Here is a 115,343-nt window from a genome sequence, read left to right on the forward strand (position 1 = left end):
GCCGATGCAGTGGACCCCCGACCGGAACTCCGGCTTCTCCGAGATCACGGACCCCGGCAAGCTGTACCTGCCGGTGATCCAGTCGCTCGTCTACCACTACTCGACGACCAACGTCGAGGCGCAGATGGCGACCTCGAGCTCGCTGCTGAACTATGTGCGCTGGATGCTCGCGATCCGCAAGCAGCACGCGGCGTTCGGGATGGGCGACTACGTCAACGTGCCGGCCGACTCCGAGCGCGTGCTCGCCTTCACCCGCACCTACGACGGCTCCGAGCACGGCGAGGAGGCGGCCTCGCACGCCGAGACGCTGCTGTGCGTCTTCAACCTGTCGGGGCAGCCCGTGACCACCGTGCTCGACCTCAACGCCTATCCGAAGCGGACCGTGCGCGATCTGTTCGGCGGCGGGGAGTTCCCGCGCATCGGCGAGGACGGCCGGGTCACGCTGACGCTCGGCGGCCACGGGTACTTCTGGCTCAAGATCCGTCCGCTGCGCGCCGACGGCGAGCCGGCGACCGAGACCACGGCGATGCCCGCCATCTTCGTGACGGACGAGGAGAGCCAGCCGGCATGAGCCCCACCCGCCGCGACGGGGCCGCTCCCGCCCCTCGCGGCGGAGCCCGGCCTGCGCTGAGGCCCTACGACGACTCCCTGCGCGACGAGCTCGTCGCGGCCGCGACGGCCGCCCTCACCGACGGCGGCCCCGCGGCCCTGAGCGTGCGGGCCCTCGCCCGGGACGCCGGGACCTCGACGCAGGCCGTGTACTCCCTCTTCGGCGGCAAGGAGGGGCTGCTCGACGCGGTGCTCGCGGAGGGGTTCGCCCAGCTCGGCATCGCGCTGGCCTCGGTCGCGCCCGACCCGGATCCGCTGCGGGCCCTCGCCGATCTGGGGCGCGCCTACCGCGCCTGGGCGCACGAGAGCCCGTCGCTCTACGTGGCGATGTTCGCCCCGCGCGGGCGCGGCATCGACGTGGGCGGCCTGCGGGGCGGACGCGACGGCTCGCGCGTGCGGGCCCAGGAGCCCTCGGCGGTGCTCGCCGCGGCGATCGACGGCATGCTCGGGCCCATCCGCGAGCAGGCGGTCCGCGTGGTCGAGCAGGACCGGGTGCACGATCCCTCGTCGGCACGGGCGCGCACCCGCGCCGAGGCGATCGCGCACGCCGGATGGGCCGGCGTGCACGGCTGGGTGCAGCTCGAGCAGCTCCGTCTGCGCCCGCTCGAGCAGCTCCGTCTGCGCCCGGGCTCGGGCGACGGCACCGCGCCGGCCGAGGCGGGCGGCGCATCTCCCGGGGCGGGCGAACGCGCCTTCGAGGCCTACCTCCGCGCGCTCGTGACGGCCGTCGGCACCGGGATCGGCTGAGTCCGCGGGCAGCCGCCCGCGGTCGGTCAGCCGCCCGAGGCGCCGCCCGTGTCCGAGGCGCCGCCGGCATCGGAGGCCCCCGGGAGCGGAGAGCCCTTCTCCCCGAACAGCCGCTGGCCGAACATGGTGTCGGAGGGCCCCACGCCCGGCAGGATCGCGAACAGGCCGCTCGCGACGTGCTGGAGGTACTCGGTCATCGCGTCGGACCGCGTCATGCGGGTGAGGATCGGGTAGAAGCCCGCCCGCGGGTCCCGCACGAAGGCCTGGAAGAACAGGCCCGCCCGGATCTGGCCCAGGGAGTCGCTGCCCTCGGTGTAGTTGTAGCCGCGCCGCAGCATGCGGTGGCCGTCGTTGTTCTCGGGCGAGACGATGCGGATGTGCGCGTCCACGGGGATCGCCTCCGCCCCGCCGTCGCGGGCGGTGTAGTCGGGGGCCGTGAACTCGTCGTCGGAGCTCGTCGGGTCGGCGACCGAGAGCGGCGCCCCGTAGCGCTTGTCGCGTCCGGTGATCTGCTCCTGCTCGATCAGGCGCAGCCGGTCCCACGACTCCAGGCGCATCCGGATCTTGCGGATCGCGAGGTAGGTGCCGCCCGCGAGCCAGTCGCCGCCCTCGTCGCCCTCCTGGACCCACAGGTGGGAGTCGAGCTCGGCGGCGCCGTCCTCGGCCTTGACATTGATGGTGCCGTCCTTGAAGCCGAACAGGTTGCGCGGGGTCTCCTGCCCCGTCGACGTCGAGGAGGTGCGCCCCTGTCCCACCTGGGTCCAGCGCAGGGCGACGGTGCCCATGCCGATGCGGGTGAGGTTGCGGATGGCGTGCACGGCCACCTGGGCGTCGTCGGCGCACGCCTGGATCACGAGGTCGCCGTCGGACTGCTCGGCCTGCAGCGCCTCGTTGGCGAACCGCGGCATGCCCTCGTCCAGGACGCCCGTCGAGCGGGCGGCGAGGCCGAAGCGGTCGACGCCGTCCGCGGTCGTGAACAGCGTCGGCCCCACGCCGACGGTGATCGTGAGGGAGCTGGGCGGGTAGCCCCAGGTCTCGCCCGTGTCGGTGGGCGCCGCCTGCGGGTTGGCCAACGGCTCGCCGCCGACGAGCTCACCGGCGCACATCTGCTGGGCCGCGACGCACCAGTCGCCCATGAGCGAGCGCAGGCGCTCGAGATCGTCGGTCGTGACGTCGAAGGCGGCCGTGAAGAGGTAGTCCTGGGCGGGCGTCGTGATGCCCTGCTGATGGTCGCCGCGGAAAGGATAGGTGCCCTCGAGCAGCTCGTCCTTCGCGCTCGCGCCGCCTCCGGTCAGACGCGAGGCCCCGTAGCCGAGGGCCCCGCCGGCCAGGAGCGAGGCGCCGGCGGCTCCGAACAGGCCCCGGCGACCGATGCCGCGCGAGCGTGCCGCCCCGTGCTCGTCCTCGCCGCGGCTCTTCGCGCCGCCGGCTCCCGCGCGGGCTCCGCTGGGCCGAGCGCCGCCGCCCGTGGGGTCCCCGCCGGATGCCCCTGCGGGGGCCGCCTCGCCGGAGGTGCGGTGCTCGTCGTGCGTGTCAGCCATCATGCTCCCTGCTCAGGAGGCGGTGCGGCCGGTGCCGGGAGCCCGGCCGCACCGTCTCGTCCACCTCAGTGGAGGATCGTCCCGGCGATCTTCGACAGCGACTCGGACAGGGCGTTGACCTTCGTGGAGATCTCCCGCTGCTGCTCGGTGTAGTCGGCGTCGGTCGGCGCCTCGCCGGCGTCCTTCTGGACCGCGGCGATCGTCGAGTAGTCCACGAACTTCGGGCCGCCGTCCGGGGTGGTCCCGTCCTTGTACTTGTCGAGCTCGGTCTGGACGTCCGAGAACTGCTGGTCGATCGTCGAGGCGAGGTCGGCGTCGGCGTTCTCGACCAGCTTCTGCACGTTGCCGTAGGCCACCTGGGCGCCTTCGACGTTGGCCTGGAAGTCGTCGAGGTCGGTGTGGGAGAAGGTGTCCTCCTCGCCCACGATCTTGCCCGTCGCGACCTCGTTCATGAGGGCGCTCGCCCCGTTGACGACATCGGTGAGCTGGACCGCGAACTTCCCGCTCGCGCCCTCGATGTTGCCGTAGACGAGGTCGTAGAGCTTCTGGGTGTTCTCGTTGAGGTTGTCGGCCGCGGCGTGGCGCGCGGCGTCGTCGGCGAAGCGGAACGCGGGGTCGGCGCTGAACAGGTCGGCCTCGATGCGGTGCCAGCCGGTCCACTGGGCGAGCACCGTCGGGTCGGTCACGGCCGTGCCGGCATCGGCGGCGAGGTCCTGGATGCGCAGGTCGAGGGCCACGTCGAGATCGCCGGCCTCCTTGATGCCGAAGGCCTCCGCGGTGGGCTCGATGCGCTCGTAGAACCGGCGACCCTGCGAGAACAGGGACTTGGCGGTGTCCGTGTCGCCCGAGACGTAGGCCTCGGTGAACTGCTGGGTCGCGGTCACCTGCTGGCCCACCTGGTCCTTGATGTAGGCCGTGTAGTTGGTGACCGCGTCGTCCTCGAGCTTCTTGGTGTCCTCGTCGATCGCGACGGCCTCGCCCGGGGTGACGGTGATCTTCGTGAGGCCCACGAGATCGCCGACCATGTTGGGCTTGCACGCGGCGTAGTACTCGCCCTCCTCGAGGGCGGTCGTCAGCTCGACCGAGGTGCCGGGGCCGATGTTCTCCTGCTCGGAGATGATGCGCAGCTTGTCCGAGGCGAGGATCTCGAACTCGTTGGGCGAGGTGCCCTTGTTGGTGACCTTGAAGGTGACCTGCCCGGCGGGGAACGACGTGCTCGAGAGGTCACACGCGTCGTCGCTGATGCTGACCGTGACGGGCCCGCCGGCGGCCTGGGTCCCGCCGCCGTCCGAGGAGCCGGACGAGGAGGGGTTGTCGGTGCAGCCGGCGAGGCCGACGGCCGCCAGGACGGTCGCGGACAGGGCGCCGGTGCGCAGCACGGCGCGGCGGTCGGGAAGGGCGGTCATGAGGTGCTCCTGAGGTGTCGTGCGGAAAGGGACGGGGCGACGAGGGGCGCGCCGGCGCCGGACGGCCGGCGCGGCGGCGGGGTCAGGCGCCGAGGGAGGCGCGCGGGGCGCTCTCGACCGGCGAGCTCGCGGTCCGGGGCCGCGCGGTGCGCGTGCGCAGGACGAAGAGGATCGCGACGGGGATGAAGTAGACGAGCCAGCCGACGGTCTGCAGCACGGTCGGCTGCGCGTTGACCTGGAACATCGCGTTGCCGATCGTGTAGAGCCAGTAGACGGGCGACTGGGAGGTGCCGATCAGCGCGGAGTAGTCCCACGCGTGGTGGCCCCAGCCCGGCAGGACCGAGGCCTCCTGGAGGTCGCCGATCCCGTAGGCCGTGATGCCGGCGGCCACGAGGATCAGGAACGCGCCCGTCCAGGTGAAGAACACGCCCAGGTTCAGCCGCAGCGCGCCGCGGTAGATGAGCAGGCCGAGCACGATCGCGACGGCGAAGCCGACGACGATGCCGGCGGTGGTGGCCCAGATGCTGTTCTCGATCGAGGACTTGACGGTGGCCCAGATGATGAGCGCCGTCTCGATGCCCTCGCGGCCGACGGCGACCATCGCGATGACCACGACGCCCCAGCCGCTGCCGCTGCGCCGCAGCGACTTGTCGAGCTCGGACTCGAGCTGGCCCTTCATCGAGCGGGCGTGCTTGGACATCCAGAAGATCATCCCGGTGGTCAGAGCGACCGCGACGAGCGAGAGGCAACCGCCGAGGATCTCCTGGGCCTGGAAGGTGAGGGTCTTGGGCCCCCACGTGAGGATCACGCCGAGCGCGAGCGGGATGCAGACGGCGATCCCGACGCCCGCCCACAGCTTGGGCAGCACGTCGCGGCGTCCGACCTTGACGAGGTAGGCGACGAGGATGCCGACGACGAGCGAGGCCTCGAGACCTTCGCGCATGGCGATCAGCAGGTTGGGAAAGAACATCGCGTCTCCGGCGCAGCGGGTGCCGGGTCGCCCGGGGGCGTTCGGCGCGGGACCGGCCTGCCCGTGGACGGAGACCGGCCCGCCCGATCCCGGGCGGGGCTCAGCAGGAGGCCCGGTTGGGCCGCTCCCTCACTAAGGTAAGGCGCGCCTCAACGGCTTGTCCATCGTGTCCTTGGCCATGACGGTGCAGGTGAGAGCGTCGACGGGGATGAACGTCCCGACGGCGGCTCGGGATCGGACAGAGCTGGAGACGGGAATCGAACCCGCAACCTACGGTTTACAAGACCGTTGCGCTACCGTTGCGCCACTCCAGCGGGCGGGGAGGATCCCCGCGCGGACCCGTGGCGCGAGCCTGCGGCCCGGCCGTCGATCCTCGGCGATTGTACGGGGCTCAGCTGCCGCCGTCGGAGGCGCCGCCCGCGTCCGAGGCGCTCGAGCCGCCGGCCGCGGCCACCGCGGAGGCGAGCGAGCCGGGCGTGGACCAGTCCGTGAACGGCGTGCCGTCGATGAGCACGTACGGGGTGCCGTTCGTGTCCGTCTTCTTCGCCTCGCCCTCGACGACCTCGTGCAGCCATGAGGCGTGCGTCTTGTCGGTGATGCACTGGCCGACCGTGTCGGAGGCGCCGGCCTGGGTCGCGTAGTCGGTGAGCTGGGCGTTGGTCAGCCCTGCCGAGCCCTCGGCGGGCTGGTTGTCGAACAGCAGGTCCGAGAAGGCCCAGAAGTTCTCGGGGTCGTCGTCCCAGACGCACGCGGCCGCGTTCGCCGCCCGCGTCGAGTAGTCGCCCGTGCTCGAGTTCCCGTCGAGGAACGTGCGGGTGTGCACGTGCAGGGTGATCTCGTCGTTCTGGATCATCGAGTCGAGGTCGTCGCCGTTGATCTGGTGGAACTGGCCGCACACGGGGCACATGTAGTCGAGGTACAGGTCCACGACGGGCTTGTCCTTCCGGGCGCCGATCTCGTAGGACGAGGCGTCGGCGGCCATGCCCGTGGGGGCCGTCACCGGGCCGGCGGGCCGGGTGCTCTGGTAGATCCAGTAGCCGATCCCGAACACGACCACGAGCGCGACGACGGTGATCACGGAGATCACCCCGGTGCGGATGCGCTTCTGGCGCCGCAGCTCGGCCTGCCGTTGGCGGCGCAGCTCCTCACGCTGCGCCTCGCGGCGCTCCTGTGCTGAGCTGGACGATCCGGACGGCGCCATGAAGTCTCCCGGGGTGCTGCGCGTGCGATGGACAGGGTGCCGCAAGGCGGCGCGCACAGTCTACGGGGACGTCCCTGAGCGTCCCCGTGGCGCGGGCGCCATCGCGCCTCGCCGCCAGGGTGGACGTCGGGCGAGAGAGCCGGGCAGGTCGCCACGGTGGGGCGTCGCGGCGTGGCCCCACGCCGTCGCGTCACGCCCTGGCGTCACGCCCTGGCGTCACGCCCTGGCGTCGCGCCGTCACCGTCATCGGGATCGCCTTTTCGGGCGGAATTCCTCGAGAATTCCGCCCGAAAAGGCGATCTCGATGCGCAGGCGGGGAGGACCGACGGCGCCCGAACGTGCGTTCTCGATGGGCAGGCGGGGCAGCGCGTGATGTGCAGGTGCGAACAGCGTGCAGACGGCGGGGAGCGCCCGACGCGCTCGGGTCCTCACGCCCTCCAGGGCAGCAGCTCGTCCAGCCGCGGCCACGAGAAGAAGGGGATGTAGTCGACCTCTCCGCCGCGCGCGAGCGCGGTCGCGATCACGGCGCCCAGCAGCAGCACGAGCAGACCGCCGACCACGAGCGCCCACACGCGGTCCGGCGCGGCGGCGTCGAGCATCCGGTGGGCGCCGTCGCGCGTGGTGCGCCCGCCGATGCCGAACCAGGTCAGCAGCAGCGTCACGGCGACGGCGCCGGCGTAGAGCGCCGAGGCGGGCAGGTCCGTCGCGAGCACGTAGTGGCAGACGGCGTCGACGCTCACGGCGAGCAGCGCGCCCAGGATGAGCGGGAACAGCGCCGTCAGGGCGATCTCGACGAGTCCGAGCGCGAAGCGCGGGAGCGAGGCGAAGCCGGCCCCCCAGGCCGCCCCGGTCCCCTTGCCCCGCGCCCGGCCCGCGGCGACCGTGCGGTGTGAGCGCTCCCAGGTGCGGCTGAGGGCGCCGAGGACCAGGAGCAGGACGAGAGAGACGTAGGGCGCGACGGCGGCGAGCGCCACGAGCACCGCGTGGCCGAGCCAGACGAGCAGGGGGCGTCGCGGCGGCGGCACGGGCAGCGCGTAGCCGCCCGGCGCGAGCGGCTGGCCGCCCGGCCCGTAGCCGTAGGGCGCGGGCTGCGGCGTCAGGGTGGGGTTCGGGGCCACCGCGGGCGCCGGGGAGCGGACGTCCTGGGGCGGATAGCCCTGGGGCGACGGCTGGTAGCCGGGCGCGGCGGGCGCGAAGGCCTCGGGAGCCCGGCGGACGGGGCCGGGATCGGCGCCATACGGCGGAGGCATGTCGTCACGGATCGCGGGCATCACGCGGGTGTCGGCCCGGACGGGCGGGATGACCTCGGTCGCGGGCCCGTCGGCCCCCACCACGGGGAACGCCTCGGTACGGTCTGCCCGGCCCGCCCGCTCCGTGCGCTCGTCCCGCGCGTCGCCCCCGCGCGCATCGCCGCCGACGGCCGGCAGCACCTGGGTGCGATCGGGATCCGCGGCGGGAAGGGCCTGGGTCGCCTCGGCATCGGAGGCGGACGGGGCGACGTGCGGGAGCGCCCGGGTGGCGTCGGCGTCGACGACCGGGAGGGCCTGGGTCGCCGCGGCATCGGAGGCGGGCAGGGCCTGGGTGGCGTCCGCATCGGAGACCGGGAGGGCCTGCGTGGCGTCCGCCTCGCGACGCGGGAGCGCCTCGGTGGCCTCGCCGCCGCGCAGCGCCTGGGTCGCGTCCGCGTCCCCTGCGGCGCCCGCCGCGAAGGCCGCGGTGGGGGCGCCGGCGACGGGGAGCGCCTGGGTGCGGTCCGGGTCGCCCGCCGCGAGCGCCTCGGTCGGACCGGGATCGTCGAAGCGCTCGAGGTCGATGCCCTCGAGCCGCGCGAGCAGGTCGGCGGGGTCCTCGCGCCGCTGGGGATCGGCGCGCAGGGCGTCGCGCAGCCACCCGGCGAGCTCGGTCGGGAGGCCGTCGACGTCGAGCTCGCCGCGGTCGGCCCGGAAGAAGACGATCTCCGCGCGCCCGGATCCGAAGGGCTCGCGGCCGGTCGCGGCGAAGGCGAGCACGGCGGCCCACGACCACCAGTCCGAGGCGGTCGAGGTGATGTTGGTGCGCGCCACCTCGGGGTCGAGGTAGGCGGCGGTCCCCATCACGAGCCCCGTGGAGGTCAGGCGGGACTGCTCGGCGGCCTGGGCGATGCCGAAGTCGATGATGACGGGGTCGAGCCCGGGCCCGTCGGGGTCGTACTGCGTGAGGTCCTCCACTTGGGCGCGGCGCAGCAGGATGTTGGAGGGCTTGAGGTCGCGGTGCACGATGCCGGCGGCATGGATGTCGCGCAGGGTCTCCCCCAGCACGATCCCGATCTCGCGGACCGCCTCGGGATGCAGGGCGCCGTGCTCGCGCACCGCGTCCTCGAGGGTCGGGCCGGGCACGAAGTCCGTGACCACGAAGGCCTCGGGCGACTCGAGCTCGGCGTCCAGGACGCGCACGATGTTCTCGTGGCGCACGCGCTGCTGGGCCGCGACCTCGCGCTCGAGGCGCTCGCGGGCACGGGGGTCGTCCGCGATCTCGGGGCGCAGGAGCTTGATGGCGACGTCACGGCCGTCGGCGTCGCGCGCACGGTAGACGATGCCCATGCCGCCCGCGCCGATCCGGGAGATCACCTCGTACCCGGACTCCTCGGCGAGCATGCGCAGGCGGGGATCGCGCTGGACGGCGCGCGCGGGCGAAGACGAGGAGGACGGTTCCGTCATGCTCGTCATGCTAGACGGGGCATCGTCACGGGGAGTCCGTCCACGGTCGGACCCCGCTTGCCCCCTATACCCCCTAGGGGTATTGTCGTCGTCGATGGCGACCGGAGCCCCGGCCACCCACGGACGATCCAGGAGGACCTCATGACCACGAGCACCTACGGCATCACCGGCCTCACCTGCGGGCACTGCGCGAGCGCCGTCACCGAGGAGGTCTCGGAGATCGACGGGGTCACCGAGGCGAACGTCGAGCTGGTCGCGGGCGGCACCTCGTCGCTCACCGTCACCTCCGCCGCACCTCTCGCGCGCGAGGATCTGGTCGCGGCGATCGCCGAGGCCGGAGAGGCCTACGAGCTCGCCGATGACTGACACCCTGCACCGCCCCGCCGGGGCCCCGGGCGAGCAGCCCGCGACCGGAACCCGCCGCGTCGATCTCGACGTGTCGGGCATGACGTGCGCGAGCTGCGTCGCGCGCGTCGAGAAGAAGCTGCGCCGCGAGGGCGCGACCGAGGCGGCGGTGAACCTCGCGCTCGAGCGGGCCACCGTCGTGGTCGACGCCGACGGACCGACCGACGAGCAGCTCGTCGCGGCCGTCGAGAAGGGCGGCTACGGCGCCCGGGTGCGCGACGACGCGGCGCAGCTCGCCCCGGGCGTCGATCCGGGCGCCGACAGCGCCGCGCGCGCCGACGCCGAGCAGCACGACGCCCTGCGCCGCACCCTCGTCTCGGCCGCCTTCAGCGTGCCGATCGTCGTGCTGTCGATGATCCCGCCGCTGCAGTTCCCCGGCTGGCAGTGGGTCGTGCTCGTCCTGGCCACGCCGGTCGTCGTGTACTGCGCGTGGCCCTTCCACCGGGCCGCCGCGATCAACCTCCGCCACGGCGGCACCACCATGGACACCCTCGTCTCGCTCGGGGTGTCGGCCGCCTATCTGTGGTCCCTCTGGGCGCTGCTGTTCGGGGGCGCCGGCATGATCGGCATGCGGATGGACTTCTCGCTCACGCCCGCGCTCGCGGGCGGGCACCACGAGGTCTACTTCGAGTCCGCCGCGGTGGTCACGACCCTGATCCTGCTGGGGCGGTGGGCGCAGGCCCGCGCCGTGCACCGTTCGGCCGAGGCGCTGCGCGCGCTCATCGACCTCGGAGCCAAGGACGCCACGATCCTCGATCTGGACCCCGACGGCCGCACGGTCGAGCGCACCGTGCCGATCGGGCAGGTGCGCGTCGGCGATGTCTTCGTCGTCCGGCCGGGCGAGAAGATCGCGACCGACGGCGTCGTCGTCGCCGGCTCGAGCGCCGTGGACCGCTCGATGCTCACGGGCGAGAGCATGCCCGAGGAGGTCACGGTCGGGGACGACGTCGCCGGAGCGACGGTCAACGCCGACGGGCGCCTCGAGGTGCGGGCGACGCACGTCGGCGCCGACACCCAGTTGGCGCACATCGCGCGGCTCGTCGAGCACGCCCAGACCTCCAAGGCGCCCGTGCAGCGCCTCGTCGACCGCATCAGCTCGGTATTCGTGCCGATCGTGATCGTGCTCGCGATCCTCACCCTCGTCGGCTGGCTCGTCACCGGGCACGGGGCCGAGCAGGCGTTCACGGCCGCCGTCGCGGTGCTGATCATCGCGTGCCCGTGCGCCCTGGGCCTGGCCACCCCCACCGCGATCATGGTGGGGACGGGCCGCGGGGCGGAGCTGGGCGTGCTGATCCGCTCGGCCGAGGCCCTCGAGGCCACCCGGGAGGTGCGCACGATCGTGCTCGACAAGACGGGCACCCTGACCACCGGGACCATGGCGGTCGAGTCCGTGACCGTGCTCGACGACGCCCGGCGCGCCGAGGTCCTGGCCCTCGCCGCCGCCGTCGAGCGCGGCAGCGAGCACCCGATCGCGCGGGCCGTCCTCGACGCCGCCGAGGCGGACGACGCCGCGGCCGGGCGTCTGCGCGCGCTCACGGCCACCGAGACCACCGCCCAGGCCGGGGCCGGCGTGCGGGCCCAGGTGGACGACGGCGCCGCGGTGCGCGCCGTCGAGGTGCGCCGGGCCGACGAGACCGACGCCCTCCCCCGACGCCTCGCGGACGCGGTCGCCGCGGCCGGGCGCACGGGGTCGACGGTGTGCACGGTGCTCGTGGACGGGGTCGTGAGCGGCGTGATCGCCCTCGGCGACACGGTCCGGCCCGAGACCCCGGCCGCCCTCGACGCGCTGCGCGCCTTGGGCATCCGCCCGGTGCTCGCGACCGGGGACTCCCCCGCCGCCGCGCGGGCCGTCGCCGCCGAGCTCGGCATCGAGGAGGTCCACGCGCGCGTCACGCCCGAGGACAAGCTGCACCTGGTCGAGACGTTGCAGCGTGAGGGCACGGGGCAGGTCGCGATGGCCGGGGACGGCATCAACGACACCGCGGCCCTCGCCCGCGCCGACCTCGGCATCGCCATGGGCTCGGGCACGGACGCGGCCATGGCCAGCGGCGACATCGTGGCCTCCGACGGCTCGATCGCGAGCGTGCCGACCGCGATCCGTCTGGCCCGCGCGACCCTGCGCACGATCCGCTGGAACCTGTTCTGGGCGTTCGTCTACAACGTGATCGCGATCCCGCTCGCGATGCTGGGGCTGCTGGGCCCCCTCGTGGCGGGCGCCGCCATGGCGTTCTCGAGCGTGTTCGTCGTGAGCAACTCGCTGCGCCTGCGCCGCTTCCGCTGAGCCGCGCCGCGCACCGGGCGCCGCACGCCCGGTGCGCGGCAGGACTCCCGGTGCACGGCGGGCACGCCGATGCACGGTGGGCACAGGCGAGATCCCCGCCACCACTGTGCGAGGATCGGGACTGCCGCTCCCGGGCGCACGCCCCGGAGATGTACGTTCCGCACCTTCGAGGGGATCGCCATGCGCAGCAACCTGTTCGACGCCAGCAACCGGGAGAAGCAGACCACGGACCGGTGGACCCTGCAGTCCCCCAAGCTCCTGCGCTGCGCGCTGACTCCGCAGTCCCCCGAGATCATCGCCTCGGCGGGCGCCATGGTCGCCTACCAGGGCCAGATGGACTTCTCCTACCAGGGCTCGGGCGGCGGGATGAAGCTGCTCAAGAAGATGGCGACGGGCGAGGGCGCGAACATGATGCGCACGCGCGGCAACGGCGAGGTGTTCTACGCCCGCCGCGCCCACGACATCTTCCTGCTGCAGCTCGAGGGCGACGCGCTCACCCTCAACACCTCGAACATGCTCGCCTTCGACGCCTCGATCCAGTGGGACATCCGTTCCCTGGGCGGCGCGGGCATCATGGCCGGCGGCCTGTTCAACCTGCTGCTGCAGGGCCACGGCATGGTCGCCGTGACCTCCGATGGGCCGCCCATGCTGCTGGACTGCTCGCAGCAGCCCACCTACGTCGACCCGCAGGCCGCGGTGTGCTGGTCCGCGAACCTGCAGCCGCAGCTCAAGAACGACTTCAAGTTCGGTTCCCTCATCGGTCGCGGCTCCGGCGAGTCGTTCCAGCTGGCCTTCCACGGCCCCGGCTTCGTCGTGGTCCAGCCGTCCGAGGGCCTGCCCACGGGACAGGCCGGCTGAGGCGCGGGCGAGGCGCTCAGCCGCCGCCCCGACGGCCCGGCGCCCGGTCCCCGACCGAGCTCGAGCCGGGCACCCGGGACCTCGATCCCCCACGCGCTCGCGGGCCACGACCTAGACTTCTGGGGTCATGAAGCCCGGCGCGCCGACGCGCCCTGGAGGCTCCGACCCTTGTGATCGTGCCCGCGCGGCGGCTTCGTGCGTCCCTCGCCCCTGCCCTTACGGGCCCGTCGAAAGCCGCTTCCTCCCATGACTGACCTCTCCTCCAAACTCGTCATCCCCACCCCGGCCGCCATGGCCGCGGCGACGGAGGACGCGATGCTCGCCAAGGCCACCAAGCCCTGGTTCGAGATGTTCCTGCTGTCCCTGACCGGCGGCGCGTTCATCGCGCTGGGCTTCATCTTCTTCGTGACCTCGCAGCAGGGCCTCGGCGCCCCCTTCCCGGTCGGCCCGGCCAAGGTGCTCGGCGGCGTCGTCTTCAGCGTCGGCCTGATGCTCGTGGTCGTGTCAGGCTCGGACCTGTTCACCGGCACCACGATGACCGTGATGCCGCTGCTGTCCAAGCGCCTCGGCGCCGGTCGCTGGCTCGGCCACTGGGTCGTGTCGCTCGTCGGCAACTTCATCGGCTCCGTCGTGGTCGCCCTGCTCGTGCTGTGGGCCGGCACCCCGTCGTCCAACAAGAGCGCCTGGGGCCTGGTGGTCCTCAACGCCACGCTCGGCAAGGTCACGCTGACCTGGGGCCACGCGTTCTTCCTCGCCATCCTCGCCAACTTCGCCGTGTGCCTCGCGGTGTGGATGGCGAACTCCGGCCGCTCCACCGCCGACAAGATCCTCGCGATCGTCGGCCCCATCGCCCTGTTCGTGGCGAGCGGCTTCGAGCACTCCGTGGCCAACATGTTCATGCTGCCGATGGGCTGGCTCGTCAAGAACTTCGCGCCCGACTCCTTCTGGCAGGGCGAGGCGATCACGAAGGCCGGCGTGACGCTGGAGACCTTCGCCGCCATCACGCCCGGCGCGATCGTGTTCGACAACCTGATCCCGGTCATCCTGGGCAACATCGTCGGCGGCGCGGTCTTCGTGGGCGTCTACTTCTGGGCCTGCTACATCCGCCCGGCCCGCAAGGCGGCCGCCGAGGCCCCGGCCGCGGTGGCCGACACCGAGGCGACGCCCGGCCGCTGAGCGGCGAGCGCACCCGACCCCTCGCGATGAGCCCGCTCGCGGACCGCAGATCGCCGATCACGGTCCACGGGCGGGCTCGTCCGTGCCATCCTCACCACCGTCGATCCCGCGGGCCGCGCCCCTCTGCGCGCTCGTCCCTGCGTACCACGCCCCGTCCGCATCGTCGCCCCTCGTCGTGCTCCTGGCGGGTCCTGCCGCGGGCGGGAAGCACCGCCCCCGCCCCTCCACCCCGCTCTCCTCGCGCTCCCCATCCTTCACGTGACCCTCACCGCGTCCGTCGCCCGCGACCGGCTCCTGCGGCAATTTCGCGTATAGGCTGGGACGTAATTCCGCGTCCGGACCCAGGCCCCGGCACCGAGCAGCGCGCCGCGTGCGCCGCAGCCGGCCGTCGCCTCGGACCGGGCGCGTGACCATGCCGCCATCGGCGCCGGGACCCTCGGCGCCCAGAACAACCCGAGGTGAGATGTTCTCCCCCCAGCCGTTCCGACTTGCCGTCATCGGAGCCGGGCCCGCCGGCGTCTACGCCGCCGAGACCCTCGCACGCACGCCGGAGGTGAAGTCCGGCGAGCTCGAGGTCGAGTGCGACATCTTCGACGCGCTCCCCACACCCTTCGGCCTCATCCGCTACGGCGTCGCGCCCGACCACCCGCGCATCAAGGGCATCATCACGGCCCTGCACCGGATCCTCGGCCGCGGCGACATCCGCTTCATCGGCGACGTCGAGTTCGGGACCGACCTGACCTTCGAGGAGCTGCACGAGCGCTACGACGCGGTCATCTTCGCGACCGGCGCGCTCAAGGACGCCGATCTCGACGTCCCCGGCATCGACCTCGAGGGCTCCTTCGGCGCCGCGGACTTCGTGGCGTGGTACGACGGGAACCCCGACTACCCGCGCACGTGGCCGCTCACGGCCGAGCACGTCGCGATGATCGGCAACGGCAACGTCGCCCTCGACGCCGCCCGCATGCTCTCGAAGTCGGCCGACGAGCTGCTGCGCACCGAGATCCCCGCCAACGTGTACGAGGGGCTCCAGGACGCGGCTACGACCGATGTGCACGTGTTCGGGCGTCGCGGTCCGGCGCAGACCAAGTTCTCCCCGCTCGAGACCCGCGAGCTGGCCCATCCGCGCGGCGTCCAGATCGTGCTGGACCCGCGCGACTTCGAGCAGATCACCGACGCCGAGCGCGAGGTCATCCGCGCCGACAAGCGCACCGACCAGATCTTCGCGACCTTCGAGGGCTGGCTCGCCGAGCAGCAGCGCCGCGAGGCCGCCGGCGATGAGCCCACCGACGCGCACGGCGGGCCCGTGCAGCGCCGCCTCCACCTGCACTTCTGGCACCGGCCCGTCGAGGTCCTCGGCGAGGACGGCACGGTCGTCGGCATGCGTTTCGAGCGCACCCGGCTCGACGACGGCGGGGCCCTGGTGGGCACCGGCGAGATGGTCGACTACGACCTCGGCGCCGTGTACCGCGCCGTCGGCTACCACGGCTCCGAGCTGCCCGGCGTGCCCTACGATCCGCGCCGCGGCGTCATCACGAACGAGGCCGGCCGCGTGACCCGCGGCGTCGGCGAGCCCATCCCCGGCGTGTACGCCAACGGCTGGATCAAGCGCGGCCCGGTGGGTCTGATCGGCGCGACCAAGTCCGACGCCGTCGAGACGATCAGCTCGCTCATGACCGACATCAAGGACGGCGTGCTCACGCCGGCCGTCGACCGCGACGCGGACTCGGTGCTGCGCCTGCTGGACGACAAGGGCGTCGCCTACACGACGTGGGACGGGTGGATGGCGCTCGACGCGCACGAAGTGGCCCGCGGGGCCGCCGCGACCGATGCCGACGGCGAGCCCCGCCCCCGCATCAAGGTCGTCGAGCGCGAGGACATGGTGCAGGTGGCCCGCGACGGCATGAAGGAGACCGCCGACAGCAGGAGCTGACACCGCAGTCGCGACCCCCGGGCCGGGGCGTCCGGGCATCGGGGCCGGATCGGATCGCCGCTCAGCGCTGCTCGCGAGCGGCGATCACGAGCGCCACGACCATCGCGACCACGACGGCGGGGATCGGCATCGCCCAGAACCATCGGGGGTCGTACGCGCCCGGCGTCAGCAGCTGCGGGAACGACCATGCGGACGCCACGGTGCCGACGGAACACGAGACCGCCACCGTCAGGATCCACGCCGTCGCGTGCGGGAGGACCACGCGCACACGCTGCCAGCGCGAGGGGGCGAAGAGCTCGACGGCCTCGCGCAGGGGACGCTGGTGCGCGGCGAGCATGAGCGACGACAGGATGGCCACGGCCAGGGTTGCGAGGGCTGCGAACGCGCTGTACGTGAAGGCCGTCGTGGTCTGCTGGAGCCGATCGGTGGAGTTGCTCTCCGAGACGAACGCGTAGCCGCTCCGGGTCAGCACATCGGAGCGGAAATCGTTGCGTTCATCGTCCGGAAACACGGTGAAGTCGGGAATGTAGACCTCGACGCCCTGATCGGAGGGCACGATGCCGATCGCAGCGGCGTCGGCCGAGTCCGCCGGGAGGATGACAGCAGGGAGCACGTTCCCGCCGATGGCGGAGGAGCGGTGCGCGACGGTGAGTTCACCCGTCGACTGCACACGACCGTTCGCCGGTTCGAAGAAGACGATGGGCACGGAGGTCACGCCGGGCGGAACCAGGACCGTGCTGACCGTCCCCGCGAGGTCGGAGCCGGGACCGGATGACGGCGCAAAGGCGATGAGCTGTAGATAGCCTTCAGATTCAGCGTCCTGGCCCGAGCCCACCGCACTCGCGAAGCACGCGATGTCCTCCGGGGTGGTCGCTCGTGCTTGCGCCGCCGAGTCGTCGGGCCAGCGGAGGACGATGCCTTCCCTCATGATGTCGGGATATGTGGCCCGGAGGTAGGCGACGTCCTGCGAGGTCAGGTACTCCACATCGAGGAACCCGGCGTGCGGGTCGAGGGTCTTCTGGGAGGTGACGTCCGCGACGAGCCCTGCGGAGCCAAAGCTCGTGATCAGGCACAGCAGCGCGGCCGAGGCGAGGGGGACGAGGTGGGCCGGGCTCGCCGGGAAAGCAGCACGCTGATGGATCGGCGTGGAGCGCAGCCACGGGAGCCGCAGGACGAACAGGGGAAGCGTGAGGGCGAGGAGCGCGAAGCCGAAGAAGTGTCCGTCGAGCAGCACCTGCGCGAGACGGACGGCGATGAGGGCAAGGGCGAGCACCACCCCCGCCCCGGCTGCGACGCACGTCCATCGGCGAGCACGCCTGGACAGCACGACCTCCTGGGCGACCGGAGACTGGAGCCGTCGCCGGGTCGCGAGGACCAGAGTGCAGGCGAGCGCGAGAACGTATATCCGAGCACGAATGCGGCGGCGATCGCGGGCCCGCCCCAGTGCAGGGTGCCGATGCCCAGGGCGATGCCGACGGCGGCGCCGAGCACCGGCAGCGCGAGGAGCGCGCCGGCGGCGGTGACGAGCGCTCCCCCGGCCGACTGACCGGCGCCTTCGAGCGCCTCGCGCACCGGGCCGAGTCTCGTGACGACCACGCTGAGCACGCCCGCCGGGGCGGCTGCGGCGAGCACGAAGGCGAAGAGCTCGATCGGGCGCAGGGCACCCAACACCCTGCTCTGGGCTTCGCGTCGCGCTCTGTCCTCGGCCTGGTCGCGGGTGACGATGTGCAGGTTCGCGGACTGCACGTCGGCCTGCAGGGTGCCATCGGTGGCAGCCGGGTTGGTGTCACCCACCCAGGCCTGGGCGCGCTCTCCCACGTCGTCGGCGCGCGAGACCGCGACGGCCAGGACCTCGTCCCGCGCCGCAGGGTTCACGGTGATGCCGGTGACGGTGTACGGGGCGTGGCCGAGCTCGGCGTCCATCGCATCGAGCACGACCTCGCCTCCGACGCTCGCGCCGAGCTGCTACGCCGTGGCTGTCGAGAGGGAGACCTCGCCCGGCGCGGCAGGGCGACGCCCCTGGATCACCTGTCCGAACCGGGAGGCACCCGAGAGCTCACGCACGGTCCCGGTCGTGGCGCGACCCCCGTCCACGGAGCCGATCGCCCCATGCGCCGTGACCACGGCCGTGAACTCACCCGTGTCCGTCCCGCCCTCGAAGACGGCCCGGCTGGCGTCGTCCCCGCCGCCGAACTGATAGCCATAGTCGCCGAAGGTCGAGGCAGCCCCGTCCTCGACGGCGTCCAGATACCGCTGCGAGCCGCCCAGCAGGAGGAAGGAGCCCAAGGAGAGGACAGCTGTCATGAGCAGCAGGAGCACCGCGGTGCCCGGGGCGTTGCGGGCAGCACCGAGCGCGACGCGGGTGCGGATGCTCATGCGGCGGACACCAGGGAGCGCTCCTCCAGGCGGAGCAGCACGTCGGCATGCGCGGCGACGAGCGGGTCGTGGGTCGCGATCACCACGAGGATGCCGAGGTCGTGGGCGAGGTCGCCGACTAAGGTGGCGATCGCGTCCATCGCCCCGGGGTCGAGCGCACCGGTGGGCTCGTCCGCGAGCAGGACCTCCGGGGAGCCGACGAGGGCGCGGGCGATCGCCACGCGCTGCTGCTCGCCGCCCGAGAGCGAGTCCGTGCGCGCCCCGGCACGATCGGACAGTCCGAGACGCTCCAGGAGCTGGGCCGCACGGTCCGGCTCGTCGTGCAGGGTGTGGGCGATCTCCTGCGGGAGCTGCACGTTCTCGAGCGCCGTCAGGAACGGGACGAGCCGGTACTCCTGGAAGATCCGCGCGATCACGGGCGGCGGGGCCGTCGTCTCCGAGCTCTTCGACGTCTTCGCGCCCTTCGACCGGGCCCGTGCAACGGAAGCCCGTGGCGCCGAGCCGTTCACGAGCACCGTGCCCGCGCTCGGGGTGAGCTCGCCCGAGGCGAGCCGGAAGAGCGTGGTCTTCCCGGAGCCGCTCGGACCCATCACGGCATAGACGCGACCGGCCTCCAGGTCGATCGTGACGTCGTCGAAGATGATGCGGGGCGTGTCCCCGTCGTCGAAGGCGAACGAGACGTCGCGCAGATGAAGACCCACGGCCCAGCTCCCTCGATGCGGCCACGGAGCCGAACGCTCCCGGTGAGGGGATGCGACTCACTCCCGACGGGGCAGTGATCGGCGAGCGCATCGTTCGATGCACCCGCCGATCACCGGTCCATGCCCCGCGGCGCGGTCACAAGGTGCGGAGCTGGTCCTCGAGGGAGGCGGTGGGGTGGCCGATGAGCGCCTCGAGCTGCTCGCCCGAGGCGTCGAGCAGCCCGTGGCGGCTGTCGGCGGCGAGGGCGACGACGAACGACGCGGTGCCCTCGTCGAGGCCGGCCTCGAGCAGGGCCTGCTTCTCCTGGTCGTCGGTGAGCGCGCGGTACTCGACGTCGCTGCCGAGCACGCGGGAGGCGGCGGTCGCGAACTCCTCGAAGGTCCAGGCGTAGGAGCCGGCCAGCTCATAGATCCTGCCGGCGTGGCCGTCCGTGGTGAGCACGACCGCGGCGGCCTCGGCGTAGTCGGCGCGCGGGGCGCTCGCGATCCTCGCCCCGCCCGCCGCGTTGGCGATCACGCCGCGCTCGCGTGCGCTCGCGAAGTCCCCCACGTAGTTCTCGGTGTACCAGCCGTTGCGCAGGATCGTGGTCGTCAGCCCCGACTCGGCGAGGAGCGCCTCGGTCGCCTTGTGCTCGGGAGCGAGCACATGGGCCGTGTCCTGCGCGTCGAGCAGCGAGGTGTAGACGATCCGCTCGACGCCGGCCTCGCGGGCGGCGTCGATCACGGCGCGATGCTGGGGCAGGCGCCGGCCCGGCTCGCTCGCCGAGATGAGCAGCACGGTGTCGGCCCCCTCGACCGCGGTCCGTACGGTGGGCGGGTCGTCGAGATCGGCGCGAGCGGTCGCGAAGCCCTCGGCGGCGAGCTCGGACAGGCGCTCGGTGTTGCGGCCGACGGCGCGCACCTCGGTCGGCGCGACCCCGTGCGCCCGCAGGGAGGTCAGGACATGGCGGCCGAGCTGGCCGGTGGCTCCGAAGACGACGATGGTCATGGCAGGACTCCTCAGAGGTCGTGGTGTGCGGCGGCGCCCCTCGGAGCACCGCCCCAACTGTGTGAATATTGAACTACCGCGACCCCGGCAGATCTTCCGCTTCCCACGAACTGTGACGCAGCCCTCGCCGCCCGGCGGCGGCAGCGGGCCGTGCCCGCGGCGACGCCGCCCCCGTCAGCGGCGGATGCCGGCCAGGAAGTCCGCGATGCGGTCGACGGCGTCCTCGAGCATCTCGACGGGCGGGAGCGTCACCAGGCGGAAATGGTCCGGCGTCGGGAAGTTGAACCCGGTCCCGTGCGTGATCAGCAGGCGCTTGGTGCGCAGCAGGTCGTAGGCGAACTGCTCGTCGTTGTCGATCCTGTACATCTCGCGGTCCAGCCGCGGGAACATGTAGAGCGCCCCCTCGGCCTTCTCGACGGTGACGCCCGGGATCGCCATGAGGCCCTCGTAGGCCACGTCGCGCTGCTCGCGGAGGCGCCCGCCCGGCAGCACGAGGTCGTCGATGGTCTGGTAGCCGCCGAGGGCGGTCGCGACCACGTGCTGGGCGGGCACGTTCGGGCACAGGCGCATGTTCGAGAGCACGTCGAGGCCCTCGATGAAGCTCGCGGCGTCCTCCTTGGGCCCGTAGAGCGCCATCCACCCCGCACGGAAGCCCGCCACCCGGTACGCCTTGGACAGACCGTTGTAGGTGATGGTCAGCAGGTCGGGCGCGAGCGAGGCGATCGGCGTGTGCACGGCGTCGTCGTAGAGGATCTTGTCGTAGATCTCGTCGGCCAGGATCAGCAGGCCGTGCTTGCGCGCGACCTCGACGATCTCCCGCAGCACGTGCTCGGGATAGACCGCCCCGGTGGGGTTGTTGGGGTTGATGACGACGATCGCCTTGGTGCGCTCGGTGACCTTGTCGGCGATGTCCGACACGTCGGGCCACCAGTGCTGCTCCTCGTCGCAGCGGTAATGCACGGCCCGGCCGCCCGCGAGCGAGACGGACGCCGTCCACAGGGGGTAGTCGGGCGAGGGCACGAGCACCTCGTCGCCGTCGTCGACGAGCGCCTGGCACGTCATCTGGATCAGCTCGCTCACCCCGTTGCCGAGGTAGATGTCGTCGAGCTGCATGTCGGGCATGTTGCGGGTCTGGTAGTACTGCGCGACCGCGCGCCGCGCCGCCGGGATGCCCTTGGACTCGGAGTAGCCCTGGGCGGTGGGCAGCTGCTTGATCATGTCGACGAGGATCTCGTCGGGGGCCTCGAAGCCGAACGGCGCCGGGTTGCCGATGTTCAGCTTGATGATCTTGTGCCCCTCGGCCTCCATGCGGGCGGCCTCGGCGGGGACCGGTCCTCGGATCTCGTAGCAGACGTCGCGCAGCTTCGAGGACTGGGTGAGGATCATGAGGGGTCTCCTGCCGTGAGGTAAGCGGTCAGGGTATCGCTGCGGTCCTCCGCGGCGGATGCCCGTCCACGCCCTCGCGCTCCGCGGCAGGGCCCGGGCGAGACTGCGACAACTCCGGACATGGTCTTGACGCGGCGAGGGTCACCTATTATTTTCTGCTCAGAAGTAAACCTGATCGCCCGCCTGCCCCGCCTCGCGGCGCGGAGGCAACGATGCCCCGCACGCGGGCTCCATGCGTGCGAACCTCCTCCGCGAAACCCCACGTCGGATGTCCCGGGCCACGCCCCTCGACGCACGACCGACGGAAAGGACAACGATGTCTGCAGCGACAAGCGCCAGAGCCCGGGGCGACGTCCCGGGACCACGGCGCCACCGGGACGACACCAAGCTCGCCCTGCTCTTCATCCTCCCGGCGGGCATCGGCCTGCTGGTCTTCCTCATCTGGCCGCTCATCACCGGCATCTACTACTCGTTCACCGAGTACACGACGCTCACCCCGCCGAAGTGGATCGGCCTGGCCAACTACCGCGAGCTGATCGCCGACCCGGTCTTCTGGAAGAGCCTCCTGGTCACGCTCGAGTACGTGGTCATCAACATCGCGGTGCAGACCATCGTGGCCCTCGTGATCGCGGTGCTCATGCAGCGCCTGACCAAGTCCACCTGGCTGCGCTCCCTGGTGCTCACCCCGTACCTCGTCTCCAACGTGGTCGCGGCGATCGTGTTCCTGTGGATCCTCGACACCCAGGTCGGCATCGGCAACATCTTCCTGCAGTGGCTGGGCTTCGACCCGGTCTCCTTCTGGTCCTCCGAGACCTGGGTGATCCCGACGGTCGCCCTCGTCAACGTGTGGCGCCACGTCGGCTACACGGCGCTCCTGCTGTTCGCGGGCCTGCAGTCGATCCCCGAGTCGATGTACGAGGCGGGCCGCACCTCGGGTGCGGGCGAGATCCAGATGTTCCGCCACATCACCCTGCCCCTGCTGCGCCCGATCCTGGCGCTCGTGCTGATCATGACGATCATCGGCAGCTTCCAGGTGTTCGACACGATCTCCGTGACGACGCAGGGCGGCCCCGCGGACGCCTCCAAGGTGCTGCAGATGTACATCTACCAGAACGCCTTCGGCGAGTACGACTTCGGCTACGCCTCAGCCCTCTCGGTGGCGCTGCTGATCATCCTCATGACCGTCTCCTTCGTGCAGTACCGGCTGAGCAACGCCGGCGAGTCGGACCTGGACTGAGAGGAGGAGCCCGACATGACCACAGCATCAGCTCCCGTGAGCACCGCCCCGTCCTCGAGCACGACCGAGGACGCTCCGCGTCGTCACCGCAAGCCCTTCTCGTGGGGCCGCCTGGTGGCATGGATCGTGATGATCGTCTTCCTGTTCATCACCGTCTTCCCCTTCTACTGGATGCTGCGCACCGCGCTGTCCAGCAACAACGCCCTGGCCACCGACCCGTCGAGCCTCCTGCCCGTGGGCTGGAACCTGGGCGGCTTCGAGCGCGTCTTCGGCCTCCAGGACGTCGAGGAGGCGGTGTCCCAAGGTGGCTCCGGCGCCTCGATCAACTTCTGGCGCTACCTGCTCAACTCGGTGGTCGTGGCCACCACCATCACGATCGTGCAGACGTTCTCGTGCGCGATGGCCGCCTACGCCTTCTCCCGTCTGCGCTGGCGCGGACGCGAGGCCGTGTTCCTCGTGTTCCTGGGCGCGATGATGATCCCGACGATCTTCACGCTGCTCCCGAACTTCATCCTGATCAAGAACCTGCACCTGGTGGACACGCTGCTCGGGATCATGCTCCCGACGCTGCTCATCTCCCCGTTCGCGATCTTCTTCCTGCGGCAGTTCTTCAACAACATCTCCCGCGAGGTGGAGGAGGCCGCGATGATCGACGGCGCCGGGAAGGTGCGTGTGTTCTTCACGCTCATCATCCCGATGTCGACGGCCCCGATGTTCACCCTCGCGCTGCTGACGTACATGACGTCGTGGAACGAGTACTTCTGGTCGCTCATGGTCTCCTACACGGATTCCTCGCGCGTGCTCACCGTGGCCCTGGGGGTGTTCCGCGCGCAGTCGCCGGGCACGGGCCCCGACTGGTCGGGCCTGATGGCGGCGACCCTGGTCGCGGCCGCCCCCATGCTGATCCTCTTCGCCTTCTTCGCGAAGAAGATCGTCAACTCCATCGGCTTCTCCGGGATCAAGTGAGGTACCGACGATGAGAAACTCGACATCCCCCACCCCGTCCGCCGGGGCTCCCCGGCGGCTGTCCCGGCGCACCCTGCTGGGATCGTCCGCCGCGGCGGTCGGCGCGGCCGCGGCGGCCACCACGCTCAGCGCGTGCGGCGGCGGCTCGGCCAGCGGCAAGGTCCAGCTCGACTACTGGCTGTGGGACGCCAACCAGCTCCCGGCCTACGCGCAGGCGATCGACCTGTTCATGGAGCGCAACCCCGACATCGACGTGCGCATCACCCAGATGGGCTGGGACGACTACTGGACCAAGCTCACCGCGGGCTTCGTCGCGGAGGCCGGCCCGGACGTGTTCACCGACCATCTCGGCCGCTACCCCGAGTTCGTCAAGCTCCAGGTGATCTCGCCGCTCGACGACTTCGAGCCGATCGCCGAGATCCCGGACGACCAGTTCAAGGAGGGCCTGCAGGATCTCTGGACGGGCTCCGACGGCAAGAAGTACGGGGTCCCCAAGGACTACGACACGATAGCGATCTTCTACGACAAGGCGCTCCTGTCGGAGGCCGGCGTCGCCCCCGAGGATCTCGACGCCCTCGACTGGAACCCGCAGGACGGGGGCTCGTACGAGAAGATGCTCGCCCACCTCACGGTCGACAAGAACGGCAAGCGCGGCGACGAGGCGGGCTTCGACCCGAAGGCGATCAAGACCTACGGCATGGCCGCCGATCCGTCGATCGACTACGTCGGCCAGTCCTCGTGGTCCGGCTTCGCGTTCTCGACGGGGTGGACGTTCACCAACGAGCGCACGTGGGGCACCGCCTTCAACTACGACGACCCGAAGTTCCAGGAGACCGTCGACTGGTACTTCGGCCTCGTCGACAAGGGGTTCCTCGCGCCGTTCGGCACCTTCGGCGACTCGAGCCCCAAGCAGTCCCAGCTGCAGGCCCACTCGGCGGCGCTCGCCCTGGACGGCTCGTGGATGATCAGCACGTACCGCAACCTCGCGGACGTGGATCTGGGCATCACGTCGCTGCCGTCGGGCCCGATCGGCACGCCGATGTCGATGTTCAACGGCCTCGGCGACTCGATGTCCATCCAGTCCGAGCACAAGGAGGAGGCGGCGCGGCTGATCGCGTTCCTCGGCTCGAACGACTCCCAGGAGATCATCGGCGGCCGCACGGTCGTGTTCCCCGCCTCGGACGCGGGCACCGACGCCGCGGTCGCGGCGTACAAGAAGAAGGGCCTGGACGTCACGCCCTTCACCGACCGGGTGGACAAGGGCGAGACGGGACTGTATCCGCTCGTCGAGCACGCGGCCGAGATCTCCTCGATCATGCAGAGCGCCTTCGACCGCCTCTGGATGCGACAGATCCAGGCCTCGGACTTCACGTCCTTCAACGACAGGGTCAACGCCCTGTTCACGTGACGCCGAGCCCGCGCGGCTGGCCGGCGACGCCTCGAGGCGTCGCCGGCCCGCCGTCGTCCGACCACCCCTCGCCGCGCCGGGTAGATCCGGTGCGGCCTCCCTCGTCCGCACGGGCGCATCACCCCGCGCCCGCGCACCACCCCCGACCCTGAGATCCGGAGTCCCGATGTCCTCGACCCCCACCGCCCTCCCCCTCGTCCACCTGAGCACCGCCGGTGTCTCGATCGTGCTCGACGCGACCGACGGCCGCATCCCCGCCGTGCTCCACTGGGGGCGCGCCCTCGGGCCGCTCTCGGCCGGTGACGCCGCCGCGCTGTCGCTCCTGACCGTCCCGAGCGTGCCCACCAACGCGATGGACGACCCGCTGCGGGTGGGCCTCCTGCCCCAGCTCGGCGACGGCTGGCTCGGCACGCCCGGCCTGGTCGGCTCGCGCGAGGACGGCTCGGGCTTCGCACCGCGCCTGGCCGTGCGCTCCGTGACGGTCGAGGGCGAGTCCGTCACCGGGGACCCCGCCGCCGATGAGCTCGTCGAGGCGGGCGCGGCCAGGGTCGTCTTCGAGCTCGCCGACGAGGAGCTGGGCCTCGGCGCCCGCCTCGTGGTCGAGCTCCTGGCCTCGGGCATCGTGCGCGCCCGCGCCCACGTCACCAACACCGGTGCCGACGCGTACACGGTCGAGTCCCTGACCGTGGCGCTCCCGGTCCCCCTCGAGGCGGACGAGGTGCTCGACTTCGCGGGGCGCTGGGGCAAGGAGCGGACGCCGCAGCGCACTCGCCTGACGGTCGGCACGCATCTGCGCGAGAACCGCCGCGGGCGCACCGGCGCCGACTCCGCCTACCTCCTGCACGTCGGGCGCCCGGGCTTCGACTTCCGCGCGGGCGAGGTGTGGGCCGTGCACACGGCGTTCTCGGGCAACCACCGCCACCTCGCCGAGCGCTCCTCCCTCGGCGCCCAGATCCTCGGCGGCGGCGAGCTCCTGCTGCCGCACGAGGGGCGCCTCGCCGCGGGCGAGACCTACCAGGGCCCGTGGGTCTACGGCGCCTACTCCCCCGCCGGCCTCGACCCGATCGCCCAGGCCTTCCACCGCACCCTGCGCGCCCGACCCGGCCACGTCGACACCGCCCGCCCGGTCACGCTCAACGTGTGGGAGGCGGTCTACTTCGACCACGACCTCGCGCGTCTCACCGACCTCGCCGACATCGCGGCGCACCTCGGCGTCGAGCGCTACGTGCTCGACGACGGCTGGTTCGGCTCGCGCCGCGACGACTTCTCCGGCCTCGGCGACTGGGAGGTCTCCCCCGACGTCTGGCCGCACGGCCTGACCCCGCTCGTCGACCACGTGACGGGCCTGGGCATGCAGTTCGGGCTGTGGTTCGAGCCCGAGATGGTCAGCGCCGACTCCGACGTGGCCCGCGCGCACCCCGAGTGGATCATGGCCCCGTCCGCCGATCGTCTCCCCCGCGAGTCCCGCCACCAGCAGGTGCTCAACCTGTCGATCCCCGAGGCGTGGCAGCACGTGCACGACCAGATGCACGCGATCCTGTCCGCGTACGACATCGCGTACATCAAGTGGGACCACAACCGCGACCTGATCGAGTCCGCGACGCGGGCCACGGGCGCCGCCGCGACCCACGCCCAGACCCTCGCCACCTACCGGCTCATGGACACGCTCAAGGCGGAGCACCCGGGTCTCGAGATCGAGTCGTGCGCCTCGGGCGGCGCCCGGGTGGACCTCGAGGTGCTCGACCACAGCGACCGTGTGTGGGTCTCGGACTGCATCGACCCCCTCGAGCGCCAGCAGATGAACCGGTGGACCGCGCAGCTCATCCCGCTCGAGCTGATGGGCAGCCACATCGCCTCGGGGCGCTCGCACACGACGACGCGGCTGCACTCCCTCGCCTTCCGTGCGGCGACCGCGCTGTTCGGCCACCTCGGCATCGAGTGGGACCTGACCCAGGCGAGCGAGACGGAGCTGACGGAGCTGTCCCGGTGGATCGCGCTCTATAAGGAGCAGCGGGAGCTGCTGTTCACGGGCGACCTCGTGCGCGACGGGGAAGTCGACGACGCGCTGTGGCTGACCGGGGTGGTCGCGGGCGATCGCTCGCGGGCGCTGTACGAGGTCGCGTGCGTGACGTCGTCGGATCTCGCCGTCGTCGGGCGGATCCGCTTCCCCGGTCTCGATCCCGAGCGGCGCTACCGGATCGAGCCCGTCGTCATCGGGGACCCGGCCCGCGTCCACGAGTCCCCCGCGTGGTCGGCCGGCGAGGCGATCACCCGCGGGATCGAGGCCTCCGGGGCGATCCTGACGCAGGTGGGGTTCGCCGCACCCCAGATGTCGCCCGAGTCCTCCCGGGTCTACGCGCTCACCGCCATCGACCGCTGACGGCCGGAGGCGAGGGCTCGGGGTTCGGGGAGAGTGCTCGGGCTCGGGGCTAGGGGTCAGGGTTCGAGGTTCGAGGTTCGGGCTCGGGGCTCAGGGCTCAGGGCTCAGGGCTCAGGCTCTGGGTTCGAGGTTCGAGGTTCGAGTTCGAGGTTCGAGGTTCGAGGTTCGAGGTTCGAGGTTCGAGGAGAGTGTTCAGAGCGGGGCTCGAGGGCTCCAAGGAGAGGACGCAGGAGGGTGCCGTGGGCAGGGAGCTGGGCCCCGAGGCCCGGCAGGACGCCGACGGCGAGCGCCGGGGCCGGGGCCGGGGCAGGGCGCCCGGCAGGATGTTGACGGTGAGCGGCGGGGTCCGGCCCCGGCAGGACACCGGCCACCGCGCACTCCGATGCGGCCCACAGCTCGTCTCCCCGTTCCAGCCCTCGGTCACCCCGCCACTTCTGCGTTCTGGCTGCCTGGCGCCTGCGATGGCGGCCAGAACGCAGACCTCGATGCGGGAGGGCGGCCCTTACGCAGAACTCGATGCAGGAGGGCGCCAGGCACACGGGATCCAGGGCGGATGGCGGCTTCGCGCGAAGTTCCCGTGCCGGATGGGAGCGCGACCCGGGCGCGAGCGTCCTACGGGAGAGGGCAAGCCAGGCGCGAGGTGCGAGGCGGCCCCCTCCGCGCGGCCCCCGCCGCGGCCCCTCGACGGTCAGGCTTCGTCGAGGCGCGCGCTTACGTCGGTAACCTGCCCCATTCCGACGTGAACGTGCCCCTCGATGCGCGACAGCGACGTCACCGTGACAGTGGCCGCGAGAGCAACCTCCCCGCACGCAGCCAGCAGCTCCACCCCGATCATCGACACGCGGCTGCACTCCCGACCCCTGACGTTGCCGCGACCCCCTGCTCATGCTCAGAGACTCGCTGCCGACACGACATCGAGGCGCACGTTCGCGTCGGTAACCTGCCTCGTTCCGACGTGAACGTGCCTGTCGATGCGCGATAGCGACGTCACCGTGACAGTCGCCGCGAGAGCACGGCGGGCGCGCGCATGAGTGGACGGCCGATCCTGATCGTCGGCGACGCGAACGGAGGGTTCGCCGTGCCACGGCGACCGCCACGCAGAGCTCGTCGCGACAGCTGCCCCGGGGGCGTCATGTGGCTGTGCCCCGCACCGCCGACACTGCTGCGACCCCACGGCTCATGTTCTGAGGCCCGGGGCAGGCACGACATCGACCAGCACGTTCGCGTCGCCATCGCGTCGCTGGACGCCTTCGTCAGCCGTCGCCGCGGATGAAGGAGCGGATCGCGATGGCGGCCGCTCCGCGCGCCCACTCGTCGAAGTCGACGGACAGCTTGCGCAGCGGCAGATCACGCTGCTCGTCGGGGAGCAGCGCGCGCAGCGTCTCCTCGAAACCGGACCCGGGCACGGCGAGCAGCGGCGCATCCTCGCCACCGACGATGACGGCCCCTGGATCGGCCACCGCCACGAGCGTGGCGATGGCGACCGCGACGGCGCTCGCGGTGTCCCGCACGACCTCGAGCGCCCTCTGATCACCCGTCCGGGCGATCGCGAGGAGCTCCGGGATCCCGTCGCGCGGCCCGAGCACTCCGCACCGGCGTGCACGAGCGAGCACCTGCTCCGTCTGCGCGGCCTCGCCGAGCGTCGTGGGGGCCCCGTCGGCGAAGCGCGTGGGCAGCACCTCGGTCACCCCGGCGCGATGCCCGATGCCGGTCATGACCTGCCCCTCGTGGATGGTGCCGACCGCCACACCGGCGCCGATGGTCACGGCCCCGAGCGTGCGCACGCTGCGCCCCAGGCCGAACCAGGCGATGCCCAGCAGGAGCGCCGCGATGTCGTTGGCCACGGTCACGGGCACCTCGAGCGCATCCTCGAGCACGCTGCCGAGGTCCACGGGCTCCGACCAGCCCAGAAGACGGGAGCGCAGCGCCCGGCGGCCGTCCGGGACCACCGCACCCAGGCTCACCCCCACGCCGGCGACCCGCGGATGCGCACGCAGCAGGGCGCCGGCGAGGTCCAGGATGGCCGCGATCACGACGTCCGGGTCGGAGGTCGCGAGCGTCTCCGACAGGTCCTCGTGGACCACCCCGCGCACGGTCGTGACGGCCGCGTAGACGCTGTCGGCCGTGACCTTCACCCCGATGAACCGGGCATGGTCCTCGTCGACGTCGAGCGGCTCCTGCGGGCGCCCCTTGGGCTGCGGCACCGGCGCCAGCTCGCGCAGGAGGGAGTCGTCGAGCAGGGCCCGCGTCACGCGCGTGAGGGTGGGCCCCGACAGCTCCAGACGCGCCGCGAGCTCGGTCCGCGGGCGCGGCCCGAAACGCACGATGTCCTCGTACACCGCGCGCGCGGTGTCCGTGGCCGGGCCGACGACCGCCGTCCCCCGTGTGTCTGGGCGCATCGGCTCAGAGTAGCGGCACGATCGGGCAGGGCCCGGGGCCCTTCGGCGCGGCAGGCATCGGTCGTCCACATCTCCGTGGCGCGCCCGGCGGCAGCGGGGCGCCCGCCGCTAGGGTGAATCCCATGGACACCGCCGCCCCTGCCAGCGCCGATCGCACCCTCTACACGGCCTACGAGCTGGACTTCATGCTGTCCCTGCGCCCGTCGGCCGCGGGCGACATGACGCGGGAGCAGCTGGGGCTGCAGGGAGCGCCCGACGAGGCGGCCGAGTACGTGACCGCGGCCGTGACGTCCGGGCTGCAGGCCCGCGGCAAGGTGGACCACGCCCCCGACGGCCACTGGGCGCTCGGCGAGGAGGCGCAGGTGATCGGCACCGCCCTGACCGCGGCCGACCGCTGGCTCGGATTCGCCCTCGCCGAGGGCCGGGCGATGCGCATGGCGTTCGTCGTCAAGGCCGGAGCCGCGGTGCTGATGCTGGTCCAGGACGAGCTGGACACGTTCGCGGTCTCGGCCATCGACGACCCTCAGGACGTGCCGCGCTCGGTCGCGACCATCGCCCGCTCGTTCCTGTCCGACGGCCCGGGGCGCACCGTCTCGCTGCGGCGCACCGACGCGCTCGATCCCGCGCGGACCGCCGCGGCGATGCTGCACGTCGAGGACGACGGCGCCTGGCAGGTGGGCCACGAGCCCGTCACCGACGAGGGCGTGCTCACCGTGTCCCCGCTCAGGCCCGACCGGATCGAGACCGTGATCGACCGGCTGTGGAGCGAGGGCGTGAGCACGGGCGAGCCCGCCGCGCTCACCGAGGGCTGAGCCCCGCGTCCCGTCGGGCCGCTGTCGGTCGAGCCGGCTGTCAGCCGGGCCGCTGTCCATGGGGCGGCTGTCAGCCGGGCCGCTGTCAGTGCAGCCGGGCCGCTGTCAGCCGGCCCGCTGCACGCGCGGCTCGGCCGCGTACCACTCGTCGAAGCGCGCGATCGCCGCGGAGGTCTGCTCGTCCACGGGCGTGATGGGCGTGAAGCGCACGCCGGGCGCGCCGTCGAGCCACATCGCCCCGAAGCGCAGCCGCAGCAGGCCGGCCTGCGGGTGCCGGAACTCCCGGGTCCAGCGATCGGTGCGCTGCACGTCGCCGGCCGCCCAGATCCGCCGGAAGTCCGGCGACTCGCGCTCGAGCCGCGCGATGAGGTCGTGCCAGGTCGGGTCGTCGAGGTGGGAGGGCAGGTGGGAGCGGAAGCGCCGCACCACGCTCAGCCGCAGCGCCTCGAGCTCGGAGCCGTACGCCTCCTCCCACGCCGGGTCGAGGAAGACGTTGATCAGGCAGTTGACGCGCGAGCCCTGCGTCGCGTCGGCGATGAGGAAGCGATAGGAGCGGTTGTAGGCGAGCACGTCGAAGCGCGCCGTCTGGAAGCAGGCCGGCAGCGGCAGCAGGCGGTCGAGCAGCTCGAGGTGGTCCTCCGTGATCATCGTGCAGCGGCTCACCGTCGCCGGCGGCGTGACGCCCGCCAGGGTGAACAGGTGCATCGACTCGTCGGGCGTCATGCGCAGCGTCTCCGCGATCGAGCTCAGCACGGACTGCGAGGGGTTGATGTCGCGGCCCTGCTCGAGCCACGTGTACCAGGTGACCCCGACGCCTGCCGCCTGGGCCACCTCCTCGCGGCGCAGACCGGGGGTGCGCCGCCGGCCGCCCGCGGGCAGCTGGAGGTCCTCCGGCCGCAGCCGGTCCCGACGCGTGCGCAGGAAGGTGCCGAGCTCGCGGCGGCGGGTCACGGACGACATCCTCGTATCCTCCACCCCCGTGCAGGACGGCGCACGCTCTGCCCCTGGTGGCACGGATACCAGGATCATCACGGTCTGGTCCCTGGATGACATCACGTCTTGGCTGGGTCCATGACCCCGCATGCCCCCGGCGACCTCGCCTGCCCTCCTCCCACCCCGGCGCCCCACGCGACCACCGTGCCGAGCGCCGCCCCGTCCCAGCCGGCGAGTGCCGCGCCCGGCGGCCGCACCGACGGCGTCCGTCTGCGCCCCTGGGGCGTCGTCGCCCTGCTCATCGGCATGTTCTCCTCGACGTACGTCTTCTCCTCGATGAACGTGGCCCTGCCGGACATCGGCGCCGATCTGGGCGCCGACGCCGGCCAGCTCAAGCTCGTGATGGGCGCCTATGCGACCGCGCTCGCAGTGTGCGTGGTCCCCGCCGGCCGCCTCGGCGACCGCCATGGCCGGCGTCGGCTGATCATCGCGGGCCTCACGGCCACCCTCGTGCTCGCGGTCGTGGCGGGCCTGGCCACCGACGCGTGGACGCTCGTCGTCCTGCGCACCCTGCTCGGCGTGAGCGTCGCCCTGTATCTCCCGCAACTGCTGAGCGTGATCCAGGTGTGCACGACGGGCCCGGCCCGGGCCCGTCTCGTCTCCGCCTACGCCGCCGCGGGCGGCCTGGGCACCGCCGCCGGCCAGGTGATCGGCGGCGCCCTCCTCCGGGCCGACCTGTTCGGGGCCGGCTGGCGCTCCCTGCTCTGGCTGCTGGCCCTGCTCGCCGCCGTCGCGCTCACCGGCGCGATCACGCTCCCGGGATCGCGCGGCGCCGACTCCGGGCGCGGCGACGGGGCCGGGGTGTCGGTCCTCGCCCTCGCGATCGCGAGCCTGCTCGTGCCCGCGAGCCTCGGCCCGACGTCCGGATGGCCGCTGTGGACGATCCTCGCGCTGGTCGCCGCGCCCCTCCTGCTCGTGGGGTTCTGGCAGGTCGAGCGACGCATCGAGCGAGCACGAGGGCTTCCGCTGGTGCCGCCGGCGGTGCTGCGCGAGCCCGCCGTCTGCAAGGGGCTGGCCGTGGCAGGGCTCTTCTTCGCGGGCTTCTCGGCGTTCATGTACGAGTACGCCCTCGTCAGCCAGGGGGCGTGGCACGAGACCGCATGGGCGTCGGGACTGTCCCTGCTGCCGTTCTCGCTCGCCTTCGTCGTGGGGTCCCTCGCGGTGGGCCGTGGCCGCGACGCCCTGGGCTCGAACGCCCGCGTGATGATGGCGGGCACCCTCGCGCAGATCGCCGCCCTCGGCGCGGTCGCGGCGATCCTCACGCTCTCGCCGCACGAGCCCTCCGGGTGGCTGCTCCAGCCCGTCCTGCTCGTGCTCGGCTGGGCCCAGGCATGGGTGTACGGGCCGCTGCTCGGCACCGTGATGGACGGCGTGCCCGCACGGGTCGCCGGCCTGACCGGAGGCCTGTTCTCGATGGCCCAGCAGACCGCGCTCGGCCTCGGGGTCGCCCTCTACGGCGCCGTCCTGACCGGCCTGCAGAGCGCCGGCGCGACGCAGCAGACCGCCATGGCCGGGAGCATCGCCCTGAACGTCGTGAGCGCGCTCGGCGTGCTGGCGCTCGTGCGCTCCCTCGACGGCGGCCTGCGGGCGCCTCGGCGGCCCCGCGTACAGTGATGAAGATGTCCACCCCGCGTTTCCGCCGCCCTGCCTCCCTGTCCCTCGCCGACCAGGATCTGCTGCCCGGAGAGCCCGATCCCGCGACCTCGACCGACCTCGCGCACCGCAGCGCCGAGGCGCTCGTGGCCCAGGTCCGGCAGAGCGCCGACGACGAGGTCGTGCGCCGGGTCGTGGCCCTCGCACAGACCGAGGGGCTCGACGATCTCGCGGCGCTGTGGTCGACCTCCCCCGCGGGCACCCTGCCCGGCGCGCTCTGGCGCCTCTACGTGCTGCACGCATGGGTCCAGCGGGACCCGGAGGACGTCGTGCGCCGCTACCGCGAGGGCTCCCGCACCGTGCCGGGGCTGCGCTACCTGGCCGGGCTCTCGGAGCCCCCGGACGTGCCCTCGGTGCGTCGCACCCTCGACCAGATCCTGCGCGGCGCCTTCACGGGAGACCTCGCGATGGCGCTCGGACGGGCCGCCGCCGTGCTCATGCTCGTCTCCTACGGCACCGCCCACCTGGCCGACGCCGAGCCCGATCCGCGGCGGCAGGGCGAGCTGACCGGCGAGGCCGGCCGTCTGCTGTCCACGGGTGAGGAGCTCGCCGTGGCCGCACGCCTCGAAGAGGCCGGAGACCTCTCCTGACCTGGCACGACGCCCGTCTGCGCGACGGATCACAGCGCTCGGGACGACAGCGCCCGTCGTCGTGTCCTACAGTGGACGGAGCGTCGGGCCGCGGTTGCCCCGGGCTCCACTCATCGCCGCTTCGAGCGGCCTTCGCGCCGACAGGCGCATCCCGGTCCGGCGCGCCTCCCTCCTCCGCCCGGTCGAACCCCTGGAGTGTCGGCGTGCGACTGTTCCCGCGACGGTATGAGAAGCCGCTGTTCGACCTCTTCGGCGACATCGCCCAGCTCCTCGAGAGCGGCGCCGAGTCCCTGGCCCGCACGCTGGGCGAGGACCCCGAGGAGCGGGCCCGCACGGCCACCCAGCTGCACGAGCAGTCCGCCGACGCCGTCGCGCTGTCCCGTCGTATCGCCAACCGTCTCGCGGCGGCCCTCATCACACCCTTCGAGGCCGAGGTCCTGCACGCCCTCGCGCTCGGCATGAGTGACGCGCTCGACGCGATGGAGCGGGCCGCCGACCTGACCGTGCGCTTCGAGCTCGGCTCGGTCCCCCATCCGCTGCTCGAGACCGCCGAGCTGATCGCGCGGGCCGCCGAGATCACGGTCGAGGCCACGTGGCATCTGAGCGACACCGACGAACTCCGCGAGTTCTCCGCCGCGATGCGGCGCCTGGACACGCATGCCGAGCGTCTGCTGCGCGGCGTGCTCACCGACCTGTACGCGAGCACCGAGTCGGCCGGGACGATGCTGCGCACGCGCGAGGTCGCCTTCGAGCTGCGCCGGGTGCTCGAGAAGTTCGAGCAGGTCGCGCGCACCGCGGACCTGCTGCGCATCAAGGACTCGTGAGCGTGCCCGACACCGGCCTCGTGGCCCTCGCGGGCCTGGCGATCGTGCTGGCCTACGTCAACGGCCTCCACGATGCGTCGAACGCGGTGTCGACGTCGATCGCGACCCGGACGCTCTCGGAGCGGGCGGCGCTCGCGATGGCGGCGGTGCTCAACCTGCTGGGCGCGCTCCTCGGGATCGGCCTGCTGGCCTGGACGGTGCCCGTCGCGCTCGGCCTGCTCGGGGTGAGCACGGAGGGTGCGGGCCCCGCCTCGCCCGTGCGGGTCGTGCTCGGCGCCGCCGTCGTCGCGACGATCGTGTGGGACCTCGTCACGTGGTGGCGGGGCATGCCGTCCTCGACCTGGCACGCCATGTACGGCGCGACCGCCGGTGCGGCGCTCGTGCTCGGGCTCCCGGTGCCGTGGGCCGGCGAGGTGGTGCTCGTGGTCGCCTCGATCATCGTCTCGCCGCTGCTGGGCGGCGTGATCGCCTTCGCCCTGGTGGTCGTGCTGGGGCGCCTCACCTCCCGCTGGGGTCTGCGCACCCGCCATCTGCGGGTCGCGCAGACGGTCTCGGCGGGCGCGGTCGCGGCGGGTCACGGCCTGCACGACTCGCGCCTGCCGATGGCCGTGCTCGCGGTCGCGGTCGCGACCGGTTCGCCGCATCCGAGCACGGCGTGGTGGTACGTGCTCGCGGTCGCGGTCGCCGTCGCCCTCGCCGCCGGCACCTTCGCTGGCGGGCACCGGATCATCCGCACGCTCGCGACGCGCCTGACCGACCTGTCGACCGCCCAGGGTCTGGCCGCCGAGACCGCGGCCGCCGCCGTCCTGTACGCGACGACGATCGGCGTGGGCGCCCCGATCTCGACCTCCCACACGGTCACGGCCGGGATCGTGTCCTCGGGCATGGCGGTCAACCATCGGGCGGTGCGCTGGCCCGTCGCCGGCCGCATCGTGGTGACGTGGGTGCTGACGCCGTGCGTCGCCGGGCTCCTCGGGGCCCTCGGCGCGCTCGTGCTCGGCGCCCTCTGACCGGCGCAGGGACGGGGTCTCGGCCGCCGTCCAGCGGCCCTCGCTATCCTGGCCGCGCTCCGACCGGCGGGGGATCCGGCTGCCCTGCCCGCCCGATCCGCCGTCCGGCGCCCGCCCCCACGTCCTGCTCCCCAGGAGGCTTCGTGTCCGACGACCGCTCCGGCTCCTCGCGCCCCCGGCCCAGCTACGGGCTGCCCGGGCCCAGCTCCACGCCGTCGGCACCGGGCTCCTCGCGTCCCGTCTACGGGCTGCCCGGCCAGACGCCGTCGGCCCCTGCGCCGGACGGCTGGGAGCACGGGGCGCAGGCCCCTCCCGTCCACCCCGCCGGACCGTCCACGACGGGCTCCGACCCCTGGTCGGGTCCCGCCCCCGCGGGCGTGGCGGGCCTCGGGGAGCCCGGGTCGCCGTCGAGTCCTCCCCCGTGGGGTGCTGCGCCGACCGGGCCCACCCCCATGCCCTCCCGTGGGCGCCGGGGACTCGTCCAGCTGCTGGTGGGCATCGCGTGCTTCCTGCTGGGCGGGATCGCCCTCGTCGTCGGCGTCGTCATGGCCTTCGGCTCGGTCGTGGGCGCCGTGACCGACGGCCCGCAGGCCTTCGGCGGGCCGAGCGGGAGCATCGACGCCGCGGGCGGCCACATGTACCTGGTCCTCGTCCCGGAGGCGCAGGCCGACGCCGCGACGTGCACCGCGGACGCGACCGACGACTCCGTCGTCGACGTCACGCCCGCCTCCGGCACCGTCGACTTCGCCGACGGCTCGGGCACCTACCGGCAGATGCTCGGCGTCTGGGCCCATGAGGACACGACCATCACGATCACGTGCGAGGGCGCCGACGCGTCGTACGTCGGCCCGGTCTCGCCGACCCGGCTGCTCCTGCCCCTCGCGATCGGCGTGATCGGCGGCCTCCTGCTGGGTGTGCTCGGCCTGATCCTCGTGATCGTCGGGATCGTGCGGCTGCGCCGGAGCTCGCGCATGCGCTGACCGTCCGGCGCCCATCTCACGGCGACGACCGTGCTCGCTCGGCGGCGCGCGCCCGCCGTAGAGTGGGGCCACGTTCACCGTCGATCCGAGGAGAAGCTCGCATGCACCCCCGCGCCGGTCAGAAGGCCCTCCCGGAGGACCTCATCGATGTCGAGGCCGTCCTCGACGCCTACTACGACAAGCACCCCGACGCCTCGAACCCCGACCAGGCCGTCTCCTTCGGCACGTCGGGCCATCGAGGATCGTCCCTCGACACCGCGTTCAACGAAGACCACATCGCCGCGACGACGCAGGCGATCGTCGAGTACCGCACCGCCCAGGGCATCAGCGGGCCGCTGTTCATCGGCCGCGACACCCACGCCCTGTCCCGTCCCGCCTTCGACACCGCGCTCGAGGTGCTGATCGGCAACGGCGCCGAGGTGCTCGTCGACTCCCGCGACTCGTACACGCCCACCCCGGCGGTCTCGCACGCGATCCTCAAGTACAACCGCGGCAAGGCCCTCGACGACCCGTCGCGCTCCGACGGCATCGTCGTGACGCCCAGCCACAACCCGCCGCGCGACGGCGGCTTCAAGTACAACCCGCCCAACGGCGGGCCGGCCGACACCGATGCGACATCGTGGATCGCCGATCGCGCCAACGAGCTGCTGCTCGCGGGGCTCGAGGGCGTCCAGCGCACGGAGCGGTCCGCGGCGCTCGCGGCGGCGGGCCGCTACGACTTCTGCCACGAGTACGTGAGCGACCTGCCCAACGTCGTCGACGTCGACGCGATCCGGCGCGCGGGCGTGAAGATCGGGGCCGACCCGCTGGGCGGCGCCGCCGTGGACTACTGGGCCGAGATCGCCGAGATGCACGATCTCGACCTCACCGTCGTGAACCCCGAGGTGGACCCGCGCTGGTCGTTCATGACCCTGGACCGCGACGGCAAGATCCGCATGGACTGCTCGAGCCCGTGGGCGATGGCCTCGCTGCTCGAGGTCAAGGACCAGTACGACATCGCGACGGGCAACGACGCGGACTCCGACCGCCACGGCATCGTGACGCCCGACGCGGGGCTCATGAACCCCAACCACTACCTCGCCGTGGCCATCGAGTACCTGTTCACGCACCGCCCGACCTGGCCCGGCGACGCCAAGGTCGGCAAGACCTGCGTCTCCTCGAGCCTGATCGACCGCGTGGTCGCCTCCATCGGCCGCGAGCTGTGGGAGGTGCCGGTCGGCTTCAAGTGGTTCGTGCCGGGGCTCGTGGACTCCTCCGTCGGCTTCGGCGGCGAGGAGAGCGCGGGAGCGTCGTTCCTGCGCATGGACGGCACCGTGTGGACCACCGACAAGGACGGCATCATCATGGCGCTCCTGGCCTCGGAAATCCTCGCGGTCACGGGGAAGACCCCCTCGCAGCTGCACGAGGAGCAGGTGGAGCGGTTCGGGGCGAGCAGCTACGACCGCATCGACGCGCCCGCGAACCGCGAGCAGAAGGCGCGGCTCAAGAACCTGTCCGCCGAGGAGGTCAGCGCGACCGAGCTGGCCGGCGAGACCATCACGGCGAAGATGACGAACGCGCCCAGCGGGGCTCCGATCGGCGGCCTCAAGGTGACCACGGAGTCGGCCTGGTTCGCGGCGCGACCCTCGGGCACCGAGGACGTCTACAAGATCTACGCCGAGTCGTTCCGCGGCGAGGAGCATCTGCGCGAGGTCCAGGAGGCCGCCAAGCAGGTCGTGGACGGCGCCCTCGGCAGCTGATCCGCCCGCTCGTGGCGGTCGGAGCCGCATCGTCGACGTCCCGCTCGTCCTCGCGAGCGGGACGTCACGTCCCGGGCGGCCCACCCGCGCCCCGCCCGAGCGCGGGGGGGGGGGGGGGGGGTGCTTCGGGCGCCCTCAGGGCACCGCAGCACGGGCGTGTGCCCGCGCGCGGACCGACCTGTGCCTGCGCGCGGACCGACGTGTGAACGTGTGCGGACCGGCGTGTGCCTGCGTGCGGACCGTGTCCGCGCCGCCACGGTCCGCACGTGGGCACGGGCGCACGGGCGCTACCCGGCGTGCCGCCTACCCCCTGCCGACCTCCCCCGGCCCGGAACGTGAGGCACATCACAGTGTCGCGCGTGGCGTCGTCCACATCCCCTTGCGCTCCAGGGCGATCGCCGGGACGCTGGTCTGGAAAGGTCAAGAGATGGCAAGGTAGGCTTCAAGCCGCGTAATTCGAGACCGCCGTCGTCCAGACTGGATGGCGATCCCGCCTTCACTTGGCCCTGCGCAGTTGGGGGACTGCGCCCACCTACGAGGAAGGAGAATGCATGCGACGCCCGTTGACCGCTGTCACCGCTGCCGCGACCGCATCACTCGCCGGCCTCGTCCTCGCCGCCTCTCCCGTCGCCTTCGCCGACGGCGAGGAGGGCCACGACGCCACGTCCACCAGCGACGCCCAGACGTCGTCGAGCGAGACCACCGCCGACGGTTCGTCCTCCGGGGCGACGGACACCTCCTCGAGCACCACCACCGGGACGACGGAGTCCTCGACGTCCACGCGCACGCCTGTCGAACGACGGCACTGCTCGCACCACCCACGGCACCGCCACTGCCCCTCGCCGAGCACGACGACGCCGGTCGAGGAGAGCTCCTCCCCCGCCGCCACCGAGACGACGACGAGCGAGGCGCCCACCACGGAGGCGCCGACGGAGACGTCGGCCCCGGCGACGCCCACCGAGCCCTCCACGGCGACCGACCCGCCCGTCGAGACGACGAGCTCCGCACCGCCGGTCGAGCCGTCCTCATCTGCGCCCTCGCAGGGCTCGACCTCGACCGCCGGCACCCCGAGCACCACCGACTCCGGGTCGGAGACGCCGACCGAGTCGACGAGCTCGGCCCCGCCGACCGAGTCCACGGGCTCGACCCCGCCCACGGAGTCCAGCAGCTCCGCGCCGCCCACGGAGTCCAGCAGCTCCGCGCCGCCCACCGAGCCGAGCGAGACGACGTCGCCGAGCAGCACGGGCACGCCGTCGGACTCCCCCACGGAGACCTCGTCCGCGACGCCCACGGAGCGTCCGACGACCTCGAGCCCCAGCACCACCTCGAGCCCCAGCACCACCTCGAGTCCCAGCACCACCTCGAGCGCGCCGAGGACCTCGTCGCCCTCGACGACGAGCGCCGCCCCGCCCGCGACGCAGAGCGCCGCGCCTACGGCGGCGAATCCGCCCCAGACGCCTCAGGACTCCCCGTCAGCCGTGACCGACCGGTCCACCGCGTCGATCGACAGCTCGAGCTCGGCGGGCGCGATGTCGGTGACCACCACCCCGCCCTCCGAGGGCGGCGGCGTGTTCCACGATCTCCTGTCAGCCTTCACCCGCAACGACGGCACGACCTTCGGCGTGCTGCGCCAGATCCTCATGATCACCTTCGGCATCGGGTTCCTCACCGCGGCCGGGTTCGTGACCGCCACCTGGCGCAGCAGGGTCCGCACGGGTCGCGCCGAGGCGCGGTCGCGGCACGGTCGCCGTCGTCGCAGCGGCATCAGCCACCTGTTCCGCTCCTGAGCCGGGGCCACGCCCCTGAGCCGGCCGGGCACCTGCCCTGAGGCGAGGGGATGTCGTGCCGCGAGGCCGATCGGACACACCCCCACCGCATGCATCGGGCCCTGCGCGCCGACCTCGCGCAGCCCCGCGCGGCGATCTCGCTCAGCACCGCGCGCTGACCCCGCGCATCATCCCGAGTCCGCCTCAGCCGCGCCGGTCGCTCCGCCTCCGCTCCGCGCGGCGGCCTCGCGCAGACGCCCGCGGATGTACAGCACGAGGCTCGGCACCGAGCGCTCCATGTGCAGCACCATGCGGTCGAACGCCTTCTGGCCGGAGTACCACGGGTCCTTGACCGCGAGCTCCTCCTCGCGCGCCGTCGTGGGCGCGACCGGGTCGAACTCGCGCCACAGGAAGACCTCGGGGCGTCGCGTGCCCTCGGGGATCTGGTCGACCTTGCGGCGCATGGTCTCCGCGTGCTCCGCCGTCATCGCGAGCACGAGGTCCCACTGGGACATCTCGGACTGATGGATGATGCGGGCGCAGTGCTCGAAGGGCTTCTCGTAGCCGGCGCGCTCGAGGGCCAGGATCGTGCGGTCGTCCATCGGGCTGCCCTCGGACTCCCAGCTGGTCCCGCCCGACTGCACCTCGACGCGGTCCGCGAGCCCGGCGATCCTCAGACCGCGCCGCAGCATGACGGCGGCCGCGGGCGATCGGCACACGTTGCCGGTGCACACGGTGAGGACGCGGAAGTCTGACACGTCACCATTGTCCCAGGCTCAGGGCGGTGCTGTGACACCCCCTGTCCGGAGGTTGCGCCGCAGGTCCCCCACCTCTCGACGATGGTTGCGTTGTGCAGCGGGGGCTCTGCTATGGCAAGGTGGGGTCTGGAGGCGATGGGGTCTTCCCGCACCGATCGTGGCGGCCCGGTCCTCCAGGACCGCGACTCGCACCACACACAGAAAGGGCACGCCATGACCGATATCTTCCAGGCACAGGACGAGCACTGGTCTCTCGTGCGCGAGATCCGTCTGCGGTCGCTGAGCACCGATCCCCGGGCCTTCGGGCAGACGTGGGAGAAGGAGTCGACCTACGACGAGTCCCAGTGGCGTGCCCGCGTGCAGGAAGCGGCATGGTTCCTCGCGACCGACGACGGCACGCCGGTGGCCGTCGTGGCGAGCCGCCACGAGGAGGACTCCCCTGCCAACGAGCGCGAGCTCCAGGCCATGTGGGTCAGCCCCGCCCATCGCAAGTCCGGCATCGCCCAGCAGCTCGCGGAGGCCGTGTTCGCATGGGCGCAGCAGGACGGCGCCGACACCGTGACGCTGTACGTCGGCCCCACCAACCAGCCGGCCCGCAAGCTCTACGACGCCCTCGGCTTCACCGACACGGGCGATCGCTGGCAGGTCGACGACGACGATCCGGACGCCGCCTGGACCAAGATGGCCCGGTCCGTCTGAGCGGCTCCGCCGCCCGCGTCCGCCGGCCCCGCTCCGCCATGCCTCCCGTGCCCTCGCCGGACGGACCGACGACGCCATGAGGTGCGCGATCGCCTCGGCGGGCGCCGGCTACGGCGACCGCCCGCACTGGGCGGCCCGCACCGAGGACGTCAAGAATCGCGTCGTGGGCCGCGCCCTGCGCATCCTCGGGTGGGACGCGCGCCTGCAGCCCTACACGGGCTACGGGACCCCGCGGCGCATCCGGGTCCTCGCCAAGGTGCTCTATGCCGCGCCGCGCACGCCCGCGGACTTCCACGACCAGCCTGTGCACGACATGCGCACGATGGCCGTGCGCGGCTTCCGCTCCTTCGCCTCCCAGTGCGCGCCGTTCCAGCGTGTGCGCGTGGTGGCCGGGGACCAGGGCTTCACCGTGCGTGCCGACCGCTCCGGGATCGTCGACGCCATGCTCGAGGTGTCCCTGCCGCCCGGGACCCACGAGGTGGTGCTGTCGACCCACCCGGGCAACGAGGTGACCGCCGAGGTCATCGTCTTCGACCCCGACCAGCCCCTCGGCGTCGTCAGCGACATCGACGACACCGTGATGGTGACCTGGCTGCCGCGCCCCCTGCTCGCCTTCTGGAACGCCTTCGTGATCCAGCAGTCCTCCCGCAAGGTCGTGCCCGGCATGCCGCTGCTCTACCAGGAGTTCGCTCGCGCCCATCCGCACGTGCCGTTCGTGTACCTGTCCACGGGCGCGTGGAACGTCTTCCCGGTGCTGCGGCGCTTCCTGTTCAAGAACGGCTACCCCGACGGCCCGATGCTGCTGACGGACTGGGGGCCCACCAACACGGGCCTGTTCCGCTCGGGCATGCAGCACAAGCTGCGTTCGCTCGAGCTGCTGCGCCGCACCTTCCCCGAGATGAGGTGGCTGCTCGTGGGCGATGACGGCCAGCACGATCCGGAGATCTACGGACGCTTCTGCGCCGCCCATCCGGATCGCGTCGCCGCCGTCGCGATCCGCCAGCTCACGGGCGCCGAGCAGGTGCTCTCCCACGGCACCCGGCGCGCCGCCGGGCACGAGGTCGCGCCCGCCTCGGCCGCGGACGCCTCGGACGCACCCGACATCCCGTGGGTCGAGGGGCCCGACGGGCATCGCCTGCTGCTCGCGCTGCGCGGGATCGGGATGCTGTGAACGAGGGTGCCCGGATCCGGGAGGCGACGCCTGCCGACGCGGCTTCGATGGTCGAGGTCATCGAGGCCGCCTACCGCGGCGACGGGGGCTGGACCACCGAGTCGCACCTGGTCGCCGGTGCCCGCACCTCCGTCGCCGACGTCGAGCAGTACATCGCCGACACCGAGCATGTCGTGCTCGTGGCGGAGGCCCCGGCGTCCTCCGACGACCACGCGGCGGCGAGCGCCGGGACGCCTGCACGCGCCGCCCGGATCATCGGCTGCTGCTACGTGCGTCTGCCCCAGGGCGACGACCTCGCGGAGTTCGGCCTGTTCGCGGTCGACCCCCGCATCCAGGGCGGCGGCATCGGCTCGCGCCTGCTCGAGGCCGCCGAGACCCGCGTGCGTGCGGCCGGGGCCGAGCAGCTCATGATCCAGGTGCTGCAGACGCGGCCGGAGCTGCGCGCGTGGTACGAGCGCCGCCGCTTCGTGCCCACGGGCACCGTGCTGCCGTTCCCCGGCGTCGGCCTGCGCGTCGAGGGGCTCGGCATGGACGAGCTCGTCAAACGCCTGGCCTGAGCGCGCCGGGCCCGGGCGGCCCTGTCGACGGCGCCCGGCCCCGACGTGACGGCGACTACCCTGGGGCCATGAGCATCGAGCCCTACACGCCCGCCGAGGACCGCTACGACAAGGCCGAGTTCCGGCGCGTGGGACGGTCGGGGCTGGTGCTGCCGCCGATCTCGCTCGGCTTCTGGCAGAACTTCGGCGACGAGCGCGACCTGGCCGACCTGCGCGCGATCGTGCGGCGGGCGTTCGACCTGGGAGTGACCCACTTCGACCTCGCCAACAACTACGGGCCGCCTCCCGGGAGCGCGGAGGCGAACCTCGGCACGATTCTGCGGGCGGACCTCTCCGCCCACCGCGACGAGCTGATCATCTCCTCCAAGGCCGGCTACACCATGTGGCCGGGCCCGTACGGCGACCACGGCTCGCGCAAGTATCTGCTGGCCTCCCTGGACCAGTCGCTCGAGCGGCTCGGACTCGACTACGTCGACATCTTCTACCACCACCGCGAGGACCCGGAGACGCCGCTCGAGGAGACCATGGGCGCGCTCGCCCAGGCGGTCCGCTCGGGCCGCGCCCTGTACGCGGGCATCTCGAACTACTCCCCCGAGCGGACACGCGAGGCCGCCCGGATCCTCGCCGACCTCGGCACCCCGCTGCTGATCCATCAGCCCTCGTACTCCCTGTTCAACCGGCACGTCGAGGCCGGCCTGCTCGAGGTGCTCGAGGACATCGGCGCCGGCGCGGCGGTGTTCTCGCCGCTCCAGCAGGGACTGCTGACCGACCGCTACCTCGACGGCGTCCCGACGGGCTCGCGCGCCACGCAGGGGCGGTTCCTCACGGTCGACCAGGCCACCGACGAGACCTACCTCGAGCGGGCGCGCGGCCTGAACGCGATCGCCCAGGAGCGCGGACAGACGCTCGCCCAGATGGCGCTCGCGTGGGTGCTCCGGCACGACACCGTGACCACGGCGCTCGTGGGGGCCTCGAGCGTCGCCCAGCTCGAGGCGAACATCGCGGGCCGGGAGAACCTCGAGTTCGGCGACGACGAGCTCACCGCGATCGACGAGCTCGCGATCGACGGCACCGGCCGGTAGCCGCGGGCCCCGCCGGGTCCTGGCCCGGGCTCGGCGGGCTCGGTGGGTGCGTCGCGGTGGCCGCGGTGGAGCTGCGAGAAAAGGTAGTCCTGTGGCCGGACGAGGTCCTGACGGGGGTCGTCCGACCACAGGGCTACCTTTTTCTGCCGCCGCGTCTCACAGCACGGAGTCGAGGAAGCCCTTGAGCCGCTCGGAGCGGGGGTGGTCGATCACCTGCTCGGGGGTGCCGTGCTCGAGGATCCGGCCGTCGGCCATGAAGACGACCTGGTCGGCGACCTCGCGCGCGAAGCCCATCTCGTGCGTCACGACGACCATCGTCATCCCGCCCTCGGCCAGGTCCTTGAGCACGGCCAGCACCTCGGCGACGAGCTCGGGGTCGAGCGCGCTCGTGGGCTCGTCGAACAGCATGAGCTCGGGCTCCATCGCGAGGGCGCGGGCGATCGCGACGCGCTGCTGCTGACCGCCCGAGAGCTCGGAGGGGTAGTGGTCGGCGCGGTCGGCCAGGCCCACCCGCTCGAGCAGCTCGCGCGCCGTGGCCTCCGCACGCGCGCGCGGTCGGCCGAGCACCTGGACGGGCGCCTCGGTCACATTGCCGAGCGCCGTGAGATGCGGGAACAGGTTGAAGCGCTGGAAGACCATGCCGATCCGCGCCCGCTGGGCCGCGATCTGCCGGGGCGACAGCCGCTGCCAGCGGCCGTCGGCCAGGGGCTGCTCCGCGTACCCCTGGGTGACGCCGTCGATGCGCACGCGACCGGCGGTCGGCTCCTCGAGCTGGTTGATGCAGCGCAGCAGGGTGGACTTGCCCGAGCCGGACGGCCCGATCAGCACGGTCACCTCGCCCTCGCGGACCACGAGGTCGTCGCCCCGCAGCACGTGCAGGTCGCCGAAGGCCTTGTGGAGGCCCTCGATCTCGATGAGCGGTCGCGGGTCGGTCATCACAGCTCCACCTCCGGGAGAGCGTCCTGGGGAGTGGTCCCGGCGCGGTTGACGGCCGCCTGGCGGGAGGCGCGGCGGCCGCGGGCGGCGGCGCGGTCGTCGAAGCCGCGGCCGAAGTAGCGCTCGAGATAATGCTGGCCGACCATGAGCAGGCTCGTGATCGCGAGGTACCAGAGGGCGGCGACGATCAGGAGCGGCACCGGGGTGAACAGCTTGTTGGCGATCGCGTTGGTCGCGAACGTGAGGTCGAGGGTGAAGGGCACGGCCAGCACGAGCGAGGTGGTCTTGAGCATGCCGATGGTCTCGTTGCCGAGCGGGGGGATGATCACGCGCATCGCCTGGGGCACGATGATGCGCCGCAGGATGCGGCCGTCGCCCATGCCGAGCGCGCGGGCCGCCTCGGTCTGGCCGCGGTCCGCCGAGTTCAGGCCCGAGCGGATGATCTCGGCGAGGTAGGCGCCCTCGTTGAGGCCGAGCCCGACGATCGCGGCGGCGAGCGCGGGGAACAGGTCGCGCGTCGAGAACGAGAACAGCTCGGGCCCCCTGGGCACGCCGACGACGACGCGCGGCAGGATCACCGTGAACAGGCCCCAGAAGACGAGCTGGGTGTACACGGGAGTGCCGCGGAAGACGAAGATGTACGCCCACGAGACGCCGCGCAGCACCGGGTTGTCGCTGCGGCGCATGATCGCGGCGGTCAGGGCGACCGCGGTGCCCAGCAGCATCGAGGCGACCGTGATGAGCAGCGTCCAGCCGACGCCCTGGACGACCTTGACGTCGAACAGGTAGGTCGCCACGGTGTCCCACTGGAGCACCGGGTTCACGATCAGGAACCGTAGCAGCGCGAGCACGAGCAGGGCCACGATGACGGCGCTGATCCAGGTGCCCGGACGCGGGCTGGCCTTGGCGTGGATGCGGCCGGGGATCATGTCGTGCTCGGCCGTGTCGGACGACGCTGACGTCGGGCGGGCGGAGGAGGGTGAGGTCACGAGGAGGGGTCCACTTCCGAGGTGTCGATCATGCCGGACTCGTTGCCCCACGCGGCGAGGATCTCGCGCAGGGCACCCGAGTCGATGAGGTGCTGGACGGCGGCCTGGAGGGCGCGCGCCAGGTCGGGCTGGTCCTTGGCCACGACGATGCCGTTGAGGGCCGAGTCCTCGATGCCGCCGACCTGCTCGAGCTCGCCGCGCGAGCGGTCCACGGCGTACGCGATGACCGGGGAGTCGGCGAGCAGCAGGTCCGCCTTGCCGCCCGCGACCGCGGTCGCGGCGTCGGCGTTGCCGGTGTAGGGGAGGTCGGTGACGCCGCGGCGTCCCGCCGCACGGCAGGCCTGGTCGCGTTCGGCGACGACGTCGTCCATGTAGGTGCCGACCTGATGGGCGGCGCGCGTGCCGCACAGGTCCTGGGGGTCGATCCCGTAGGGGTTGCCGGTCTTGACGGCGTAGGACATGCCGGCGCGGAAGTAGGTGACCATCGAGACGGTCTCGAGGCGCTCGGGGTCGACGGTGAAGCTCGAGATCCCGACGTCGTACTTGGTGCCGATCGACGGGATGATCTGGGCGAAGACCGCGGACTCCGTGCGGGTGGACAGGCCCAGCACCGCGCCGATCGCCGCCAGGATGTCCATGTCGTAGCCGACGGGCGTGCCGTCCCCCGCCAGGAACTCCCCCGGGGCGTAGTTGAGGGCCGCGCCGTTGACGAGCTCTCCCCTGTCGCGGATGGCGGCGGGGACGAGGGCGGCGATCTCCTCGACGGCGCTCACGCCCGAGAGGTCGACCTCGGGGATCGCGTCGGTCTCGGCGTCCAGGCGCTCAGAGGCATGGGTGCACGAGGTCAGGGCGGGCCCGAGCGCGAGGGCGCCGACGGCGAGAGGGACCGATCGCAGGAGAGCGCGACGGCGGGGATGACGAACAAGCACCGTGCAATCTTATTCACTGCACTGCAATTTCACAATTCGGGGACGCGCGCCCTCGTGCCGGTCGGGCCCGCCTGCCACGGGCAGGCGAGGCCGCGCACCGGGGACGGGGCCCCGGTGCGGCGGCGGGTCAGGCGCCCGGCATCATCGCGGCCGCGGCGGGGACCGGCGCGGCCGGCTCCTCCTCGGCGTCGGGATCCGCCATCGCGCCCTCGAACTGCGAGCGATACAGCCGCGCATAGGCGCCGCCCTGGGCGAGGAGCTGCTCGTGGTCGCCCTGCTCGACGATGTCGCCGTGCTCCATCACGAGGATCAGATCCGCGTCGCGGATCGTCGAGAGGCGGTGGGCGATGACGAACGAGGTGCGGCCCTCACGCAGCCGGTTCATGGCCGTCTGCACGAGCAGCTCGGTGCGCGTGTCCACGCTCGAGGTGGCCTCGTCGAGGATCAGCAGGCTCGGCCGGGCCAGGAAGGCCCGCGCGATCGTGAGCAGCTGCTTCTCCCCCGCGGAGATGTTGGAGCCCTCGTCGTCGATCACGGTGTCGTAGCCGTCGGGCAGATGGCGCACGAAGTCGTCGACGTGGGACGCGCGGGCGGCCTCGAGCACCTCCTCGTCGGTCGCGTCGAGCCGCCCGTAGCGCAGGTTCTCCCGGATCGTGCCCTGGAACAGCCATGTGTCCTGGAGGACCATGCCGGTGCGCTCGCGCAGCTGGGTGCGGGTGAGCTCGCGGATGTCGACGCCGTCGAGGGTGATCGCCCCGCCGTCGATCTCGTAGAAGCGCATCACGAGGTTGACGAGCGTGGTCTTGCCCGCGCCGGTCGGCCCGACGATCGCGACGGTCTCCCCCGGCTCGGCGACGAGCGAGAGGTCGGTGATGAGCGGGCGCTCGGGCGTGTACGAGAAGCGGACGTGGTCGAACTCGACCCGGCCCTCACGGATCTTCGAGGCCGCGGCCGCCGAGACCTCGGCGCTCCGCTCGGGCTCCTGCTCCTCGGCGTCGAGCAGCTCGAACACGCGCTCGGCGCTCGCCACGCCGGACTGCAGCATGGTGGCCATCGACGCGACCGTCGACAGCGGCTGCGTGAACTGGCGCGAGTACTGGATGAAGGCCTGCACGTCGCCGAGCGTCATGGTGCCGGAGACCACCTTGAGGCCGCCGACGATGGCGACGGCCACGTACGACAGGTTCCCCACGAACATCATGAGCGGCATCATCAGCGAGGACACGAACTGGGCGCCGAACGAGGCCCGGAACATCTCCCGGTTGCGCTTCTCGAACGCGGCCGACACCTCGCGGCGGCGGCCGAACACGTTGACCAGCTCGTGACCCGAGAAGGCCTCCTCGACCTCGGCGTTGACGTGGCCGGTCGCGTCCCACTGCTGGACGAACAGGGCCTGGGAGCGCTTGCCGACGATGCCCGTGATGACGAGCGCGAGGGGGATGATGGCGAGCGCGATCAGCGTCAGCTGCCACGACAGGGTGAACATCATGACGACCACGCCGATCAGGGTGAGGATCGCGTTGATGAGGCCCGTCAGGGTGTTGATGAGCGTGTTCTGGATGTTGTCGATGTCGTTCGTGACGCGCGAGAGGATCTCGCCGCGCCGCATGCGGTCGAAGTAGGACAGCGGGAGGCGGTGGAGCTTCTCCTCGATGTCGCGGCGCAGGCGGTAGACCATCCGGAAGATGATCCGGTTGAGCAGCCAGCCCTGCATCCACGTGAACACGGCCGCCGCGACGTACAGGCCCACCGCGAGCAACAGCACCTGGTGCAGCGCCGTGAAGTCGATGCCCTGGCCGGGCGTCACGTCCATGCCCGAGAGCATGTCCGCCATCTGGGTCTGCCCCTGCGCGCGCAGGGACACGATGAGGTCGGACTTGCTCGTGCCGGCCGGGAGGTGCTTGCCGATCAGGCCCGAGAAGATGAGGTCCGTGGCACGGCCCAGGATCTTCGGGCCGACGACGGCGAGGGCCACGCCGACGATGCCCACGACCACGCCGCCGATCGCGTATCCGCGCTCAGGACCCATCTCGCGCAGCAGGCGCTTGGCCGAGGGGACGAAGTTGCGGGCGCTCTGGCCGGGCCGCAACCCGCGCTCGGCGGACTTCTCGGCCTCGATCTCAGCGGCCTCGGAGGCCTCATCGCCCGCGAGGGCGCCGCTCGCCGCGGACGCCGCGTTGGCCTCGCCCCCGCTCTGCTCGGGGGTCGACGGGCGCGCGGGCACGTCGACCGGATCCGTGGGCGCGCCGCGATGCGTCGGCGCGCCGCTGCGGTGCTGCCCGACGTCCTCGTGCCGCGGCTCGACCGGCTCCTGCGGGTCCGTGTCCGCCCGGTGGGTGTTGCGATGCTCGTTCACGCGGCCTCCTCCTCGACGCCCTGGGACTCCACGATCTCGCGGTAGGTGTCGCTGCTCTCGAGCAGCTCGGTGTGGGTGCCCTGGGCGATGATCCGGCCGTGCTCGAGCACGAGGATCAGATCGGCCTGGGTGATGGTCGAGACGCGCTGGGCGACGATCAGCACGAGCGAGTCCCGGGTCACGGGGCGCAGGGCCGCGCGCAGCTTGGCGTCGGTCGTGAGGTCGAGGGCGCTGAACGAGTCGTCGAACAGGTACACCTCGGGCCGGGCGACGATCGCACGGGCGATGCACAGGCGCTGGCGCTGGCCGCCCGAGACGTTGGAGCCGCCCTGGGCGATCGCGGAGTCGAGGCCCTCGGGCATCGCAGCGACGAAGTCGCGCGCCTGCGCGACGGTCAGGGCGTGCCAGAGCTCCTCGTCGGTCGCCTCCGGGCGGCCGAACCGCAGGTTCGAGGCGACGGTCCCGGAGAACAGGTAGGGCTTCTGCGGGACCAGCCCGATCCGGTCCCACAGCACCTGGGCGGCGAGGTCGCGCACCCCCACGCCGTCGAGCACGACGCGGCCGGAGGTGACGTCCATGAGCCGCGGCACGAGGTTGAGCAGCGTCGTCTTGCCGGCGCCGGTGCCGCCGATGATCGCGACGGTCTGCCCGGCGTGGGCGGAGAAGTCGATGTCCTGGAGCACCGGCGTCTCGGCGCCCGGGTAGGTGAAGGTGACGTGCTCGAAGGCGAGGTCGCCGTGCCCCTGGACCTCGGTGACACCCTGGTCCGAGACCACCACGGTGGTCTCGGTGTCGAGCACCGCCTGGATGCGCTCGGAGGAGACCATCGCGCGCGGGATCATCATCGTCATGAAGGTCGCCATCATGACGGCGATGAGGATCTGGACCAGGTAGGCGATGAAGGCGGTGATGGAGCCGACCTGCATCTGCCCCGAGTCCACGCGCGGCGCGGCGAACCACAGGACGAGCACGCTCGACGCGTTCAGCATGAGCATGACGATCGGCTGGATCAGGATCATGAGCAGCCCGACGCGGCGGTTGGTGTCGGTCAGCAGCTCGTTGGCGCCCTCGTACCGCTCGCGCTCGAAGTCCTCGCGCGTGAAGGCGCGCAGCACGCGGATGCCCGTGATCTGCTCGCGCAGGATCAGGTTGATGCGGTCGATCCGCTCCTGCATGACGCGGAACAGCGGGGCAGCGCGCAGGATCACGAGGCCGACGGCGACGAGCATGACCGGGACCATGACGGCGATGATCCACGCGAGGCCGGCCTCCTGCCGGAGCGCGAGGACGACGCCGCCGATGCCCGTGATCGGCGCCTGCACGAGCATGTTGAGGCTGAAGAAGACGAGCATCTGGACCTGCTGCACGTCGTTCGTGGATCGCGTGATGAGCGAGGCGCTGCCGAAGGTGTGCAGCTCCTGCGAGGAGAAGGTCGCCACCTGGTCGAAGACGCGCGAGCGCACGTCGCGGCCCACCGCCATCGACGAGCGCGCGGCGCAGTAGTTCGCGATCACGACCGCGACGATGTTGGCCAGGCTCACCGCGAGCATCCAGGCGCCCAGGCGCCAGATGGTGGGCACATCGCCCTGGGCCACGCCGTCGTCGATGATGTCGGCGTTGAGCGTGGGCAGGTACAGCGACGCGATCACGCCGATGAGCTGGAAGACGACGACCAGCACGACCCAGGCCCAGTAGGGCTTGAGGGATCGCAGGGCCAGGCGCAGCAGTGTCACGGGAAGGTCCTCTCGCACGGCGTCCGCACGGGGCGGTCCGGACGCTGGGGGCGAGCCTAACGCCGGGCCCCGACGTTCGACATCCGCATCGCGGGGCAATCGGTCGCATCCCACATCGGGCGCGCACGCGCCCGCACGAGCGCCCACGCGCGAGGGGCGTCGCGCTCGTCGGCGACGGGCTGCCAGACCGCGCCGAGGCGTCCCGGGTACCGTGACCGGGTGAGCCGCCGCACCCAGCAGATCATCATCGCCGTCATCGCCCTCGCCCTGATCGTGTCGGTCGGCGCCGTGGGCCTGTCGGGCGTCTTCAGCTCGGGCCGCGACGAGGCGTCCGACCCGACGGACACGCGCGCCGCCGTCGACCCCTCGGACCAGCCCGACCCGAGCCCCACGACGGCGCCGCCCGCACCTGCGGAGATGTCCCAGCAGACGGCCGAGGGGGCGCAGGCCACCCTGCGCTATCTGCTGGACACGTACGCGTACATGATGGCCACGGGCGACACGGCCGCGTGGACGCAGGGCGTGGACCCCAACTGCCAGGTGTGCGTCCAGTTCATCGCCAACGCGAGCCAGCTCCACGACCAGGGCGGCTACGGCGTGGGCGGCGAGTTCACGGTCACGGGCACGACGTTCGACGGCGTCGGGGAGCCGCCCGCCTCCGGGACCGCGACCGCCGACTTCACGGAGGCGCAGCAGCTGATCATCGACGACCCCTCCAAGGAGCCGCTCGCCCAGGACGAGATCGCCGGGCGGATCCAGGCCAAGATGGTGTGGGACGGGAGCCACTGGCGCGTGGGCGACATGTCGATCGTGGACGCGGGGTCCGGCGCCTCGGACGGCGGCGGCTCGGATGCGGGCGGCGCCGCGGGCTGAGAGGCCCCGGAGCCGGCTCGACCTCGATACCGGCGACCGCCACGGCTCGCGCTCAGAAGGTGGGAGTCGGGACCCCCGCGGCGAGCAGGAGGCTCCCTGTCGCCACGACCCCTGAGGCGAACGGCGCCGCGAGCGCCGGCCAGACGGGCCGACGCACCGCGAGCGCCCACACCACGCCGGCGAGCGCGATCAGGAGGGCCAGTCCCGCGCCGGGGAGCAGGAGCAGCGTGCTCGTGTTCCAGGTCTGCCGCTCGATCGCCACAGTCGTCCCCGGCGGTGGCGGCAGCCAGTACGTCAGATGTGCGACCTCGAGGATCGCCGCGCCCATCGCGCAGGCCCACACCATCGCGAGCACGCCCAGGACGACGGCCGTGATGCGCGGCGCCCGGCTCGGCCGAGGAGCCGGCACCGTGGGGTCGGGCCGCTCCGCGCCGGCCTGCGGCGCCGTGCCGGTCACGGCTCCTCCCCTGTGTCGGTGCTCCCTGTGCCGGTTCTCCCCGTGGGGGCCGCCCCCGTCTCGGGTGCGAGGACGAGCACGTCGGTCCGGTAGGGGACGCCGACCGTGCTGCCGGGCGCGTGCCCGAGGTGCTCGTGCACGTACCAGTCGAGGTTCGCGAGCACGCGCTCGCGACGCTCGGCGGGCGCCGTGATCACGTAGCTGCGGGTGCGGGCCAGGTCGATGAGCTCGTGCGTCGTGCGCGGGTCCTCCCACCGGTGCATCGAGCGTCCGAGCACCCGGAAACCCGGCGCGGGCGGGGCGTCGAAGTCCTCCTTGAGCACGTCGCCCGCGTGCATGATGCGCGAGTAGCGGTGCACCCACGGCACCTGCACGTCCAGCGTGTTCCACACGAGGGCGAGGATGCCGCCGGGGCGGAGGACCCTCCCGATCTCGCGGCACGCGGCGTCCGCGTCGAACCAGTGCCAGGCCTGGGCGACGGTGACCAGGTTGGCGGACCGGGCGGGCAGCCCGGTCGCCTCGGCGGTGCCGACCATCGTGGCCAGGCCGTCGGCGTCGGGACGGGCCGCGCGCGCGGCGGCGAGCATGGCGGTGCTCGGGTCGACGGCGGTCACCGCGAGATGCCGGTCGACGAGGGCCCACGAGAGCTTGCCCGTGCCGGCCCCGAGGTCCACGGCGTCGCGGGCTCCCGCGGGCGCGGCGGCGAGGATCGCGTCGAGCGCCGCGGCGGGATACCCGGGCCGGAGGCGGTCGTAGTCGGCGCCCTGCCCGGCGAAGGCGGCGCCCAGCTCGCGATGGCGCTCGCGCGTGCCGAACCGCGGGCGGTCGCGTCGGGAGACCGGCGGGACGTCGGCCCGCGGACCGTGGGCGGTCGCCGGCACGGGATCGGACGTGCGCACAGGCCGCGACGCCGGCTCGGGCACCGACCCCGGCGCGGTCTCGGGTGCGGGCTGGGCGTTCACAGGTTCACGAAATGCACGGTCGCGGCGATCCCCAGGGTGATCGCGGAGCAGAAGCCCAGGCCGAGCTCCACGACGATGCCGAGGCCGAGGGTCTTCAGGGCCAGCCACGACGACTCCCACGCGAGCCGCGGGTCCTTGCGGCGGTACCACTCGGCACCGTAGAGGCCCACCACGAAGCCGATGAACAGGCCCAGGAACGGGATCACGAAGATGCCGATGACCCCGACGATCACGCCGACGACGATCGGCCAGTTGGGCACGTCGGCCTTCTTGAGCTTGCGACCGGTCATCACGTAGCTCGCGGTCATGCCCGCGATCGAGAACACCGCGACGATCGCGAACGCGATCCACGAGCTCGTGCCGCCCACGACGATCGCCCAGATCAGCATGGTGACGAGGATCGTGATCGAGCCGGGCAGGATCGGGACGACGATGCCGGTCAGTCCGACGAGGAACAGGATGCCGGCGACGACGGTCGCGATGACGTCCACGGTGACGGGGTCCACAGGGGCCTCCGGGGGGTCGGGAGCGAGGTCGGCCTCGCGCAGGTCAGGCCCGTGTGCGGTCACGCGGACCGTGCGCTGCGCCGGCCGTCGCCATCGTATCGGGGGCCGCGGTGCGTCCGAGCGAGCGCACGTCGACCATACGGGCGCCGCTCGCGGCACCCGACAGACCCCGATGGTCGCCGACGAACGCCCAGGCCACCGCGAGCAGCACGACCACCCCGGCGGCGAACGACACCAGGCCGGGCAGGAGCGGGACGCCCGCGGCGCGCAGCAGGGGCGGCAGCACCTGACCCGCGGCGTACACCCCGGCCACGGCGGTGGTCCGCCCGAGCCGACGGCCGAGCGTGGTGCCCCGGGCGTCGTCCCAGACCGGGGCGATGCCGACGAGGCGCTGTCCGAGCGAGGCGCCCGTGCCGCGCAGCGACGGCAGGTAGAAGACGATCACCGCGGCGAGGGCGGTGAGGGCGGCGAGCTCGAGAGGGCCGACGGCGTCGGCGGGCGGCGGGTCGGGGTAGGCGCGCAGCACGTGCACGAGCACGAGGGCGACCTCGAGGCAGAGCCGTGCCGCGGCGAACAGCAGCCAGTCCAGCAGCATGCCCTGCAGGCGACGTGCCGCGGAGACCGGCGGCGGTGCGAGCGCGGTCAGCTCCCGCACCTGCGGCATCCAGCCGAGCAGGCGCGGCGCCACGAGGGCGCCGAGGAGGGCGCCGGCCGTGTTGGCGAGCAGGTCGTCGACGTCGGCGACCCGGAACCCGCACGGGTAGATCCCCCACATCCCCGTGTACTGGGTCGCCTCGATCGCAAAGGAGACGAGGAAGCCGATCAGCACGGAGACGGCGAGGGAGCGGCCCGCGAAGCGCCGCAGCAGCAGCCCGAGCGGCACGAACAGCACGACGTTCAGGACGACCTGCAGCACCGCGAAGCTGGTCGCGGCCGCCGGGAGCGAGAGGCCGCGCGTCTCCTCGGCGATGTCGGCCACGAACTGGAAGGGGACCACCTGGAGCTTGGCACCGGTGCGTCCGCCGCACGCCTCGGCGATCGTGGGCAGCGGGAAGAGCGTGAAGACGATGAGGGCCACGCCGTAGACGCAGGCCGCGGCCGTGCCGAGCAGACGCCGCCCGCTCAGCCGCCCGTACCGCCGGTACTGGACGGTCAGGGCGGGGATCAGCAGCACGAGGAACCCGGCGCCCCCGATGAGCACGGAGTAGAGGGTCTGCGACGTCCAGTGGGTCATGGCTCCCACGGCACGTACAGGCAGTTCGGAGGTCGTCCCCCGGAGGTTCCGGTGCGACGGGCGGCGCCTCCTCCCGTGGTGGGAGGCGCCGAGCCGGTCACGCCGTCACGGTCACCTCCGAGGTGCGGTCGTCGCGGCGGCGCACATGGATCTGCTCGGGGATGCGGGTCTTGAGCTCGGCGACGTGCGAGACGATGCCGACCGTCCGGCCGGTGTCGGCGAGGTGCCCGATCTCCTCGATCACGGCGTCGAGCCGCTCGGGATCGAGGCTCCCGAAGCCCTCGTCGATGAAGAGGGTCTGCATCTGCACGCCTCCGGCCTCGGCGGTCACGATGTCGGCGAGGCCGAGCGCGAGCGCGAGGGACACGAAGAAGGTCTCACCGCCCGAGAGGGTCTCGGGCACCCGGGCCTGGTCGGTGCGGCGGTCGATGACGAGCAGGTCCAGGCCCGTCCTCTGGGCTCCGCGCGCACCGGTGTCGCGCACGAGCTCCAGGTCGGCGCCCGAGAGCAGGGCGAGGCGTGCGTTCGCGGCGGCGACCACGTCCTCGAAGCGACGCATGAGCACGAAGGTCGACAGGCGGATCCGTTCGCCGTCGGAGGAGGCGCCGGTCGCGAGGTCGGCGACCCGCACGACGGTTCCGGCCGTCGCCCGCACCGTGGTGACCGAGGTGATCGAGGCGTCGAGGGCGGTGCGTGCCGTGGCGGTGCGTCGGGCGGCGCCCGTGAGCCGGCCGGCCTCCGCGTGGGCGGCCTTCGCGGCGGTCTCGGCCTCGTGCAGGTGGGTTTCGGCCCCGTGCACCGCCTCCTCGGCCTCGTGGTGGGCCGCGGGCTCGGCGACGAGCTCGGCGAGGCCGGGCTCGGCGAGACCCTCGGTCAGCCGCGACTCGTCGATGTCGCGCTCGCGCAGGGCAGTGGTGCAGCGCTCGCGCTCGGCCGCGTCGAGCACCGCGGCACGGACCTCGGGCTCGGTCTCGAAGGCGGTCTCGTCGTGGCCGGTCAGGGCGGCGTTCGCCGCCGCGAGGGCCTCGGCGGCCTCGGCGGCGAGCTCGTCGGCGCGCGCGGCGGACTGGCCGGCGGCGAGCACGGCCTCCCGCAGCCGTCCCGCCGCCCGGGCGCGGAGGCGGTGGGCCTCGCGGCGCTCGGCGACGCTCGTCTGCTGGGCCCGGGCCTGCTCGATCCGGGCCGCGTCGGCGGCGAGCGCGCTCGCCTCGGCGTCGACGGCGGTCGCGAGGGCCTCGGCGCGGGCCGTGAGGGTCTGGACGCGTTCGCGCTGCGCGGAGGTCTCCCGGTCGTGGGTCTCGAGGCCCGCCTGCAGCTGGGCGGCTCTCTGTCCCTGGGCCGTCGCCGCGGCGACCCGCTCCTGGGCGGTGCCGCGGACGGCGCTCGCGTCCTCGACGCTCAGACCCCCGGCCTGGGCGAGCGCCGTCTCGTGGCGGCTGCGGGCGACGTCGAGCGCCGCGGCGCCCCGGGCGGCGGCAGCGTCGGCGTCACGGCGTGTCGCCTCGGCGGCGGCGACGTCGTCGGCGCTCACGGCGTCGGCCGCGGTCTCGGCCGGGTGCGGGTGGTCGGTCGCGCCGCACACGGGGCACGCCTGGTCGGACTCGAGCTGCAGGGCGAGCTCGGCGGCGAGCCCGGCCGTGCGCCGCACGCGCAGGTCGTGCTCGATGCCGCTCGCGGCCCGGGCCTGCTCGAACGCGGCGGTCGCCTGAGCGGCGGCCTGCTCGACCTCGGCGGCGCGCTCGGCGGCGGTGCGCGAGGCCGCCAGGCGGTCGTCCGCGGCGGCGAGCGCGACCCTCGCGTCGGCCAGGTCCTCGAACGCTTCCTGGGCGGCCCGCAGCCGTGCGAGGAGGTCGTCGCGCTCGGCGGGCCGGGCGGCGAGGGTCTCGCGCACGGCGGCGGTCTCCGTGAGCAGCTCCTCGTGCTCGACGCGGCGGGCGGCGAGCGCCTCGGCGCGGGCCGGGAGCTTCTCCTCGAGCTCGACGAGGGCCGTGAGCTCGCCCGCGCGGGAGGTCTCCTGGGCACCGGCCTCGCCGAGCGCCGCGAGGGCGTCCTCCGTCTCGGCGAGCGCGGCGAGGTCCTCGGCCTCGTCGCGTGCCGTCTCGATCGCGACGGCGCGCCGGGACCCGGCCTCGGCGCTGCGGCCCCGGGCGGCGTCGCGCCGGGTCAGGGCGGAGGCCACCGGGGTCGCGGCCTCGTGGCGGCGCAGCCGCCGCTGCATGCTCGCGTGCTCCGGGGCGGTCTGCTCGAGGCGCGCGGCGAGGGCGTCGAGCTCGGCGCGGCGCAGCAGGAGGCGTCGGTGCTCGCGGGCGGCGTCGCGTGCCTCGCGGGCCGCGGTCTCGAGCGCGGTCGCCCGGCGACCGGCCTCGTCCGCCGCCGCGCTGTGCTGCTCGACGTCGCGCACGAGCACGTCGGCGCTCGCGGCGATCTCGGCACAGCGCAGCTGTTCGGCGTCGGCGTCCATCGCCTCGGCCTGCTCCGCGGTCGCGCCCGAGGCCTCGACGAACCGGGCGACGGCCGCCCGGAGGGTCGTGGTGGCCTCGGCGACCTGCGCCTTCGCGGCGCGGCGCATCGCCTCGAGCTGCTTCTCGACGTCCTCGAACAGCTCGGAGCCGAACACGCGGGTGAGCACGGCCTGCCGGTCCTGGGTGCGGGCGCGGAGGAACCGCGCGAACTCGCCCTGGGGCAGCAGCACGGTCTGGGTGAACTGCTCGCGGCTGAGCCCGATGGCGCGCGTGACCTCGCGGCCCACCTCGTCGAGGCGCGTGGCGATCGGCTCGATGCCCGACCCGGCGCCGGCGGCGTCGGCGAGCAGCGGCGCGATGGCCTCCGGCGACGTCACCCGCCACAGCAGCGCCTTCGGCTGCTGCCAGGTGGTGCCCGTGCCCTTGAGCTTCGCCCGTTCGTATCCGGGTTCGCGGCGCACGCGGTAGATCCCGGAGCCGGTCTCGAACACAAGGTCCACGACGCTCGCCTCGGTGGGAGGCGCGAACTGCGAGCGGATCCGATCGGCGCTCGTGGCGGACCCGGCGACGCTCCCGTAGAGGGCGTAGACGATCGCGTCGAGGATCGTGGACTTGCCCGAGCCGGTGGGACCCTCGAGCAGGAACAGCCCGCTCGCGCCGAGCGTCCTGAGATCGAGCGCGACCTCGTCGCGGAACGGTCCGATGCCGCGCAGGCGCAGGTGATGGAGCCTCACGACGCCGCCTTGCGGCGCGGGGCGCGGGTGGTGCCGGCGCCCGCCGACCCGACGGTGCCCGCGGCGTCCTGACGGCGGGCGCGCACGTCGCGGTAGGCCTCGTCGAACACGGCGTGCTCGGCCGGCTCGACGTCGCAGCCCGTGACGTAGGCGAGGAAGTCGTCCATCACCTCGAGCGGGTCGGCGCCCTGGCGCACGACGGGGGTCAGCGGCGCCGCCTCGCGCCCTTCGGGCTGGTATTCGGTCAGCAGCAGGTGCCCGTAGGCGGCGCGCAGCGTCTCCTGCAGGTGGGCGGGCCGGGCACGGTCGGTGACGATCGCGCGCACGTAGTCGTCGCCGTGCACGGCGGCCTGCGCGAGGATCTGCTCGAGCGTGCCGCGCAGCTCGGTGAGGGGCCGGGGGACGGGCGTCGCGATCCTCTCGACGTGGACCGTGCCCCGCTCCCCCAGCTCGACGAGCAGGACCGCCTTGCGCTGGTCCTTCTCGGAGAAGGAGAAGGCGAGCGGGGAGCCCGAGTACCAGGCGGGGGCGCCGACGATGCTCGAGAGGTCCTGGCAGCCGTGCAGGTGGCCGAGGGCGAGGTAGTCGACGCCGCCGAGCACGCGGCCCGGCACGGAGTCGACCCCGCCGATGCGCAGGTCGCGTTCGGAGTCGCTGCCCTGCCCGCCCGTGATGAAGGTGTGCGCGAGCACGACCGAGCGGGCGCCGGGGTGATCGGCCAGCCGTGCGCGCACCCGGTCGAGCGCCGCGCGCGTGACCGCTTCGTGGGAGCGTTCGAGGGGCTCGGCGCCGTCGGCGGCGAGCGTGTGCCGCACGATGTCGGGCTCGAGATAGGGCAGCCCGAAGAACAGCACCTCGCCGTGCTCGTCGGCGAGGGTGACGGGGTGGTCGAGGCCGGGCGTGTCGGCCAGGATGTGCACGCCCGCGCGCATGAGCTCGGCGCCGAAGCCGAGACGGACGGCGGAGTCGTGGTTGCCCGGCGTGAGGATCACGGTGGAGACCTCGGCGAGGCGTGCGAGCGTGCGCCCGAGCAGCCGCACGGACTCGGTGGGCGGCACCGCCCGGTCGTAGACGTCGCCGGGGACGACGACCGCGTCGACCCCGCGCTCGGCCACCAGCGCGACCAGCCAGTCATGGAAGCGCTCCTGGTCAGCGTGCAGATCGACACCATGCAACGTGCGCCCCAGGTGCCAGTCCGAGGTGTGGAGGATCTTCATGGCTCACACCCTAGGGGCGACGCCCGACAGTCGGCGCGGGGACCAGGCGCCCCGGGACCGACCGCGAGGGTCGCCCTTGGGGGCATGTCGGAATACGGTGTGCGTATGTCCGCCTTCCCGAGTCTCGCGAGGCGCCCCTCGGCCGCCCCGAGCCGTCGGAGCGTCCTCCTCGGCGCCCTCGCCCTGCCTGCGCTCGCCGCGTGCGGTCTGCGCTTCCCGGCGGACGCCGCGGGCACCCTGGACCGTGCCGAGGGCGGCCGGCTCCGCGTCGGCGTCTCCCCGCATCCGCCGTACACGGACGTGGCGGAAGACGGCTCGGTCTCCGGCAGCGAGGTCGATCTGATCAGGAGCTTCTGCAGCTCCATCGGTGCCGTGCCGAGCTGGCGGACGGGCCCCGAAGGGGTCCTCGCGCCCTCGCTGCACGACGGAGACCTCGACGTGCTCATCGGAGGCCTCGAGGACTCGAGCCCCTGGAAGGACGAGATCGCGCTGACCCGGCCATATCACACCATGCGCGCCGACGACGGCGAGGAGCACAAGCTCGTGATGGCGGTCCGGCCCGGCGAGAACGCCCTGCAGGTCGCTCTCGAGCGCCATCTCGCCGAGCAGGAGGGCGAGCTGTGAACGCGACCGTGCGCGTCGAGGACGCGGAGATGAGCTGGGATGACGCCATGCGGAAGGCGCGCCGCCTCGAGTGGTGGACCGTCGCGACGCAGGTGGTCACGGTCGTCCTCGTGGCCGCCGTCTCCGGCCAGTCGCAGGCGATGAAGGCCGCGTGGCTCGAGGACACCCTCTCGCTGCTGCCTCCGCTCGCGTTCATCGTCGCGGCGCGGCGCATCCGCAAGCACCCCGACCTCGACCATCCCTACGGCTTCCATCGCTCGGTGGGCGTCGGGCACCTGGTCGCGGCCGTGTCGCTGTTCGCGATGGGGGCCTATCTGGCGATCGACTCGGTCATGAAGCTCGTGACCGCCGAGCGCGCGCCGATCGGCCTGACGGTCCTGGGCGGTCACGCGATCTGGGCGGGCTGGCTCATGGTGGTCATCATGGTCGTCACGTCGGTCCCGCCGATCGTGCTGGGCCGGATCAAGATGCGCTACGCCGAGCCGCTGCACGACAAGGTCCTCTACGCCGATGCGTACATGAACAAGGCGAACTGGCAGTCGGGCCTGGCGACCGTGCTGGGCGTGCTGGGCATCGGTGTCGGCTGGTGGTGGGCGGATGCGGTCGCGGCGATCCTCGTCTCGGTCGGGATCATCCACGACGGTGCGCGCAACGTGCGCGACGCCATCGCGGGCCTGACCGACGTCCGGGCCCGCACCTACGACGACCGGCGCGTGCACCCCCTCGTGAGCCGGGTCGAGGAGCTCGCCCTGGCCGAGGGCTGGGTGGCCCAGGCCCGGGCGCGGGTGCGCGATCAGGGGCACGTCTTCCACACCGAGCTGTTCGTGATCCCCCACGAGGGCCGGGCGCCAAGCCTCGACCAGCTCTCCGCGCTGCACCGCGCCCTCACCGAGCTCGACTGGAAGCTCACCGATGTGGCCGTCGTGCCCGTCGTCGAGTTCCCCACGGTCATCCGCGAGTCGCTGCCCGGCTGATCACGCCCAGGCGCGGCAGGGGCGCGGGAACACTGCTCTACCGACCGCTCTGTCACCGCCGTTCAGTTCTCCGAGGAAGCGGTGTACACAGAGAAGTGCTTCACGCCCTTCCCCCACTCCTCGGAGAAACCTCTCGTGACCTCGACAGATGCCCTCACCGCCGCCGGCATGCGGCCCTCGCGCCGGCGCGCGCGTCGGCGCGAGGCCCTCGCCGGCTACCTCTTCATCAGTCCGTGGATCATCGGCTTCCTGATCTTCACCGTGGTCTCGATGTCCTACAGCCTGGGGCTGTCGTTCACGGACTACGACCTCGCGACGGACACCGCACAGTTCGTCGGCGGCTCGAACTACAGCGCCCTGGTCGACGATCCCCGCGTGCTGCGCTCGCTCGGCAACACGTTCACGTACGCGCTCATGGCCGTGCCCCTCGAGACGTGCGTGGCGCTGCTCATCGCGCTGCTCCTGAACTCCGTGCGGCGCGGGGCGGGAGTGTTCCGCACCCTCTACTACCTGCCGAAGATGACGCCGGTCGTGGCCACCGCCGCCGTCTTCCTCCTGCTGCTCAACGGCAACCAGGGCGCCATCAACCAGTTCCTCGGGATCTTCGGGATCGACGGGCCGCAGTGGCTGATCGATCCCGCCTGGGTCAAGCCCGCGATCGTCGTGATGAGCGCCTGGGGCGTGGCCGGCTCGGCCGTCATCATCCTGGCGGCGCTCAAGGCGGTTCCCGTCGAGCTGTACGAGGCGGCGGCGCTCGACGGTGCCGGCTCCCTGCGTCGCCTGTGGTCGATCACGCTGCCGATGATCTCGCCGACCCTGTTCTTCATCGTCATCACCCTGACCATCGCCTCGCTGCAGGTCTTCGACCAGGCTTACCTGCTGTTCTACCGCGACGGGTCGAGCGCCTCCACGGACGCGAGCCTGTTCTACGGCGTGTACCTGTACCAGCAGGCCTTCCAGCAGTTCAACTTCGGCCTCGCGGCGGCGATGGCGTGGGTGCTGTTCGTGATCATCATGCTGATCACGCTCGTGCAACTCACCGTCGGCCGCCGCCTGGTCCACGACGAGAGCGGGAACCTGTGATGTCGGCCCCCGGATCCAACGCCCTGCCCACCACCTCCACCACCCAGGCGCCGCCGGCGACGACGCCACCCGATGCCGACGCCGCCGCGGCGAGTCCGCGCGAGCGCAGGCCACGGCACCACCGGTCCTCGGCGCTCCGCGGACGTGGCGGCGCCGAGGTCGTTCGCTGGCTGCTCCTGCTGGCGGGGGCCGTGGTCTTCGCCTACCCGCTGCTGTGGCTGCTGTCGGCCTCGATGAAACCGCGCGGCGAGGTCTTCGACAACCGGCTCATCCCCCGCACCTTCCACCCTCAGAACTACCTCGAGGTGTGGGATCAGCTGCCGCTGCTGAGCTGGATCCTCAACTCGGTGTTCATCGCCGTCGCGGGCGCCACGCTGATCACGCTGTCGTCCTCGCTCGTGGCCTTCGGCTTCGCGTACTTCCGTTTCCCCGGGCGGCGCGTGCTGTTCGGGCTCGTGCTCGCGACGATGATGCTGCCCGGTGCGGTCACGCTCGTGCCCAACTACCTGATCTGGAAGTATCTCGGGTTCCTGGGCACCAATGTGCCGCTGTGGGGCGGGGCTCTGTTCGGCTCGGCCTTCTACATCTTCCTCATGCGCCAGTTCTACGCGGGCGTGCCGCGGTCGCTGTTCGACGCCGCCCGCGTCGACGGCTGCGGGTACTTCGGCCTGTTCCGGCGCATCGCGTTCCCGCTCACCCTGCCCAGCGCGATCATCGTGTGGCTGTTCGAGTTCCAGGCCTCGTGGAACAACTTCACGGGGGCTCTGATCTATCTGAACTTCGGCTCGGCCGAGGACTACACCGTGCCGCTCGGCATCAACTACGCGATGCAGCGCTTCTCCCCCACCGCGGGCGGGCACGGCGACTACCAATACGTGATGGTGGCGGCGCTCGTCGTCACGCTGCCGATGCTGATCCTGTTCGCCTTCGGGCAGCGCCACTTCGTGGACGGGATCACGACGGGAAGCGTGCGGGGCTGAGGCCGCGCGCCGTCCCGGTCACGACCGGTCGGGGCTCACGGCGCGTCAGGGCTCACCGCATGTCGGGACTCATGACACGTCGGGGCCCACCGCATGTCGGGGCCCACGGCATGTCGGGGCTCATCGGACTCCGCGACGCGCCAGGTCCCACGACCGGCCGAGACCCGCGACCCGCCTGGGCGCGGCGCCGTCGCCGGAGCGGGCCAAGCGCCGTCGCCGGAGCGGCCGGGCTCCGGCGACGGCGCCGGGCCGTCACTTCGCGATCTTGTCGTACTCCGCCTGGGCCGTGGCCTGGGCGTCGGTGAGCGCCTGCTGCGGGGTCTTGTCACCGTTCATCGCGGCGCCCGCAGCGTTGGCGACCGCCTCGTCGATCGTCGCCCCCACCGGGGACGCACCGCGCGAGACCGGATGGTCGAGCACGTCGTACATCGCCGTGATGCTCTGGTCGAAGTCCGCGTCACCGGTCTCGGTGACGTGCGCCTCGCGGACCGCCTGGTCGGCGGCGGGGACACCGGTGAACAGGCCCGTGTTGAAGCCGCCGTCGGTCTCGACCGTCTTCGCACGGGCGTCGCCCGCCGCGGCCCACGCCTCGTCGGAGGTCGCGTCGACGATCCACGCGCACGCCGCGGTCGGGTTCTTGGCGTTGGTCGGGATCGCGAGTGCCGAGCCTCCCGACATCGCGAACGGCTGCCCCTGGGAGTCACGCATCGGGATCGTCACGATGTCGACGTCGTCCTTCGTGCCGGCGAGCACGTTGAGGTACCACTGGCCCCAGATGCCGCCGCCGGTCGCATCGGTGACGTACTGGTTCTCGTCGCCGAACACGTCCCAGGTCTGCTTGAACGACGTCACCTCGGCATAGCCGCCCTGGGCGTCCATGAGCCGCTTGAGCCACTCCATGGCCTTCACGTTCTCGGGCGAGTCGAGGGTCGGGGCGCCGCTCTCGTCGGACTCGGCGCCACCGAAGACGTGGAACCACTGGACCATCGATCCGGGGACGTCGGGATCGAAGCCGAGCTGGATCGGCTTGCCGCCGTCGAGCTTGGCCATCTTCTCGACCGTGGAGACGAACGCCTCCGGATCCGAGGTGTCGAGCATGTCCTCGGTGACCCCGGCCTGCTCCATCAGGCGCTTGTTCATGATGATCATGCTGGGCTGGAAGAACTGCGGTGCCGCGTAGACGTCGTCGTCGACGGTCACCTCCTGGACGATGGCCGGGTACCAGTGCTTGGCGGGATCGACGCTCTGCGCGTCGAAGCACGCGTCGAGCGGCATGATGAGGTCCTTCTGGGCGTACGTCGCGATGGCCGAGCGGTCCATCTGCACGACATCGGGCACGTTGCCGGAGGCAGAGAGCGCGACGAACTTCTGCGGATCGAAGCTCGAGGTGTCCATCTGGACGTCGACATCCGAGAGCTGCTGGGCGGCATAGTCCGAGCGGGACTTGCCCACCTCGTCGTCGGGGTTGTAGCCGAGGGTCTTGAGCGTCCCGCTCGGCTCGGCGGAGAAATCGGCCTTGTCCGTGTCGCCACCGCTCTTGCCGCATCCGGCGAGGGCGATCGTGACGCAGGCGCCGGCGGCGAGCGCGCGGGCGAGAGGACGGGAGAAGAAAGAGGTGGGCGACATCGCAGCACCTTTCGGGTGAGGCCGCGGACGGCGGCGACGGGGCGAAGGGGAAGTGCTTCGGATGCTAGCCGGTCTCGACCGAGCGCGGCTCCTCCCGACCGGTAGGTCCCGGTGCGCAACCCACTGTCACCGTCCGAGGCGGGGCTGCTGAGATCTGGCGCTCCACGGCGGAGCGGCGCCTCCAGAGGGCTCGCCCGGCCGCAGACCGCCCGTTCTTCGCACCGTCCCCGTCCGTCCGCGTGGCGCCCCCGTCCGCGTGGTTCGCGTGGCTCTCCCGTCCGCGTGGCTCGCGTGCCGCCCTCGTCCGCGTGCCGCCCTCGTCCGCGCGGCGCCCCTCGCCCGTCTGCGTGGCGGCTCGCGGGACGGCCGCGCGCCGAAATCAGGCGCTCTTCTTCCCTCTCGTCGTCTTCGTGGACGTGGTCGACGACGTGCCCGCAGTCTTCTTCGACGACGCGGAACTCTTCGACGATGCGGTCTTCTTCGACGATGCAGTCTTCTTCGACGGCGCAGTCTTCTTCGTCGATGCCGTCTTCTTCGTCGTTCCCGAGCGCCTCCCTGCCCCGCCCGATGCCCCCGCCGATGACTCGCTCTTCTTCGCGCCCGCTCCCCCGCGCTTGGCGAGGCTTCCCTCGAGCGCGTCCATGAGGCTCAGCACGGTGCCGCCCGAGCCGGAGCCGCCCTTCTCGTCGCCCGGGTCGGGCTTCCGGCCGAAGGTCGCGGCGGTGTCGAGGGCATCGCCCTGTTCGAGCTTGTCGTCGATGAGCTCGCGCAGCTCCTCCTGGTACTCGTCGGTGAACTCCTCGGGATGGAAGTCGCCCGCGAACTGGTCCACGAGCGCCGCTGCCATCGTCTTCTCCTTGTCCGTGACCTTGGCCCGCGAGTTCACGGCCGGGAAGTCGACCTCACGCACGTCCTCGGGCCACCGCAGGGTCTGCAGCAGGAGGAGCTTGCCGTGCGCGCGCAGCACGCCCAGGTGGGTCTTGGAGCGCAACGTGAAGCGGACCACGGCGGTCAGCTCGCTGTCGGCGAGCGTGGACCGCAGCAGCAGGTAGGACTTGGGGGACTTGGCCACGGGCTCGAGGAAATAGGCGGTGCCCAGCAGGATCGGGTCGATCTGCTCGCCGGGCACGAACTGGACCACCTCGACCTCGTCGTTGTCCTCGGCGGGCAGGGCGTCGAGCTCCTCGTCGGTGAGGATCACCGTCTTGTCGCCGTCGTCGTAGGCCTTATCGATGTGCTCGTAGTCGATGATGCGGTTGCAGACATCGCAGCGGCGCTCGTAGCGGATCCGCCCGCCGTCGTCGTCGTGGACCTGGTGGAAGGAGACGTCGTGGGATCGGGTCGCGCTGTACAGCTTGACCGGGACCCCCACGAGGCCGAACGAGATCTCACCGCTCCAGATGGCACGCATGGCCCCATTGAACCCGCCGGCCCCGGGGCTGGCCAGGGCCGCAGGGGCGCAGCGACCGGTCGGCCGCACGGGGCGGCCCCCGGTGGGGGCGCTCGGCGGCGGCCGCACGGAGGCTGTGGCTCGGCGATGCCACCGCACCGCCTGCTCGAACCCCGAGTCACCGAGGCGTGGGCGCGCCTGCCCGGCCCGCGCGGCCCCCGCGTCAGGGAAAGGTGCGGCCTCACTGTCCCCTCGACCTGAGTCACCGAGGCGCTACCGCCCCCGCCTACTCGGCGCGTTTGTCGCGGAAGGGACGCTGGTGATGTGCACTGGCTATATAGCCACAGCACATCACCAGCGTCCCCTGCTCGACCACCGACCCCGGTACACGCACCCTCGGTGGCCCGGGCACTCCCCCACGGCTCGCCCCCCCAGCCCTCTGTCTACCTCTACCGGTCAGGCCCCTGCCCACGCCCCGTGCACCGACGCACCACCCGGCCTTGTCAGCACCCCGTGCACCACCGTGCCGCGCCCCACGCCCCACGCCCCACGCCCCAATGCACCTTCCCGCTCACCACCCACTCCTGCCACCACCCACCCCTGTCCGCGCCCCCCGTGGACCACCCGGTCGGGCAGGTGACGTGCCGTGTGTCCTGGGGCACAGTGGTGGCATGGCAGCCTCACAGCAGCAGATCGAGGTGGACGGGCACCAGCTGAAGCTCTCTCACCTCGACAAGGTGTTCTACCCGTCGACGGGCACCACGAAGGCCGAGGTCATCGACTACTATCGGCGAGTCGCCGGCGTCATGGTGCCCGAGGCCACGCGGCGCCCCGCGACGCGCAAGCGGTGGGTGGACGGGGTCGGCACCGCCGATCATCCCGGCAAGGTCTTCTTCCGCAAGGACCTCGAGGACTTCGCACCGGACTGGGTGCCGCGCGAGGACATCGAGCACAAGGAGGGCACGTCCACCTACCCGCTCATCGACGAGCCGGCCGTGCTCGTGTGGCTCGCCCAGCTCGCCGCGCTCGAGATCCACACCCCGCAGTGGCGCTTCGGCCCCCGCGGCACGGCGCACAACCCGGATCGCCTGGTGCTCGACCTCGACCCGGGCGAGGGCGCCTCCCTGGCCGACTGCGCGGAGGTCGCGTTCTGGTGCCGCGAGATCCTCGAGGGCATGGGCATGGACGCCTTCCCCGTCACGAGCGGCTCCAAGGGCATCCACCTGTACTCGCCGCTCGACGGCTCGGCCACGGCGGACGAGGTCGACGAGGTCGCCCATCGCCTCGCGGCCGCTCTCGCCGACGACCATCCCGATCGGGTGGTCAGCGAGCAGCGCAAGACCCTGCGGCGCGGCAAGGTGCTCGTCGACTGGTCGCAGAACAACGGCCACAAGACGACCGTGTGTCCCTACTCGCTGCGCGGGCGGCTGCGGCCGACGGTCGCCGCGCCGCGCACGTGGGACGAGCTCGAGGATCCCCGGCTCGCGCAGCTCGAGCTCCCGGAGGTGCTCGAGAGGGTCGAGGGCGGCGACGACCCGATCGCGGCGCTCGGCCTGCACGACAGCGGGGCGGAGGGGTCGGGTAGTTCGCACGGAGCAGACGGATCGAGCGGGTCGCGCAGGTCAGGCACGTCGCGCGGAGCAGACGGATCGAAGAAGTCGCGCAGGTCGGGCACGTCGCGCGGGTCGGGCACGTCACGCGGGTCGGGCACGTCGGGCGGAGCCCACGGCAGGCACCGGGAGGCGGCCGCGACGGCGTCGGCGTCCGAGGCCCGTGACCGGCTCGAGGTCTACCGCTCCAAGCGCGACGCGTCGAAGACCCCGGAGCCGGTCCCCGAGCAGGGCGAGCGTCCCGTCCCGAGCGACGTGCCGATGTTCGTCGTCCAGGAGCACGACGCCTCCCACCTGCACTGGGACGTCCGGCTCGAGCACGACGGCGTGCTCGTCTCGTGGGCCGTGCCCAAGGGGCCACCGCTCGAGATCGACGAGAACCGGCTGGCGGTGCAGACGGAGGACCACCCCCTGGCCTACGGCACCTTCGAGGGCACGATCCCCGAGGACGAGTACGGCGGCGGCACGGTGCGCATCTGGGACACCGGTGCGATCGAGGTCGAGAAATGGCGCGACGGCCAGGAGATCATCGTCGTCTGCCACGGCCGCGACGACGGCGGGCTGGGCGGCGTGCCGCGGCGCTTCGCGTTCATCCACACCGGTCACATGGGCGGGAAGAAGACGGCGAAGGACCAGAAGAACTGGCTCCTGCACCTCATGAAGGACCAGCCCGAGGCCGATGCCCCCGCACCGGCGCCCGTCGCGGGCCGGGCAGGGACGGCCGACGGGGCAGCACCGAGCTCCCGCGGCACCGGCCGCTCCCACGCCTCACGCCGCGCCCGCGCCTCCGAGACCTCGAACGCCTCCCGCGACACCCGTCCCGTCGACTCCGCCGACGATGCACGCCCCGCCGAGGAGCCGGGTGATGTGCCGTGGCCGCTGCCGCCCATGCTCGCGACCCTCGGCTCGCGTGCCGACATCGACGAGGACGAGTGGGCCTTCGAGATGAAGTGGGACGGGGTGCGGGCCGTGTGCGCGGTCTCGGCCGACGGCGTCGCGGTGTCCAGCCGCAGCGGCAAGGACATGACGGTCACGTTCCCCGAGCTGGCCGAGCTCACCGAGGCGGTCCACGAGGACGTGCGAGCGCGCGGCACGACGATCCTCGACGGCGAGGTGGTCACGCTCGACGCCCACGGACGGCCGTCGTTCTCCCACCTCCAGCATCGGCTCGGGCTCACGCAGGAGGCCGACGTCGAGCGGGTGCGCGAGGGCACACCCGTCACGCTCATGGTCTTCGACATCCCGTACCGCGGGGGCGAGTCCCTGCTGCGCACCCCCTACCGCGAGCGGCGGGACGCGCTGTTCGACGCCGTCTCCCCCACCGAGCACGTGCAGCTGCCGCACGCCGATCACGGCGACGTGGACCATGCCGTCGGGGTGAGCAAGGAGCTGCAGCTCGAGGGCGTGATGGCCAAGAAGGAGTCGAGCGTCTACCTCGCGGGCAAGCGCACGCACACCTGGATCAAGCTCAAGAACGAGCGCCATCAGGAGGTGGTCGTGATCGGCTGGCGCCACGGCAAGGGCGCCCGCTCGGGCGGCATCGGCTCCCTGCTGATCGCGGTTCCCGGCGACGACGGCGCGCTGCACTACGCGGGCCGCGTGGGCACGGGCTTCACCGACCGGGACCTCGACGAGATCGCCGGCACCCTGCGATCGCGGGCGCGCAAGACCCCGCCGGTCGACGACGTGCCCGCCGCGGATCGTCGCGACGCCGAGTGGGTGCGTGCGGATCTGGTGGGCGAGGTCCGCTACGCCGAGCGCACCGACGACGATCGTCTGCGCCACCCGACCTGGCGCGGCTGGCGCAGGGACAAGGAGGCGCCCGAGGTGAGCTGGGAGGGCTGAGAGCGGGGATTCCAGCGGGGGCTCGACGGACGGGCCGCGGCCCGGGCGGCTGCGTGGGCGCCGGCTCGGCCTCTGCGACGTGCCGCCTCGGCTCGAGTCCGCTGGCGGACCGTGGCGGCACCGTCAGGGTCCGCCAGCGGGCACAAGCCGCTCGGACAGCCGTGTCCCGGCGCCTCAGCAGCTCTGCGCAGCCGCCCGACCAGCTCTGAGCGGCGCCGGACCAGCCCGGCCCCGCCGCCCGACCAGGCCAGTCCCGGCACCCGACGAGCCCAGTCCCGCCGCCCGACCAGCCCAATCCCGGCACCGGACCAGCCCCGTCCCGCCGCCCGTGCCGACCCGCCCAAATCGGGGGTTCAGCCGCGGCCCATGAACGTCACATCCGTGGTCGTCGCCATCCGATGCAGAAACGCCGCCATCGCATCACGATTCACCGACACCACCGGACGAAACGTGCCATCAGGCCATCCCGTCGCAATACCCTCCCCCTTCAACCACGCCACCTCCACCGCGAACTGACCACCCACCGGCACATCCCTGAACGGCGCCGACACCGGCACATCCACCACCGGACTGCCCGCATACCGATACAAGAACGCCGCCATCGCACCCCGCTCGATCGGAGCCGTCGGACGGAACGTCCCATCCGACCAACCCCTCGCGATCCCGTTCTGATACGCCCAGATGATCGCCTCATAATGCTCCGTCTGCGGCGTCACATCCGAAAACGGCTGCGACCGCGGCACCGTCACCTTCGGCGACCCCGCCAACCGATACAGATACGCCGCCATCGCATCCCGACCCACCGGAGACACCGGACGGAACGTCCCATCCGGATACCCCCTCGCGATCCCCTCCCCCGCCAACCACATGATGTCCTCGAAGAACATCGTCCCCGACGACACGTCCGAGAACGTGAGCGCGGGCTGTCCCTCGCCGGCCTTCATGCCGACGACGAGGGGGTTGTGGTCGGAAGCGCCGTAGGGGCCGTCCTCGTAGAGGTTCACGGCGTTGTTGCGGTAGCGGCTGTACTGGGTCATCGGCGACTCGGGGCCGTTGATCGACCAGTCGGACGCCCCCGTCAGGCGCTCCATGGCCGACTCGTTGGCGAGCACGTGGTCGAGGGAGCCGACCGAGCCGCTGAAGCTGTACGACCAGCCGTCGGGGTCGAAGTGGTCGGCGACGTCGGTGTACCCCGCGTCGTAGAAGACGTGCAGCGGGTCCTCCTGGGTGTAGGCGTTGAAGTCGCCGCCCAGCAGGACGTCGTCGACGCCGAGCTCCTCCTGCGTCGTGCTCACCCAGGCGGCGAGCGCGTGCGCCTGGTTCAGGCGGGAGGTGCGGGAGTTGCCCTGGACCGGGTCGGCGGGCAGGTTCGCGTCGGCCGCGTCCTTGGAGCTCTTGGACTTGAAGTGGTTGACGACGAAGAAGAACGGCTCGCCCTGGGCGCCGGCCTCGTCGACGGGCACGAACACCTGGCCGATGGGCTCGCGTGCGTTGGAGAAGGCCGGGTCGCCGGCGAGGATCTGCGCGTCGCCGACGGGCTGCGCCTGGGCGGGCTTGTAGATGATCGCGTTGGTGATGGCGTCCTGGCCGCTGTCGACGCCGAGCCTCTCGTAGGCGGGCCCGGTGGGGATGTAGGCCCACGTGCCCTCGCCGTCGCGCTCGTTGAGGGCGTCGACCAGGGTCGCGGTGGCCTCGTCGGGGGTCTCGCCCAGGCGCGCCGAGTTCTCGATCTCCATCAGTCCGGCGACGTCGTTGCCCGAGCCGCTGATCGCCGCGACGATCTTGGTCTCCTGGCGGTCGAGGCTCGCCGCGTCCCATGCGCCGCGCAGGTCGCAGCCGCCGCGCACGTTGGTGCCCTCGCCGTCGAGGTTCGTGTACGGGGTGCAGCCGGGGGTGTCCTCCCCGAGCGTCGTGAAGTAGTTGAGCACGTTGAAGGTGCCCACCTGCAGATCGCCGCCGACGTCGCCGGGTGCATCGGTGCGCGTGTTCTCGATGTCCACGCCGTCGGTGTCGTGGGATGCCCAGGGGGTCGTGGGGTCCAGGCGCCACGAGCCGAAGGAGTAGGTGACGACGACGGGCTGGGTGAAGGTGGGGTGGGCGCCGACGCGCACGGGCTCGTCGACGGTCAGGTAGCTCATCGGCTCGGTGGGCTGGGCCTGGAAGTCGGTGGCCCTGGCGTCGTCGAGGATCACCTTCTGCGCGGCCTGCGCGGTCAGGGCGGCGGTCGCGTCGGCGCCGGGGCGCATGACGTCGCCGGGCTGGCGCAGCGGCTCGTCGCCGATGGCGAGGGTGATCTCCCCGTACTGCTGCGCGGGGTACACGTCGGTGACGGTGAAGTCGCCGGGTCCGGGCAGGTACAGCATCGACTCGAGGCTCTCGCGCTGCGCCTCGTCGGTGGGGAAGGCGGAGAGCGTGACGGGCACGACGGGGTCGAGCGCGGTCTCGGCGTCGGCGAGGCCGCTCGCGGCGACGGTGAGCTGGGTCAGCCCGTAGGACTCGGAGACCGTGCCGGTGACCTGCACGGAGTCGCCGATCGCGACGGAGCCGACGGTGGCGGGCGAGCTGATGAACAGGGCCGTCGAGGCGGGCGTGCCGGACAGGTCGAGGGCGCCGCCCGTGCCGCCGGTCTGGATGACGTAGCCGTCGAGGCCGCCCGTCGCGTACACCGCGGTCACGACACCCTCGGTCGTGACGGCCGTGCCGGCGTACGGGGAGGTCGCGCCCGTGCCCTGGATGTCGGCGATCGGCACGACGTCGCCCGGTTCGGGGTCGGGGCCCGGGTCGACGGGGCCGCCGCCGCTCGTGGACTCGGGGGTCGGGGCGCCGGCCACGAAGTCGGTGGAGTTCTCGCCGGTCGCGGCGACGCGCGAGATCGAGGTGGCGTTGGTCGTGGCGGGCGCGGGCGCCTGCCCGGAGAAGGTCGTCGCGGAGCCGCCCCAGCCGACGAGGTCGAGCACGGCGGGGTCGCTCGCGCAGGCCGTCGCGGTGCACTGCAGGGTCCCGCTCGTGTCGGACAGGGCGAAGACGCCGCCCGTGCCGCTCGCCGCGATGGTTCCCGTCGCGTCGGGCGTGGGCAGCGCCTGGGTGCCCTTGGCGCCCTGGGCCAGCTGGATGAGGTAGGTCGAGCCGGCCGGGATCGAGCCGGTCAGGCGCATCGTGTTGCCGGCGGAGAACGCGCCGGTCGCCGAGGAGTACTGGAGCGACCAGCCGTCGATCGACACGTCCTCGTCGGTGGTGTTGCGCAGCTCGACGAAGTCGTGGGTGTAGGTGGCGCCGCTGTTGCCGCCGCCCCCGTAGACCTCGTTGATGACGATGCCGCCGGGGGCGACCGTCTCGGCCAGGGCCGGGGCGGCGACGGAGGGGACGAGGACGCCGACGAGGGCGAGGGAGCCGGCGCATGCTCCGAGGCGGCGCCAGGGCGAGGGGTGGGAGGACACGGGGGCTCCTGGGGGTGGGAGGCGAGGGGGGATCGAAGCAGGGGGCGGGAGTGCCCTGGCTCTGTGAGGGGGTGGGAGTGCCCTGGGAGGGCGGGCCGGGCGAGAGGGGGGGAAGCCCGTCGTGGTCGGGCCTCGGACGGGCGCGGCGGCGTCCCCGGTCAGGGACGCCGCCGCGCCGGGGTGTCAGCGCTCCGAGAGGAACGTGATCCGCTGCTCCGCGGTCAGGCGGTAGAGGAAGGCGGCGGTCGCGTCGCGGTTCATCGAGCCCAGCGGACGGTAGGTGCCGTCGGGCCAGCCGGTCGTGATGCCCTCGGACTGCAGCCACGCGATCTCGGTCGCGAACTGGCTGTCGGCCGGGACGTCACGGAACGGCGCCGTGGTCGGACGGTCGACGTCGGGGCTGCCCGCGTAGCGGTACACGAAGGCGGCCATCGCGCCGCGCTCGATCGGCGCCGTGGGGCGGAAGGTGCGGTCGGGCCAGCCCTGCACGATGCCCTGCTGGTAGGCCCAGATGATCGCGTCGTAGTGCTCCATGCCCGGCTTGACGTCGGTGAAGGGCTGCGAACGCGGCGGGTCCACGTGGGGCGAGCCGGCGAGGCGGTACAGGTACTCGGCCATCGCATCGCGCGCGACCGGCGTGACGGGACGGAACGTGCCGTCGGGCCAGCCCGTCGTGATGCCGTTCTCGGCGAGCCACATGATCTCGTCGTGGTACATCGTGTCCGAGGTGACGTCGCTGAACCACAGCGGCACGGTCGCGCCGACGTGCACGGTCGCCGAGACGGAGGTGCCGGTGTCGGGACCGGCCGTGACGGTCACGGCGTGGTCGCCGGCCTCGGTGCCGCCGGGGAAGGTGACGGGCACGTCGGCCGCCCAGGTGCCGTCCTCGCCCTGTCGGTACGGGGCCGTGAACTGCTGGTCGCCGACCGTGACCGTGACGGTGTCGATCCGCGGCGCGCCGAGGCTCCGCGACTCGAGCTTGGTGATGTGCAGGCGGAACGGGTCCTCGCCGGTGCCGGTCGCGTCCGGGTCGGTGACCTGCACGCCCGCGCCCCGCTGGGAGTAGTCGGGGGCGAGATCCGGGTGGGCGGCGAGGTAGCCGATCCACGCGTCGCGGTCGATGAGGCCCGTGTCGGTGAGGTGGGTGCCCTCGGTGAACGCACGGAAGTTGTCACCGCCGGCGGTCAGGAAGTTCGCCGCGACCACGGTGTAGGTGGCGTCGGCCTCGAGCGGCTCCCCGTCGACCGTGACGGCGGTGATCCGCTCGCCGGTGGCGGCGGTCGGGTCGAAGGCGTAGGAGACGTTGGAGGAGAGCCCCAGGGCGAGGTACGGCCGGGAGGGCACGTTGCCGTTCTCGTCGAGCTGCCACTGCTGGTCGAGCACCTCGAGGAACTGGGCACCCGTGAGCCGGACGGTCGAGAGGTTGTTGACGAACGGCACCACGTTGTTGGCCTCGCCGTAGGTGATCACACCGTCCTCGGTCTCGCCGCCCGTCTTGGCGTAGAACAGGTCGGCGCGCACGCCGCCGGGGTTCATGACCCCGATGGTGGCCTTCTCGCCGGCGTAGGAGTCCTGCTGGGTGGCCCAGACCATCGAGTCGGCGAGCGCGTTCGACAGCGTCGAGGTCGAGGCGCGGTCGTCGCCGCGGTCGGAAGCGGTGTGCTCGGCCTGCCAGGTGCCGTCGGCGTCGTAGGCGGCACGGTCCGGCGCCCACGCGGTCGTGAGGTCCGCCGAGAGCGAGCCGACCGGTTCGGCGGCGGCGATGTCGCCCGCGGTCTTGGCCTCATCGGCGATCGCGGCGGCCGCCTGGTAGGTGGCGTCCGTCGTGCAGCCGCCGGTCGCGTCGAGCGAGGTGGGCACGAGCTTGGTCTGGGCGGGCACCGCGTCCCAGTCCCCCGAGCCGTCGACCTGCAGGGTCACCTGGCCCAGGTTCACGCCGTAGGAGCCGGTCTGCATGATCGGGCGGGTCTCGCCCGGCTCGCCGGGCACGTCGGCCAGGAACGAGTAGGTCTGGTGGGTGTGGCCGTTGAACACGACGTCGGCCTCGGGAGAGGTCTCGGTGACGATGCGGGTGAACAGGTCGCCGCCGCCCGGGTCGGTCCCGTCGGCCGCGGAGTTGGCCGAGCCCTCGTGGTACTCGACGACGAGCACGTCGTAGTCGAGCTCGCCGGCCGTCCTCTTCGCGTCGAGCTCGTCGATCGCGGCGTTGACCTCGTCGACCGGGTCGCGGAAGTCGAGGCCCGTGACGCCGCTCGGGGACACGAGCGTGGGCGTCTCCTCGGTGTCGGCGCCGACGACGGCGACCTTGACGGCGCCCGCGTCGACCACGGTGTACGGGGTCGCGGCGCGCGCGCCGTCGTCCGTGTAGACGTTCGCGGCGAGGTAGGCGAAGTCCGCTCGCGGCTCGACGCGGTCGGTGAGGTCGTCCTGCCCGCGGTCGTACTCGTGGTTGCCGAGCGCGGAGGCCTGCAGGCCGAGCGCGTTGAGGTAGTCGATCGTGGGCTCGTCGTCCTGGATGTAGGAGGCGAACTCGCTCGCACCGATGTTGTCGCCGGCCGAGAGGAACACCGAGTTGCCGGAGGCTCCCACGGCGCTGCGCTGGTTGGTCAGGGTGCACGCGAGGGGCTTGGCGTTGGAGCTGATGCGGCCGTGGAAGTCGTTGATGTTGAACAGCGTGACCTGGGTGCCGTCCACCTGGTCGGTGCCGAGCGGCCCGGCCGCGACGGCGCCGGCGCCGAGCGGCGTGAGCACCAGGCCGAGGCCGGTCACCCCGGACGCGGCGGCCCGGACGGCTCGACGGGACAGAGGAAGGGACATCTGTGTCTCCTGAGGAGGGAGGGGGCGGTCCCCGGGGAGGAGCGCCCGATGGGGCGGCGAGCGCCCGTCGCACGAGAGCCCGTCTGGTGGGATATCGCCATCGAACACGATGCCCCGGCGCTCGACGGTCCGTTCGATCACATCGAGACCGTTTCGTCACCGACTCGTCATCCGCGGGTTCCCGGGGCGTCGACGGCGTTCGCCGGCCGTCCACGTGGTCGGACAGACACCGCTTTTCGCGCTGCGCGCACGTCCGGCGCTCCCCTTTCGGGGCGAGTTCGCCTATGGTCGGGGGCGGTGACGAAGATGCCGCCGCTGTTCCCGCCCCCAACCCTCGGGCTCAGCGACACCGCCCACCCGGGCAGGCGGCGCGGCCCGTAAACGGCAGCTCGAAGGAGTCCCATGTCCGTGCCTCTGCCCGTCGATCGACACGACAGCGCCACACAACCCGCCCCGCGACGGCGGCGCACCATCCCCGCGAAGGACGGTGCGAGCTGGCCTCACGTCATCGTGGTCGGCGGCGGCTTCGCCGGGGCCAACGCGGTGATCGGCCTGCGGAACACCCGTGTGCGCATCACCCTGATCGACCGCAACATGTACAAGACGTTCCAGCCGCTGCTCTACCAGGTGGCCACGGCCGGCCTGAACCCGGGCGACGTGACGATGATGCTGCGCGGGCTCTCCCTCAAGGTGCCCAACATGCGCTACCGCCAGGGCGAGGTCATCGGGGTGGACCCCGAGCGCAAGGTGGTCCGGCTCGAGGGCGCCTCGGAGCCGCTGGAGATGTCGTACGACTACCTCGTGCTCGCCAACGGCGCGACGACGACGTTCTTCGGCACGCAGGGCGCCGAGGAGCATGCGATGCCGCTCTACACGCGCGCGCAGGCGCTGCGGGTGCGCGACCGCATCTTCGCCGAGCTCGAGCGCACGAGCCGCGCCGGCGAGGCCGACAAGCTGTGCGTGTCGATCGTCGGCGGGGGCCCGACGGGCGTCGAGATCGCGGGTGCGCTCGCGGACTTCCGTCGCCAGGAGCTCGACATCCTCTACCCGGAGATGGACCCGGGCACGCTGCTGATCCGGCTGATCCAGCGCGGCACGGACCTCATCAAGGAGTTCGAGCCGGAGTACCGCGCCTATGCCGCGCGCGAGCTCGAGGCACGCGGCGTGGAGCTGTGCCTGGGCCACGGGGTCAAGGAGGTCGGCTACGACTTCGTGCGGCTGGACGACGACTCCCTCGTCGAGTCCGACATCACCGTGTGGGCGGCGGGCGTCGCGGCCGCGAAGATCGTGCGCGAGTGGGGGCTGCCGCAGGCCAAGAGCGGGCGCATCGAGGTCGAGGACACCCTGCAGGTCAAGGGCTGCCCGGGCGTGTACGCGGCCGGCGACGTGAGCGCGCAGGACGACCCGCTGCCCCAGCTCGCCCAGCCCGCCATCCAGGCCGGGCAGCATGTCGCCAAGATGATCCACGCTGACGTGGCCGGTGGCGCCAAGGAGCCGTTCACGTACACGAACCTCGGGACGATGGCGACGATCGGCCGGCGCGCCGCGATCGCCGACATCCCCCATCTGCCGGGCCTGACGGGCACCGCGGGGTGGTTCGCGTGGCTGGGCGTGCACGTGACCAAGCTGATCGGGCACCGCAACCGGCGCGCCGTGACCATGAACCTGCTGTCGCTGTACTCCGGGACGCGCTCGACGCACCAGCCCAACCCCGTGATCGGCGAGATCGACTCCGTCGCGGCGCAGAAGGAGTTCGACCGCCTGAGCGGCGAGCGTCACTTCGGGCCCGGCCACCTGGCCTGAGGGGCGGGGGCCGGGGCGCATCAGGCGTCGGGTCGCGTCAGGGTGTCGAGCCTCGGGGCTGGCGGGCGTCGGGGCGCGTCGGGCTGGGTCTGGCGTCGGGCCGCGGCGTCGACCGGGCCGAATGCCAGCTGACGGCACCTATCCATGCTGATAGGTGCCGTCACGTGGCACTCGTCCAGACCCGCATCCGGCACACGCGCCGGCCCCCTGCGGAACTGGTCGAGCGCCAGCGCACGGCACCTATCCGTGCTGACAAGTGCCGTGCGGTGACATTCGGAGAGGCCCCCGCCGGCTCGCCCCTAGAACCGTCTCCGCGGCGGTCGGCGCCGCATCATCGCTTCGAGGTGGTCGGCGTCGGCCCGGACAGTCTCGGCCTGGTGTCGGGCTGAGGTCTGGGACGGGCGCGTTTCGCTGTCGGGCACCGCTGCGGCGGGCGCCCCGTCGCTGCTCGGCGGCGACGGCCGCGCCAGCTCGTGTGCACGTGGCGACCGCATGTCCTCGCTGCTCGCCGACGACCGCGCATCGTCGTCCCTCGCCGTTGACAACAGCACCTCGTCGCTCCGCGCCGACCGCGCATCGACATCCCTCGGCGCCGTCGGCTGTGCCTTCGCGTCGTTCGCCGCCGCCAACTGCACCTTCTCGTCGTTCGCTGCCGCTAGCCGCGCGCCCTCCCCGCTCGCCGCCGGTCGCACGCTCTCGCTGCTCGGCGCCGCCTTCCGGGCTCCCCTCTCGCCGACCTCCCCGATCCCCAGACCACCGTCCTCGTCCGTCCCGAGATCCGGTGCCGGAACCCCTGGGGGCGCGTACCGGGCCCAGGTCACGGCGTCGGCGAGGCGTCGGGCATGGGCTTTGTCGTCCTGGGTCACGGCGATCCCGCGATGGCGCACCTGGTCGACCAGGTCGACCAGCGCCTCACGGGGCGGGAGCGCCAGGTTCAACCGGACCGCCGAGGATCGCCGGCCGAGGCTCCCCCGGGCCCGAGCGATCGCTCCGCCTAGAGCGGCTGCAGGCCCCGCCCCTGTCTCCGCCCCCGAGCGTGCGCCATCCGCCGAGCGGGCGTCACCGGCCGCCCCTCCCTCGCGGCTGCCACGCCCGCCGCCCTTCGTGCCGCTACCTCCGGCCAGGGCGTCGATCTCGTCCCATGCGAGCAGCGCCGCCGCGCGGGTCGGGTCCTCCGCGGCCAGCGCCTCGCTCCACCGGCGCTCCCGGAGCACCGCGGCGCGCCGGCGCAGTCCGAGCCAGACGGCGAGCGCGACGAGCCCGACGGCGGCCAGCGCCAGCAGCACGCCCTGGATCACCTCGCGGGGGCCGACGCCCGAGTCCGCCGCAGCAGCAGCCGTCGTCGTCGGGGCCTCGGTCGGCACCTCCGGTGCGGTGCTCGCCGCGCCGGGCGGCAGCTCGGCCACGTCGGGGGAGGCGTCGTCAGCGGGCTGGTCGCCGGGCTGGGCGTAGTCGGGCAGGCTGATGCCGGTGTCGGCCGCGGCCGGGGTGGGCTCGAAGCGCACCCAGCCGTAGTCGGGTCCGAACCACACCTCGGGCCACGCGTGCGCGTTGTGGTTGGTGACCACGCGTGCGTCGCCGTCCGTGGTGCCGGCCGTGAAGCCGATGGCCACGCGCGTCGGGTAGCCGAGCGCGTCCATCATGAGCGCGAACGTCGCCGCGAACTGCTCGCAGTAGCCGCGCTTGTCCTCGAGGAACGAGGTGAGCGGGTCCGCGCCGTCGGGCGTGCGGGCCTCGAGGTCGTAGTCGTAGGTGGTGCGGAAATAGGTCTCGACAGCACGCGCGGTCTCGTAGGCGCCGACCGCTCCCGCGTCGTGGCGCACCTGCTCGGCGAGGGTGACGATCGCGGAGGGCAGTCCGAACACCGCGATGCCGTGGTCGTCGGGCCTGCCGATCTGGTCCTCGGTCACGCCGCGGAGGTCGTTCTCCCCGAACGGCCGCGCCTCGGACTGCACGGCGTAGCTGTAGTCCCGCAGGGACGCGAGGCCCCCTTCGAGCCTGAGCTCGCCGAGGGAGTCGGTCACGCCTCGCAGCGGCAGGTCGCCCGTGTCGGCCCAGCGGATGCTCTGCGGGGCGGGCAGCGCGTCGGTGTCGAGGGCGTCGACGGTGATGTCGTAGCGCGGCATGCCGTCGAGCGGCTCGTCGGCGCTGCGGCGATCGGAGAAGGACGCCTCCTGCTGCTCCGCGGTCTCGAGCCGCCCCCAGATCCCGTCGTGGTAGGAGGAGAGCGTGTGCAGGCGCAGGTATCCGGGCTCGGGGTCGTCGGTCGTGTAGCGCAGCAGCTGGGTCTCCTGCGCGCGCATCAGCTCGCGGCGCACGGAGACGGAGTCGTCGATCATGACGGGCGAGACGGAGCCGTCGCGGCCCGCCCACCGGTTCAGCGCCTCGATCGTCAGCGGGTACGGGGCGGGGACGCGCTGGGGCAGGACACCGGCGACAGTCGGTCCCACGACCAGCACGATCACGCAGGTCACGACGACGACGGCGCCCGTGCGCAGGGAGCCGAGCGCGCGGGCGCCGAGCACGAGGAGGGCGCCCGCGACGGGTCCGGCGATCGTCCACCAGGGGCCGCCGTCGGGGAACATGAGCGCCGGCGAGAGCGCGAAGGCGACGAGGCCGAGCGCCGCGAGGGTGGCCTGGCCGAGGTCGACGAACAGCAGGTCGAGGGCGAGGGCGACGAGGGCCAGCAGGAGCATGAGCACGACGACGCCGGGCGCGGCGAGGTCGACGGGCGGCTGGGAGCCGCCGAGCTGGGCGATGCCGTCGGCGATCACGGCGATCTGGGCGCCGATCGTCTCGCTCGGGGCGAGCAGCCGCGCGGGCTCGAGCGCACGGGTCACCACCTCGGTGCAGCCGACGAGCACGATCACGGCGAGCACCTGGCCGAGGGCCACGAGCGCGGGGAACCGCACGAGCGCGCGCAGGGCGGCGCCGACGCCGATCACGACGATCGCGGCCGTGGCCGTGAGGGTGAGCCACGCGGCGCCGTCGATGAGCAGCGAGAGCGGCGAGCACGCGAGCAGCATCGCGAGCAGCAGGATGAGGCTGCGCCGGGGCGCCCCCGGGGTGCGTGCGCCGAGGCGGCGTCGACCGGCGGTCCGCCGTGCCTGGGGGCGCGGCATGTCGGGCCCGCCCGACGACGATCGGTCGCGCGGGGGTGCGAGCATGTCCGGGGCGCTCATGACGCCTCCTCCGCGGCGGCCTCGAGGGCGTCGGCGACGCTCGCGCGGCGGGACGTGTGCACGAACACCCAGGAGCCGAGACGCTCGGCGCTCGCGTCGGCTCTGCCGCTCACGAGCAGGGCCAGGCGGCGCCCGGCGCGCCCGCACAGGCCCTCGAGGTCGACCACGCGGCCCCATCCGCCGACGGGGGCCACGCCCCCGTGCCCCGTCAGCTCGCGGTCGGCGGCGCGGTGGCCGCTCTCGCCGGGGCCGGCGTCGTCGGGGGCGACGACGATCGCGAGGGCCACGTCCCCGGTGGTCACGCCGCCCGCGCTGCGCCGCTCGTGGCCGCCGTCGCGCGTGAAGTCGAATCGGGCCAGGGAGACGAGGGCCTCGCGCACCTCGATCGCGTCGGTCTCGCGGGCGATCACGGAGGTGGCGGCGCGGGTGTCGATGAGGGGTTCGGCACCGGGGATCAGCGGGTCGGACTCGGCGGCGGCGTGCACGATCTCGTCGCCGCGCGCGTCGAGCACGCGCACGGCCCAGCCGCGCGAGCGCAGGAGCGACCACAGGGAGGCGGCGATCGCGACGAGCCGGTCCTCGGTGGGCAGGTCGAGGGCGCCGCGCCGGCGGCCGTCGATGATGACGACGGCGGTCTGGGAGACGGCGGGCTCGTCCTCGCGCGTCATGAGGGTGCCGACCTTCGCGCTCGCGCGCCAGTGCACGCGCCGCAGGTCGTCGCCCTCGACGTAGGGGCGGGCGAGGGGGCCGATCTCGCCGAGGCCGCTCGCGACGGCGCCGTGCGGGGTGCCGCGGCGGTCGAGGCCGGCGCGGCGGACGAGGTCGGCGTCGACCTCGTCGATGACCGGGAGGCCGATGACGGAGCCGGGCAGGTCCTGGGCGCGGCGCGCCTCGAATAGGCCGAGCACGTCGCGCACGCGGGTCTCGACGCGGCCGAGCGGGTGCACGCCGCGGCGGGCGACGGGCAGGTGATGGCCCATGGCGGGGGCGAGCGGCAGGTCGCCGGGTCCGCCGAGGTCGTCGGGCAGCTCGCAGTGCACCACGCCGCGTGCGAGCGGGAGGTGGCGCACGAGGGCGCCGGGGGCGAGCTCGAGGTCCACGCGGGCGAGGCCCGGCGCGGAGACGGCCTCGTCGCGCACGGCGCGGCGCAGACGCAGGCCGACGAGCGCGAGCGCCGTGCAGACGAGGCACAGGGCGAGGGCGACGAGCAGCAGGCCGGCGACGCCGCGAGCGGCCGCGAGGCCGGTCAGGCCGCCGAGGGCGAGCAGGAGGAGGGTCACGATCAGCAGGGCGAGGCCCCGTGCGGTGGGCCGCACCGGGAGGATCGTGCCCGTCATGCCTCAGGCCCTGACCGCGACGGAGTCGAGCACCTCGTGCAGGATCTCGCTCGCGTGGGAGCCGCGGGAGAGGGCCTGTGGAGTCAGGTGCAGGCGGTGGCGCCAGACGGGGTCGATGACGGCGCGCACGTCCTCGGGCTGCAGCCAGGTGCGGCCGTCGGCCACGGCGTGGGCCTTGGCGGCGCGCACGAGGTGGACGCCGGCACGCGGGGAGGCGCCGAGCGCGATCCGGGGGTGCTCGCGCGTGGCGCGGGCGAGGCGGACGACGTAGTCGAAGAGGCTGGGGTCGGCGTGGAGCGTGCGCACGGCCTGGATGGCAGAGGCGATCGTGGCGGGTTCGGTGACTGCGGTGATCTCATCGACGATCTCCCGTGCGCCGGGGCGCACCGGGCCACCCTGGTGGGCGAGCATGCGGGCCTCGGCGTCGGGCACCGGGTAGCCCAGGGAGATCTGGGCGGTGAAGCGGTCGCGCTGGGCCTCGGGGAGGCGGTAGGTGCCCTCCATCTCGACGGGGTTGGCGGTCGCGATCACCATGAACGGCTCCTCGAGGCCGTAGGTGGCGCCGTCGACCGTGACCTGCCGCTCCTCCATCGCCTCGAGCAGGGCGGACTGGGTCTTCGGGGAGGCGCGGTTGATCTCGTCGGCGAGCAGCACATTGGTGAACACGGCACCGGGGCGGAACTCGAAGTCGCGCGTGACCTGGTTGAAGATGCTCGCGCCGGTGATGTCGCCGGGCAGCAGGTCGGGCGTGAACTGGATACGGCGGCGCCCGGCGCCGAGCGCCGCGGCCAGGGACTTGGCCAGGATCGTCTTGCCCACCCCGGGCACGTCCTCGACGAGCAGATGGCCGCCCGCGAGCAGCACGAGCACGGTCAGCTCGATCGCCTCGCGCTTGCCCTCGACCACGGTCGCGACCTCGTCGGTGACCCGGCGGACGGTAGTGGCGATGGCCTCGGCGGCGGGGGTGTCGAGGGTGGGTGGGGTGGCCAGGTGGCCGGGCGTCGGCGCATCAGGTTCGGGCGCGGAGTGCCGTGAGGTCGGGGAGAGCGTCATCGGCGGGTGCTCCTTCGGACGGGCGTCGCGGGTGGGAGTGCGCGTCGTGCTCACGATGCGCGGGTCGGTGCCGCGGGTGCCAGTGTACGAAGGCGGGCTGGACAGAGTGGCGCGTGGCGCCGCATCGACTGTGCTCAGGGCACGCGAGTGCCGCGCCGCCGTCGACCGGTGTCTGCACGGTGCGGATCCGTGGGAGGAAAGGAACTCGGCGGGCCGGTCGGTCCGTCTCCTCCGGCATCGCCGTCACTCCCCGATGATCTCCCCCGCCGCGATCCCGTTCCCGAGCAGCCCCTCGTCCAGTCCGAGCCATCGCGCGGCCGTCGCGCCCACGTCGGCGAGCGACGCGAAACGCACCCCGCGCAACGCGGGCGTGTCGGGCCCGACCATGGCCATCACCGGCACGTACTCGCGGGGGTGGAAGTTGTGCCCGAGCGTGGGGTCGTTGCCGTGGTCGCCCGTCACGATCAGCAGGTCCTCCGGGGCCGACGCCGCCAGCATCTCCCCCACCGCCGCGCTCGCGGTCTCGAGCAGGCACGCCCACCTCTCGGCGTCCTGCAAATGCCCGGCGAGGTCCGTCTCCTGCACGATGGCGACGGCGAGGCCCGTGCCCGCCGCCTGGCGGGTGAACCTCAGGAGGAGGTCGGTGTCGACATCCGCGTTGCGCGATATCGGTCAAGGGGTCCCGACGAGACGCTCGAGCCTCCGTCGGCCCATCGAGGGTCCACCATGTGAACACGCGTGTCCCTCACGATCGAGCCCATCCAATCACCGGCTTCAGCTTTGCCAATCTCCGTCCCGTCCACCACGCGGCGCCATCTCCCCAGGTCAGCGCCCAGACGCCCGGGACACCCTTCTTCACATGGCGGTTCGTGCCGCGTATGGCGAACGCATCGAACGATGCATGGAGATCGCGAGACGGGCGCTGTTGCTCACGCCGCGTCGCCGAGGGTGAGCCGAGCGCTGTACCGTAGAGCACGCGATAGACCCGGTCAGGTGTCCCCCCATGTGGGTGCCAGGCGCACTCAGCCTGCCGGAGCGGATGCAGACTCACCCCCCGGAGCCGGGTCCGCACGTCTCACCTCTGGTGCGTTGGCACGGCACTTGTCCCAGTCCGTGCTCGCTTCAGGGGTCGCTCATGGCCTGCAGTCCCCCCGCTGCAGGAGACATGCGAGGAGTCCGCCGCTCGATGGCCACGTCACTCGAAACCGTCCCCACTGTGGCAGTGTCCCGTCGTACCCGACCGTTCCCTCCGTGGCTTGCCGTCATCACCGACGCCGCGGCCTGGTTCGCGACGCTCCTGGTGCTCACGGTCTCGCGTTACCTGCTCGCGGACGAATCCTCCGACGTGGTGTGGGGCCACGCCTTGGAGAACGTCTCCCTCGTGTCTCTGCTCGCGATAGCCCTCATGATCACTGGGGGAACGCTCACCGGCCTCTACCGCCGGCGCTATGTCGTGGGCTCCCTTGATGAGGCGCGGATGCTCTCGTTCGTCGCCTTCGGGGTCTGGCTGTTGCTCACCGTCGTCGTGCTCGCCACCCTCGCGATCCCGCGCAGCGTGGTGCTCGCGATCTTCCCCATGGCACTCCTGCTCATGGGTGGAGTGCGCCTGGTGTTCCGTCGCCTGATCGAAAACCGTATGGGCCCGGGCATCAGCGCCGTGCCCGTGCTGCTCTACGGTGCCGGAGAGCTGGGGCACTCTGTCGTCCGCCAGATGACGGTCGACCCGCTCTCCGAGTTCAAGCCGGTCGGATTCATCGACGATGACCCCTCCAAGCGCGGCTTCGTGCTCAACGGGCTTCGCGTGCTCGGCCCGGGCACCGATTTGGCACCGATCGTGGAGGCCACAGGCACCGAAGGCATCGTCATCTGCCTGAACCGCGTGGACTCGTCGTTCCTCCGCGCCGTTCACGATGAGACTGACGCGCTCGGCATCCGCATGCTCGTCTTCCCCTCGATCAACGAGGCCCTGACCCAGAAGCGGACCACATCGAGCCTGCGCGATGTCTCCGTCGACGACCTCGTCGGCCGACACCCCGCGGAGATCGATCTCTCCTCGGTCGCCGGATATCTGTCCGGCAAGCGCGTGCTCGTCACCGGCGCCGGCGGTTCGATCGGCTCCGAGCTGTGCCGACAGATCCACAAGTTCGGCCCCAGCGAGCTCTACATGCTCGATCGCGACGAGTCCGGACTGCACTCCACGCAGATCTCGATCGTCGGGCACGGCCTGCTGGACACCGACGACATGATCCTCGCCGACATCCGTGACCGGGACTCCCTCGTCGCAATCTTCCGAGACCGCCGGCCAGACGTGGTCTTCCACGCGGCCGCCCTCAAGCACCTCCCCATGCTCGAGCAGTATCCGCACGAGGCATGGAAGACGAACGTGCTGGGCACCCTGAACGTCCTCCACGCCGCACTCGACATCAACGTCGAGCGCTTCGTGAACATCTCGACCGACAAGGCGGCCGACCCGACGAGCGTGCTCGGCCACTCCAAGCGCATGGCCGAGCGCCTCACCGCGTGGGCCGCCCGGCAAGACAACGGCAGCTACGTCTCCGTGCGGTTCGGCAACGTGCTGGGTTCACGCGGTTCCATGATCCCCACCTTCCAAGCGCAGATCGAAAGGGGCGGGCCGGTCACGGTCACTCATCCCGACGTCACCCGGTACTTCATGACGATTCCTGAGGCCTGCGAGCTGGTGGTCCAGGCCGGAGCCATCGGGCAGGATGGCCAAGTCATGATCCTCGACATGGGCGAGCCCGTGCGGATCCTCGACGTGGCGCAGCGCATGATCGAGATGTCCGGCAAGGAGGTCGAAGTGATCTTCACCGGGCTGCGGACCGGCGAAAAGCTGCACGAGGACCTCTTCTCGACCAACGAGCACGTCGGCACTCGCGTACATCCCCGGATCTCCCATGCCCGGGTGCCGTCAGCAGACCCTGAGTTCATCTGCTACGAACTCTTCGATGGGGCTAGACCCCAACACGTTTAACCCCAGCGACACTGCCCGACCGACCCCCCCAAACTTCGGCACCGCCGGATCGACTCTTGACCCTAGAGACTGGACCCAGGTGGGTACCCCCAACAAACCCAAGGAGGAGCGATGGCTCTACTTTTCATCCATGGTGGGGAGAAGCTCAAAGTCGACTCGGACAGCAAGCAATACACTGACGGCAGCTATAACGCAGAGACCTGGGCGCGCTACCTTGGATGTACGGAAGACCTGCGGGTGATGTTCAGGGTCGATCGCGACACCTTTTCACCGGAGGAAGCGCGCCAGAAATTTGAGCCTTTCCCGCTCAACCCTAGCTCATTTCGTGCGCTTCCCAATGTTGAAGAATCCTTAAGAAGCTTCTTGGGAATCCGTACGCGAGCCGTCCGGCGCCGCGCTATCACCGAAGAAGTCAAGAACAGCGAGGCTGTCATCGTCCGCCTTCCCGGAGCGGCCGGAACCATTGCTGCTAAAGCGGCACGGAAGCTGGGCAAACCATATCTGGTCGAAGCAGTAGGCTGCCCATGGGACTCTCTCTGGAACCACGGATGGCGTGGAAAACTCCTGGCCCCATTCGCGACCCTCGCCATGAGGCGCGTCTGCCGAAACGCACCGTTCGTAATCTACGTGACCTCCAGATTCTTGCAGCGCCGCTATCCGACGACCGGTCAGAGCATTAGCTGCTCCGATGTCGTCATTACCCCAGGAACCGAGGAGCGTCTGACTGAACGACTCGCCGCAATCGATCGACTCGGCGGTCGCGCACGCTTCACATTGGGCACGGCCTGCGCCGTGGATGTGCCCTACAAGGGCCATGCCACGGTTATCCGTGCGCTGAGCATCCTCAAGTCCCTATCGCCGAATACGGAATATCGGTACAAGCTTGCAGGGAACGGCGATGCCAGCCGCCTTGGCACCATCGCCGAAAACAATGGCGTACTGTCGTCCGTAGAGTTTCTAGGACCGCTCGGTAAGGATGCCATGAAGACCTTTTATGACGACCTGGATCTTTACGTGCAGCCGAGCCACCAAGAAGGGCTCTCTCGGGCCGTGATCGAAGCCATGTCACGAGCGTGTCCCGTAGCCGCCACCCCGGTCGGTGGAAATCCCGAACTCATCGCCGATAAGTTCCTCTTTGGAAAGCGCAGCGCTGAAGACCTCGCACAACTCATCGCAGGGCTGAGCCTAGAGACACTCAGGAGCATGGCACAGTCAAACTTTCATCGCTCGCAGCAGTACACTGACGAGATCCTTGCCCCTCGCCGGGCTCGATTTATGGAAACGTTCTGGAACAGCCGACGGCAGGCGCACCAATGACCGCAGACTCGACCGTCCACCAAAGCGCGGCCGCGTACGCAACGACCCCGTACAATGACTCTAACCCGCTTCGAAACGTCGTGGGAGTCATATCGGCAGGGTTGGCGCTGGCGTTCAACCAGGCGAGCGTCATTGCGGGGGCGAACATATCGGTTGCTGATATCATCCTGCTACCGTTGCTACTGACGCTCGCATTGAGACACGCCTTAATCGCACCCAGGGGCGCAGTTGTGTATATCCTGACGACGACTGCTCTCTCGCTCGGTATAGCGGCGTTCGTCACACCGGACAAATATGACTTCATTCCTCCGCTCGCCCCCGTCCTGCGTGACACTATGAAGCAGCTGGCGCTGGGAATGTACCTCATCGTCGGCTATAGCCTCGCGGTGACGGGTCTGACGACGTACCTTTTCCGTATATTCGCGAGCGGAGCTGTGGCAGTCACTCTGGTCGGGATTACCGCGATGGCAGTGCCGAGTTCCACCCTGCACACACGACTCTTTTATTTGGGCATCCGTTTCCGAGGTCTGTTCGACGATCCGAACTACCTTGGCTTGACACTGGTGTCGGCGATTGCCATCTTCACCAGAAACAGTGATCTCGGTGTGATGAGACGCGCTCTCTGTTGCTCGGTACTCTCCGTGGGCGTCATCATGTCCGGATCGAAGACCGCCAGCATTGTTCTGGTAGCCTACCTTGCACTGCGTTTGTTCGCGTGGGTGCGTGGGAATAGATCGGGCTCGCAGTCGAGCGCTTCGCCTAGGCTGCCTCTTGTGCTCGTTCTCGGGGCTATCCTGATAGCATCACTTCTCGCCGTGCGCAACACCCTCTCCATGCTCTTTCAAGGCAGTTATGCGGTGCAACGAGTTTGGACGACGTTCTCAAATTTCCCCGGGGCCCTCAGCGAGCAAGGATCTGGTCGACAGCAGGCATGGAGCACCGCGGTGGAGATCATTTCGGAGAACCCCATAACCGGTATCGGGCTCGGTTCCTACGGTCAGGTCGCTCAGCAGTTGGAGGGCTCCGGGACAATAGCACACAACACGTATCTGCAGGTATCGGCCGAGTCGGGTCTCATTGTCGCCGTGGTGACGTTTGCTCTGTTGTTCTGGATCATCCTGAGAAGTCTCCGCAGCAGCACGGCGGTTGCGGTCACGTCTCGGGATATTGCCCTTGTCATGCTGGCCGGATCGTTCTCCGTTTCACTAAACAACGTTCGCCTCTTCTGGCTGGCCATCGGCATACTTCTATTTGTCGCCGCATCCCATGCTAAATCCAGGATCGTCAGGGAGACAATACATTAGCGGCTCAGGCCCCGAAAAATAAGGCAAGCGAATGAAAAAAGCAGTTCTCTTTGATCCCTCCGTCGGCAGCATCAACCTCGGCGACCATATCATTTCCCGTAGTGCGCGAGCCCAACTCGACTTCCTGTTGGACAATACATTCGTCGTGACTCTTTCGACGCACACGCCCCTCTCCCTGCACATGCGACACTTCATGGATGCCGATTTTCGGCTTGCCCTGGGGAGCAACTTGCTGGCCGGGAAAATTGGTCTCATGGCACCGCATTGGGATATTAATGCTTTCACGGCGCCATTCGCGGCCCCAGTCACTCTCGTGGGTGTAGGCTGGCGCGGCTACCACGATGACTCCACGGCGTACAGTCGCAGTGTGTATCGAAGGGCGCTTTCGGCGACCGCCATACATTCGGTGCGGGATAACTACACCCTATACCAAATTTCCAGAATGGGGTTCAAGAACGTCGTAAACACGGGCTGTGCGACAATGTGGTCGCTTACGCCGGAACACTGCGCGACCGTCCCGACGACCAAGTCTCGTAATGTCGTCACGACGGTCACCGATTATGATCGTGATCCTGCCAGAGATCTGCAGATGCTGCGTACACTTGAGGGCTCCTACGATCGAGTTCGTTTATGGCCTCAAGGATATGGAGATGCCGAATACGCATCCCTCCTCAGTGCCGAGGGCGCTGAGGTGGAGCTGCTCGCGCCAACCATTGAGGCCTTTGACCAAGCGCTAGTGGAAGATGCGGATTTTGTGGGGACTAGACTTCATGCGGGCATTCGTGCCCTGCAACTAGGTGTACGCTCCATAGTGGTCGCAATTGATAACCGAGCAGTCGAGAAGCACCGTGACTTTGGCCTGCCGATCCTCATGCGCCACGACATCGGTGGGCTTGCCGAACTCGTCGAGTGTGACTTCGACACCTCTATCCACATGCCTTTGGACGCCATTGAATACTGGAAGAGCCAGTTCTCGACGAACGCGCCGTCCCTCGACTCACGACGTAGTGCGATGATCGATCTTGTTCGCTTCGGCCTTCAGGCCCGCAAGAGACTTGGTTCCCGTAAGGTCGCGCGCAGTGAACGCTAGTCGATGTGAACGCTTTCCCGGGTCCCTCTGGATCTATCGGCTGCCCTTGGCTCAGCTCATGGAGTGTGCGACGCATTGCTGAGAAAGTTGCTGGTGTACGGAGTCGGCCAGTCTTTGGCAAAGGTGGTGTCGATCGTCCTGTTGCCTCTGTACTCTCGCCTGCTTTCCGCAGATAGCTTCGGGCGGGCCAATGTTGCGCTTTCAATCGCGGCTGTGCTTGGGTCGGTCGTCTTCGTCGAGATCTGGACCGCGGTCTTACGAGCGACCATTGCGCGGCACAGGGACAGGGCACAGTCCGAATCCACCTTTGTGACGTCCGCAGCTTTCTGTGTGCTGGCACTGCCGATCCTCGGCGTCACAGTCTTCTTATCCGATTACTTCCTCAAGACCGGCCTTGCGAAGCCGACTTTTGTCTACGGCGCGATGTTCGCTTTTTGCTCATTATGGCAGAACTATGTGCGCGGTCTTGGTGACGCCCTATATTTTGTCATTTCCGGTGTGCTCGCCTCGCTCACGCAGTTAGCGATCGCCGTCGCGGCCGTCCTGGGCGATTTCCGAGATCCGGCCATCATGCTTCTCTCTCCCACCGGCGGGTACATTATAGGATGGGTATTTCTCGAAGCAAAGTTTCGGCTGCTGCGAAATTTTGGTCGCCTGATCGTTCCTCGTGAGCTTCGCGAGATTCTGTCATTTGCTACTCCTCTGGCATTGAGTGCGGCGGCCTACTGGGCGCTTTCGCAGTTTTCCACTGTCTATGTCGCGCTTGTCGGGGGGTATGCTCAGAGCGGGCTTGTCAGTGCGGCCACCCGGTACACGTCGTTGCTGGTCTTTGCCAGTGCCATCTTCACGGCGGCATGGCAGGAGAGTGCTTACGAGCGCAGCGGCAGGGAGGGCCGCGAAGTCTACTTCGAGAATGCCTTATTGAAGTATGTGCGTGTTTCAGGACTTCTGGGCGGGCTCTTCTTGTTGGCCACTCCCCTTCTGTACCGCGTCATGCTGGGCTCGGCGCTCGCCGATGGCGCCCAGTTGGCTCCGATGTATGCATGCGCCGCCCTCGTAGCCGGCATCGGCACATTTCTCGCGCAAATATATGCTGCTGAGGGTCGGACACTGTGGACGTTTCTGTCAACACTGTTCGGGGGTGCGACGAGTGTTGTCGTGCTTCTCACCGCGTACCCAGTTCTTGGGTTGTTTGCTGCGCCATTGTCTTTACTCCTCGGCCAGTTGATCACTGCGGCGCTGCGGATGCTTTTCTTGCGTCGCGTAATTTTGGTTGGCTTCCCATTGCGTGATTTTGTCGGCGTTTCTCTGTGGGTTGCAGTGTGTGCGGGGCTCGCTTCGGCCCGACTGGAACCGCTGTGGTTTGCTCTTCTGGTGGTCCTGGGCATCTGCGCAAGTTTACTCATTTTTCGTCGTGAATGTGTGTCGACGTGCGCTATGTTTCGTGGACGGCGATCTGGAGCTGGGCGCTGACGACGCCGCTGAATGGTTCGTCCGATTTGAGAGGGCCGCAGCGGTTGGACGCCTTTGGTGTCGAGAAGCGAGCAGCCAACGTCGCGGGCGCGGCTGCAAGATCGGGAGTGCCGCATGGATAGGTGATATCTGGCTCTTCAGAGTTGAGTGTGGGCGCGCCGGTTGGGTCGGGTAGCTGGGGGTAAGCGTCGAGGTCCCCGATGATGAGCGGACTTCTACCCCCGCTGATCTCAAGGGCCTCGACGATGCCCAACCATAGTTGTGTATGCCCTGACGCGCTCGATCGCTGCGACCGATGCGATGTTCTCCTCGACTTCCCAAGCCGCCACCTGGTCGCGGTGACGCAGGCTCCAACGGGCCTGGTGCTCGAGGTGGAGTCCTGTGATCCGGTCACGGGCTGCCCTGGCTGCGGAGTCATTGCGACTGGTCACGGCCGTATGATGGTCGAGATGATCGATGCGCCCTGGGCCGGCAGGCCGGTGCGGATCCGGTGGCGCAAGCGCCGCTGGATCTGCCTCGAGGACGTCTACGCGGTGGTCTCATTCATCGAGCAGGACTCCCAGGTCTGCGCTCCGCGGGGGCTGCTGAGCACGCGCGCGATCCGGTGGGCGATCGGCCAGCTCCGGGCCGAGGGAGCGACGATCCAGGGTCTGGCCCGGCAGCTCGGCACCACCTGGAACACGCTCTGGTCCCAGGTCCAGCCCGTCCTGGCCCAGGCCGCAGGCGATCCGTCCAGGTTCGAGGGCGTGCAGGTCCTGGGCGTCGACGAGCACATCTGGCACCACCGTGACCCGCGCAGGCGCGGCCCGAAGGAGCTCGCCGGCATGGTCGACCTGGCCCGTGGTCCCTACCCCACCGCGAGGCTGTTGGATCTCGTCCCCGGCCGATCCGGCAGCGCCTACCGAGACTGGCTGGACGAGCGGGGCGAGGAGTTCCGCAAGCGGGTCGAGATCGCAACGCTGGACCCGTTCCAGGGCTACAAGAACGCGATCGATGACCAGCTCGAGGACGCGACCTGCGTGCTGGACGCCTTCCACATCGTCAAGCTCGCCGGCGCTGCGGTCGATGACGTTCGCCGCCGAGTCCAGCAGGAGACCCTCGGCCACCGAGGCCGCAAGGGCGACCCTCTCTACGGGATCCGCCACCTCCTCCGCGCGGGGTGCGAACGCCTCACGTCTTGCCAACTGAACCGGCTGGCCAGTGCGTTCGCGGCCTACCCCGATCATGTCGCGGTCGAGGTCGCCTACCAGTGCGCCCAAGACGTCCGCGAAGTGTTCCACCAGCCCACCCTTCCCCGGGGCCGACGCCTCGCCGAGCAGCTGATCGAGAAGCTGCCGTCCTGCCTGATCCCGGAGATCGCCAGGCTCGGGAAGACTCTGCGCCGCTGGCGGACAGCGTTCCTGGCCTACTTCGACACCGACGGCGCGAGCAACGGCGGAACCGAGGCCATCAACGGAATCATCGAGCTCGGCCGCCGCATCGCCCGCGGGTTCCGGAACTTCGAGCACTACCGCCTCCGCATGCTCCTGATCACCGGCGGCCTCGACGCCTCACCCCACACTCAACTCTGAAGATCCGCTATACGGGCGGCGAGGCCGAAAAGACGACCACTCTACAAGGCCAGACGGACACTGCACACCGGCGCAGACCTGCTCACAGACAAACAGAAGCAGCGCACCCACGCCCTGTTCGTCATCGACGAGCACGCCGCGGTCGAGACGAACTGGTGCATCTACCAGGGCATGGTCGCCGTCTATCGCGGCGAGGACCGCGCTCACGGCCGCGAACTCATGGCCGCGGCCAACGCCTCCGTCGCCACAGGCGTTCCCGTCGGGCTGAAAGAGCTCGCCTCCCTAGGGCCGGACGCTGTCCAAGCGCGCCGCCGATTTCCTGGCACACTTCGACCGGTCAAGCCCGAGCAATGGCCCGACGGGGGCTATCATGTTACGCCACACGTGCTCGCCGCTCAGAACATCAATGATCAGAGGACACCCCGCGGTCGGTCTGCAATGTTTTCACCCATTCCCGCTGGACAACGTCACGAGAATAGCATTGCTTGACGAAGCAGAGCGCAGCCTCCGCCATCTGGCGTGAGGCAGCCGTATCTCGGATGGATGCGAGCAGCGCCAAGGCAAGCTCTTCTGAATCATCCACCGGCACCAGTCGTCCCGTCTCCCCGTTCCTGACGATGTCGACGATTCCCGTGGCGGCAGTCGCGACCACCGGCACGCCCGCGGCGAACGCTTCCAAGACAACAGTTGGAAGTCCCTCGCGTCGGCTCGGTAGGCAGAACACATCCGAAATCGCCAAGTACGATGCAACATCCTCGACATCCCCGACGAACGTCACCCGCGGCAGGGCGGCACGTATGTCGGCTGCTCCGCGGCGACCCGACTCGTCATCCACACCCCCGACGATGAGAAGCTGGGCGGAGGTCTCCCTCTCCACCGTGGCCATCGCTTTCCTCAGGGCCTCCAAGCCTTTATCGGCCGTCAATCGTCCGACGAAAGTGACGACAGGCTCATCGGACGGGATGGAAAGCGAGGCGCGCAATGAGTCGTTGGCCTGTTGATCCCTACGCGCTCTCTCGAACAGCTCGACGTCCACGCCGTTAGGGCTACCAACGCCGATGACCTCGACCTTGCCTTTCGGTGCGACGGCCTCATCGATCACCTTGGCCCGCAACGAGCTCCCCACCGCGATAACTCGAGTGGACATCGAGCACACCGCCTTCTCGATTTCCCGAAGAAGGAGACGCCCTTTCCCCGCTGCACTCTCCAGGCGTAAGCCGTGTATCTCGTATATTCTTTCGGGAGTCCGAGCGATGAAGCCGGACAGGCTTCCGAGCAGTCCCGCCTTGGGCGTGCCCACGACGTGGACGGCGGGGCGGATCTTCCATTGGAGTGCGAGCCATCGGCACAACGAACCGAGGTCAGAGAGAGGGCGCGGATCCCTTGCCATCTTCACGACGTGAAGGGTGACGCCTGGATGCTCGGCGATTCGTGCCCCAAGGGGGCCTTCGCTGGACACGAGGTGGATATCCCAGCCCACATCCGCCAGGCGCTGATAGAGCCCATCATGGTATCTGAGCTGGTAATCGACGGTCACGCCGAAAAGTATTGCACGCGAATCTCGTTTCCTCACGATCACACCGCCTCTCTTCCCAGGATGCGTAACAGCTCAGCCGATTCACCCTCGCGCTGAGACTGATTCCATCCCGGCTCCTGGTCCTGCCCGAACCACATAATTTCCAGTCGACGAGCGGTGCCGGCGAAGCGAGGCGTCACTCGTCCGGCCCCAAAAGCGAGGACAAGCACGCCGCGACACATCCATGCCGGCAACACTCGGGGCCTGCCCCCAGCAGCCTCGAGCACGCGCCGCACGGTGAGGCCTTCCCACGGCTGGAGAGCAATGGCCGGCACCTCCGAGTGCGTGAGCCCGAGGTCAACAACGGTGGCAGCGAGTTGGTCGATGCTGCTGACCACAGATGGGTTGGTCCCTGGAGCGGCGACGCTTGCCGCTCTCGACCGGGCCAGCCGGATGAGTCGAAGAGTAGTGGGTCTGTGCGGTCCCTGAACAGACGTAGCTCGGAGGATGACGAGACGATTCCGAGTCGCGGTGGCACCGTGCGCCAAGATAATCCGTTCTCCTAGGGCTTTCGAGTGCGAGTAGGCGGAAAAGGGGGCGACATCCACCGAGTCGTCGAGCCGCGGCCGTCGTCCCTGCACTGCGGCCGAACTGAGATGGATAACTCGTGACACTTGCGCTCGCTCCGCGGCTATCGCGATCACGGCGGGCAGGAGTGCGTTCGCCCCATACAGTGACGAGTCCGCCGCTGAGTCGGGAGAAGCAGCTCCGGCGGCATTCACCACGACGTCCGCACCTTCAAGCTGCCGCGAGAGTTCATCAGTGACGCGGTCATCGGTGGCCAGGGCGAGGACGCTCGCGGGATCCACGCACCCCGGCGATAGCGACAGCCGAGGCGCTGTGACCGCACGCACATCCAAGTCTCTTTGCTGGAGCTCCGAGACAACAGCCGAACCGACGAAGCCGGAGGCGCCGATGACGGCCCATTTTTGTGGGTGGTAGTCATTATCGACGCGTAGCGGCCTGCCCGTCTCGGCCGCCGGCAGATCATATCCGGGTGTGGCGAGACGCGATCCGCGCAGACGTGGAACGCACAAGTAGATGACACAGAGCGCGACCACCGCGATCCAGGCGGTCCATAAGGGTAAGTTGAGCGCATAGGCGCCGAGGGCGGCCACCGCATTGCCGGCGGTGAAGGTGGTGACGAGCCCTGCGGACCAGAGGTGGGGCATCCCTGTATCGGTCAAGCGCTGGTAAGCATGAGTCCGATGGGGGGACGTGATCGACTCACCGTGGACGAAGCGTCGAAGGAGTGTTGCACCAGTATCGGCGAGGTAGATGGATAGAGGCGCCAGCAGCAGCAACGCCGGAAGGCCTTCCCCGTATGCCAAGACGGCCGTGATCGCGATCGCGCCCCCCAGCAGATAGCTGCCGACGTCGCCGAGAAAGAATCCATCCCTCCGAAGATTCCAGGGAAGGAAGGCGATGAAGGCGGCCCCGATCGTTAGTCCCATATATGTCAGCCACGCAGGACCGGCGAGCATACCGGTCACAGCAAACGCGGCGCCGACGATCGCCCCGTGGAGGCTGGAAATGCCGTTGATCCCGTCCATGAAGTTGACCGCGTTCACGTAGCCGACGAGCAGGAGCGCCCCCAACGGGATGAACCATGCCGATGACCCTGTGACAGCCACGGAGACGATCGCCGCGACCACCCCGATGATCGCCTGCACTCTGAGTCTCAAGCTTGCCCGAAGCCCGAGCAGGTCGTCGATGAAGCCAAGGGCCGAGAAGGCGACAGCGACGATGGCCGCCGTGGCAATGGCGGCCAGCTCGGAGGGCATGGCTACTGCCGCAACGACCGTCCCGGCGATCCCGCCGGCGAGAGGCCCCAACCCGCCGGCCCTCAACGTCGGGGACGTATGCGATGACCGATTATTGGGTACGTCAATGACACCCCAGGTACGCAGCAGCGAACGAAATGCGAAGGGAGAAATGAGGCTGACGATGAAGGCGCAGGCGACCACGGCCAGTGCTCCGCCGGTCACCTCTGTGGGCCCTTTCCAGCAGAAGGCCGAAGAAGCGGCAAGAGCGCGCCAGTAACTTCAGTTTCGGCGCCCTGCCCGTATGAGAACGCGAACGTCATGGGGATGGTCCTTGGTTTGTCGAAGCGACGATTCAGGGAGAATCTCGGGCCTAGGGTTAGGAGGAAGCGGCCATGAGGTATCGGCTGATCGCACGAGAGACTCTGCGCGTCGCATCCTCGACGGTTCGGAAGCTGGTCTCGTACCCCTCGGCCGGTCCTCCGAAGGGGTCCGGCACATCGTTGGGCTCGTCGTCCAGGCTCGCTCGCTGGCGCAATGGGACGCAGGCTCGCACCAAGTCCGTGAGGGATGCGAATGCCGCGTCGTCATCCAGCAAATTCACGACGCGGGCGAACTCGAGCAGGGTGAAAGTCCGCCGCACTGTTCGCGGCGCCAGCCGGGCGATCCACGACCGCTGTTCCTCCGTCATCGTGAGGATGAGATCCGGGACTTCCGCTGCTGCCTTCGTGAGCTGCACACCATGCCACTCCAGCTCTGCACCACTGCGCATGCGGACGAAGTCGACAGACTCGGGTGCCGGCGAGCTGCCGACGAGTGCATGGGTGCCGGCGCTCGTGACCGAGATGCCAAGCTCTCCGAGCTCATGCCCCAGCAGCATTGCCGCCACCGGTGACCGGCAGATGTTCGCCGTGCACACCACCAGGATCGTCCCGGCCGTCACCAGAGGTGCTCGCCTGCTCCCGGAGCCACGGGCCATGCCTTGGGCTCGGCTCGTCGCCCCGAAGACGGCCGACCGTGATGGACGCGATGACCGCTCACCGTGCCGGCGCTGACGCCTGAACGGTGCACCGCCTCGGTTGCCTTGTCTGCGTCGGAAGGTCGCTCGTCCGAGCGCTGCGATTCATCGCTGGGGTTCCCGTCGGTGTCTGAGATGACAGGCGCGTACGAGTACCGGTAGGCGTACACACCCTGTGAACGGGAGGGAACCCGGTTCAGCAGGACACCGAGAAGGCGAGCTTCCACGGCCTCCAGCTTCTCGAGCGCCTGGGCGAGCTGCTGCTTCTTGACCCGCTCGCTCTGGGCCACCACCAGAGTGCCGCCAGTGAGCCGGCTCAGCACAGCCGCATCGGTCACGGCGAGCAATGGAGCGGAGTCGACGACCACCATGTCGTACAGATCCGTGGCGGAGTGCAGCAACTTCTCCATCCGGGCGCTGCCCAGCAGCTCGCTCGGGTTGGGCGGGATGGGGCCCGAGGTGAGGACGTCGAGGCCCTCGACGTCGAGCGGCTGAGAGACGTCCTCGATATCGGCCTCGCCGATCAGCACGCTCGTCAGGCCGGCCCCGCCCTCGAGATGGAGGTACTCGTGGAGGGACGGGCGCCGCAGATCGGCATCGATCAGCAGCACCCGGGCTCCGGACTGCGCCAGGACGTAGGCGAGGTTGAGCGCGGAGCTCGACTTCCCCTCCCCCGAGAGCGATGACGTGACCACGATGCTGCGGCGACCCTCGGAGAAGCCGAGGAACTGCAGGTTGGTGCGCAGCTCTCGGTACGCCTCTGCCTGGAGGCTCAACGGATGCTGTGCCGAGATGAGGGGAAGATTCTTGGCGTCCCGGCTGGCAGGGATCGTCGCGATGACAGGCCGGTCGAAGCCCTTCTCGATGTCATCCGCCCGGCGAACGCGGTTGTCGAGCAGCTCACGGACGATCGCGACGGCAAGGCCCGCCAGGACGGCCAGAACCACGCCGAGCGCGATGTTGCGGAGCACCTTCGGGGAGGCTGGGGACGAGGGCTCGACAGCCGGCGAGACGACGGTGAGGTGCACCGTGGACGCCGTACCGTTCGACTCCAGCTGCTCGACCGTCGACTGGAGGCTCGCTGCGGTGGCATCGGCCACCTGCGTGGCCTCGGCGGGGTCCGTGGAGGTGGCGGTGATCTCGAGGATCAGCGTCTCCGGCGGCACCGTTGTGGAGATCTCATTGGCGAGCGCGTGCGGCGACGAGTTGAGGCCGAGCTGGTCGATCACGGGCTGCAGGACGAGAGGGGAGGTGGCGAGGTCCGCGTAGCTCGTGATCTGCTGGCTCGCGAAGTTCGCGCCGCTACTCAACTCGGCGATGGAGTTGCCGGCCTGTGTCTGCACAAAGAGCCTGGTCGTGGCCTGGTACGTGGGCGTCTGCAGGAGTGTGTAACCGACGACCGCGGCCAGGACGACGAGGGCGGTGATCACGGCGGACCGCCAGCGTTCGCGCACGATGATCAAGTACTGCTGGAGCTCCACGGGCGTCCATTCTCTTCGAATCGAGGGCCCGGCGGAGGGGGGATGAGATGCCGGGTCGACCGGAGCTGCTCGTGGCGACCGGTGCAAACGCGTGAGGGGGGTCCGCGTCCCGCGGGCTAACTTACCGCACGCCATACTGTGTGCGTCTAGCCCGAGTCCATTCGAACACCGATCGATGCGCCGCGCTGCACGCCGGATGCGTCAGCGCGTGGACGAGAGCTCGTCGCGCATCTGCTCGAACCCATGCTGATAGAGCAGAGCGAACCACAGACCCGCTGTCGCATGGTTCGACGCCAGCTGGAACTCCGGGTGCCGTCCTTGCAGCAGGAGTCGCAGCCCGGCGTGCTCGATGTCGAACGGCAGTGAGATCAGCATCGCGGACTCCCAGGAGTCCGTCGCCGCATGAACACCGGGCTGGATCTCCGCCCAGGTCCGGTCCAGTCGTGCCAAAAAGACGAAGTACGGCTGCCACCGCTGGTGATCGAAGGCGAATCCCACCTCGATGAGATCCGTGACCTTGGCGATGTGATCCGACCGTGGCCCGACGTGGAGCTCTTCACGCAGCGCACGCCGCGCGCCGGCGATCGGGCTGAAGTTCCCGTCATCGTCGACATCGGTCGGGATCAGGCCCTCTGCGACCACATGGACGGGGCGCCGCGAGCCCTCGGCGTCGCCGGGGCCTGCCACGAACGTGCGCAGCCGCACGCTCAGCAGCACCCGGTTGTTGCTCGTGACGGCCACGGTGCCCGAGCCGATGGTCGCCGGGATCGGCAACTCGCCGACATCCAGGACACTGTGGGGGTCGCATCCCAGTACGTCACGCAGACTGCGCTCGGAGCCGTCGTCGGCGACGAGTGTGCGGTCGAGCTTCAGCGCCGTGCTCGCGAACTCGAAGTACGTGGTCGTACCCAGCGTGAAGGAGTAGTGAGGGACGCGTCGTCCGTTCTCGACGCGCAGCTCGAGGCTAGCGTCCAGAAGGTCGGCTGCGTCGAGATCGACGAACATGAGGCCGAGGGCGTCGGCACGTTCCCGATCCCCCTGCAGCCACTCCTCTCGAACGGCGTCCACCGCCGGGTGCCGCGACCGTCGCGCCCCCGTGGTGGTGTAGGTGCATGACGCGCGTCGAGTCCAGGGAACTCCCTGCGTGCAGGACACCACGATGCTCATGTGCGGGATCGTCATCTCGCCCACGGTCAGCGCGCGCGTCTTCCATGAGTCCTCGGAGAAACGCCGCACGATCTGCTTCTCCCGGCGGGAGGCGAGGCGGTGGCGCAGAGCGAAGAGCGCCACAAGGCCGGCCGCCGCGAGCGTCAGGATCGTGCCGATGACCGAGGAGATCAGCTCGCGTGCGAAGCTGCCATCGTCCGTGTCGTAGAAGAGCATGGAGCAACTCCACAGGAGTGCGCCCGACAGGAGCAGGAGGGCGAAGGGACGCACCAACCATTGGTGAAGGCGCAGCCAGCTCACGGCTCGTCCCACCGCAGTGGTGCGCACGGATCCGCGACGAAGCATGGCAACACACTATCGGCGCAGGCGCGAGGGTTCCCGTCGCTCAGGCCTCCAACCCCCTGCTCAGTGCTCGATCGCCCCGGCCACCTGCTCCCGCAGCTCGATGAACTCCGGGAGGCGGCGCATCTCCTCGCCGAGCGCATGGCCGGACTGCGCGGAGAGGTCGACCTCGAGGTCCAGCACCACGCGCCCGGACGCGAGCATCATCACCCGGATCGCCCAGCAGGTCGGCGGATCGTTCGGCACGGCGGTGCTCGCGGTGATCCTCACCGGCGCGGCGACGGCCGCAGGAGCGGGCGTGGCGTCGGGGGCCGGCGCCGCGGGAGCGCAGGCGGCGCTGACCGGGGCGTTCCAGCACTCCTTCTGGTGGGCCATCGGCTTCACCGCGGCGGGCGCGCTCATCTCGTTCGCGCTCCCGGGCCGACCGACGACGAGCGCCGACGGCGCGGAACAGGCCGGGGGCGGAGCGCGGGCGGCCAGTGGAGCAGCTGCCGGCCCGGCTGCGGGCGGCGAGGGCTCACCGAGCGGCGCGGCGACGGCGAGCGGAGCGGAGGCGACGAGCGACCCGCAGGCGAGCGTTCCGGCCTGAGGGATGCCGGCCCGAGGGGTGCCGGCCCGACGCCGCACAGCCACGTCACGACGCGGGCGTCTCGGGCCGGTACCGTCCGACCAGGGCCAGCACGTGGGCGTGTCGGAGCGAGACTGCAGAGTCGAGTCACGACGCGTGCGCGCCGGCCCAACACCGAGCCGGGCCACGCCGCAGAGCGTGCGCGCTGCGCCGGTACCTGACGACCCGTGGGCAGCGCGTGGGCGTGTCGGAGCGGGACTGCACGGTCGAGTCACGACGCGTGCGCGCCGGGCCGGCGCAACATGGTCAGGCCCAGCACGGGCGCACCGCGCTGGTACCTCAAGCCCAGGTCCCGGCGCACGCCGTCCCCGGCCCGCCGACCGTCGAGGTCTCAAGTGCGCGAGGTCCTCTCCGTGCGCGAGGCCGTGCCCCACCGTGGTCCGCGTCCGAAGAGCCGCGCCCGGTGGCCGGACCGTCGGAGCTGACCCCCTCACCAGCGGAGGCGCCCCTCACGGCATCGGCGTCACCGTACGGCACGAGCGGCCACGCGGAGGACGAGCCGTCGAGGCATGGCCCCCACCAGACGAGCCGCCGCCGCGTTGACCCGGCCGGGGACCACGTCGGGCCACGGGCGCTTCGCGTCGAGCGCGCGCAGGGCGGTGCCGACCACACGCCGCGGAGTCTGGAACCTGCCGACCCCCGCCTTCTCGGCGCCGGCCACCTCGAAGAACTCGGTCCGGGTCGGGCCGGGGCTCAGAGCCAGGACGCGCAGCCCGCTGTCCCTCGTCTCGTACGCGAGGGCCTGCGTCAGGGACAGCACGTACGCCTTCGACGCCGCATAGGCCGCCATGCCCGGGAGGGGCTGGTAGGCCGCGGCGCTGGCGATGTTCACGAGGACGCCCCGGCCGTCCTGCACCAGCTGTGGCAGCAGCGCGCGCGTGAGATCGGTGAGCGTCGCGACGTTGAGCATGACCATCTCGTGCAGCTGACGCGGATCCGCCTCGGCGATCGGGCCGGCCATGCCGAACCCGGCGTTGTTGACGAGCGAGCTCACCTGGATGTCACGCGCCTCGAGCTCCGCGACCAGGGACCCCGCCGCGTCCGGTGCGGAGAGGTCCGCCTCGATCACCGTGGTCCGCACCCCGTGTGCATCGTGCAGGCGCCGTGCGAGCTCCTCGAGCCGGTCCCGGCGCCGGGCCACGAGCACGAGGTCGGCGCCGCGGCGCGCCAGGTGCTGGGCGAACTCGGCGCCCAGACCGGAGCTGGCGCCCGTGATGAGCACCGTGGTCCCTCGGTAGTCGACGGGGTGCTGCTCTCTGGCCATGTCCGATCCCTTCTCTGCCGCGTGGTACGCAGGGGCTCGCTGCGGCCAGCCCGGCCGGCCACCGATGTGGTCAGCCCGGTCGACCACTCCTGCGGCCGGCCCGGTCGACCATCGCTACGGCCGGCCCGGTCGGCCACTCGGATCCTCGCCCTGCGCTGTGCCCGACCCTATCGACGCGGGGCGGGGTGATTCACCACCGCTGGTTTTGGCGAGGTCCCGCCGTAGGGGCCGCCTTCAGCAGGTGAGCTGCAAGAAAAGGTAGTCATATGGTCGGGCGAGCCTCTCAGAGAGGGCGGCCGACCATATGACTACCAGTTCTGGCAGCGCACACCAGGACACAGGACAGCCGGGCCACAGGACAACCCCCAGCGCACCCCTTCCGCGAGCCCGAGCCGAACGCCCCTGCGCCCCTCACCTCCCCCGGCCCCAAGCCGGACAGCCTGACACCTGGCCGGCCCCGGCCTGGACAACCCGAGCCGGACAGCCCGACCTGGGCACTCTGACTTGGCCGGCCGCATGACTTGGCCTGCCGCGACCTGTCCGGCCCGACCTGGACTCCCGCGCTACCCGGCCCCGACCTGAACACCCCCTGACCAGCACAGCAACGCTGCCGTCACACCCATCAGGCCTGCCGCGCCTGCCGCGCGAACCCCCGCGCGCGCCCCTGGGCCGACACACCCGAGGCCAGGGGACGCGGGGAGCCCCGACGGGCGACCGGTGACCACGAGAAGGCCCGTGATAGCTTCCTGGACGACCTCGACGCACGGAGGAGACGGCATGACCGACCACACCGGCGCCTGGAGCATCCGCGCCTGGGACCTCGTCCGGGCGACGCTGTGCGGGACAGCGTCGCTCATCCTCGTGGGCACCGTGGTATACCAGCTGACCATGCGGGACCAGAACCGTTCCGAGGGCCGCGTCTAGGCGGTGCTCGTCCTCGCGTTCATCGCCGCGGTCGCCTACCGCCACCTCGGGGCCCTCATCACCTCCGCTGCGGTCGTGATCATGGGCGGATTCGCCTTCCTCCTCGGCAATCACGCGGTGTACGTGCACCTGAACCGGAACAGCGACATCTATCTCGCCCGGTCGCTCGACGCGTCCCCGATGCTCCTGCTCCTCCTCGGCAGCGTGCTCGTCGGGCAGGCGATCGGCATCGCCGCACGACGAGAGCTCGTCCAGTCCCGCCTCGGGCAGTACGGTGCGCGCAAGATCCTGATCGGTCTCGGCCTGGGACTCGCCGCGGTGCTGCAGCTGATGGCCGCGCTCGACACCGATGCACTGCGGATGGGGACGATGCATCTGTCCTTGGCGGTGACCGTGATCGTCGCCGGGCTGATCGTCGGCGTGCAACCGGCGGTCTCGCCCGCCGCGCTCGTCCCGCCCCTCGTCCTGCTCGTGTTCACGGTGGTCACCGCGGAGGAGGACGCCTGGTTCGCGCCGGCTCTCGTCCTGGCGCAGACCGTGCTGGCCGTCGTCCCCTGCCTCGGGGCGTTCGAGGCGACCGCCACGCGGGTCTTCGGCCCGCCGCTGACCGAGCGGCTCGCCCAGGAGACGCCGGAATCACGCTGACCCGCATCCCCCGCGGGGTGCCGGGCACGTCGGGCTGCGCCGCCGGGCAGGCTGGGCCGCCGGGCCGGGCCGGCGGGCACGTCGTGATACCCCGCCGGGCAGCCCACGCCGCGCCACCGCACACGCCGCGCCGCCGACCCCGTCGGCCGCGTCGGGCCGCCAGGCTCGGCACCGACGCACCCTCACCTCACGGACACGCACATCCGACGTCAGGGAGTGCGGACGGCCCCGAAGGGTGTGCGGCGCCGCAGGCGGAACCCAAGCTTCTGGTAGCCGCTGATCGCCGCCGTGTTCGCGGCGGAGGCATGCATGAGCGCCTTGTCCCCGCGACCCTGGATGCCGTGGGCCACGTCGAGCACGAGACGGGAGGCCAGACCCTGTCGTCGGTAGGCGGGATCGACGCACACCGCGCTGATCTCCGTCCAACCGGCCGGGTGCAGGCGCTCGCCGGCCATCGCCACGAGCTTGCCGTCCCGCCTCACCCCGATGTACCGGCCCATCTGAACGGTCCGGGGCAGGAAGGGGCCGGGCTGGGTGCGCTGCACGAGATCGAGCATGTCGGGTGCGTCCTCGAGGTCGAGCTCGACGGCCTCCTCGTACGGACGCGGCTTCAGGCGCGCCGTCTGGACGAGCTGCACGCCAGGATGCGTGCCGAGCCGGGCCCAGCCGTCCGGAAGCGTCGGCTCGGCGTGCGAGATGCCGATCTCGGCGCCATGGCCGAACACGTCGATGATCGCGTCCCAGACGTCCGGATCCGACCAGCCCTTGATGCCTACGAACGGGCAGACGTCCTCCGGATAGCGCTGCACGAGCGCGTTCCCGCTCGCGAAGCGCGCATGGGCGCCGGTGAGCGACGACCATGCCGGGTTGTCGAGGGCCGGGTCGTCCAGGACCAGGTCGGCCGCTGCGGGCGCATCCTCCCCGACGACCGACCCTGCCGGGATCGGATCCGCTTCGCCGGGCTGTGCGGCCTCGTGCGCCGTGCTCATCTGCCGCCTTCCTCCTGCCTCGTCGTGCGCCCCGCCGGTCAGCCCGCGAGGTACGCCGCGAGCGCCTCGTCCTGGTCGCGGGGCGTGAAGCCAGCGTGCTGGATCTTCGCGAGGTCGAGCGCCGAGTGCTCGGGGCGAGGGGCGATGCCCTCCTTGCCGGCGTAGTACTCGGCGGTGGTCACGGGGGTCACGCGGGCCGGATCGGCGCCCACCAGCTCGTACACGCGCGCCGCGATGTCCGCCCAGCTGCGCGCCTCGCCGCTGTTGCTCACGTTGTAGGTGCCGTACGCCGCGCCGCTCGAGAGCAGGTGGTCGATCGCGGCCGCCAGGTCGTCGGTGAAGGTCAGACGCCCGACCTGGTCCGACACGACCGACGGGTCGATGCCGCGCTCGGCGAGCGAGGCCATCGTGCGCACGAAGTTGTTGCCGTCGCCCACCACCCAGCTGGTGCGGATGAGGTAGTGCGCAGGAAGGGTCGCGACGAGCGCGTCGCCGGCCGCCTTGGACTGGCCGTACACGCCCAGGGGGCTGAACGCCTCGTCCTCGGCATGGACCTCGGCGGTGCCGTCGAACACGTAGTCGCTCGAGACGTGCACGAGGCGCGCCCCGCTCTCCCGCGAGGCTTCGACCAGGCGGCCGACGCCCGCGACGTTCGTGGCCCACGCGCCGCGGCGGCCCTGCGGCGTCTCGGCGGCGTCCACCGCGGTGTAGGCGGCCGCGTTGACGATCGTGCCGTAGGGCGTGAAGTCGAAGCACGCGACGCTCTGCGCGTCGGCGATGTCCAGGGCGTTGCGGCCGACCACGTCGACGTCCTCACGCGCACTCCAGCGCCGCTCGAGCGCGCGGGCGAGCTGCCCTCCCCCGCCGACGATCAGGGTGCGACGCAACGGCACGGGGACGACATCCGCGAGCCGCGGATGCGCCTCGTCCTTGGCCGACAGCTCGGCCTCCCCGAGCGGGATCGGCCACGGGATCGCGACCGTCTCGTCGGCGAGGTTCACGAAGGTGTACTGGGCCTGCGCGCCCTCGGACCAGTGGTCGTTGACGAGGTAGGTGTAGACGGCGGGCGCGTCGAGGGTCTGGAAGGCGTTGCCCACCCCGCGCGGCACGTAGATTGCGACGTCGGGCGTGATCTCGTGCCAGTAGGCGGTGCCGAACGACGGGCCCTCGCGCAGGTCCACCCACGCGCCGAACACGCGGCCGGTGCCGACGGAGATGTACTTGTCCCACGGCTCGGCGTGGATGCCTCGCGTGACCCCGACGGCCTGGTTGAACGAGATGTTGTTCTGGACGGGCCCGAAGTCCGGGAGTCCGGCCTCGACCATCTTGGCGCGCTGCCAGTTCTCCTTGAACCAGCCGCGGTTGTCGCCTGGGACGGGCAGGTCGATCACGAGGAGGCCGGGGATGGGTGTGGGATGGACGGCGAGCTGCTTCATATCGCGGTGTTCTCCTGCGGGACGGACGAGTGTGGGACGGCGGAGCTGAGCGGGCGAGGAGCGACGCGCGGGGTCGGGCGAGGCGGCGGGTCGTCATCGGAGCGGACCGCGCGACCGCATCGCCTTCGCGTCACTGGCCGGTGGCGGCGTACTTGGCCTCGGTCTGCTCCTTCTGCGGACGCCACCACGACTCGTTGTCGCGGTACCAGTCGATCGTCGCCGCGAGACCCTTCTCGAAGTCCTGGTAGGCGGGGCTCCAGCCGAGCTCGGTGCGCAGCTTGGTCGAGTCGATCGCGTAGCGCAGATCGTGGCCGGCGCGGTCGTTGACGTGGTCGTAGTCGCCCGCGTCGTGGCCCATGAGCTGCAGGATCAGCTCGACGACGTCCTTGTTGGACTTCTCGCCGTCGGCGCCGATCAGGTAGGTCTCGCCGATCGCGCCGCGGTCGAGGATCGTGAGCACGGCCGAGGAGTGGTCGTCGGCGTGGATCCAGTCGCGCACGTTCTGCCCCGCCCCGTACAGGCGGGGGCGGATCCCGTCGATCAGGTTCGTGATCTGGCGGGGGATGAACTTCTCCACGTGCTGGCGTGGGCCGTAGTTGTTCGAGCAGTTCGAGATCGTGGCCTGCACCCCGAACGACCGCACCCACGCCCGCACGAGCAGGTCGCTGCCCGCCTTGGTCGACGAGTAGGGGCTCGACGGGTTGTACGGGGTGCGCTCGGTGAAGCGCTCGGGATCGTCGAGCTCGAGGTCGCCGTAGACCTCGTCGGTCGAGATGTGGTGGAAGCGGGTGCCGTGCTTGCGGGCCGCCTCGAGCAGCGTGTACGTGCCGATGAGGTTCGTGGTCAGGAACGGCGACGGGTCCGCGAGGGAGTTGTCGTTGTGGGACTCCGCGGCGTAGTGCACGACGGCGTCGGCCTCGGCGACGAGCGGGTCCACGGTCGCCGCATCGGCGATGTCCCCGACCACCAGGCGCACGCGGTCCTCGGGGAGAGCTGCGAGGGAGGCACGGTTGCCCGCGTAGGTCATCTTGTCCAGGACGACCACGGAGTCGTCGGTGTTCTCGACCACGTAGTGCACGAAGTTCGAGCCGATGAAACCGGCTCCGCCGGTGACGAGCAGAGTGCGGGGGGCCATGGATACCTCTCCTGGGACGGTGGCGGTGCGACAAGGCGGGGCGATGACGCCCCGAGCCACGCCGGACCGGGGCCATGGGGGCGCACGATGACGTCAGGCCCCCGGGCCGCGCGGAGCGCGGACACAGGAAGGATACGGCACCTCCTTCACGCACCGCCGGACCGTCATGCGACGCGACGACGATCTCACGCCCCGGCGAACCAGAACCCCTCGAAGGTGTCCTTGTAGACCCGGTAGCCCAGGTTCGAGGCGTCGTAGCGGAAGGAGGCCAGGATCCTGCCGTCCGCCGCCCGCTCGGAGAACTCCTTGGCCTTGCCGGAGTTCACGACGGCGTTCTGGTCGATGCGACCGGTGCCGAGCCGGAAGACGTTGGACACCACGGAGGAGTAGGGCACGTCGACGACGAGGTCCTCCCGGTAGGTGCCCGCGCTCTCGTCCACGAGGTAGCGCAGCAGATGACTCGTCCCCTCCATCTCGTCCGTCGAGGCGTTGGCGGGCCCGGCCTCCTCCCAGTCCTTCGCGATCCGCGTCCCGAGGTACCAGTAGTTGTTGTTGAACATCTCCAGGTAGAACTGGCCGTCGGGCAGCGAGGGGTCGTCGATGCGATGCACCGAGTGCTGTCCCGCGATCCCGACGGGCGTGCCCTCGGCACGCAGGAAGTGGCCGTCGTAGCCGCTGCCCTTCCAGAGGGCCTCCGCACCGAGCATCCATCGCACGGTCGGCCGCGCGTCACCGTCGAGCGCCCCGTCGAGAGCGATGACGGTCGAGGTCTCTCGCGAGGAGAGGTACATGACGCCGTCGAGCACCTGGATGGTGTTGAGGTGGATCCAGTCCTTCCCGGTCGCGGCCGGATCGCCGAGGCCGCCGTCGCTGCGGGCATGGGCGAGCTTCTCGTACTCGGGGAAGACGTCCCGCAGATCGAGGATCTCCTCCGCCTCGCCGGACGAGAGGTCCACCCTCGTCACCCTGTCCTCCGACCGGTTCGAGCCCTTCTGCGAGGTGAGCACGTAGGCGACGTCATCGACGACCCAGAGGTCGTGGTGGGCGATCTGGTCGCCGAGGTCGATGATGGTCCCCGCGTGACCGAGCGCGTCGAGCACCGAGACCTGCGTCGATCCGGTGGTCGTCACGATGCGATCGCCCTCGACGACGAAGTGGTGCTCCTCGACATCGGTGCCGGCCACCTCGGCGCGCATCGTGCCGGCGTTGTCGATCAGATACGTGTTGTTGCTCAGGCTGGTGACGCCGCTCATCGCGAAGAGGCCGGGTGTCAGAGCGCCGGGATCGACGATGTCGGCGGCGAGCGCCGTCGCGTACTGGGAGGCCGGAGACGGCGCCGTGAGGCGGATCTCGCCGCTGATCGACTCGCCCTCGTCCGGCGTCCAGGTGAGGGTGAGCGTGTTGTGGGCGCCGGGCACGAGTCCGACCACGAGGCCCTCGAATCCCGTGGTCTCGGCGTGGTTCGCCGCGGTCCGGGTGAAGTCCGCGGTCGAAGGCGCGGACACGGTGAAGGTTAGCTTCCCGCCCGTACGGGCCCCGAAATGGACGTAGAGGCCGGTGCGGGTGGTGCCGTACGGGTCCAGCACGAGGAGGGGCTCACTCGCCGACCACGCGCGCTCGGACCGCTTGGCTCGCAGGGCGTCGTGGCGGGCCTGCTGGGTCGCGGCCCGGTAGAGCTCCGGCGCCTCCTCGTCCGCGCCGAGCTCGTAGTCGATGGACCAGACGGTCCAGTCGCCGCGGGCATCGGGGAACTCGGAGACCGTGACCGTCGGCGCGGCGGCCGTCCGCGACTCCTCGCCGTCACGGCAGGCGGCGAGGGCAAGGGCGGCGGCGCCGACGCCGGCGCCCGCGAGCACCGAGCGCCGTCGCAGCCGCGGTCCCCGAGAGCGGCGGTGCTCCTCGGCGGCGGATCGCCCGTCGCGCGGAGGGCCGGGGGTCTGAGTGCGAGGGGGCTGTTCGCAGATCATCCGTCGGAGTGTAGGAGCTCGACCTCGACGGGGCGTGAGGGGCGCGGGGTGGGGCGGCGGGGCGTGCGCGGAGCGGCGGCGGAGCGGGGAGGTGGGGCGTGCGGGGAACTGCGGCGGGGCGTGCGGGGAGCGGAGTGGGGAGGTGGAGCGTGCGGGGAACTGCGGCGGAGCGGGGAGGTGGAGCGTGCGGGGAACTGCGGCGGAGCGGGGAGGTGGAGCGTGCGGGGAACTGCGGCGGAGCGTGCATAGAGCGGTGTCCGCTGCCGGGACGCCGCGCTACGTGTATCGCCCACCGCCCAGCCTCGCCACCGCGCCCCTGCCCTGCCTCCCGACGTTGCGGATCACCTCGCGCAACGCTGTTCGCGTCGTCTCCCAGCTGTACCAGACCTGCGGATAGCTCACCCGGACCAGCTGGAGCCCGAGGCGTCTCATGGCCAGGTCACGCTGCCGATCCACCTCGAACGCGCTGGGCGAGCTGTGGTGTCCGCGGCCGTCCACCTCGATGAAGACGCCGCTCGCATACGCGTCGATGTACCCGATCCCCTCGACGTACACCTGCTGCTCGACGGCGAACCCCGCGTGCCGCAGCCAGCGCACCACGCGCGTCTCCGAACCCGACTCGCTCGCGGTGGACAGCATGCCGATCCTCCTGCTGAGGCGAAGCGGCGCCTCCTCCAGCAGCTGCTCCACCTCGAGAGGGGCCATCCGCCGCTCATGCAGAGCGGATTCGAGAAGGATCGATGCCGTCTCCGGGGTCTGGCAGCGGATGGCGTGGGCGAGGCTCAGGTGCAGAGAGGCCACGGGATCCGGCTCGGGCCAGGTCCCCAGCCACGGCGGATGCGGGAGCGCCCACCGCTCGTGATCGCCGCGCGGCCGTCGCCGGTACACGTGGAGTCGCTCATCCGCCGGCCGGCCAGGGGTCCAGATGCCATGGATCGACGTCGCGTCGACACAGGTCAGGCGGGAGCCTGCCCGGAGAGCCCGGACGGCGCCGAGGTGTGCGGACGGCGTCGCCAGCCATCCCCGTGCCACAGGCAGGAGCTGGCCCCGTCGCACGGCTCGCCGGATGTCAAGGTCCGTGCGCTCGGCGGCACGAAGCTCCGCGCGCGAATAGATGCCGTGATCACGGCCGGTCAGGTGGGGCGAGAGCCGCGACACGAACTGGGGGCGACGGGGACGCACCCCACCGGCGGGAAGCGACATCGAGCTCGCCGAGTGCATGGGGCCAGGATGCTCGCGCGTCGCGGCGTCCCCCACCGCACGCTCGCGCCTGTGGAAGCTCCCACCGTGGGGAGGGGGCCCGAGGTGGGGCCGGACTCCCTGAGAAAACTCGGGTGGCGCCGGGGCCTGTCAGAAAAGGTAGTCATATGGTCAGCCAAGCCTCTGACAGGGCTCGCCCGACCATATGACTACCTCTTCCGACACGCCCCCACCCACAGTGGCACCGACCTCCAGTCCAGAGCCCCAAATCCCACACCATGGCGCCAGCAGCGTTCACCGGCAGCGCTCACAGGCCAGCGAGGCGCCCGGCCAGCAAGGAGCCCGACCGCCCGGCCGACGGATTGCCCGACCTGCAAGGCAGCCGACCGGCAGCCCCCGACGACCGGTAACGCCCGGCCAGCAAGGCGCCGGGCAACAGGACGTCCGGGCAGAAGGGCGCCCGGGCAACAGGGCACAGGGCACAGGGCACGGCCCAGCGGGCGGTCGGCCAGCAAGGCAGCCGACCGGCAGCACTCGACGACTGGTGGGGCGCCGGGCCGGCAGCGCTCGACGGGCAGCGAGGCCTCGGGCTACAGGACGTCCGGCCGGCGAACCCGATCCGGCCTCAGCCGCGCTCGAGGCGCTCCCGCTCCAGGGCGTCCAGCAGGTAGGCGCCGTAGCCGGACTTCACGAGGGGTTCGGCGCGCTCGCGCAGCTCGTCGTCGCTCAGGAAGCCCATCCGCCAGGCGACCTCCTCGGGTGCCCCGATGGACAGGCCCTGTCGCTTCTGGACCGTGCGGATGAACTCGCCCGCTGCGGCGAGGTCGTCGAAGGTGCCGGTGTCCAGCCACGCCGTGCCGCGCGTGAGGACCTCGACGTTCAGCGAGCCGTCGTCCAGGTAGGAACGGTTGAGGTCGGTGATCTCGAGCTCCCCGCGGGTCGAGGGCTTGAGCGCCTTGGCGCGCTCGACCACGGTGTCGTCATAGAAGTAGAGGCCGGGCACGGCGAGGTTGCTGCGCGGCTCGGCGGGCTTCTCCTCGAGGGAGACCGCCTTGCCGTCTTCTCCCATCTCGACCACGCCGTACGCGGTGGGGTCGGCGACCCAGTAGCCGAACACCGCAGCACCGTCGACCTCGGTGTAGCGGCGCAGCTGGCTGCCCATGCCCTGCCCGTAGAACAGGTTGTCGCCGAGCACGAGGGCGGCCCGCTCACCGTCGAGGAACTCCTCCCCGAGCACGAACGCCTGGGCGAGGCCGTCCGGCGAGGGCTGGACGACGTACTGCAGCTCGACCCCGAAGGCGCTGCCGTCCCCGAGCACCCGCTGGAAGGCGGCCTGGTCCTGCGGGGTGGTGATGATGAGGATCTCCCGGATCCCCGCGAGCATGAGGGTGCTCAGGGGGTAGTAGATCATCGGCTTGTCGTAGACCGGCATCAGCTGCTTGGAGACGCCGATGGTCAGGGGGTGCAGGCGCGACCCGGTGCCGCCCGCCAGAATGATTCCGCGCATGGGCGTCAGTATGGCAGGAAGCCTGGCGCCGACGTCACGTCGGGAGACCCCCGCCGACGTCACGTCGGGAGACCCCGCACCGACGTCACGGCGGGCGACCCCCTGCAGAAGGCGTGGACGAGACACCGGTGCCGACACGCGCAGCCCGCCGCGCACGCACGTCCCTCAGACGAGCAGGGACAGCACGAAGCACCAGCCGCAGGTGAGCGCGAGCAGCACGAGGCTGGGGACGATCGAGGCGCGGAGCACCTCGCCCTCGCGCCCGGGCAGCCCCACGGCACCGGCCGCGATCGCGATCGACTGCGGGGAGATCACCTTGGCCGCAGTGCCCCCGGCCGTGTTCGCGGCGACCAGCAGCGCGGGGTCAGCGCCGATCCCGGCCGCCGTCGAGACCTGCAGCGGTGCGAACAGGGTGTTGTTGTTGACCACGGACCCGGTCAGGAACACCCCGATCCAGCCGATGATCGGGGCGATCAGCGGGAAGAGGGAACCGGTGGCGGCGAGGGCGATACCCATCGAGGCGGTCGCCCCCGAGTAATTGGTGATGTCGGCGAACATCAGGATCAGGGCGATCAGCGCGATCGCGCTGCCCAGCGAGCGCACGGTCCCCACCAGCTCGCCCAGCAGCCTGCGCACGGACAGGCTGGGCGCCGTCAGGAACGTGACGATCACCGCCAACAGGATCGCCGTCCCGGTCGCCGCGAGCGGGCCGAAGCTCCAGGTCGAGTCGACCACCGTCCCCGATGCCGTGGTGATGGCCCCGGTGACGCCGGGGATCGGCACCGCGAACACCGTCGGGGCCAGCGCGCCCGTGGCGAACAGGCTGTTCACCACGGGCAGCGACCACAGCAGGATGAAGGCGGTGAGGATGTAGAACGGGCTCCAGGCGATCGCGACCTGCTTGAGGGTGGGGGCGTCCTGGGCACCGGCCGCGGGCGTGCCCACCTCGTCCGCGCGTTCGCCGCGGTCGATGCGCCGCGGGGACCACACCCGGCTCAGGGCCATGATCGACAGCATCGCCGCGAGACCCGCACCGAGGTCGGCGAGCTCCGGGCCCAGGGTCCATAGGATCCCGGCCTGCACCGCGTTGAAGACCACCGTCACGACGAGGGCGGCCGGGAAGGTCTCCCGCAGCCCGCGCACCCCGTCGAGGATGAAGACCAGCAGGAAGGGCACCAGCAGCGTCGGCGGCTGGAGCAGCAGGACGAGCGCACGAGAGACGTCGAGCGTCTCGAGTCCGCTCACCTGTGCACCGACCAGGACGGGGATGCCGATGGCGCCGTAGGCACCGGCCGCGAAGTTCGCGACCAGGGAGATCATGGCGGCTCGCACGGCGCCGAAGCCGAGCTGGACCAGCAGGGCCGCACAGATCGCGATGGGCACGCCGAACCCGGCGGCGCCCTCGAGGAACGCGCCGAAGGCGAAGCTGATGAGGAGCACCTGGATGCGCCGGTCCGGGCTGATGCTGCGGATCGAGCTGCGGATCACGTCGAAGCGTCCGCTGACCACTGCCAGGCGGTACAGCCATACCGCCATCACGATGATGTAGCCGATCGGCCAGATGGCGGTCAGCAGGCCCATCAGGCCCGCCCCCGCAGCTGACCCTGCTGGCATCCCGAAGACGGCGAGCGCGATCACGCACTCGACCCCGAGAGCGATCAGGGCGGCGGTGATGCCGGAGAGCTTGATGACGACGAGGCACAGCAGGAACACGAGGATCGGGATGGCGGCCACGAGCGCGGAGAGCACGAGGTGGTCGAGGGGATCAACGTTCTGGGTCCACATGCGAACTCCTGGGGATCGGTTCGGAAGTTCACGGCCATGTGCTGGCAGGGGGTGGGGCGGTACCGCTCGGACGATCGCCACGCGACGCAGGATCATCCGTGGACGGAGTCTCCCACAGTCCACAGCTCAGATCGCGGTGCGCACACCTGTCGACCCCTGGGCGCGCGGGGCACCGAGGGTGCGACGGCTTCGGTCAGCCCCGGGCGTCGCCGACCCGCCGCTCCGTCCGTCGACGAGCTCCTCGAGGATGCCGACATACCGTTCGGCGAGACGCGACCGCTCGGCCTGCTTCATGACCCAGTGCCGGCCGTCGCCGCGCGGGACGAGACGGGAGCGGTCGGCGGCGAGGCCCTCCCAGAAGTCCACGAGGGCGTCGAGGTCTCCCGGGGGCACGACGTCTCCCGCCCCCGAGGTCTCGATGATCGCGGCGCTCTCGCCGCGCAGGATCCCAGTCACGTGACGGCCGGTCGCGAGCGCCTCGTAGAGCTTGGAGGGGATGGTCCAGTCGAAGGGCTCCCACGCGGTGAGCGAGACGATCACGGAGTCGGCCCATGCATAGTGCTGGACGAGCTCACTGGGCGGCACCCTCCCGCTCACGATCACGGGGGCGTCGAGAGCCGCGGCGAGGTCGGCCAGGGCCCGCGCATGGGCGCCGTGCCCGATGAGGCGCACGGAGATCGGGACGCCGCGGCGTGCGAGGACGGCCGCGGCGCGCACCACGAGGTCGAGCCCCTGGGATCGCCCCAGGTTGCCGAGGTAGACGCAGCGCAGCTCGTCGTGTTCGCCCGTCGTGTGCGGCTCGAACCACGGCACCCGCGAGGTGTCGGTGCCATTGCGCACCACGTGCACGGGCTCCAGTCCGCGCTGGCGCAGGATCTCGGCGAAGGCGGCGGTGGTCGTCACGACGGCGTCGGCGCGCCGCTGCAGGGCCGTGACCCGCTCGTGGACGAACGCCTTGGCGGCCGAGACGCGGCACCCGCGCTGCGAGGCGGGCCCGACGAAGGTGACGAGGTCCGGCCAGGCGTCGCGCATCTCGACGACGAGCGGGATCCTCCACAGGGCGGCGATCGCGTTGCCCGCGACGAGCGTCTCGACCGCGGGGGCCGTCGCCACCACGATGTCCGGGCGGAGGGCGCGCCGACCGAAGCGGGACACCGCGCGGCACAGCGAGTCGACCGACGTCACCGCGTGGTCGAGGCTGCGGGTGAGGATGTCGCCCCGGTGGGGCAGGTAGCGGGCGCGGACCACGAGCTCCCCGGCCGGCCCGCGATCCGCAGTCCCCGGTCGGTAGCGCTCACGGTCCTCCGCGGCCACCCGGCCGG

Annotated in this window: 86 protein-coding genes, 1 tRNA gene and 1 pseudogene (2 of these 88 only partly in view); 39 read left to right on the forward strand and 49 right to left on the reverse strand. The window is 71.2% G+C overall.

The window, feature by feature from the left end; translation table 11 throughout:
- Both treS and BRM3_RS01870 read left to right on the forward strand, forming a co-directional pair.
- On the forward strand, nucleotides 1–571 hold the final stretch of the coding sequence (treS, locus tag BRM3_RS01865) for a maltose alpha-D-glucosyltransferase (RefSeq protein WP_263594416.1). 1,229 nt of this gene lie to the left of the window's left edge; 571 of the gene's 1,800 nt are visible here — the last part of the coding sequence; the start codon falls outside the window, past its left edge; it ends in the stop codon at nucleotides 569–571.
- Nucleotides 568–1,356 carry a TetR/AcrR family transcriptional regulator gene (locus tag BRM3_RS01870; protein ID WP_263594417.1) on the forward strand — a complete coding sequence of 263 codons (789 nt, stop codon included), beginning with the start codon at nucleotides 568–570 and terminating at the stop codon, nucleotides 1,354–1,356. Before treS ends, BRM3_RS01870 begins: the two co-directional genes overlap by 4 nt.
- 26 nt (nucleotides 1,357–1,382) lie before the next feature.
- On the opposite strand, the gene BRM3_RS01875 is transcribed toward BRM3_RS01870, so the two are convergent.
- The 6 genes from BRM3_RS01875 to BRM3_RS01900 all read right to left on the reverse strand — a co-directional run bounded on the left by BRM3_RS01875 (nucleotide 1,383) and on the right by BRM3_RS01900 (nucleotide 9,170).
- A complete protein-coding gene (locus BRM3_RS01875; protein ID WP_263594418.1) occupies nucleotides 1,383–2,897 on the reverse strand; it encodes a Dyp-type peroxidase in 1,515 nt (504 codons plus the stop codon).
- A 65-nt stretch (nucleotides 2,898–2,962) separates the two neighbouring features.
- Nucleotides 2,963–4,303 carry an iron uptake system protein EfeO gene (efeO, locus tag BRM3_RS01880; RefSeq protein ID WP_263594419.1) on the reverse strand — a complete coding sequence of 447 codons (1,341 nt, stop codon included), beginning with the start codon at nucleotides 4,301–4,303 and terminating at the stop codon, nucleotides 2,963–2,965.
- Nucleotides 4,304–4,385: 82 nt separating this feature from the next.
- Nucleotides 4,386–5,273 (reverse strand): iron uptake transporter permease EfeU, encoded by an 888-nt coding sequence (gene efeU / locus BRM3_RS01885; protein WP_263594420.1) that lies wholly within the window; start codon nucleotides 5,271–5,273, stop codon nucleotides 4,386–4,388.
- Between the two features lie 242 nt (nucleotides 5,274–5,515).
- Nucleotides 5,516–5,587 (reverse strand) — tRNA-Thr (locus tag BRM3_RS01890).
- A 77-nt stretch (nucleotides 5,588–5,664) separates the two neighbouring features.
- Complete coding sequence (locus BRM3_RS01895; protein WP_263594421.1) at nucleotides 5,665–6,474, reverse strand: DsbA family protein; 810 nt, start codon at nucleotides 6,472–6,474, stop codon at nucleotides 5,665–5,667.
- Between the two features lie 428 nt (nucleotides 6,475–6,902).
- Nucleotides 6,903–9,170 carry a serine/threonine-protein kinase gene (locus BRM3_RS01900; RefSeq protein WP_263594422.1) on the reverse strand — a complete coding sequence of 756 codons (2,268 nt, stop codon included), beginning with the start codon at nucleotides 9,168–9,170 and terminating at the stop codon, nucleotides 6,903–6,905.
- A gap of 141 nt (nucleotides 9,171–9,311) precedes the next feature.
- Between BRM3_RS01900 and BRM3_RS01905 the strand changes: the two genes are divergently transcribed.
- The 5 genes from BRM3_RS01905 (at nucleotide 9,312) to BRM3_RS01925 (ending at nucleotide 15,823) form a co-directional block, all read left to right on the forward strand.
- Nucleotides 9,312–9,536, forward strand: coding sequence for a heavy-metal-associated domain-containing protein (locus tag BRM3_RS01905; protein ID WP_263594423.1), 225 nt, complete (start codon nucleotides 9,312–9,314; stop codon nucleotides 9,534–9,536).
- Nucleotides 9,529–11,856 carry a heavy metal translocating P-type ATPase gene (locus tag BRM3_RS01910; protein ID WP_263594424.1) on the forward strand — a complete coding sequence of 776 codons (2,328 nt, stop codon included), beginning with the start codon at nucleotides 9,529–9,531 and terminating at the stop codon, nucleotides 11,854–11,856. The genes BRM3_RS01905 and BRM3_RS01910 overlap by 8 nt, the downstream gene beginning before the upstream one ends.
- A 180-nt stretch (nucleotides 11,857–12,036) precedes the next feature.
- Entirely contained in the window at nucleotides 12,037–12,714 is a 678-nt protein-coding gene (locus BRM3_RS01915) for an AIM24 family protein (RefSeq protein ID WP_263594425.1), read from the forward strand.
- 246 nt (nucleotides 12,715–12,960) lie between these two features.
- A complete protein-coding gene (locus BRM3_RS01920; protein ID WP_263594426.1) occupies nucleotides 12,961–13,890 on the forward strand; it encodes a formate/nitrite family transporter in 930 nt (309 codons plus the stop codon).
- A gap of 463 nt (nucleotides 13,891–14,353) precedes the next feature.
- Nucleotides 14,354–15,823: an FAD-dependent oxidoreductase gene (locus BRM3_RS01925; protein ID WP_263594427.1), complete on the forward strand. Its 1,470-nt coding sequence runs from the start codon at nucleotides 14,354–14,356 to the stop codon at nucleotides 15,821–15,823.
- Between the two features lie 61 nt (nucleotides 15,824–15,884).
- On the opposite strand, the gene BRM3_RS01930 is transcribed toward BRM3_RS01925, so the two are convergent.
- The 5 genes from BRM3_RS01930 to BRM3_RS01950 all read right to left on the reverse strand — a co-directional run bounded on the left by BRM3_RS01930 (nucleotide 15,885) and on the right by BRM3_RS01950 (nucleotide 21,274).
- Entirely contained in the window at nucleotides 15,885–17,096 is a 1,212-nt protein-coding gene (locus BRM3_RS01930) for a hypothetical protein (protein WP_263594428.1), read from the reverse strand.
- A 692-nt stretch (nucleotides 17,097–17,788) separates the two neighbouring features.
- Nucleotides 17,789–18,199, reverse strand: coding sequence for a hypothetical protein (locus BRM3_RS01935; protein WP_263594429.1), 411 nt, complete (start codon nucleotides 18,197–18,199; stop codon nucleotides 17,789–17,791).
- Nucleotides 18,196–18,900 carry an ABC transporter ATP-binding protein gene (locus BRM3_RS01940; RefSeq protein ID WP_263594430.1) on the reverse strand — a complete coding sequence of 235 codons (705 nt, stop codon included), beginning with the start codon at nucleotides 18,898–18,900 and terminating at the stop codon, nucleotides 18,196–18,198. Before BRM3_RS01940 ends, BRM3_RS01935 begins: the two co-directional genes overlap by 4 nt.
- A 136-nt stretch (nucleotides 18,901–19,036) precedes the next feature.
- Nucleotides 19,037–19,888, reverse strand: coding sequence for an SDR family oxidoreductase (locus BRM3_RS01945; RefSeq protein ID WP_263594431.1), 852 nt, complete (start codon nucleotides 19,886–19,888; stop codon nucleotides 19,037–19,039).
- 174 nt (nucleotides 19,889–20,062) lie between these two features.
- On the reverse strand, nucleotides 20,063–21,274 hold the full coding sequence (locus BRM3_RS01950; RefSeq protein ID WP_263594432.1) for a pyridoxal phosphate-dependent aminotransferase: 1,212 nt from the start codon (nucleotides 21,272–21,274) through the stop codon (nucleotides 20,063–20,065).
- 316 nt (nucleotides 21,275–21,590) lie between these two features.
- Here BRM3_RS01950 and BRM3_RS01955 point away from each other — a divergent pair, with 316 nt between their 5' ends.
- From BRM3_RS01955 to BRM3_RS01970, 4 genes are all read left to right on the forward strand, one after another.
- The gene (locus BRM3_RS01955; RefSeq protein ID WP_263594433.1) at nucleotides 21,591–22,511 is read left to right on the forward strand and encodes a carbohydrate ABC transporter permease; all 921 of its coding nucleotides are present in this window, start codon (nucleotides 21,591–21,593) and stop codon (nucleotides 22,509–22,511) included.
- A gap of 15 nt (nucleotides 22,512–22,526) precedes the next feature.
- The gene (locus tag BRM3_RS01960; RefSeq protein ID WP_263594434.1) at nucleotides 22,527–23,477 is read left to right on the forward strand and encodes a carbohydrate ABC transporter permease; all 951 of its coding nucleotides are present in this window, start codon (nucleotides 22,527–22,529) and stop codon (nucleotides 23,475–23,477) included.
- Nucleotides 23,478–23,487: 10 nt separating this feature from the next.
- Nucleotides 23,488–24,885, forward strand: a complete 1,398-nt coding sequence (locus tag BRM3_RS01965) for an ABC transporter substrate-binding protein (protein WP_263594435.1) — start codon at nucleotides 23,488–23,490, stop codon at nucleotides 24,883–24,885.
- 166 nt (nucleotides 24,886–25,051) lie between these two features.
- Nucleotides 25,052–27,265 carry an alpha-galactosidase gene (locus tag BRM3_RS01970; RefSeq protein ID WP_263594436.1) on the forward strand — a complete coding sequence of 738 codons (2,214 nt, stop codon included), beginning with the start codon at nucleotides 25,052–25,054 and terminating at the stop codon, nucleotides 27,263–27,265.
- Between the two features lie 1,253 nt (nucleotides 27,266–28,518).
- Here the strand turns inward: BRM3_RS01970 and BRM3_RS01975 are convergent.
- Entirely contained in the window at nucleotides 28,519–29,664 is a 1,146-nt protein-coding gene (locus BRM3_RS01975) for an ROK family protein (protein ID WP_263594437.1), read from the reverse strand.
- A 122-nt stretch (nucleotides 29,665–29,786) separates the two neighbouring features.
- On the opposite strand from BRM3_RS01975, the gene BRM3_RS01980 reads away from it, so the two are divergent.
- A complete protein-coding gene (locus tag BRM3_RS01980; protein WP_263594438.1) occupies nucleotides 29,787–30,476 on the forward strand; it encodes a hypothetical protein in 690 nt (229 codons plus the stop codon).
- Nucleotides 30,477–30,581: 105 nt separating this feature from the next.
- Here the strand turns inward: BRM3_RS01980 and BRM3_RS01985 are convergent, their stop codons facing one another.
- Complete coding sequence (locus tag BRM3_RS01985; protein ID WP_263594439.1) at nucleotides 30,582–31,436, reverse strand: helix-turn-helix transcriptional regulator; 855 nt, start codon at nucleotides 31,434–31,436, stop codon at nucleotides 30,582–30,584.
- Between the two features lie 111 nt (nucleotides 31,437–31,547).
- Between BRM3_RS01985 and BRM3_RS01990 the strand changes: the two genes are divergently transcribed.
- The 6 genes from BRM3_RS01990 (at nucleotide 31,548) to pgm (ending at nucleotide 38,265) form a co-directional block, all read left to right on the forward strand.
- Entirely contained in the window at nucleotides 31,548–33,083 is a 1,536-nt protein-coding gene (locus BRM3_RS01990; protein ID WP_263594440.1) for an MFS transporter, read from the forward strand.
- Nucleotides 33,084–33,088: 5 nt separating this feature from the next.
- Nucleotides 33,089–33,712 (forward strand): hypothetical protein, encoded by a 624-nt coding sequence (locus BRM3_RS01995; protein WP_318152429.1) that lies wholly within the window; start codon nucleotides 33,089–33,091, stop codon nucleotides 33,710–33,712.
- A 203-nt stretch (nucleotides 33,713–33,915) separates the two neighbouring features.
- A complete protein-coding gene (locus tag BRM3_RS02000) occupies nucleotides 33,916–34,536 on the forward strand; it encodes a DUF47 domain-containing protein (RefSeq protein ID WP_263594442.1) in 621 nt (206 codons plus the stop codon).
- The gene (locus tag BRM3_RS02005) at nucleotides 34,533–35,546 is read left to right on the forward strand and encodes an inorganic phosphate transporter (RefSeq protein ID WP_263594443.1); all 1,014 of its coding nucleotides are present in this window, start codon (nucleotides 34,533–34,535) and stop codon (nucleotides 35,544–35,546) included. The genes BRM3_RS02000 and BRM3_RS02005 overlap by 4 nt, the downstream gene beginning before the upstream one ends.
- A 143-nt stretch (nucleotides 35,547–35,689) precedes the next feature.
- Complete coding sequence (locus BRM3_RS02010) at nucleotides 35,690–36,526, forward strand: hypothetical protein (protein WP_263594444.1); 837 nt, start codon at nucleotides 35,690–35,692, stop codon at nucleotides 36,524–36,526.
- Nucleotides 36,527–36,627: 101 nt separating this feature from the next.
- A complete protein-coding gene (pgm, locus tag BRM3_RS02015) occupies nucleotides 36,628–38,265 on the forward strand; it encodes a phosphoglucomutase (alpha-D-glucose-1,6-bisphosphate-dependent) (RefSeq protein WP_263594445.1) in 1,638 nt (545 codons plus the stop codon).
- A 532-nt stretch (nucleotides 38,266–38,797) separates the two neighbouring features.
- On the opposite strand, the gene BRM3_RS02020 is transcribed toward pgm, so the two are convergent.
- Complete coding sequence (locus BRM3_RS02020; protein ID WP_263594446.1) at nucleotides 38,798–39,622, reverse strand: hypothetical protein; 825 nt, start codon at nucleotides 39,620–39,622, stop codon at nucleotides 38,798–38,800.
- A 121-nt stretch (nucleotides 39,623–39,743) separates the two neighbouring features.
- On the opposite strand from BRM3_RS02020, the gene BRM3_RS02025 reads away from it, so the two are divergent.
- Entirely contained in the window at nucleotides 39,744–40,052 is a 309-nt protein-coding gene (locus BRM3_RS02025; RefSeq protein ID WP_263594447.1) for a hypothetical protein, read from the forward strand.
- A 167-nt stretch (nucleotides 40,053–40,219) separates the two neighbouring features.
- Here the strand turns inward: BRM3_RS02025 and BRM3_RS02030 are convergent, their stop codons facing one another.
- On the reverse strand, nucleotides 40,220–40,789 hold the full coding sequence (locus tag BRM3_RS02030) for an arsenate reductase/protein-tyrosine-phosphatase family protein (RefSeq protein ID WP_263594448.1): 570 nt from the start codon (nucleotides 40,787–40,789) through the stop codon (nucleotides 40,220–40,222).
- 213 nt (nucleotides 40,790–41,002) lie between these two features.
- Here BRM3_RS02030 and BRM3_RS02035 point away from each other — a divergent pair, with 213 nt between their 5' ends.
- The 4 genes from BRM3_RS02035 to BRM3_RS02050 all read left to right on the forward strand — a co-directional run bounded on the left by BRM3_RS02035 (nucleotide 41,003) and on the right by BRM3_RS02050 (nucleotide 44,298).
- Nucleotides 41,003–41,488, forward strand: a complete 486-nt coding sequence (locus BRM3_RS02035; protein ID WP_263594449.1) for a GNAT family N-acetyltransferase — start codon at nucleotides 41,003–41,005, stop codon at nucleotides 41,486–41,488.
- Nucleotides 41,489–41,564: 76 nt separating this feature from the next.
- Nucleotides 41,565–42,659 (forward strand): App1 family protein, encoded by a 1,095-nt coding sequence (locus tag BRM3_RS02040; protein ID WP_263594450.1) that lies wholly within the window; start codon nucleotides 41,565–41,567, stop codon nucleotides 42,657–42,659.
- On the forward strand, nucleotides 42,656–43,216 hold the full coding sequence (locus BRM3_RS02045; RefSeq protein WP_263594451.1) for a GNAT family N-acetyltransferase: 561 nt from the start codon (nucleotides 42,656–42,658) through the stop codon (nucleotides 43,214–43,216). Before BRM3_RS02040 ends, BRM3_RS02045 begins: the two co-directional genes overlap by 4 nt.
- Nucleotides 43,217–43,284: 68 nt before the next feature.
- Entirely contained in the window at nucleotides 43,285–44,298 is a 1,014-nt protein-coding gene (locus tag BRM3_RS02050; RefSeq protein WP_263594452.1) for an aldo/keto reductase, read from the forward strand.
- Between the two features lie 156 nt (nucleotides 44,299–44,454).
- Here BRM3_RS02050 and BRM3_RS02055 read toward each other — a convergent pair whose 3' ends face one another.
- The 5 genes from BRM3_RS02055 to BRM3_RS02075 form a co-directional block, all read right to left on the reverse strand.
- Nucleotides 44,455–45,234, reverse strand: a complete 780-nt coding sequence (locus tag BRM3_RS02055; RefSeq protein WP_263594453.1) for an amino acid ABC transporter ATP-binding protein — start codon at nucleotides 45,232–45,234, stop codon at nucleotides 44,455–44,457.
- Nucleotides 45,234–46,163 carry an amino acid ABC transporter permease gene (locus tag BRM3_RS02060; protein WP_263595367.1) on the reverse strand — a complete coding sequence of 310 codons (930 nt, stop codon included), beginning with the start codon at nucleotides 46,161–46,163 and terminating at the stop codon, nucleotides 45,234–45,236. Before BRM3_RS02060 ends, BRM3_RS02055 begins: the two co-directional genes overlap by 1 nt.
- A gap of 56 nt (nucleotides 46,164–46,219) precedes the next feature.
- Nucleotides 46,220–47,152 carry an ABC transporter substrate-binding protein gene (locus tag BRM3_RS02065; protein ID WP_263594454.1) on the reverse strand — a complete coding sequence of 311 codons (933 nt, stop codon included), beginning with the start codon at nucleotides 47,150–47,152 and terminating at the stop codon, nucleotides 46,220–46,222.
- A gap of 127 nt (nucleotides 47,153–47,279) precedes the next feature.
- Complete coding sequence (locus tag BRM3_RS02070) at nucleotides 47,280–49,271, reverse strand: ABC transporter ATP-binding protein (protein ID WP_263595368.1); 1,992 nt, start codon at nucleotides 49,269–49,271, stop codon at nucleotides 47,280–47,282.
- 233 nt (nucleotides 49,272–49,504) lie between these two features.
- Nucleotides 49,505–51,241 (reverse strand): ABC transporter ATP-binding protein, encoded by a 1,737-nt coding sequence (locus BRM3_RS02075; protein WP_263594455.1) that lies wholly within the window; start codon nucleotides 51,239–51,241, stop codon nucleotides 49,505–49,507.
- Between the two features lie 219 nt (nucleotides 51,242–51,460).
- Between BRM3_RS02075 and BRM3_RS02080 the strand changes: the two genes are divergently transcribed.
- The gene (locus BRM3_RS02080; protein WP_263594456.1) at nucleotides 51,461–52,114 is read left to right on the forward strand and encodes a DUF6318 family protein; all 654 of its coding nucleotides are present in this window, start codon (nucleotides 51,461–51,463) and stop codon (nucleotides 52,112–52,114) included.
- 52 nt (nucleotides 52,115–52,166) lie between these two features.
- Here the strand turns inward: BRM3_RS02080 and BRM3_RS02085 are convergent, their stop codons facing one another.
- From BRM3_RS02085 to BRM3_RS02110, 6 genes are all read right to left on the reverse strand, one after another.
- Entirely contained in the window at nucleotides 52,167–52,571 is a 405-nt protein-coding gene (locus BRM3_RS02085) for a hypothetical protein (RefSeq protein WP_263594457.1), read from the reverse strand.
- Complete coding sequence (locus BRM3_RS02090; RefSeq protein WP_318152430.1) at nucleotides 52,568–53,533, reverse strand: class I SAM-dependent methyltransferase; 966 nt, start codon at nucleotides 53,531–53,533, stop codon at nucleotides 52,568–52,570. The genes BRM3_RS02085 and BRM3_RS02090 overlap by 4 nt, the downstream gene beginning before the upstream one ends.
- Nucleotides 53,530–54,102, reverse strand: a complete 573-nt coding sequence (locus BRM3_RS02095; RefSeq protein ID WP_263594458.1) for a DUF456 domain-containing protein — start codon at nucleotides 54,100–54,102, stop codon at nucleotides 53,530–53,532. The genes BRM3_RS02090 and BRM3_RS02095 overlap by 4 nt, the downstream gene beginning before the upstream one ends.
- Complete coding sequence (locus BRM3_RS02100) at nucleotides 54,083–55,273, reverse strand: VanZ family protein (RefSeq protein ID WP_263594459.1); 1,191 nt, start codon at nucleotides 55,271–55,273, stop codon at nucleotides 54,083–54,085. The genes BRM3_RS02095 and BRM3_RS02100 overlap by 20 nt, the downstream gene beginning before the upstream one ends.
- A 97-nt stretch (nucleotides 55,274–55,370) precedes the next feature.
- Nucleotides 55,371–58,469 (reverse strand): AAA family ATPase, encoded by a 3,099-nt coding sequence (locus BRM3_RS02105; RefSeq protein WP_263594460.1) that lies wholly within the window; start codon nucleotides 58,467–58,469, stop codon nucleotides 55,371–55,373.
- On the reverse strand, nucleotides 58,466–59,686 hold the full coding sequence (locus BRM3_RS02110; RefSeq protein ID WP_263594461.1) for an exonuclease SbcCD subunit D: 1,221 nt from the start codon (nucleotides 59,684–59,686) through the stop codon (nucleotides 58,466–58,468). The genes BRM3_RS02105 and BRM3_RS02110 overlap by 4 nt, the downstream gene beginning before the upstream one ends.
- Before the next feature lie 105 nt (nucleotides 59,687–59,791).
- Here BRM3_RS02110 and BRM3_RS02115 point away from each other — a divergent pair, with 105 nt between their 5' ends.
- The 4 genes from BRM3_RS02115 to BRM3_RS02130 all read left to right on the forward strand — a co-directional run bounded on the left by BRM3_RS02115 (nucleotide 59,792) and on the right by BRM3_RS02130 (nucleotide 63,347).
- On the forward strand, nucleotides 59,792–60,310 hold the full coding sequence (locus BRM3_RS02115; RefSeq protein ID WP_263594462.1) for a transporter substrate-binding domain-containing protein: 519 nt from the start codon (nucleotides 59,792–59,794) through the stop codon (nucleotides 60,308–60,310).
- Nucleotides 60,307–61,284 carry a cation diffusion facilitator family transporter gene (locus tag BRM3_RS02120; protein WP_263594463.1) on the forward strand — a complete coding sequence of 326 codons (978 nt, stop codon included), beginning with the start codon at nucleotides 60,307–60,309 and terminating at the stop codon, nucleotides 61,282–61,284. Before BRM3_RS02115 ends, BRM3_RS02120 begins: the two co-directional genes overlap by 4 nt.
- A 168-nt stretch (nucleotides 61,285–61,452) precedes the next feature.
- Nucleotides 61,453–62,367, forward strand: coding sequence for a carbohydrate ABC transporter permease (locus BRM3_RS02125; RefSeq protein ID WP_263595370.1), 915 nt, complete (start codon nucleotides 61,453–61,455; stop codon nucleotides 62,365–62,367).
- Nucleotides 62,367–63,347 (forward strand): carbohydrate ABC transporter permease, encoded by a 981-nt coding sequence (locus BRM3_RS02130; RefSeq protein ID WP_263594464.1) that lies wholly within the window; start codon nucleotides 62,367–62,369, stop codon nucleotides 63,345–63,347. The genes BRM3_RS02125 and BRM3_RS02130 overlap by 1 nt, the downstream gene beginning before the upstream one ends.
- Before the next feature lie 252 nt (nucleotides 63,348–63,599).
- Here BRM3_RS02130 and BRM3_RS02135 read toward each other — a convergent pair whose 3' ends face one another.
- Together BRM3_RS02135 and ku are read right to left on the reverse strand one after the other, a co-directional pair.
- Entirely contained in the window at nucleotides 63,600–64,973 is a 1,374-nt protein-coding gene (locus BRM3_RS02135) for an ABC transporter substrate-binding protein (RefSeq protein ID WP_263594465.1), read from the reverse strand.
- A gap of 379 nt (nucleotides 64,974–65,352) precedes the next feature.
- Nucleotides 65,353–66,384, reverse strand: coding sequence for a non-homologous end joining protein Ku (gene ku, locus BRM3_RS02140; protein WP_263594466.1), 1,032 nt, complete (start codon nucleotides 66,382–66,384; stop codon nucleotides 65,353–65,355).
- Nucleotides 66,385–67,034: 650 nt separating this feature from the next.
- Between ku and BRM3_RS02145 the strand changes: the two genes are divergently transcribed.
- The gene (locus BRM3_RS02145; RefSeq protein WP_263594467.1) at nucleotides 67,035–69,818 is read left to right on the forward strand and encodes an ATP-dependent DNA ligase; all 2,784 of its coding nucleotides are present in this window, start codon (nucleotides 67,035–67,037) and stop codon (nucleotides 69,816–69,818) included.
- 353 nt (nucleotides 69,819–70,171) lie between these two features.
- Here the strand turns inward: BRM3_RS02145 and BRM3_RS02150 are convergent, their stop codons facing one another.
- Both BRM3_RS02150 and BRM3_RS02155 read right to left on the reverse strand, forming a co-directional pair.
- Nucleotides 70,172–73,255: an ExeM/NucH family extracellular endonuclease gene (locus BRM3_RS02150; protein ID WP_263594468.1), complete on the reverse strand. Its 3,084-nt coding sequence runs from the start codon at nucleotides 73,253–73,255 to the stop codon at nucleotides 70,172–70,174.
- A gap of 183 nt (nucleotides 73,256–73,438) precedes the next feature.
- Nucleotides 73,439–76,072 carry a 5'-nucleotidase C-terminal domain-containing protein gene (locus BRM3_RS02155; protein WP_263594469.1) on the reverse strand — a complete coding sequence of 878 codons (2,634 nt, stop codon included), beginning with the start codon at nucleotides 76,070–76,072 and terminating at the stop codon, nucleotides 73,439–73,441.
- Nucleotides 76,073–76,474: 402 nt separating this feature from the next.
- On the opposite strand from BRM3_RS02155, the gene BRM3_RS02160 reads away from it, so the two are divergent.
- On the forward strand, nucleotides 76,475–77,875 hold the full coding sequence (locus BRM3_RS02160; RefSeq protein WP_263594470.1) for an NAD(P)/FAD-dependent oxidoreductase: 1,401 nt from the start codon (nucleotides 76,475–76,477) through the stop codon (nucleotides 77,873–77,875).
- A 299-nt stretch (nucleotides 77,876–78,174) separates the two neighbouring features.
- Here the strand turns inward: BRM3_RS02160 and BRM3_RS02165 are convergent, their stop codons facing one another.
- From BRM3_RS02165 to BRM3_RS02180, 4 genes are all read right to left on the reverse strand, one after another.
- Complete coding sequence (locus tag BRM3_RS02165) at nucleotides 78,175–81,057, reverse strand: transglutaminase domain-containing protein (RefSeq protein ID WP_263594471.1); 2,883 nt, start codon at nucleotides 81,055–81,057, stop codon at nucleotides 78,175–78,177.
- On the reverse strand, nucleotides 81,054–82,394 hold the full coding sequence (locus BRM3_RS02170) for a DUF58 domain-containing protein (RefSeq protein WP_263594472.1): 1,341 nt from the start codon (nucleotides 82,392–82,394) through the stop codon (nucleotides 81,054–81,056). Before BRM3_RS02170 ends, BRM3_RS02165 begins: the two co-directional genes overlap by 4 nt.
- A 3-nt stretch (nucleotides 82,395–82,397) precedes the next feature.
- Nucleotides 82,398–83,447, reverse strand: coding sequence for an AAA family ATPase (locus tag BRM3_RS02175; RefSeq protein WP_263594473.1), 1,050 nt, complete (start codon nucleotides 83,445–83,447; stop codon nucleotides 82,398–82,400).
- 243 nt (nucleotides 83,448–83,690) lie between these two features.
- Nucleotides 83,691–84,032, reverse strand: a complete 342-nt coding sequence (locus BRM3_RS02180) for an alkaline phosphatase family protein (RefSeq protein ID WP_263594474.1) — start codon at nucleotides 84,030–84,032, stop codon at nucleotides 83,691–83,693.
- A 601-nt stretch (nucleotides 84,033–84,633) separates the two neighbouring features.
- Here BRM3_RS02180 and BRM3_RS02185 point away from each other — a divergent pair.
- The 7 genes and pseudogenes from BRM3_RS02185 to BRM3_RS02215 all read left to right on the forward strand — a co-directional run.
- Complete coding sequence (locus tag BRM3_RS02185) at nucleotides 84,634–86,439, forward strand: polysaccharide biosynthesis protein (protein ID WP_263594475.1); 1,806 nt, start codon at nucleotides 84,634–84,636, stop codon at nucleotides 86,437–86,439.
- 111 nt (nucleotides 86,440–86,550) lie between these two features.
- Nucleotides 86,551–87,756, forward strand: coding sequence for a glycosyltransferase family 4 protein (locus tag BRM3_RS02190; RefSeq protein ID WP_263594476.1), 1,206 nt, complete (start codon nucleotides 86,551–86,553; stop codon nucleotides 87,754–87,756).
- Entirely contained in the window at nucleotides 87,753–89,060 is a 1,308-nt protein-coding gene (locus BRM3_RS02195) for an O-antigen ligase family protein (RefSeq protein WP_263594477.1), read from the forward strand. Before BRM3_RS02190 ends, BRM3_RS02195 begins: the two co-directional genes overlap by 4 nt.
- 31 nt (nucleotides 89,061–89,091) lie before the next feature.
- Complete coding sequence (locus BRM3_RS02200; protein WP_263594478.1) at nucleotides 89,092–90,150, forward strand: polysaccharide pyruvyl transferase family protein; 1,059 nt, start codon at nucleotides 89,092–89,094, stop codon at nucleotides 90,148–90,150.
- Nucleotides 90,151–90,276: 126 nt separating this feature from the next.
- On the forward strand, nucleotides 90,277–91,623 hold the full coding sequence (locus tag BRM3_RS02205; protein WP_263594479.1) for a lipopolysaccharide biosynthesis protein: 1,347 nt from the start codon (nucleotides 90,277–90,279) through the stop codon (nucleotides 91,621–91,623).
- Nucleotides 91,624–91,868: 245 nt separating this feature from the next.
- Entirely contained in the window at nucleotides 91,869–93,194 is a 1,326-nt protein-coding gene (locus BRM3_RS02210; protein WP_263595371.1) for an ISL3 family transposase, read from the forward strand.
- Between the two features lie 7 nt (nucleotides 93,195–93,201).
- Nucleotides 93,202–93,564: pseudogene (locus tag BRM3_RS02215) on the forward strand (transposase); the annotation flags it as partial.
- A 33-nt stretch (nucleotides 93,565–93,597) separates the two neighbouring features.
- On the opposite strand, the gene BRM3_RS02220 reads toward BRM3_RS02215, so the two are convergent.
- From BRM3_RS02220 to BRM3_RS02250, 7 genes are all read right to left on the reverse strand, one after another.
- Nucleotides 93,598–94,731, reverse strand: coding sequence for a glycosyltransferase family 4 protein (locus tag BRM3_RS02220; protein WP_263594480.1), 1,134 nt, complete (start codon nucleotides 94,729–94,731; stop codon nucleotides 93,598–93,600).
- Nucleotides 94,732–94,769: 38 nt separating this feature from the next.
- Nucleotides 94,770–96,554: an NAD-dependent epimerase/dehydratase family protein gene (locus tag BRM3_RS02225; protein WP_263594481.1), complete on the reverse strand. Its 1,785-nt coding sequence runs from the start codon at nucleotides 96,552–96,554 to the stop codon at nucleotides 94,770–94,772.
- A gap of 358 nt (nucleotides 96,555–96,912) precedes the next feature.
- The gene (locus BRM3_RS02230) at nucleotides 96,913–97,476 is read right to left on the reverse strand and encodes an arsenate reductase/protein-tyrosine-phosphatase family protein (RefSeq protein ID WP_263594482.1); all 564 of its coding nucleotides are present in this window, start codon (nucleotides 97,474–97,476) and stop codon (nucleotides 96,913–96,915) included.
- Entirely contained in the window at nucleotides 97,473–99,032 is a 1,560-nt protein-coding gene (locus tag BRM3_RS02235; RefSeq protein ID WP_263594483.1) for a polysaccharide biosynthesis tyrosine autokinase, read from the reverse strand. Before BRM3_RS02235 ends, BRM3_RS02230 begins: the two co-directional genes overlap by 4 nt.
- A 201-nt stretch (nucleotides 99,033–99,233) precedes the next feature.
- On the reverse strand, nucleotides 99,234–100,499 hold the full coding sequence (locus tag BRM3_RS02240) for a hypothetical protein (protein ID WP_263594484.1): 1,266 nt from the start codon (nucleotides 100,497–100,499) through the stop codon (nucleotides 99,234–99,236).
- 105 nt (nucleotides 100,500–100,604) lie between these two features.
- Complete coding sequence (locus BRM3_RS02245; protein WP_263594485.1) at nucleotides 100,605–100,943, reverse strand: hypothetical protein; 339 nt, start codon at nucleotides 100,941–100,943, stop codon at nucleotides 100,605–100,607.
- A gap of 689 nt (nucleotides 100,944–101,632) precedes the next feature.
- A complete protein-coding gene (locus tag BRM3_RS02250) occupies nucleotides 101,633–102,433 on the reverse strand; it encodes an SDR family NAD(P)-dependent oxidoreductase (protein ID WP_263594486.1) in 801 nt (266 codons plus the stop codon).
- 777 nt (nucleotides 102,434–103,210) lie between these two features.
- Between BRM3_RS02250 and BRM3_RS02255 the strand changes: the two genes are divergently transcribed.
- Both BRM3_RS02255 and BRM3_RS02260 read left to right on the forward strand, forming a co-directional pair.
- A complete protein-coding gene (locus BRM3_RS02255) occupies nucleotides 103,211–103,357 on the forward strand; it encodes a hypothetical protein (RefSeq protein WP_263594487.1) in 147 nt (48 codons plus the stop codon).
- Between the two features lie 3 nt (nucleotides 103,358–103,360).
- Nucleotides 103,361–104,002 carry a hypothetical protein gene (locus BRM3_RS02260; protein ID WP_263594488.1) on the forward strand — a complete coding sequence of 214 codons (642 nt, stop codon included), beginning with the start codon at nucleotides 103,361–103,363 and terminating at the stop codon, nucleotides 104,000–104,002.
- Between the two features lie 209 nt (nucleotides 104,003–104,211).
- Here BRM3_RS02260 and BRM3_RS02265 read toward each other — a convergent pair whose 3' ends face one another.
- The 8 genes from BRM3_RS02265 to BRM3_RS02300 form a co-directional block, all read right to left on the reverse strand.
- Nucleotides 104,212–104,991: a GNAT family N-acetyltransferase gene (locus BRM3_RS02265; protein ID WP_263594489.1), complete on the reverse strand. Its 780-nt coding sequence runs from the start codon at nucleotides 104,989–104,991 to the stop codon at nucleotides 104,212–104,214.
- 38 nt (nucleotides 104,992–105,029) lie between these two features.
- A complete protein-coding gene (locus tag BRM3_RS02270) occupies nucleotides 105,030–106,427 on the reverse strand; it encodes a bifunctional dTDP-4-dehydrorhamnose 3,5-epimerase family protein/NAD(P)-dependent oxidoreductase (RefSeq protein WP_263594490.1) in 1,398 nt (465 codons plus the stop codon).
- Between the two features lie 130 nt (nucleotides 106,428–106,557).
- Nucleotides 106,558–107,562, reverse strand: coding sequence for a dTDP-glucose 4,6-dehydratase (gene rfbB / locus BRM3_RS02275; protein ID WP_263594491.1), 1,005 nt, complete (start codon nucleotides 107,560–107,562; stop codon nucleotides 106,558–106,560).
- 185 nt (nucleotides 107,563–107,747) lie between these two features.
- Nucleotides 107,748–109,529 carry an aryl-sulfate sulfotransferase gene (locus tag BRM3_RS02280; RefSeq protein WP_263594492.1) on the reverse strand — a complete coding sequence of 594 codons (1,782 nt, stop codon included), beginning with the start codon at nucleotides 109,527–109,529 and terminating at the stop codon, nucleotides 107,748–107,750.
- Nucleotides 109,530–109,805: 276 nt separating this feature from the next.
- On the reverse strand, nucleotides 109,806–110,750 hold the full coding sequence (locus BRM3_RS02285; protein ID WP_263594493.1) for an endonuclease domain-containing protein: 945 nt from the start codon (nucleotides 110,748–110,750) through the stop codon (nucleotides 109,806–109,808).
- A 604-nt stretch (nucleotides 110,751–111,354) separates the two neighbouring features.
- Nucleotides 111,355–112,236, reverse strand: coding sequence for a glucose-1-phosphate thymidylyltransferase RfbA (gene rfbA, locus BRM3_RS02290; protein WP_263594494.1), 882 nt, complete (start codon nucleotides 112,234–112,236; stop codon nucleotides 111,355–111,357).
- Between the two features lie 165 nt (nucleotides 112,237–112,401).
- Complete coding sequence (locus BRM3_RS02295; RefSeq protein ID WP_263594495.1) at nucleotides 112,402–114,021, reverse strand: L-lactate permease; 1,620 nt, start codon at nucleotides 114,019–114,021, stop codon at nucleotides 112,402–112,404.
- A gap of 126 nt (nucleotides 114,022–114,147) precedes the next feature.
- Nucleotides 114,148–115,343 carry the 3' portion of a glycosyltransferase family 4 protein gene (locus tag BRM3_RS02300; protein WP_263594496.1) on the reverse strand. 136 nt of this gene lie beyond the right edge of the window, so the window shows 1,196 of its 1,332 coding nt (coding positions 137–1,332); its start codon lies off the right edge, out of view; the stop codon is at nucleotides 114,148–114,150.

Origin of the sequence: Brachybacterium huguangmaarense, from assembly GCF_025725725.1 — a bacterium.
Classification (GTDB): domain Bacteria; phylum Actinomycetota; class Actinomycetes; order Actinomycetales; family Dermabacteraceae; genus Brachybacterium; species Brachybacterium huguangmaarense.

Coding starts and splice junctions, on each gene's coding strand:
- BRM3_RS01870 (WP_263594417.1), top strand. CDS start 568: ATGAGCCCCACCCGCCGCGACGGGGCCGCTCCCGCCCCTCGCGGCGGA.
- BRM3_RS01875 (WP_263594418.1), bottom strand. CDS start 2,897: ATGGCTGACACGCACGACGAGCACCGCACCTCCGGCGAGGCGGCCCCC.
- efeO (WP_263594419.1), bottom strand. CDS start 4,303: ATGACCGCCCTTCCCGACCGCCGCGCCGTGCTGCGCACCGGCGCCCTG.
- efeU (WP_263594420.1), bottom strand. CDS start 5,273: ATGTTCTTTCCCAACCTGCTGATCGCCATGCGCGAAGGTCTCGAGGCC.
- BRM3_RS01895 (WP_263594421.1), bottom strand. CDS start 6,474: ATGGCGCCGTCCGGATCGTCCAGCTCAGCACAGGAGCGCCGCGAGGCG.
- BRM3_RS01900 (WP_263594422.1), bottom strand. CDS start 9,170: ATGACGGAACCGTCCTCCTCGTCTTCGCCCGCGCGCGCCGTCCAGCGC.
- BRM3_RS01905 (WP_263594423.1), top strand. CDS start 9,312: ATGACCACGAGCACCTACGGCATCACCGGCCTCACCTGCGGGCACTGC.
- BRM3_RS01910 (WP_263594424.1), top strand. CDS start 9,529: ATGACTGACACCCTGCACCGCCCCGCCGGGGCCCCGGGCGAGCAGCCC.
- BRM3_RS01915 (WP_263594425.1), top strand. CDS start 12,037: ATGCGCAGCAACCTGTTCGACGCCAGCAACCGGGAGAAGCAGACCACG.
- BRM3_RS01920 (WP_263594426.1), top strand. CDS start 12,961: ATGACTGACCTCTCCTCCAAACTCGTCATCCCCACCCCGGCCGCCATG.
- BRM3_RS01925 (WP_263594427.1), top strand. CDS start 14,354: ATGTTCTCCCCCCAGCCGTTCCGACTTGCCGTCATCGGAGCCGGGCCC.
- BRM3_RS01935 (WP_263594429.1), bottom strand. CDS start 18,199: ATGAGCATCCGCACCCGCGTCGCGCTCGGTGCTGCCCGCAACGCCCCG.
- BRM3_RS01945 (WP_263594431.1), bottom strand. CDS start 19,888: ATGACCATCGTCGTCTTCGGAGCCACCGGCCAGCTCGGCCGCCATGTC.
- BRM3_RS01950 (WP_263594432.1), bottom strand. CDS start 21,274: ATGATCCTCACCCAGTCCTCGAAGCTGCGCGACGTCTGCTACGAGATC.
- BRM3_RS01955 (WP_263594433.1), top strand. CDS start 21,591: ATGTCTGCAGCGACAAGCGCCAGAGCCCGGGGCGACGTCCCGGGACCA.
- BRM3_RS01960 (WP_263594434.1), top strand. CDS start 22,527: ATGACCACAGCATCAGCTCCCGTGAGCACCGCCCCGTCCTCGAGCACG.
- BRM3_RS01965 (WP_263594435.1), top strand. CDS start 23,488: ATGAGAAACTCGACATCCCCCACCCCGTCCGCCGGGGCTCCCCGGCGG.
- BRM3_RS01970 (WP_263594436.1), top strand. CDS start 25,052: ATGTCCTCGACCCCCACCGCCCTCCCCCTCGTCCACCTGAGCACCGCC.
- BRM3_RS01975 (WP_263594437.1), bottom strand. CDS start 29,664: ATGCGCCCAGACACACGGGGGACGGCGGTCGTCGGCCCGGCCACGGAC.
- BRM3_RS01980 (WP_263594438.1), top strand. CDS start 29,787: ATGGACACCGCCGCCCCTGCCAGCGCCGATCGCACCCTCTACACGGCC.
- BRM3_RS01985 (WP_263594439.1), bottom strand. CDS start 31,436: ATGTCGTCCGTGACCCGCCGCCGCGAGCTCGGCACCTTCCTGCGCACG.
- BRM3_RS01990 (WP_263594440.1), top strand. CDS start 31,548: ATGACCCCGCATGCCCCCGGCGACCTCGCCTGCCCTCCTCCCACCCCG.
- BRM3_RS01995 (WP_318152429.1), top strand. CDS start 33,089: ATGTCCACCCCGCGTTTCCGCCGCCCTGCCTCCCTGTCCCTCGCCGAC.
- pgm (WP_263594445.1), top strand. CDS start 36,628: ATGCACCCCCGCGCCGGTCAGAAGGCCCTCCCGGAGGACCTCATCGAT.
- BRM3_RS02035 (WP_263594449.1), top strand. CDS start 41,003: ATGACCGATATCTTCCAGGCACAGGACGAGCACTGGTCTCTCGTGCGC.
- BRM3_RS02040 (WP_263594450.1), top strand. CDS start 41,565: ATGAGGTGCGCGATCGCCTCGGCGGGCGCCGGCTACGGCGACCGCCCG.
- BRM3_RS02050 (WP_263594452.1), top strand. CDS start 43,285: ATGAGCATCGAGCCCTACACGCCCGCCGAGGACCGCTACGACAAGGCC.
- BRM3_RS02055 (WP_263594453.1), bottom strand. CDS start 45,234: ATGACCGACCCGCGACCGCTCATCGAGATCGAGGGCCTCCACAAGGCC.
- BRM3_RS02060 (WP_263595367.1), bottom strand. CDS start 46,163: ATGATCCCCGGCCGCATCCACGCCAAGGCCAGCCCGCGTCCGGGCACC.
- BRM3_RS02100 (WP_263594459.1), bottom strand. CDS start 55,273: ATGACCCACTGGACGTCGCAGACCCTCTACTCCGTGCTCATCGGGGGC.
- BRM3_RS02110 (WP_263594461.1), bottom strand. CDS start 59,686: ATGAAGATCCTCCACACCTCGGACTGGCACCTGGGGCGCACGTTGCAT.
- BRM3_RS02115 (WP_263594462.1), top strand. CDS start 59,792: ATGTCCGCCTTCCCGAGTCTCGCGAGGCGCCCCTCGGCCGCCCCGAGC.
- BRM3_RS02125 (WP_263595370.1), top strand. CDS start 61,453: ATGCGGCCCTCGCGCCGGCGCGCGCGTCGGCGCGAGGCCCTCGCCGGC.
- BRM3_RS02130 (WP_263594464.1), top strand. CDS start 62,367: ATGTCGGCCCCCGGATCCAACGCCCTGCCCACCACCTCCACCACCCAG.
- BRM3_RS02135 (WP_263594465.1), bottom strand. CDS start 64,973: ATGTCGCCCACCTCTTTCTTCTCCCGTCCTCTCGCCCGCGCGCTCGCC.
- ku (WP_263594466.1), bottom strand. CDS start 66,384: ATGCGTGCCATCTGGAGCGGTGAGATCTCGTTCGGCCTCGTGGGGGTC.
- BRM3_RS02145 (WP_263594467.1), top strand. CDS start 67,035: ATGGCAGCCTCACAGCAGCAGATCGAGGTGGACGGGCACCAGCTGAAG.
- BRM3_RS02155 (WP_263594469.1), bottom strand. CDS start 76,072: ATGTCCCTTCCTCTGTCCCGTCGAGCCGTCCGGGCCGCCGCGTCCGGG.
- BRM3_RS02160 (WP_263594470.1), top strand. CDS start 76,475: ATGTCCGTGCCTCTGCCCGTCGATCGACACGACAGCGCCACACAACCC.
- BRM3_RS02165 (WP_263594471.1), bottom strand. CDS start 81,057: ATGAGCGCCCCGGACATGCTCGCACCCCCGCGCGACCGATCGTCGTCG.
- BRM3_RS02170 (WP_263594472.1), bottom strand. CDS start 82,394: ATGACGGGCACGATCCTCCCGGTGCGGCCCACCGCACGGGGCCTCGCC.
- BRM3_RS02175 (WP_263594473.1), bottom strand. CDS start 83,447: ATGACGCTCTCCCCGACCTCACGGCACTCCGCGCCCGAACCTGATGCG.
- BRM3_RS02185 (WP_263594475.1), top strand. CDS start 84,634: ATGGCCACGTCACTCGAAACCGTCCCCACTGTGGCAGTGTCCCGTCGT.
- BRM3_RS02190 (WP_263594476.1), top strand. CDS start 86,551: ATGGCTCTACTTTTCATCCATGGTGGGGAGAAGCTCAAAGTCGACTCG.
- BRM3_RS02195 (WP_263594477.1), top strand. CDS start 87,753: ATGACCGCAGACTCGACCGTCCACCAAAGCGCGGCCGCGTACGCAACG.
- BRM3_RS02200 (WP_263594478.1), top strand. CDS start 89,092: ATGAAAAAAGCAGTTCTCTTTGATCCCTCCGTCGGCAGCATCAACCTC.
- BRM3_RS02210 (WP_263595371.1), top strand. CDS start 91,869: ATGCCCAACCATAGTTGTGTATGCCCTGACGCGCTCGATCGCTGCGAC.
- BRM3_RS02225 (WP_263594481.1), bottom strand. CDS start 96,554: ATGCCCTCCGAGCTGGCCGCCATTGCCACGGCGGCCATCGTCGCTGTC.
- BRM3_RS02245 (WP_263594485.1), bottom strand. CDS start 100,943: ATGAGCGCGCCCGCCGCGGTGAAGCCGATGGCCCACCAGAAGGAGTGC.
- BRM3_RS02250 (WP_263594486.1), bottom strand. CDS start 102,433: ATGGCCAGAGAGCAGCACCCCGTCGACTACCGAGGGACCACGGTGCTC.
- BRM3_RS02255 (WP_263594487.1), top strand. CDS start 103,211: ATGACCGACCACACCGGCGCCTGGAGCATCCGCGCCTGGGACCTCGTC.
- BRM3_RS02265 (WP_263594489.1), bottom strand. CDS start 104,991: ATGAGCACGGCGCACGAGGCCGCACAGCCCGGCGAAGCGGATCCGATC.
- BRM3_RS02270 (WP_263594490.1), bottom strand. CDS start 106,427: ATGAAGCAGCTCGCCGTCCATCCCACACCCATCCCCGGCCTCCTCGTG.
- rfbB (WP_263594491.1), bottom strand. CDS start 107,562: ATGGCCCCCCGCACTCTGCTCGTCACCGGCGGAGCCGGTTTCATCGGC.
- BRM3_RS02280 (WP_263594492.1), bottom strand. CDS start 109,529: ATGATCTGCGAACAGCCCCCTCGCACTCAGACCCCCGGCCCTCCGCGC.
- BRM3_RS02285 (WP_263594493.1), bottom strand. CDS start 110,750: ATGCACTCGGCGAGCTCGATGTCGCTTCCCGCCGGTGGGGTGCGTCCC.
- rfbA (WP_263594494.1), bottom strand. CDS start 112,236: ATGCGCGGAATCATTCTGGCGGGCGGCACCGGGTCGCGCCTGCACCCC.
- BRM3_RS02295 (WP_263594495.1), bottom strand. CDS start 114,021: ATGTGGACCCAGAACGTTGATCCCCTCGACCACCTCGTGCTCTCCGCG.